A 108356-nucleotide genomic window follows, 5' to 3' on the forward strand; every position below is an offset into this window, starting at 1 on the left:
TCGGGTTTTTCCGCGAGAATTCGGGTATTTTGCTGACCATGTCCGGCAAACAGGGATTACAGGATGATCCACTACCAGGAGTGGTCCGTTGGCTGTGGTGTTCAAACGGTGATCTGGCATGACTGACAGTCTCGAGCGCAACCTGCAGCATCGGCGGCGGGTGCTGCGGGCGCTGTTGTGGATGACCCTGATCGCGGGTGCCAGCTTTGCCCTGATCAACATCAAGCGCGAGCTTTATCTGCTGGCGTCGCTGGAGCTGATCTACGCCGCCTTCGCCGCTTTCATGCTGCGCTTTGTTGATACTACGCCGCATCTCAAAGCCTGGACCCTGGCTTTTCTTGTGCCGTTTTTCTGCATCATGGTAATTGCCCTGTTGTTGCCGCAAAGCTCGTTTACGGTCTTTGCCTGGATTCAGTCCATCCCGATCATTTCCTACCTGCTGCTGGGTAAGCGCGGAGGCTTCTGGATGGCGTTGATCTTCATCAGCCTCGGTGTACTGGCCTTCAACGTGCGCTATGTGACCGAGTTGAGCCTGGTCAATATGGCGGTGATGGCAAACGTGGGCTTCAGCGCTCTGGCGGTGATGCTGTTTTCGCATATCTACGAGCGCAGCCGTGACGACAACGAGCAGCGGCTGATCGAACTGGCCGGCACTGACAGCCTGACAGGATTGGCCAATCGCATGCGTTTGTCGGAGGCCTTTCGTGCGATGCGCAGTCAGGCGGACCGAAGCAATACCCCGTTGTCGCTGGTGGTGCTGGATCTGGATCATTTCAAGCAGGTCAATGACCGCTATGGCCATGAGGTTGGCGATAGCGTCTTGCTGCACACCGCGCAGTTGCTCAAGCGCCGGCTGCGAGACTCTGATCTGCCCTGTCGGCTGGGGGGAGAGGAGTTCGCCATGCTGCTGCCGGGTGCAACGCTGGAGCAGGCCGCTGATCTGGCCGACGCTGTCCGTGTGCTGCTGGCTCAGAGCCCGGTTGCAGTCGGCCGGGAAAGACTGAATGTAACCTTCAGTGCCGGGGTTGCCACCCTCGGTGAGGACGGAGACAGCCTGAGCGAGCTGCTCAGGATCGCTGACCGACGAATGTACGAGGCCAAGGGCGGTGGACGTAATCAGGTGGTGGCGGCCGGGCAGCGCTATGCGCTGGCAAAGCCGGACTGCGCCTCTGATGCGTGTTCTGAATAAAGAACAAGTCGTTCAGATTAATTGCCGATGACGTGGGCTCTTCTACACTGTTTACAGAGGTTGACTAACGGACAGGAGAGCGAGCCATGCGTATCGGCGTACCACGAGAAATCAAGAATCATGAATACCGGGTCGGACTGACTCCTGCATCTGTGCAGGAGCTGGTCGGCCACGGTCACGTGGTGCTGGTCGAGTCAGGTGCCGGTGACGCGATTGGTTACGATGACGCGTCATACCGGCAGGCTGGCGCCCAACTGGTTGCCTGTGAGCAGGTTTTCAGTGACAGCGACCTGATCGTCAAGGTCAAGGAGCCGCAGGCCGAGGAGCGGCAACGCCTGCGTCCAGGGCAGACGCTGTTTACCTATCTGCATCTGGCGCCGGATCCGGCCCAGACCCGGGACCTGCTTGCATCCGGGGCAACCTGCATCGCCTATGAAACCGTGACGGACGCGGCCGGCCGTTTGCCGCTGCTGGCGCCCATGTCTGAGGTTGCCGGCCGTATGGCCATTCAGGCCGGTGCCAGCTGCCTGGAAAAGGCCCATGGCGGCCGCGGCGTTCTGCTGGGTGGTGTTCCGGGCGTGCCACAGGGGCGAGTAGTCATCCTCGGAGGTGGCGTTGTTGGCAGTAATGCGCTGGCGATGGCGGTCGGACTGGGAGCCCAGGTCCTGGTTCTCGACAAGAGTGCCGACGTGCTGCGTCGTCTTGATGACCGGTATGGCAACCGGATTCAAACCCTGTATGCGACCAATAGCGCTATCGAAGAAGCGCTGCTGCAGGCAGATCTGGTGGTGGGGGCGGTGCTGGTACCGGGTGCGGCTGCGCCAAAGCTGATCACTGCCGAGATGGTTGCCAGGATGCCGTCGGGCAGTGTGCTGGTGGATGTTGCCATCGATCAGGGCGGCTGCGCCGAGACCTCTCATGCCACGACCCATGCAGATCCTACCTATATTGTTGATGGCGTGGTGCATTACTGCGTTGCCAACATGCCGGGCGCGGTCGCCCGCACGGCGACGCAGGCGCTGAATAATGCGACATTGCCCTTTGTGCTGGCACTGGCAGAGCAGGGTGTGGCGGCGGCGTTGCGCTCTAATCAGCACCTGGCCAACGGCCTGAATGTCAGTCGGGGGGCGTTGTGCAATCGCGAAGTCGGTGCGGCGCTCGGCCTGCCGGTGCAGTCTCTGCAGGAGGCCTTGAGCGCGATGGCCTAGCCTGGCTGGCCAGCCAAGGGGTAACGACAACAACGCTTGTAAACCGATGGGGGCTCTATAACGTGGACAACCAGACTGCCGCGACAAACCTGCGGACCCTGTACGACGAATATGCCCGGCGCCTTGATGCGCTGGAGCGGGACCTGCGTAGCAGCCATTCTACCGACTGGGCCGAGCAGGCCCAGGAGCGCGAGAATGACGATGTGATGCGGGGGCTCAAGCTGGAGGCCGAAGCGGCGCTGCGTGAGGTGGAGGCAGCGCTGCAACGTCTGCGCGAAGGGCATTACGGTCAATGTCAGCGCTGCGGCGAGCAGATCGCGTCTGCGCGTCTTGAAGCCTTGCCGGCGACGCCCTGGTGTGCCGGCTGCGCCGATCAGGCCTGATCGCTCTCGCTGCGCAACTGGTCGATACGCTGATCCTTGCGTTGCCACAGATCTGAGACCCAGCGCTGGAAGTGCTCCCGGTAATGCCGATCGCCGCTGTAGTCGCCTTCCAGCAGGGCCTCTGGCAGCTCGCATTCGTGAATGTCGACGATTACATGCGGGACCTGACCGCTGACCAGCGCCCAGAATCCCGGAGGTCGTGCACCGGGGTAGACGATGGTGACATCCAGAACGGTGTGCATCTGTTTGCCCAGCGCGGCGATGACGAAGGCGATACCACCGGATTTGGGTTTCAGCAGGTTACGGTAGGGCGACTGCTGCTGAGCGTGTTTGGCCGGGGTGAAGCGCGTGCCTTCCAGATAGTTGACCACGGTAACCGGCAGCCCCTGGAACTTCTCGCAGGCACGCTGGGTTATTTCCAGATCCTTGCCTTGATCCTCCGGATGTTTCGCCAGGTGGGCCTTGCTGTAGCGCTTCATGAAGGGGTAGTCGAGCGCCCAGAAGGCGAGGCCGAGAAACGGCACCCAGATCAGCTCGCGTTTGAGGAAAAACTTGAAGTAGGGTGTCTTGCGGTTGAAGGCCTTGACCAGCGCGGGGATGTCGACCCAGGACTGATGATTGCTGATGACCAGATAGGAGTGCTGCTGGCTGAGATTGGCATCGCAACGGATGTCCCAACGGGTCGGCGTCAGCAGTGCGAAGATCGCCTTGTTGCCCTCTGCCCAGGTTTCGGCGATCCACATGACGGCGGCGGAGCACAATCGTTGCAACGGGGGCCATGGCAGCAGCTTGACGATGCCGATCAGCAGCATCGGGCCGATTCCTGTCAGCGTGTTGAGCAATATGAGCAGGCAGGTAAGGATACCTGTGATCCAGTGCGGCATGGCATGTCCCTTGGGTAATTCAGTTCCAAGCATAGCGAGTTTTCTGCGGCCGCGACCAGTCTGTGTTCACCCGTAAGGGTGATGTGCAGGCGCCCGGGGCGCTTCTATCGTCGGGGGCCTGACGGGTTTACGTTGCAGCCTTGGAGTGGGCATGGGTTCTGCCGGCAAGCTGGATATCTGTTTTCTCTACCGTCGGGCAGCGGGGGTGCCGATAGTGCGTCGACGTGGTCAGCAGGTATTGCTTGCCATGCTGTCCGGCGTACTGCTGTGCCTGCCCTGGGTCGATGGCAGTCTGTACTGGACCGCCTGGTTTGGCTGGCTTCCGCTGCTCTGTGCCCTGCAGGGCGTGTCGCCGCTTCGTGCGGCGCTGCTGGGATGGCTGACCGGCAGCCTGTTCTATCTGGGCACAGCCTATTGGATGGTCCACTTTGCCATTCACCTCAAGGGCTTGTCACTGCCGCTCAGTGTGCTTCTGGCAGCGCTGTTCTGGATCTATTGCGGGGCTGCAATCGGACTCGGTTGCCTGCTCTATCGCTGGTTGGCTCGGCGTCTGCCGCAACTGGTACTGCTTAGCTTTCCGCTGTCCATCGTCGGCGTCTGCGCCCTGTTTCCCGGGTTGTTCGATATTCGTTTCAGTGAGACCCAGGCAGCGTTCCTGATCGCGATTCAGGGCGCTGATGTGGTCGGCGCTCAGGGCATGGACTTGCTGATCCTGCTGGTCAACGGACTGCTGTTTCAGCTGCTTGCGGGTGTGCGCGGTCGGGTAGCGTCGGCACTGGCGGCAACGGGCGCGGTGCTGGTGCTGGTCTGGTTTGTTTACGGTTGGCAGGCGCTGGCCCACTGGGATGCCGAGGTTGCCAACTGGCAGCGTATGCGTGTCGGGCTGGTGCAGCCCAATGACGCGCCGACCCGGCGGATTCCCGCGCCGCCCGCCGGATATTCCCGGCAATATCCCGAGGAGATGGAAGCAAGCCGTCGCCTGGCCGCCGCCGGCGCGCGCTGGGTTGTCTGGCCGGAGGCCCGTTACAAGGGTTACTTTGATCACCAGAGTGTCCGTCAGGCCTACGCCGACCAGGTGCTGGCGATGGGCGCCGATCTGCTGTTCCATGATGTGGAGACCCGCAATCGCCACGCCGAGCCGATCAGTTACAACACGATGGGCTGGCTGCGCCGCGACGGCGAACTGGCAGAGCGATACCGCAAGATGCTGCGCGTGCCCTTTGGTGAGTACCTGCCGGCGTTCTGGCAACTGCCCGGCATCAGCACCTTGACCCACGCCGTGCTGGGGGACTATCTCCGGCCCGTAGGGGCGGGGGACGTGCATACCCGTTTTGCGATCGACGGGATGCAGGTGGTACCGAAAATTTGCTACGAGACCGCCTTCCCCGAGTTTATTGCCGACGCGATCGGGGATGAGGTGAGCGGCGCTGTGCTGCTGTTTGTCTCCCAGGACAACTGGTTTGGCGAGACCTCGCAACCCTTTCAGCACCGGGCCATATCGATCATGCGAGCGGTTGAAAATCGGGTTCCCATGGTGCACCTGATCAACAATGGCCCTTCGGTTGCGGCGGCACCCAGTGGTCGGCCGCTGGCGGGTACGCCGGCCTTTTCGCGGGCCGAGTTGCTGGTTGATCTGCCCTATTCCGTCAGTGCGCAGGCCAGCTTCTATGGCCGTCATGCACATCTGCTGGGGCGGCTGTGGCTGGCGATGCTGGCCGCGCTGATACTGCTGGCAATCCTGCTGGTCCGGCGGCAGGGGCGTGACGCCGGCACGGCAGAGGTTCACGGCACTCGCTAACCTGCACGCGGAGTATGCAGCTCAGCGTGTCAGCTACCTGGCAGCTTCTCGCTGCGGTAGAGGGGTTGTCCTTCCTTGATGGTTTCCAGCACCCGGAGCGAGAGCAGGTCCTCTTTAGCCACGGTGGTCGGGTCACGATCCAGGATGATCAGGTCTGCCAGCTTGCCGCTGCTGATCGAGCCCTTGCTGTCCCCTTCAGAATGCTGCCAGGCGGGCCAGAGAGTCATTGCCTTGAGGGCAGTTTCCACATCCAGCCGCTGGTCCGGGCCAAGCACATAGCCGCTGCGGGTAACGCGGTTGACCGCGCTGTGCAGCAAACGCATCGAGTCGGGGAAGATAACCGGCGCATCGGAGTGGATGCTGAAGGTCATCCCAGCCTGCTGAACCGCGCGGGTGGGAGAGATGAAAGCGGCCCGCTCCGGTCCGGCAACCGAGGTGCGGTGCCAGTCGCCCCAGTAGAATGTATGCATCGGATACAGTGAGGGGAAGATACCCAGCGCCTTGAGCGGCGGTATCTGGTCGGCTCGCAGATACTGTCCGTGGATCATCACCGTATGCGGTCCGGACGAGGGCGGGTTGCCGGGCTGAGCCATGCGCACCAGCCGGATCATCTGATCGATGGCGGCGTCACCGTTGGTGTGAATCAGCAACTGCCAGCCGTGGGCGTAGGCCTTGCGCATCATCGCCAGCGGTACGGCGTCGTCGGCAAAAATCGGACGGCCGCGGTAACCGGCCTGTTCATGTTCAGGGGGCTGGGCGTAGGGCTGGGTGAACCAGGCAGTCTTGCCCTGCGGAGAGCCGTCAAAGGTGAGCTTTACACCGCCCAGACGCAGGTGACTCCGATAGTCGTGGGACATCAGCGGGCCGGTGAGTACCGGGCTGTCGAGGGTTTGCTCCAGGTCCGGATAGATCACCAGGTCCAGCTTGAGCAGACCGGCGTCGGCGGCCTGTTGCATGCCGACCACGGTATCGGCGGAGGCGCGGCCTTCCTGCACTGTAGTGAAGCCGTTGGCCAGATAAACCTGTTGGGCCCGGTTGAGCATGTCGGCGTGCTGAGCCGCAGTGAAACCGGGTATCAGCCTGATCAGGGTGGCGATATGCGCGTTCTCTTCCATGACGCCATTGGGCGTGACACCGTCCGCCTCCCGGATAATGACGCCGCCTTCGGGATTGACGGTGGTCGCGTCGATACCGGCCTGCTTCAGCGCCAGGCTGTTGTAGACCCCCAGGTGCCCCGACTGGTGGATGGCAACAATCGGAATGTCGGTGGCAACTGCATCGAGCTCCTGGCGAGTTGGGTGGCGTTTTTCCGCCAGTTGCGAGTCGTCGTAATTGAAGCCGATCAGCAGGTTCATCTCGCGCGCCTCGGGATGGGCTGCGAGGTGCTCCCGAAGCGCAGTCTGCAGCTCGGCGATTGAGCTTCCCGGACCATCGGGCGGCGGCAGCAGGTTGGCCGAGATGGCCTGCAGGCCAACCATGCTGAAATGGCTGTGCGCATCGAAGAACGCGGGCAGCAACGCGTGACCTTGCAGGTCATGCAATGCAGTCTGTGCCGTCCGGTGGGCACGTTCGATCTCGGCACGCGAGCCGACGCCGATAATTTTTCCATCGGCAACGGCAACCGCTTCGGCGCGCGGTTGCTGGTCATCCATGGTCAGAATCGGACCGCCCAGGTAAATGCTGTCGGCGACTTGCCCAGTGGCAGCGGTTGTCGGGATGCTGGCAAAAAGCGTCAGGGCAAGGGCTGTGTAACGTGCGCTCATGGCGTGTCTCGCTCCATTTGGTTAGCCGTCTCAATGGGGCGGCACCGAGGGTGATCAGTTGGAGTGTAGACGGCTCTGTGGCAAGGATACCGGAACGGGTTAGGTTTGCCGTGGCCACTGGGCCATGGACCGATTCAGGCGAATTGACCCGCGGTGTAGCCGGATGACCATGCCCACTGGAAGTTGAAGCCGCCGAGATGGCCGCTGACGTCGATCACCTCGCCTATGAAGAACAGCCCGGGACAGTGTTTGGCTTCCATGGTCTTGGAACTGACGTCGTCGGTGCTGACGCCACCGAGGGTAACCTCGGCGGTGCGATAGCCTTCTGTGCCGGAGGGCTTGAGCTGCCAGCTGTTGAGCTTCGCCCCGATCTCGCGCAGCTGTCGATCCGGCATTTCGGCCAGCGCTGTATCGTCGTCGGCCGGCCACCAGAGCGCCTGCAATTCGGCTACCAGCGACTTGGCCAGATGGATGGCCAGACGGGTTTTCAGCCGGCTGCGTGGTTGCTGCTGTTTTTCCTCGAGCAGCCAGGCTGTGGCATCGAGGCCGGGCAGCAGGTCGACACTGAGGGGGTCGCCCGCCTGCCAGTAGTTGGATATCTGCAGCATGGCCGGGCCGCTCAGACCGCGATGGGTAAACAGCATGGCCTCACTGAAGTGCTGGCCGTTGCAGCTGACCTCGACATCCAGCGCCAGGCCGGCCAGCCGCTCGCAGATCGGCTTGAGCTGGTCGCTGAAGGTGAAGGGCACCAGCCCGGCGTGGCGCGGGACCAGTTTGAGGCCGAACTGCTCGGCCAGCTGATAGCCAATGCCGCTGCCGCCGAGTGTCGGGATCGACAGACCACCGGTGGCCACCACCAGCGACTGGCAGCGCAGTGTGCCGGGGCGGCCCTGCTGTTCGACGCTGAGGACGAAGCCGCCATCCTCTGCCCGGGCTACGGTGCTCAACTCGCAGTGGGTACGAATTTCCACGCCGGCCTGCAGACATTCGTTCTCCAGCATGGCGAGAATCGGCTTGGCCGAGTCACGGCAGAACAACTGCTGGTGTTTGCGCTCTTCATAGTCGATGGCGTAGCGGCCGACCATGGAGATGAAGTCCCACTGGTTGTAGCGCTTGAGGGCTGATTTACAGAAGTGCGGGTTGGCGGAGATGAAGTTGTCTGCCTCGACACTGTAGTTGGTGAAGTTGCAGCGCCCGCCACCGGACATCAGGATTTTCTTGCCGATGCGGTTGGCGCGCTCGAGTACCAGCACCCGGCGGCCACGCTGGCCTGCGGTGGCGGCGCACATCAGGCCCGAGGCGCCGGCGCCGAGTACGATTACGTCAAAGTCGAAAGCGGGCTGGGGCACGTTGAACTATCCGCAAGGGCAGGGTGGCTGGAAACGGCGAATTCTAGCATTGTTGGGGTGTCTGCGCCGGGCTGGCGTAGAATGGCGGTTTATCCCGTTATCGAGGCTTGTCGCATGTCTTCCAGTGTCCCGCCGGACCACCGCAATGCTGATCCGCTGCACGGCGTTACTCTCAAGGTGCTGCTGCAGTGGCTGGTTGATCGCTATGGCTGGGACGAGTTGGGGCGGCGGATACCGATCAACTGCTTTGTGCACGAGCCCAGTCTGAACTCCAGTCTGAAATTTCTGCGGCGCACCCCGTGGGCGCGCGAGAAGGTAGAGGCGCTGTATATTGCTAGTCTGCCAGCCAGCCGAGAGTAACGCCTGCCAGAATCAGGTAACGCCCGCCCTTGGCGACCAGTACGATCAGGGTGAAGCGCCAGAGGGGTTCGCGCATGACCCCGGCGACGATGGTCAAAGGGTCGCCGATGAAGGGCGCCCAGCTCAGCAGCAGTGACCAGAAGCCCCAGCGATGATAGGCCTGCTGGGTGCGATGCAGACGCTCGGGTGTCAGCGGGAACCAGCGCCGTTTCTGGAAGTGTTCGATATAGCGCCCCAGCCACCAGTTGATCATGGCGCCCAGCAGGTTGCCGGCGGTCGCCACCATCAGCGTCAGGGTCAGGTCGTAGCGCTCGGTCAGCAGCATGCCGACCAGCACCACCTCGGACTGCAACGGCAGCAGGGTGGCGGCACCCAGTGCGGCCAGGAACAGCCCTGCATACCCGCTAAGTTCCCACATCTATTCGTCTCGACTGCGGTGTTGGCCTGCATGATAACCCGCGTAGCCGATATTGCCTGAGTTGACCTGAATTTCAGCGCTTTGTTCTGAATTTCCAGAAAAGCCGAAGTATGCCTTCACGCGCCTGGGCAAAACGTGAATAATTCCCCGCCCCGATCTTCTACCGTGCCGGAGTTTCCTTGTCAGAGCTGTCTGCCGACCTGTCGTCGGCGTCTTCAGATACCCCCCATCGTTCCCTTTCCTGGCTGGTACTGCTTGCCCTGGCTGTCGGAGGCTTCGGTATCGGTACCGGTGAATTTGTGATCATGGGCCTGATGCCGACCATGGCCGCGGATCTGGGTGTCAGCGAGCCGCAGGTCGGGCACGTCATCAGTGCCTACGCTCTGGGCGTGGTCGTCGGTGCGCCTATTCTGGCTGTGCTGGGTGCTCGCCTGTACCGGCGACACCTGCTTTTGCTGCTCATGGGGTTCTTTGCCCTTGGTAATGCTGCGACGGCGCTGGCGCCGGGGTATCACTCGCTGATACTTGCCCGTTTCGTTACCGGCCTTCCGCACGGCGCCTATTTCGGAGTTGCGGCGCTGGTGGCCGCGTCAATGGTGCCATCGCACAAGCGTGCGGCGGCGGTCAGCCAGGTAATGCTCGGGCTGACCATCGCGATTCTGATCGGCAATCCTCTGGCAACCCTGATGGGCCAGTCGATTGACTGGCGTTATGCCTTTGTCGCTGTGGCGCTCATTGCGCTGCTGACCGTGCTGCTGGTTGCCTGGGTTCTGCCGCTGGATCGCAGCGAGCATCGCAGCAACCCATTGACCGAACTGCAGGCGTTTCGGCGCATTCAGGTCTGGTACGCGCTGGGTATCGGTGCAATCGGTTTTGCCGGCATGTTCTGCGTGTTCAGTTATCTTGCGGTAACCCTGCTGGAGGTCACCCGGGTATCGCCGCTGGTGGTACCGGTAGCGGTGGCGACCTTCGGTGCAGGCACCCTTGCCGGCAATCTGCTGGGCGGCTGGCTGTTCGAGCGTCTGCAGTTCAGGGCCGTTGCTGTGGTGCTGATCTGGAGTGTGCTGGTGCTGCTGTTCTTTCCGTTTGCCGTACAGACGCTGTGGAGCGCGCTGCTGGCAGCCTTTCTGGTCGGCACCATGGTTGCCCTGTCGCCGCCCCTGCAGACCCGCTTGATGGATGTGGCGGCCGATGCCCAGACCCTGGCAGCGGCCTCGCACCATGCGGCGTTCAATGTGGCCAATGCCCTTGGCCCCTGGCTGGGCGGAGTGGCGATCAGCGCCGGTCTGGGCTGGACGGTGACCGGCTATGTCGGTGCCGTCACGGCAGCACTGGGCATGCTGCTGTTTCTGCTCGCCTGGCGGCACCAGCGCCAGCACCCGGAGGACATGCGTCCCGGGAGCTGATCTCAGGCCTCGCCGATGTTTGCGTCGTTGAAGGCGTTGGCGCGCTCTGCTGCCGGGCGCGCGAAGGCGGCGGCAACGTAGTCGGCAAAGCCGGGGCGTTCGGGGACGATCCCCTCCTGCATGGCCCAGCCCAGCTGGGATGACAGATACAGATCGGCGGCGGTGAAGTTGTCGCCGCACAGCCAGGGGCCGCCGAGCATCACCTGTTGCAGGGTATCGAGGGTGTCTTCGAAGCTGCCGAAGCCGACCATGCGCGCGCGCTCCGGTGGAACTTCCCAACCCAGCTTGCGGGCGGTAATGGCCTGTTCCAGCGGGCCGGCTGCAAAAAAGAACCAGCGCAGATAGGCGGCACGGCGCGGATCGTCGACCGGCGGTGCCAGCCGGTGCCGCGGGAAACGGTCGGCAAGGTAGGCGCAGATGGCCGGGCACTCGGTAATCAGCAGGTCTCCGTGCATCAGGGCGGGTACCTTGCCCATCGGGTTAATCACACGATAGGCGTCGCCTTTCATCTCATCGCCGTAACGAATCCAGACCGTTTCGTAGGAAACCTGCAGCTCCTCGAGCATCCAGTGCACCATCCGGCCGCGCGACTGCGGATTGCTGTAAAGGGTGAGTCCATGCATGGGTGGTTCTCCATTACCGCTCATTCAGTGTCTTGCAAGCATAGTCGCTGTTTGTCGGGTCACCAGTCCAGCACTACCTTGAGCAGGCCGATGCTGCTGACGGCCAGCAGAGTCAGGCCCAGTACGCGGAAGAAGCGGCCGCCGCTGTCTGCCAGCATACGGTTGTGGAAGCGCAGGCCAATCAGGTGGCCGACTGTTACACAGGGCAGCAGCCAGAGATGATGAATCAGTTGCAGGTCTACTCCGGCCCAGACGAAGGCGGCCATCTTGATGGCAACCAGCACGAACCAGAGTACGAACAGGGTGTCGCGCAGCTTTTCCCGGGCAACATGCTGCGCCGCAACGGCGATGATCAGGGGCGCGCCGATCAGCGAAGTGCCGCTGATATAGCCACCCAGCATCAGAAACAGGGTATCAACCAATCGGCTGTTACTGCGAAACGGCCGGTTGAGAATGTAGGAGATCGCGTAGCCGGAGACGATGACGAAGATGATCATGCTCATCACGTCGGCCGGCAGGGTCAGCAGGCCGAACACGCCGATCAGCTTGGGCACCATCATCACTGTCAGCATGTGGCCGAGATAGCGCCAGTCGACCGTGCCGCCGCCAGCCGGGCGCGACGCCGCGCGGTTGTTGAGAAAGACCGTGAGCGACGAGAACAGCAGCAGATGTGCGGCGATCAGCGGCAGGAATACCAGCGGATCGTCGTGTACCAGCAGTAGAAACGGCAGTGACAGTACGGCCCCGCCGAAGCCCAGCCCGGACCGGACAAAGCCACTCCAGACGAAGATCAGGCCGATCAGCAGATACTGCGTCAGGGTCAGATCAGTCATGGCAGCGTCTCCGGGTCAGTGTGGCGCGATAGTGTACCCGAGCGCGCTGGCGCGGTGGTTCAGCGATTGCGGTCGAGCGTCAGATCGGTGTGGCTGTAGAGGCGGAAATCGCCGCTGGTTTCGGCATAGTCCCAGCGTTCGACAGCGCAGTGGTGAAACAGGCCGTCGGTGCTGTGTTCGATCAGGTTGACCGAGTTGGGTATGTTGCCCCGCACCCGGGACGACAGGGCGGTGCCGGCTTGGGCGGTCCAGGCTTGCCGTTGACCATGGCCGTTCAGCGGTCGCACATAGGGCAGGTGGATGTGGCCGGCCAGCAGCAGGTCCATCCCGGCATCAATCCAGCGCGGCACGATCCGCTCGTGATTGATTAGCAGATTGGCCTTGTCCGACGCTTCAATGGCTCGTACCGGATGGTGCTGGATAACGATGCGTAACTGGTCGCTGCGCGCACTTCGCAGCAGGCGTGAGACCCGCTCGATCTGACGCTCGCTGAGTTCACCGTTCTTGTGGCGCTGCGGGCGGGTGGAGTTGACGCCGATGACCAGCAGTCGACTGCTCTCGTACACCGGCTCCAGTTCGTTGCTGATGTGGTTGCGGTAGTGACCGTAGGGGTTGAACAGTCGGCCGACCAGATTGAACAGCGGCAGATCATGGTTGCCCGGCACCGAGAGTACCGGGGCCGGCAGTTGATCGGCAAAGGCCCTGGCGCGGCGGAACTGCTCGGCGCGCGCGCGCTGGGTGATGTCGCCGGTGAGCAGCGTGAGGTCCGGCCGTCGTTCCGCCGCGAAGGCGAGCAGGGCGGCCATGACCTCTGGCTGCTCGGTGCCGAAATGCGGGTCGGACAGGTGCAGTAACCGGATCATGCGTACTCCCGCAGATGCTGATCGCGGGGCACCAGCAGCGGCAGTCGATGGCCTGCTACCTGGAATAACAGCGGCGAATGCATCCAGCTGATCTCGCCGTCCATGGCTACCTTGACCCGACGACCCCGCTTGCCAAGGCGCACGCGCATCTGCCGGAAGCCGAAGCTGCTGACTTGCTCTGCATCACCGAGCCGGCTTAGCAGACCACGCAACAGCAGGCCGTAAAGTGCCAGCGTCCCCATTGGTCGGGCGGTCATGGCGACCAGATTGCCGTTGTCGAGCGCTTCACGCTGGGCAATGCCCACGTGCTCAAGCTGCAGCGCGTTGTTGCCGACCACGATGGTCTGGGTGCGGAAGCGTTTCAGCTGGCCCGCAGTCTCCAGTTGTACGCTGAACTGGCGATGAGCCCTGAGCAGGGTTGCCAGAGCGGCCCAGAATGCGACCAGGCGGCTGCGACCGTAGCGTTGCTTCCAGGCCTCGCGATCCTCGAGTAATGCGGGGTAGAGGCCAAGGCTGGCATTGACCAAAAATACCTGGCCGTTGAGCAGGCCGACCTGGACCGGCTCGATTATCGCGTCCAGCAGGCAGCGGCAGGCCTGCTCGGTATTCTGTGGAATGCCATAGCGGCGACCGAAATAGTTGAATGTGCCTTGCGGCAGGATGCCGAACGGGACATCGCTGCCCAGCACCGCGTTGCTGACGGCATTGAGTGTGCCATCGCCTCCTGCGGCGATCACCGCGCCCTGGTGCCGGCGTGCCTGTTCCAATGCGATTCGGGTCTTGTCGGCCAGCTCGCTGCCTTTGCCCGCCTCGAGCAGGGTAAAGGTGCGGCCTGCCTGAGTAAGGACGCGTTCTATGGTCTGACGCACGGTCTCGCCGTCGTGGCGACCGGAGCTGGCGTTGAGCACGATGAACAGCGGGGCCTCGGCGGGTAAGGGCTGTCCGGCGGATAGGGGCATGCGGTACCTCGCGGCTGCGTGTGTATCGGATACGGGTGACGCAGATCCTGGCTGGTTTCGGTTTTAGTCAGGCGGTTGTCGCCGAAGGTTCCATCCGTGTTGTTCGCGCCGAGCGCTGTGTCGCGGCTCTTAAGGCTGGATTAAGACTCGCTCCCTAAACTACAGCCACTCTCCACTTCGGCTCAGGGATTTGTGATCATGTCGGCGTCTACCCAGCGGTACCACTCACTCAACGTATCATTGCACTGGCTCATGCTGCTGCTGATTGCAGCGGTGTATGCATGCATTGAACTTCGTACCAATTTTCCCAAGGGCAGCGATCCGCGCGAGCTGCTCAAGCACTGGCACTTCGCTCTCGGCATGGCGGTGTTTGTGCTGGTCTGGTTGCGCCTGATCGGGCGGTGGCTGTTTCCTGCCCCGACCATTACGCCAACGCCGCCGGCCTGGCAGCGTGCGCTGGCGAGCGCCATGCACTGGGCGTTGTACGGTTTGATGATCGGCCTGCCGTTGATTGGCTGGCTTATTCTCAGTGCCGGCGACAAGACCCGGATTTTCAGTTGGTTGACCTTGCCGTCACTGGTCGCGCCTGACCGTGCGCTGGCAGGGCAGCTGAAGGAAGTGCATGAATGGCTGGGCATCGCCGGCTACTGGCTGATCGGTCTGCACGCCGCCGCTGGGATTGCCCATCACTACGTGCTGCGCGACAACACGCTGGTGCGCATGCTGCCGGGGCGCCGCGCCAACTGAGTGCCGCAACTGGTTGTTGAAAGGGTGTCAGGCGCCGGGGCTCGCGAGCTCCGGCGTCGGTGTTCATGCCGGCTGGCGACAGCCTGGCAGCCGGCTCAACAGCAGCGGTAACGCCAGCCCGGCGCAGGCTCCGGCCAAGACGTCGCTTGGCCAGTGCACGCCCAGTGTCAGCCGCGACAGCCCGACCAGCAGCAGCCAGCTCAGGCCGAGCGTCACCCATAGCGAGCGCTGTCGGGGGTGCCGACGGGCCAGCACAATGACCAGCGCACCGGCGCAGGCGGCGGTGCCCAGTGTATGGCCGCTGGGAAAGCTGTAGGTGCTTAATGCTGCGGTGTCCCACAGCTCCGGCCGCGGGCGGGCAATCAGCAGCTTGCTGATGACCACCAGCAGGGCGCCGCCCAGTCCGGACAGCGCCAGCAGCAGGGCATTGGCAAGGTCGCGCCGGACCAGCATGCCGATCACCCAGCAGCTGATCAGTATCGTCAGGAACAGTGCCGAACCGGTGTGCGTTGCAAACGCCAGTAACTGCGACAGCGCGGAGGGAGTGTGTTGACCGACCTGAAGCAGCAGGGCCCGGTCGGCACCTGCTGTTGCGTCGTTGCTCACCAGAGCGGTCAGCGTGGCTGCAATCATCAACAGGGCGAGCGGGCCCAGCAGCAGGTGGCGTGGCAGTGGAGCGCTGGCCGTCGACATCCGGCTGGCGTACAGCAAGCCGAGCGCGACTGCGGTGCTCAACAAAAGCAGCGGCAGCGGCTGCATGGCAGCGTCCTCAGAACGTATAAGTGCCGGGCTGCGGCTCCAGAGCCGGCGGTACCGGCGGCTTGACTGTCGGTTCCGGTACGGGGCTGGGGGCGGGTGGTGTCAGCGGCCTGGGAGCCTCGACCTTGACGTGCTCGGCCAGCGTTGCCTGCCAAAGGGTCTCAAACTTGCCGACAAAGTCTCTGAAGCTGTTGCGCTCTGCCAGTTGGCGAGCGTTATCGATAGCCGCCTCGGAATTCCACATGCTGGCGCGTTGGGACTCGCGCGCAGTGGATTCGGCGGTGCCGTAGATGAAGCCGGTTCTCACATCAACCAGCAGTGCGGACGTGGTTGCGCTGACGAACGCTTCCTTGTTCGGCAGAAAACCCAGGGTCACCGCCGACAGCGGACCGAGCGAGGTGCTTTCGACGTTGAAGCGTGTATCCAGAGTGTAGATCAGCAACATATCGGCCTTCAGGCGGGCGGCCCCCAGGCGCAGATCCTTGATGGTATTGAGCTCCTGCGGCAGGATCAGGCGGGTGATTGGCGCCACTGCGGCAACATTGTCCAAGGCGGCGATGCGCTGCACATCTTCTTCGCTCTCGACGTCGCGGGTGGTCACCACACTGAAGCTGCCGGTGCCGTAGCTGTCGGCGGTCAGCGAGCGGTAGCCGGAAGACTGCACGCGGACCATGGCCAGTCGTGCGGGGAATTGCGCTGCGGGCTCCAGCGCCATCAGCTCGACGATATCGTCATCGCCAAGCGTAGACATGTTTACCCCGGCCGCCGGTGTGGTGTAGGTGGCGCAGCCTTGCACAATGGCGAGGCCAAGGGCGAGCAGGGACACAAGAATACGTCGATTCATCGGCGTAGCGGTTCCTCGGAATAAGGGTGGGCGGTCCCGCGCGGCAGCCTTGTGGCAGCGGGGCCTGCGAACCGCGCATGGTATCGCGTTGAGCGCAGGGCAACAATCGGCGACAGAATCTTTCTCGGCTTTGCGGCCGCCTGCTGCGCGATGCCGGGGCGAGCACGTACACTGTGGGTCTTTGCATGCATCAGGGGTGGTAACCAGTGAGCGAGCTTTTTCGTATCGAACAGCGTGATCCCGAAACTTTCAGAAGGCAGACCCGGCGCAGCACGCTGATTGTCGTGGTGCTCTTTGCTCTGCTCGGCATGGCACTGCCGGCGCTGCTGATCGGCCTGTTCGGCAGCGCCGATGGCAGCAACTTTGGCCTGAATCTGACCGGTGTGCTGCTGGCGGCAGCGATCACCGCGACCCTGGTCCGTACCGTGTTTCTCAAACAATCCTGGATGGACGCTGCGGCTTACGGCTGGCGCCTGAAGCGCGCCCTGATGCGGGTGACCAACCAGATGCATCAGGTCAAGGACGCGGTGAAGGCGGGTGACGAGCAGGCGATGCTGCTGCTGCGCTTCTACCACCTTGGTCTGCAGCAGATGCACCACCTTGATGGCAACACCAGCGACATGCTGGAGCTGGTGGCCGAGCGCGAGCAGTTGCGTGAGGCGCTGGTCGAGCGTGGCCTCGCGGAGGATCAGATGGTGCTGCGCAGTGAATGGCTGGAGCATCTTGCCGGCCGCACCAAGGGCTAGCCGGCTTTCGGCGGCATAACTACCCATTCGGGTTCGTCAAACTCCCCGACGAAGCGAATCTCGCAGCAGTCTGCAGCGCTGCGGATAATCTCCGCGACGGCCGGGTCAGGCGTGCCTTCCATCGCATCCCGCGCGGCCTTGCTCTCCCAGTGGGCTATGGCAATCAGCTTGGCCGGGTCGCTCAGGCTGCGATGCAGTTCGGTGCCCAGGGCGCCGGGAGCCTGCTGAATCAGGCTGCTGGCGCGCACCCAGGCATCGGCGTAGTCCTCGGGCTGAAAGCCCGGCTTTATCGTCACCTCGAAGATGTATTTCATCGCTGGCTCCCGGAGTCAGTGCCGGCTGCTGTCGATATTCACCAGCCGCCCATCAATAAAGCGCAAGCGCCGGACCATGCCGTTGTCGGGGCCATAGGTCCAGAGGTCGATCGTGACGCTGCCTTCGGTCGGATAGCCATCCGGATCGATCTGACGCGGCGTGTGCTCGCGTTGATCGGGCTCGCCGCACAGTGCCAATACGTCATCCTGCGAGTCACCGGTCTCGACGATGCCGTTATCGCAGCGCAGTGAGGCGGCCTGTGCGGTGGATGTGGCGCTGACCACGGTCAGCAGGGTCAGTAGTAGCAGTCGGCCGTGCATTGGTTGCTCTCCCTTGGAGCAGGACGCTTGATGTTTCCATCATGCCTGTGTCATTTGCACAGGTCGAACGTCAGGCACAAAAAAGCCCGGCGCGATGGCCGGGCTTCTTGCTTGCTGCGGGTCTTACAGGCCGAACTTGGCCTTGAACTCACGGCGACGGCGGTGCAGGACTGGCTCGGTGTAGCCGTTCGGCTGCTTGGTGCCTTCAACGCACAGTTCAACGGCGGCCTGGAAGGCAACGCTGTCGTCAAAGTTCGGCGCCATCGGCTTGTAGGCCGGGTCGCTTTCGTTCTGACGGTCAACCACTGCGGCCATGCGCTTCATGGTTTCCATGACCTGCTCCTCGGTGCAGATGCCGTGGCGCAGCCAGTTGGCGATGTGCTGGCTGGAGATACGCAGGGTTGCGCGGTCTTCCATCAGGCCCACGTCGTTGATGTCCGGTACCTTGGAGCAGCCGACGCCCTGATCGATCCAGCGTACAACGTAGCCGAGGATGCCCTGGGCGTTGTTGTCCAGTTCCTGCTGGATTTCCTCGGCGGACCAGTTGGTGTTCGGCGCCAGCGGAATGGTCAGAATGTCGTCAACGGAGGCCGGAGTGCGCTTGGCCAGCTCTTCCTGGCGCTCGGCGACGTTCACCTTGTGGTAGTGCAGGGCATGCAGGGTAGCGGCGGTCGGGGACGGAACCCAGGCGGTGTTGGCGCCGGCCATCGGGTGACCGATCTTCTGCTCCAGCATGGCAGCCATCAGGTCGGGCATGGCCCACATGCCTTTACCGATTTGCGCACGACCTTTCAGGCCGGTGGCCAGACCGATGTCGACGTTGTTGTTCTCGTAGGCACCGATCCAGACTGCGCCCTTGATTTCGCCCTTGCGGATGAACGCGCCGGCTTCCATGGAAGTGTGGATCTCGTCACCGGTGCGGTCGAGGAAGCCGGTGTTGATGAACACAACGCGCTCGCTGGCGGCCTTGATGCAGGCTTTCAGGTTGACGGTGGTGCGACGCTCTTCGTCCATGATGCCGACTTTCAGGGTGTTGCGCGGCAGGCCCAGCATGTCTTCAACGCGGCCGAACAGCTCGGTGGTGAACGCCACCTCTTCCGGACCGTGCATCTTCGGCTTAACGATGTAGACCGAACCGGTGCGGGTGTTCTTGCGGCTGGTGTTGCCGTTCAGGTTGTGCATGGCGATCAGGCTGGTGACCGCTGCGTCCATGATGCCTTCCGGCACTTCGTTGCCGTCCTGGTCCAGGATCGCGTCGTTGGTCATCAGGTGGCCGACGTTGCGAACGAACAGCAGGGAGCGACCGTGCAGGGTCAGGGTGGTGCCGTCGGCCTTGGTGTATTCGCGGTCCGGGTTCATGGTGCGGGTGAAGGTGCTGCCGCCCTTGTTGACGGACTCGGCCAGGTCACCTTTCATCAGGCCCAGCCAGTTGCTGTAGACAACGGTCTTGTCGTCGGCATCAACGGCGGCGACGGAGTCTTCGCAGTCCATGATGGTGGTCAGCGCAGATTCCATCAGCACGTCTTTGACGCCGGCAGCGTCGGTCTGGCCGACGTTGCTGGTCGCATCGATCTGGATTTCGAAGTGCAGGCCGTTGTGCTTGAGCAGGACGGCAGTCGGCGCCGCAGCGTCGCCCTGGAAGGCGATAAACTGGGCGGCGTCTTTCAGGCCGGTGGTGCTGCCGTCTTTCAGGCTAACGCTCAGCTGGCCGTCCTTGACGGTGTAGCTGGTGGAGTCAACGTGGGAACCATTGGCCAGCGGTGCTGCCTCATCAAGGAAGGCGCGGGCGAAGGCGATAACCTTGTTGCCACGGATTTCGTTGTAACCCGGGCCCTTGGTGGCGCCGCCTTGTTCAGAGATCGCGTCGGTACCGTACAATGCATCGTACAGCGAGCCCCAGCGTGCGTTGGCAGCGTTCAGGGCGAAACGGGCGTTCATCACCGGCACAACCAGCTGCGGGCCGGCCATGGTGGCGATCTCCTCGTCAACGTTCTGGGTGGTGGCCTGGAAGTCAGCGGGTTCGGGCAGCAGGTAGCCGATTTCCTGCAGGAAGGCTTTGTATTCGGCAGCATTGTGGGGCTGACCGGCGCGTGCCTGGTGCCATGCATCGATCTTCGCCTGGAAGTCGTCGCGCTTGGCCAGCAGTGCCTTGTTCTTGGGAGCCAGGTCCTTGATCAGCGCTTCGACACCGGCCCAGAAGGCGTTGGCCTCGACACCGGTACCGGGAATGGCACGCTCGTTGATAAAGTCGTGGAGAACCTTGGCTACTTGCAAACTGCCAACTTGGACGCGATCTGTCATGTTACACCCTCACTGTGCTGACAACCTGCGCGCTACGCGCATCAGGACGTGGAAATTGGAGACGCGGTATGTTACACGATGATGTGTTGCAAAGCATGCCCGACAGGCGCAAATGTCCCGGGCCTGCGGCAGATCAGGGCGTGACCCGTGGGTCTGCTTCCCCCCAGCTGACTGGATACCGAATGGATCAGGCTTTTTTCTCATCCCTCGCTGAACGCCTCCCGGCACTTGACCCGGGGTTGGCGACGGACGAGGCGGCCCGCCGTTACGCTGGCTATTACGGCATCGATTTTCGTGACCGGGCTGAACAACACCTGGGCCGAATCGATGTCGATGGCTTCAGCGTGGCCACTCAGATATGGAAGCCGCCTGTGGCACGCGGCACCTTGCTGATCCTGCATGGCTACTACGATCACATGGGGCTTTACCGCCATCTGATTGAGTGGGCACTGGAGCAGCATTACGCGGTGCTGGCGTTCGATTTGCCGGGGCATGGCCTGTCCAGTGGCGAACGGGCCAGTATCGACTGTTTTTTGCGTTACCAGAAAGTGCTTGATGGCGTACTGGAGCAGGCGCTGCGCTGGAAGCTGCCGGCGCCCTGGCACATGCTCGGGCAAAGCACCGGTGGCGCGATTCTGATCGACCGCCTGCTGCATGGACCGCTGCCGGCGGAGCTGGGGCAGACGGTGCTGATGGCGCCGCTGGTCCGTCCGAAACAGTGGGCCTTTTCGCAAATGGGGTTGAAGCTGTTTGGCGGTTTTGTCCAGCAGCTCAGTCGGCGTTTCACCGACAACTCCACCGATCAGGCGTTTCTCGATTTCATTCGCAGCCAGGACCCGTTGCAGCCGCAGGTGTTGCCGGTAGCCTGGGTGCAGGCTCTGGAGCGCTGGATTCCGCGCATCGAGTCAGCGGCCTCGGTCGCCCATCGGCCGCTGATCATTCAGGGCCAGGAAGACGGCACGGTCGACTGGCAGCACAATCTGCAGGTGCTGGAGAGCAAGTTCACCCGCCCGGACACCTTCTACTTGCCGACGGCGCGCCACCACCTGGCCAACGAGCACCAGACGTTGCGCCAGCAGTACCTGGACTGGCTGGCGCCGCGGCTGGCAGGTTAAGTCGCCTGGCTTAGGGGGTCAGTGCATCGCGCGCGGCGGCGCTGGCGGCCTGGAAAAAGGCGCGGCCCGCATCGGACTCGCTCCAGTCGGCGTAGCGCCCCAGTTGCTGATCCGTCAGGTCACGGTAGACGTAGGCCAGGGTCTGCGGCAGGTTGGGTTCCATCTGGGCGCGCAGTGTGCCGCGGCGCTGGTCCGCCAGCCCGTCGGGAATGGTCAGCAGGCCGCCCAGCATATCGTTCGCACTTTGGGTCGCCAGACTGGCGAGCGCGAGCGATACTTCCTCGCCCATGTCCAGTGCCGGAAGCTGTTTGCCAAGCCGATTCAGCAGTGCTGCCCGCTGTGCGCTCGGGTTCTGCGCAGGCAAGCCGGCCTGCATCCGGCTGACCTCGGCGGGGGAGGTGGCGCGGGTTTCGGCGGCAGTGATCAACCGGCCAAGATCGCTGCGGTAGAACCGCAGGGCTTCGCTCAGCTGCTGGTCTGACAGATTGACGGATAGGCTCGCCATGGCGCGCGCTTCCATGCGGTCCGGTGCAAAACGTTCGCTGCTTTTGCGCATCAGGCTGTCGGCCAGTGCTGCGGGCAGCTGGGCAGCGTACCGGCTGCTAGCCTTGCTCAAGGCCTGCTGGAAGTGTTCCTGATGTGTTTTCATGCCGGAAGCCTGGTACAACTGGTGGGTTTCTGCCTGAACCGAGAGGCCAAGGCAGACAAGTCCGGCGAAGAGTGCGCCCTGTGCGGCGCGGAGCAATGTTTGGGGCATGATTTTCTCTGGATTGGCGGTGCGCAAAATTGCTTGCCTGTTGGGGGTGATCACCTAAAATGCGGGTCTCGTTGCTGCGCACGGTAGCAGATGTTCTTCTCCTGCCGCGTACCAGCCCTCCGCCAACAGCGACGAGTAGACGTCCCTCCCTTTGAGTAGTGTCACTATGTCCGAGTTCCCGTTGGTACCGGCCTCACGTTATGCGTGCGTGGCTGATGAGTTGGCCGAGCGTGGCTGGTCCGTGCAGGAGCAGTTTCTGCCCGAATCGCTGGCGCAGGCGCTGGAGCGAGACTGCCGAAGTCTCTGGCAGCAGGATGACCTCACGCCCGCAGCCATCGGCCGCGGTGACAGTCAGTTGGTCGTGCCAGGTATTCGCGGTGACTACACCCGTTGGCTGGATGAGTGCCCGCCAACGGCAGCCGGTCGAGCGTACATGGCGCTGATGGACGGGCTGCGTGAAGCGCTCAACCGCAGCCTGTTTCTCGGGCTCGATACCTTTGAAACCCACTATGCGCTATATCCGCCCGGGGCCGGCTATCAGCGCCATCTCGATCGTTTTCAGGACAGCCCGCTGCGCACCATATCGGTGGTAGCCTATCTGAACTCGGTATGGCAGCCGGGCGATGGCGGTGAGCTGCGGCTGTTTCTGGCGGATGGCGAGCGCGATGTTGCCCCGCGGGCCGGCACCGTGGTGATTTTTACCAGTGCCGATGTCGAGCATGAAGTGCTGGCGTCGCGCTTTGAGCGCGCCAGCCTGACCGGCTGGTTCCGCCGTCGGCCGGATAACCCGCTGCTGCGCTGATCGCTCCATCGCGCAGCCACTCTGGGAGTACGCATGGAGAGGATTCTGGTCAGTGCCTGCCTGCTGGGTCAGCGGGTACGTTATGACGGTGGCGGTTTTGATCCGTTGCAGCAATTGCTGGAGTGGCAGGCGCAGGGGCGACTGGTCGTGGTGTGCCCGGAAGTCGCCGGAGGCCTGCCGACGCCACGCCCGCCTGCCGAAATTCCCGGTGGGCAGGGCGCAGAGGTGCTGGCCGGACGGTTGCCGGTGCATACCGATCAGGGCGAGGATGTCACCGCGCCCTTTGTTCGCGGCGCCGAGCAGGCGCTGGCGCTGGTGCGCAGGCACGGTATCCGTTACGCGCTGCTCAAGGCACGGAGCCCGTCCTGCGGTAATGTCGAAACCTATGATGGCAGCTTCAGCGGCGTGCGCGTGTCGGGTGAGGGCGTGGCCGCGGCGGCGTTGCGACAGGCGGGTGTGCGGGTTTTCAACGAAGAGCAGCTTGCTGATCTGGCTGCGCTGCTTCAGAGCTAGAGGGCGCGCATAAAACGAAAAAGGCGCAACCGAGGTTGCGCCTTTTGGCGTTGCAGCGAGCTGCTTAGAACAGCACGCGAACGCGGATGGTGCCCTTGACCTGCTGGATCTTCTCAAGAGCCAGATCGGAGTACTCGGCATCGACGTCGATGACGACGTAGCCAACCTTCTCGTTGGTCTGCAGGAACTGACCGCAGATGTTGATGCCGTTGGCAGCGAACACCTGGTTGATCTCGCTCATGACGCCCGGCACGTTCTCGTGGATGTGCAGCAGGCGGTGTTTGCCCGGATGTGACGGCAGAGCGACTTCCGGGAAGTTGACCGAGGTAATGGAGGTACCGTTGTCGCTGTAGCGAACCAGCTTCTCGGCGACTTCCAGACCGATGTTGGCCTGAGCTTCCATGGTCGAGCCACCGATGTGCGGGGTCAGGATGCAGTTCTGGAACTCGCGCAGCGGGCTGACGAACTCTTCACCGTTGGCACGCGGCTCAACCGGGAATACGTCGATGGCAGCGCCGTTCAGGTGCTTGTCGCGCAGCGCTGCAGCCAGTGCGTCGATATCGACCACGGTGCCGCGAGCGGCGTTGATCAGAATGCCGCCCTTCTTCATGGTGCGGATTTCCTTCTCGCCGATCATCCACTTGGTGGCGGCGGTTTCCGGCACGTGCAGGGTGACGATGTCGGCCTCTGCCAGCAGCTCGTTCAGCGAACCTACCTGGGTGGCGTTGCCCAGCGGCAGCTTGGTGACGACGTCGTAGAACAGCACCTGCATGCCAAGGCTTTCGGCCAGAACCGACAGCTGGGTACCGATCGAGCCGTAACCGATGATGCCGAGCTTCTTGCCGCGGATCTCATAGGAGCCGGTAGCGCTCTTGATCCAGCCGCCTTCGTGGCAGGAGGCATTTTTCTCGGGAATCCCGCGCAGCAGCAGAATGGCTTCGGCCAGCACCAGTTCGGCAACCGAACGGGTGTTGGAGTACGGCGCGTTGAATACCGCTACGCCCTGACGCATGGCGGCGTCGAGATCAACCTGGTTGGTACCGATGCAGAAGCAGCCGACCGCGACCAGCTTGTTGGCGTGGCTGAAGATCTCTTCAGTCAGCTGGGTGCGGGAACGGATGCCGATGAAGTGAGCGTCGGCAATGGATTCTTTCAGCTGCTCTTCCGGCAGCGAACCCGTGTGGTACTCGATGTTGGTATAGCCAGCGGCGTTCAGAGTATCGACCGCAGTCTGGTGTACGCCCTCGAGGAGCAGAAACTTGATCTTGCTTTTGTCCAGCGAGGTTTTGGCCATGGTCATGGTGCAGTTACCCAAAATGCTGATGAAGGAAGGCCGAGCAACCCGTCTGCCCCGGAATGCGACGGAGGGGTCCTGTTTCGGAAGTCGCGTATGCTAGCATAATCTGCCTTTTTTGATGCCTGGCTGCGCATGAAATGTGTTCAGGCGCTGCATGAATTCCCTTTGAGAGCTCGCCATGACCCCAGACGCTGTGATTGCAACCCTCAAGACGCTGGTTGATCCGGACAAGGTGCGGACCGACGCCGAATCCCTCGACAATTGGGGTAAGGACTGGACCAAGCACTTTGCTCCGGCTCCGCTGGCGATTGTGTTTCCAAAGACCGTTGAGCAGGTGCAGGCGATTGTGCGCTTTGCCAACGAACAGAAGCTGGCGCTGGTGCCCTCCGGCGGCCGTACCGGCCTGTCGGCGGCGGCGGTGGCTGCCAACGGCGAGATCGTGGTGTCGTTTGACTACATGAATCAGATTGGCGAGTTCAACGCTTACGACCGCACCGTGGTCTGCCAGCCGGGCGTGGTGACCGCGCAGCTGCAGCAGTTTGCCGAGGAAAAGGGGCTGTACTACCCGGTGGACTTCGCTTCCGCCGGTTCCAGCCAGATTGGCGGCAATATCGGCACCAATGCCGGCGGTATCAAGGTAATTCGCTATGGTATGACCCGCAACTGGGTGGCCGGCCTGAAGGTCGTCACCGGTACCGGCGAGCTGCTGGAGCTGAACCGTGACCTGATCAAGAACGCCACCGGCTACGATCTGCGTCAGCTGTTTATCGGCGCTGAAGGTACGCTGGGCTTTGTGGTTGAGGCGACCATGCGTCTGGAACGTGCGCCGAAGAATCTGACTGCGATGGTGCTGGGTACGCCGGATTTCGATTCCATCATGCCGGTGCTGCACGCGTTTCAGGACAAGCTGGATCTGACGGCCTTCGAGTTCTTCTCCGACAAGGCGATGGCCAAGATCATGGGCCGTGGCGATGTGCCCGCGCCGTTCGAAACCGAGTGCCCGTTCTACGCGCTGCTGGAGTTCGAAGCGATCAGCGAGGACATTGCCAACGACGCGCTGGCGACCTTCGAGCACTGTGTGGAGCAGGGCTGGGTGCTCGATGGCGTGATGAGCCAGAGCCAGCAGCAGCTGGAAAATCTGTGGAAGCTGCGCGAGTTCATCTCGGAAACCATCTCCCACTGGACGCCTTACAAGAACGACATCTCGGTGACCGTCGGCAAGGTGCCGGCCTTCCTGCATGACATCGACAATATCGTTGGCGAGCATTACCCGGATTTCGAGATCGTCTGGTTCGGCCACATCGGTGACGGCAACCTGCACCTGAATATCCTCAAGCCCGAGAATCTGTCCAAGGACGAGTTCTTCGCCAAGTGTGCGACGGTTAACAAGTGGGTGTTCGAGATCGTCGAGAAGTACAACGGCTCGATCTCTGCCGAGCACGGCGTCGGCATGACCAAGCGCGACTATCTGACCTACAGCCGCAGCCCGGAGGAAATCGCTGTGATGAAAGCAATCAAGGCCGTGTTCGACCCCAACGGCATCATGAACCCCGGCAAGATATTCAACTGACAGCTTCAAGCTTCAAGCTTCAAGCTTCAAGCTTCAAGCTTCAAGCTTCAAGCGGCAAGCAAAGGCAAAAGCGGGAGCAGGGTATATGACCTACCAGCATCAGTATGTAGACGGCAGTGTGATTGATCTGCCAATGGGCAAGGTGGTGTGTGTCGGTCGCAACTACGCCGAGCATGCCCGCGAGCTGAACAACCCGGTACCGACCGAGCCGCTGCTGTTCATCAAGCCGGCGACCTCGGTGGTGCCGATGACGCCGCCGATCAAGCTGGTGCAGGGGCGCGGCCCGGTGCATTACGAGACGGAGATTGCGCTGCTGATCGGTGCGCCGCTGAGCGGTCTGGTCAGCGAGGAAGAAGCCGAGGCGGCGATCATTGGCGTGGGCCTGGCACTGGATCTGACTCTGCGTGAGCTGCAGGATCAGCTGAAGGCCAAGAGTCACCCTTGGGAGCGCGCCAAGGCGTTTGACGGCGCCTGCCCGCTGTCGCCATTCGTGCCCAAGGCCCAGGCGGGTGATCTGCACGCGCTGTCTCTGCAGCTGGACATCAATGGCGAGCGCCGGCAGCAGGGTAGCGCAGCGGAAATGATTACGCCGATTGTGGCGCTGGTGCGGCATATCGCGAACCAGTTCAGTCTGCTGCCGGGCGACGTTGTTATCACCGGTACCCCGGCTGGTGTTGGCGTACTCAACCCCGGTGATGAGCTGACCCTGGCCATTGCCGGTAAGCTGCAGGTGCAGACACGCATCGCCGAATGAACCTATGGCACCGGCAGCGGTCTGACGCTGCGCCGTTCCGCTGTCGGAAGCCAAATATGAAGAAGTTTTTGCTTGCCGTGGTCCTTTTGCTGCTGGGTGCTGCAGCGGGTATTCATTATCTTCATCTTGATGCCATCTGGTGGCATAGCTGGCGGATGCATCAGGCTCCTCCTCATGTCGATTCGCTGGAGCTCGATCACTACCGGGCCGATATCCAGGCTCAGCCTATTCAAGGGCTGGACGACGATGTTTCTGCGCTGACCTTCAATCCTGAAACGGGAACGCTGTTTGCGGTGCTTAATGGCGAGCCGCTGCTGGTCGAGTTGTCGACGGACGGTCAGTTGCTGCGTAAGGTGCGGATCAACGGGGTGGTGGACATGGAGGGGTTGACCCATGTCGTCGATGACCGCTTTGTGATTGCTGAAGAGCGGACCCAGCGTCTGATCGAGATCGAGGTGCCCAGCGGAGCTGAGCAGATTGATGTGGCTGGCGCACCCAGCCTGGTGATCGGTCTCGACCTTAACGGCAACAAGGGGTTTGAGGGCCTGTCCTGGGATGCGCGTCAACGCCGCCTGCTGGTGGTCAAGGAGCGTGATCCGCTAAGGGTGTTGGCGGTAACCGGCTTCGTTGGAGCCGAGCCTGGAGCGGTCATCAGCGTGCACATCACCGAGTTGAAACCCCCGGACTCGCCGCGGCTGTTTATGCGTGATCTGTCTTCGCTGAGTCTGCATGATGAAACCGGCCATCTGCTGTTGCTGAGCGATCAGTCCAACATGGTGGTTGAGTATGACGAAGAGGGGCATCCGCGCAGCCTGCTTGGCCTCTGGAGAGGTATGGGCGGCCTGCAGCAAACGGTGCCGCAGGCGGAGGGGCTGGCGATAGATCGGCAGCGGCGGCTGTATATGGTCAGCGAGCCGAATCTGTTCTATCGCTTCGTACCCGGCCAGTAGCGCAGCGGTTCAGCTGCGCTCGATAGTACGCACGCCCTGTGGTGTCCCCAGCAGCAGCACGTCAGCCGGACGGGCGGCGAACAGGCCGTTGCAGACCACCCCGACGATGGCGTTGAGGTCGGCTTCCAGCTGCTTCGGGTTGACAATCGACATGTTGTAGACGTCGAGGATGACGTTGCCGTTGTCGGTCACGCAGCCTTCACGGTAAACCGGATCGCCGCCGAGCTTGACGATCTCGCGGGCCACGTGGCTGCGCGCCATCGGGATGACTTCGACCGGCAGCGGGAACTCGCCCAGCACCGGCACCAGTTTGCTTTCGTCAGCGATGCAGATAAAGGTTTTGGCTACGGCGGCGACAATTTTTTCACGGGTCAGGGCGGCGCCACCGCCCTTGATCAGTTCGAGGTTTTCGTTGCTTTCGTCGGCGCCGTCAACATAGAAGTCCAGCTGCGGCACGCTGTTCAGATCGTAGACTGCGATGCCGTGGCCTTTCAGACGCTCGGCGGTGGCTTCGGAGCTGGCGACGGCGCCGTCAAACGCCAGTTTGTGCTTGGCCAGGGCGTCGATGAAGCAGTTGGCGGTGGAGCCGGTACCCACCCCGACGATGCTGTTGGCATCCAGATGTGGCAGCAGGCGCTCAACGGCGGCCTGTCCTACCGCCTGTTTCATTTCGTCCTGGGTCATCTCGGCTCCTCATCGTTGGCTGGGCAAAGAGTGCGATTATACGGGGTTGCAGGGGCGCGCGTGTAGTCGCGCGGGCTGTGATTCGCTAGACTGGCGCCTTTCCCATCCCCTGCGATCAGTTGACCTCACCCATGCTGGAAACCTACGTCAAGAAGATTCTCTGCTCCCCGGTTTACGATGTGGCGGTGGAAACCCCGGTGCACGCCGCACCCTTTCTGTCCGAGCGGCTGGGCAATACCGTGCTGCTCAAGCGTGAAGACCTGCAGCCGGTGTTCTCGTTCAAGATTCGCGGCGCCTACAACAAGTTGGCCCAGCTGACCGACGAGCAGCGCGCCTGTGGCGTGGTCGCGGCCTCAGCCGGCAACCATGCCCAGGGCCTGGCCTATGCTGCGCGTCATATGGGCGTGAAGGCGACCATCGTGATGCCGCGCACCACGCCCGAGATCAAGGTCAAGGCGGTGCGGGCCCGGGGCGGCAAGGTGGTTCTGCACGGCGATGCCTTTGATGAGGCGCTGGCCTATTCGCAGAAGCTGGTTAAGGAAAAGGGCTTCGTCTATATCCACCCTTACGACGACCCGGACACCATTGCCGGTCAGGGTACCGTGGCAATGGAAATTCTGCGTCAGGTGCAGGGTCCGCTGAATGCGATCTTCGTCCCGGTCGGTGGGGGCGGCCTGATCGCCGGTATCGCCGCCTACGTAAAGTATCTGCGCCCGGACATCAAGGTGATCGGCGTCGAACCGCAGGATTCAGCCTGTCTGCAGGCCGCCATGGCCGCCGATGAGCGGGTGGTGCTCGGCCAGGTTGGTCTGTTTGCCGACGGCGTGGCGGTGGCGCAGATCGGTGAGCACACCTTCGAGGTCTGTCGCCGGTATGTTGATGAAGTGATTACCGTCACCACCGACGAGATGTGTGCAGCGATCAAGGATATCTACGACGACACCCGCTCGATCTGCGAGCCGGCCGGCTGTCTGGGTGTTGCCGGCATCAAGAAATATGTGGAGCGCGAAGGGTGCAGCGGCCAGGTGCTGGTGGCCATCGACTCGGGCGCCAATATCAACTTCGATCGTCTGCGCCACGTTGCCGAGCGTGCGGAAATCGGCGAGAAGCGCGAGGCGCTGCTGGCGGTGACCATCCCGGAAAAGCCCGGCAGCTTCAAGCAGTTCTGCGAGGCCATCGGTAAACGGGCGATCACCGAGTTCAACTACCGCTATCACACTGGCAGCGAGGCGCACATCTTCGTCGGGGTGCAGACCCATCCGGAGCTCGATCCGCGCGACAAGCTGGTCAGCCAACTGGCTGCGGACGGCTTCCCGGTGCTGGATCTGACCGACAACGAGCTGGCCAAGTTGCATGTGCGTCACATGGTCGGCGGTCATGCCGAACACGTGACTGACGAGCAGGTGTTCCGTTTCGAGTTTCCGGAGCGCCCCGGTGCCTTGTTCAACTTCCTCAACAAGTTGGGCGGACGCTGGAATATCTCCATGTTCCATTACCGTAACCACGGCGCGGCCTATGGCCGTGTGGTTGCCGGACTGCAGGTGCCCGAGTCTGAGCGGCATCTGATCCCTGCGGCGCTGGAAGCCATTGGTTATCCGTACTGGGACGAGACCGACAATCCGGCCTATCGTCTCTATCTGGGCTGAGTGTTACAAGGTGGTTGTCTCATCACCCAGTTCGGTGCGGTTGCGGCCGTTGGTCTTGGCCTGATAGAGCGCCAGGTCCGCCTGGCGGATCAGGTCATCCGGTGTTTTGTCGGAGGCCGGAATCAGGCTGGCGGCGCCTATGCTGACTGTCAGCAGGCCGGATGCCACTGAGGTTTTCGGGTGGTGAATGGCGATTTTGGCCACGGCTTCGTGTACCCGTCCGGCTGCCTGCAGGCACTGGCTGGCGTCGGCACCGGGCAAGATGACCGCGAACTCCTCGCCGCCGTAACGGCAAATGCAGTCTCCCTCACGGGTCAGGGCTCTATTCAGGGCGGCTGCCAGCTGTCGCAAGGCGTCGTCGCCAGCCTGGTGACCCAGTTCGTCGTTGAATCGCTTGAAATAATCAACATCGAGCATCAGCAGTCCTAGTGGAGCCTGCTCGCGGCGCAGTCGTCGCCATTCTCTGAGTATGGTGTCGTCGAAGTGGCGGCGGTTGAACAACCCTGTCAGGCCGTCCTGGTGAGACAGGCGTTGCAGTTGCTCTGCAATCTGCAGTTGCTCGCTGTTGTTGCGGCCGACGCAGATCAGGTAGTCCCTGCCCATGCGGCGGATGTGGCGAACGCTGACCTCAAGCGGTACGCTGTGTCCGTCACGATGCATGACCCGCCTCTGGAAGATCGCATCACCCTCGCGCTTGAGCATCTTGCGCAGGTCTGCGAGCCACTGTGCTGCGTCGGGTATCACGTCTGTGGGGGAAACCTGCACCAGATTACGAAGCTCCTGTTCGGTGTAGCCGAGCCCCTGCCAGCAGGTGCGGTTCAGATAGACAATTTCCAGAGGCGCCAGGCTGATAATGAAAAGTGCATCGTGGCTGTTGTCGGTCATGTCATTGACCAGCCTCATGTGCGCCTGGCTTTGCTTCAGGGTCTCCTCGGTTTTCTGTCGCCGGGTGATCTCGGCTTGCAACCTGCGGTTGCTTTCGTTTACCAGGCGGTTGCGCTGCGTGCCGCGCACCGCCAGCCAGAGCGAGCAGCAGAGCAAGATGGCAATCAGTGTGCTGGTGCCGGTTACCAGTGCCGGCAGGGAGGTGGTGGTGCGTTCAAGCAATTGCTGGCTTGGGTAGATCAGCAGCCGGAAATCGTTGTTACCGCCCAGGCGAACCGGGCTGCCGACGTTCCAGTTCGCGCCGGGCAGGTTGGTTGCGCCGGTGCTGAACAGCATGTTTTCGTTCTCGAGTAGCCGCAGGTTCATCGGTTCGGTGTGCAGGTGCTGCACCAGGTCGTTCAGCAGCACCTCGACACGGAAGATGCCGATCAGAAAGCCGTCGAACTGCCCATCCTTCAGATAAAGCGGCACATAATAGGCCAGGCCGAGACCACCCTGAGCGAGAGTGAAGGCGTTGCTCAGCTGTGGCCGGCCGCTGCTGCCTGAGCTGAGCAGAACCGGGTAATTGGGATGGGGCGGCTGATACACCAGATTGGCGGCGGCTTCATTGCCTGCCAGTGGCTCGACCCATTGCATCCGGTAGTTACGATCCAGCCACTCGATGGCCTGAAAGCTCGGAAAGTCGTGCAGCAACTGCTCGACATCGCTATTCCACAGATCTCGGCGGCTGCTGTGCAGTGGCCATCGCTTGGCGAGCCGAAGCAGGGCCTCGGTTTGATTGCCGAAATGGGCCTCAATCTGGTGCGCCAGTGCGTCAGACTCAAGTTGAAGGCGTGCGCGGGCCTGCTCCTGTTCAGCAAGATAAAGTGCGCGCCAGACAACGAACAGCGCGATCGCCAGGGCGCAACAAAGAACGACGATCAGCGCAGGAAGCTTCTTTGCGTGGCGATCAATAGCGGGTGCTGGCATAGATATTCCCGGGGCGTATGCCTACTGATAGCACATTGCTTTGTTGTCGGCCAGAGGGCGTCAGTTATGCTGCCCCCAGCACAATCTGCCACTGCTGCTCCGTGACCGGCATCACCGACAGCCGGCTGCCTCGCTGTAATAATGCCAGCGCCTCCAGACCGTTCAGCGAGCGCAGCCTGGTGAGTGTCAACAGGGTTGGGAACTTTCTCTCGAATGCCACGTCCACTGCCGTCCATGGCAGATTTTCAGTGCTGGCTTTCGGGTCGTAGTAAGGGCTGTCGGGATCGATGGCGGTGCGGTCCGGGTAGGGTTCGCCAATGATGCGACCGATACCGGCAATGCCGGGTGGCTGGCAGCTGGAGTGGTAAAACAGAAACTGGTCACCCGGCTGCATGTTGCGCATGAAGTTGCGCGCCTGATAGTTGCGTACGCCATCCCAGGGAGCCTGCCCCAGGCGCTCCAGGTCGGAAATGGAAAAGGTATCGGGCTCGGATTTCATCAGCCAATAGGCCATGACACTCTCCTGGGTGAGTTGACGCAATTTTTGCATGAGTGTAAGACAGCGTGTGATACACGGATATGACTTGTCTCATCGGGGGATGGGAAAGGCGTATATCCGTCTCGCACTGATTATTAGATTGCCGTAGCAATTAGGAGGCAACTCGTGAGACGCAAACCGGATTTGCTGTGGGTACTGGTCATTGTGTTTGGTTTGGGGGTGGTCACTACGGGGTATACCCAGAGCTACCTGGATCGTAACGCAGAGCCTGTTGTTGAACAGGTGCCCTGATCAGTAGCGTCTGCAGTCCGTAATCACGCCATCAAGCGGGATATCCCATCCCGCGCACGGCAGGTGCTCGACCCGCTGACATTCGTGTGCCAGGCCGATCAGGCAGGGACGGCTGGTGTGCTTCCGACGTCCGCGGTAGGCGAAGGTGCGGTCATAGAATCCTCCGCCCATGCCGAGGCGGTTACCCTGCGGGTCAAATCCGACCAGTGGCACCAACACCAGATCCAGGCGCCAGGCCTTGACCTGTTGTTTGCGGCTGCGTAGTGGCTCGCGAATACCGAATCTATTGCGCTGCCAGCGTTGGCCCCTGGTCAGTTTCTGAAACACCATCGCCGTGGCTGGCCAGCGCTGCAGCACAGGCAGGTAACAGTGCTTGCGATGGCGGCGGGCAAGGAGCATGAGTGGGGTTGGGTCAATCTCGCCGTCATTCGCCAGGTAAAAGGCGATATGCCGGGCGCGCAGAAAGCGCTTGTCCTGGGCCAGGTTGGCCGCCAGTCGTAAGGCTGCCCTGCGCTGCTGGGCGGGGCTGAGTGCCCGGCGAGCCTGGCGCAGCTGCTTGCGAAGGGTGGTGCGTGACGCAGTGAGAGTCATATCAAAGAAGGTCCCCAGAGTGCCGCTGCCGGGTTAGCCCTTGAACCCGAAAGTTCAAGGCGGAGATTACGGCGATACCTCAGGCTTTCCGTCATGCGGACATGCACACTGGTATCAGCGCGTCCTCTCCTGGTACAGGAGTATCGGCTCAGGGACATCTCCGGCTGGCCAACACCCCAGGGATGGGCTCACTATACAGAAAAGCGGCAGGGACTTCGATGCCTTAATGGGCTGATGTCAGGCCTTGTGGCTTTCCAGTGCCTGATCCAGCCGTTTGACCAGCTCGCTGATCTGCGCCTGCTGTGCGCTGAGCGTGCTGTCCTGCTGGTGACTGCCGGTCAGCATTTCGTGGGTGATATTCAGTGCCGCCATGACGGCGATGCGCTCAACGCCAATCACCTTGCCGCTGTTGCGGATGTCGCGCATCGTGGTGTCGAGGTGGCGTGCGGCCTGCTCCAGATTGCTGCGCTCTTCCGGCGGGCAGGCAACGCGGTATTCCTTGTCCAGAATGTGCAGGGTGACTGTCAGGGGTTGGCTCATGAGTCGTGCTCCAGGGATTTGAGTCGCAAAATCATGGCTTCGACCTTCTGACGGGCCAAATCGTTCTTTTCGATTAGCTGAACACGCTCGTCGCGCCAGAGGCGCTCCTGTGCCTGCAAGTGCTGGTTCTGCAATTTCAGCTGGTCGCACAGGTCGATCAGTTGGCTGATGCGCTGAGTCAGTGCGTTGATATCGGATTGGTCCATTGCCGCCATTCTGTCGTCCCGGGGGTTGAGCCACTATAGAGGCGGCCCGCAGGGCGGTCAAACCCCTCGCCGCTGGCCTGTCGGGCGGGCCGATTGGCGGTCCCGGCGGTAGATTTAACCGGGTCCGGGCAGGCACAATAGAGGCCATTGGGTTTACCCGCTGCGCGGGTCGCTTTGTCGGGCGCAGGATACCGGTATTTGCGAGTTTGCGGCAGCCTCAGTCAGCAGTCTGGAGTATGTTTATGGCCTTGATGCCGGCAGTGTTTGATTTTGATCGTTATGCGCAGATCTGCAGCGACGTGGGCGCGGTGGGTCAGCCGGCCGAGCTGCATGGCCATCTGGTCGGTCGTCTGAGTGCGGGTGCGCGGCTGGACCATACCACCTGGCTGAGTGTGGCGCAGGAGTTGCTGGATGGTCGCGGGGCTCTGACCGAGGCCGGCAAGGTGGCGCTGATCCAGTTGTACGACGCCAGTCTGGCCGAGTTGTCGGGTAGCGGGTTCGATCTGACGCTGGTGTTGCCCGATGACAGCGCCGCCATCGATCACCGGACTGCCGCGCTGGGGCAGTGGTGCGAGGGTTTTCTGGCCGGTTTCGGCATGGTCGAGCGCAGCGCCCAGCTGAGCGAGGAGGCCGATGGCGTCCTGCGTGACTTCGCTGCCATCTCGCAGGTTCAGACCGACCTCGACGAGTCCGAGGCCAACGAAGTGGACTTTATGGAAGTGATGGAATACGTGCGCATGGCAACCCTGATGCTGTTCAGCGAGTGCCAGAGCGCCGACCCGAAACAGGATACGCCCCCCGCTGCTCTGCATTGAAGAGGTAAGCATGCGAATCACCAAGGCCGAATATGCGCGCCGCCGCAAGGCGCTGATGAGTCAGATGGAACCCAACAGCATCGCCATTTTGCCGGCGGCGCAGGTCTTTATCCGTAATCGTGATGTTGAACACAATTATCGCCAGGACAGTGATTTTCAGTACCTGACCGGTTTTCCCGAACCGGAGGCGGTGGCCGTGCTGGTGCCCGGGCGTGAGCACGGCGAGTACGTGTTGTTCTGCCGCGAACGCGACAAGGAACGCGAGTTGTGGGATGGCTATCGCGCCGGGCAGGAAGGCGCAGTTGTCGAATACGGTGCCAATGATGCGTTCCCGATCAATGATATCGACGACATCCTGCCTGGGCTGATTGAAGGGCGGGAGCGTGTCTACTACGCCATGGGCGCCAATGCCGACTTTGACCGTCGGCTGACCAACTGGATCAACCTGATTCGCAGCAAGGCGCGTCTCGGTGCCCAGCCGCCGAAGGAGTTTCTGGCGCTGGACCATCTGCTGCACGACATGCGACTGTACAAGAGTGCGGGTGAGCTGAAAGTCATGCAGGCCGCCGCCGATATTTCCTGTCAGGCCCATGTGCGTGCCATGCAGTTCTGCCGACCCGGCGTATACGAGTATCAGATCGAGGCCGAGCTGCAGCATTGCTTCATGCACCACGGCAGCCGCTCACCGGCGTACTCGTCGATCGTGGCGGCCGGCGTCAACGGCTGCATCCTGCATTACACCGAGAATACGGCACAGGTCCGCGATGGCGATCTGGTGCTGATCGACGCCGGCTGCGAGCTCGATTGCTACGCCAGCGATATCACCCGTACCTTCCCTGCCAATGGCAAGTTCAGCCCGGAGCAGCGGGCGATCTACGAGATCGTGCTGGCCGCGCAGGAAGCCGCCATGGCGGTAATTGGTCCCGGGCACAGCTGGAATGAGTCCCATGATGCCAGCGTGCGGACGATCACCGCAGGGCTGGTCGATCTGGGGCTGCTCAAGGGCGATGTCGACGAGCTGATTGCCAGCGAAGCCTACCGCCGTTTCTATATGCACCGTCTCGGTCATTGGCTGGGTATGGATGTACACGATGTGGGCGAATACCGGGTGGGCGGTGTCTGGCGCGAGCTGGAACCGGGCATGGTGATGACCGTGGAACCCGGCATCTATATTGCGCCGGATGACGAGACGGTGCCACGTAAGTGGCGCGGTATCGGCATTCGTATTGAAGATGATGTGGTTGTTACCAAGACCGGTTATCAGGTGCTGACTGGCAAGGTGCCGAAAGATCCGGATGAAATCGAGGCGCTGATGGCTGCCGCGCGTCAGCCCGAGGCCGAGCCGGCGTGAGCCAGCACATCAGTATCGTCGGTGGCGGGATGGTGGGTGCCAGCCTGGCCCTGGCCCTGCAGCAGCATGCAGCCCGTCGCGGCTGGCGAATCAATCTGATTGAGGCGCAACCGCCGGCCAGAGGACAGACTCAGCCAAGTTTTGACGCGCGTTCGACCGCGCTGTCGCACGGCAGTTACCTGCTGTTTGAGCAGCTCGGTATATGGGCCGAACTGGCCGGACAGGCAGAGCCCATCCGCCAGATTCATGTATCCGATCGCGGCCATCCCGGGGTTACCCGGTTGTTTGCCGAAAAAGAGCGGGTGCCCGCGCTTGGCTATGTGGTCGAAAATGCCGCGCTTGGGAAGGTGCTGCTGGCTGCACTGGACCCTGCGGTAGTGCGCTGGCAGGCGCCGGCCCGGGTGGTGCGCGCCGAGCCTGCCCGCAGTGGCTGGCTGATGCAGGTTGAGGAGCATGAGCAGTTGCACGAGCAGGCCGCTGATCTGCTGATAGTCGCTGACGGCGGCCGCTCGGGCCTGCTGGAGCAACTGGGCATTCATCGTCAGGTGCGCCCCTATGGGCAGACCGCGATTATCGCCAATATCACCAGCTCGCAGGGCCATGATGGCGTCGCCTACGAGCGCTTTACCCCCAACGGCCCGCTGGCGCTGTTGCCGATGTCCGCCGGGCGCAGTGCGCTGGTGTGGACGCAGCCTGACGCGCAGGTGGACGAGGTCATGACACTCTCCGATGCGGCGTTTCTTGAGGCGTTGCAGGATGCCTTTGGCTTTCGTATGGGTGCACTGACCCGCGTGGGGCAAAGGCATGCCTATCCGCTCAGCCTGATCGAGGCTGAAGAGCAGGTGCGAACCGGCCTGGTTGTGCTGGGTAATGCCGCACACAGCCTGCACCCTATCGCCGGTCAGGGCTTCAATCTCAGCCTGCGCGATGCCATGGCACTGGCTGATACCCTGATTGATGCCCCGGCGCACGGCGCGCCTGGTGATCTGCGCCTGCTTGAGGGGTACCTTGATCGCCAGCGCCGGGACCAGCAGCAGACCATTGCGTTCAGTGACGGATTGACCCGGCTGTTCAGTAACCGTCGTCCGGTGCTGGCGGCAGGGCGTAATCTGGGCCTGCTGGGGATGGATATCGTGGCACCGCTCAAGTCGGTGTTTGCCCGGCAGGCAATGGGCCTTAAGGGATAACTCTGGAGCGCACAGATGCAACAGCGTTTTGATCTGATTGTGGTGGGGGCCGGCATGGTCGGCTCGGCGCTGGCCTGTGCGCTGGCCGATAGTGGCCTGAAGCTGGCGCTGCTGGATGCGCAGTCCCTGCAGCCGGTGCCAGAGCCGCTCAGTGGCTCCGGGTACGATCCGCGGGTCAGTGCGCTGAGCGCAGCGTCCGAGCAGATTCTGCGCCGCCTCGGCGCCTGGCAGCAGATTCCCTCGTCGCGGCGCTGCGCCTATCGTCATATGTGCGTCTGGGATGCCGAAGGTACCGGTGAGGTGCGGTTTGACGCCCGTTCACTGAATGAGTTGCGCCTGGGGCATATTGTCGAGAACTGGCAGGTTCAGAATGCGCTGCTGGCGGTTCTGCAGGGGCTCCCGGTCGAGCTGCTCGGTGACAGTCGCGTGCAAGGACTGGTGCAGGAGGACGACGGCTGGCGACTCAATCTCGATGACGGCCGCCAGTTGCACGCGCCGCTGATTCTCGCCGCGGATGGTGCCCGTTCTCAGCTGCGTGACCTGGCCGGTTTTGCCATGCGCGAGTGGGATTACCTGCATCACGCGGTGGTCACCACGGTGGAGTTGTCCGAACCGCACCAGCAGACCGCCTGGCAACGATTTTTGCCGTCCGGCCCGCTGGCCTTTCTGCCATTGCCGTCGCGCGACGGCAAACACTACTGTTCGATTGTCTGGTCGCTGCTGCCCGAGGCTGCCGAGCAGGTCATGGCGCTGGATGACAAGGGTTTCTGCATTGCGCTTGCCGAAGCGCTGGAATGCCGTCTGGGGCCTGTTCTGGCGGCGGATCGGCGGGTCTGCATTCCGCTGCGCCAACGACATGCCAAACGCTACGTGATGCCGGGCCTGGCGTTGCTGGGCGACGCCGCCCACAGCATTCACCCGCTGGCGGGGCAGGGCGTCAATCTTGGTTTTCTCGATGCTGCCCAGCTGGCCGATGTGTTGCTGGCCGCCCGCGAGCGTGGCGAGAATATCGCGGATCTGACGGTGTTGGAGCGCTACGAGCGTGCGCGCATGGGCAACAATCTGGCCGTGATGGCGGCAATGGAAGGCTTTGAACGTCTGTTCCATGCCGACGCCTTGCCACTGCGCTGGCTGCGTAATACCGGTATGGCGCTGTTTGATCGCGCTCCGCTACTTAAAAGCGGCGTCATGCGTCAGGCCATGGGGCTGAGCGGAGAACTGCCCAGTCTTGCGCGCGGCTGATCGGTAACATCTCGCGACGGACTGGGGCAGTACGCCGCATTGCCAGTGCAATGGGGAATGATTATCATCTCCTCTCATTTTTTCAACGGAGAGGCGTTTTCATGTCTGTGATCCGCAAGCTGGCAGTCTTTGGCCTGGCCATCAGTACCCTGAGTGGTGTCGCTCAGGCCAAGGAACTGGTTGTTTATTCGGCACGTCAGGACCACCTGATCAAGCCTGTATTCGACCTCTACACCGAGAAGACCGGTACCACCTTTCAGTTCATCACCGACAGCGAGGCGCCGCTGCTGGCGCGTCTGAAGGCCGAAGGTGCCAATACGCCGGCTGATCTGCTGATCACCGTGGACGCCGGTAACCTCTGGCAGGCCGAACAGCAGGGTGTGCTGCGCCCGGTCGAGTCCGACATCATCAATGCCAACATTCCGGCCAAGTACCGTTCCGCCAACGGTTACTGGACCGGTCTGTCGCTGCGCGCCCGCACCATTGCCTATTCCACCGAGCGGGTTGATCCGGCCGAACTGAGCACCTATGAAGCGTTGGCGGATGAGGCCTGGGCCGGCCGTCTGTGTCTGCGTACTGCCAAGAAGGTGTACAACCAGTCCCTGACCGCCACCATGATGGAAACTATCGGTGTCGAGCGCACCACTGAAGTCCTGCAGGGCTGGGTCAGCAACCTGGCAACGCCGGTGTTCCCGGATGATACCGCGCTGCTGAACGCCATCGAGGCCGGGCAGTGCGATGTCGGTATCGTCAACAGCTACTACTTCGGTCGCCTGGAAGCAGCCAATCCCGACCTGCCGATCAAGCTGTTCTGGCCGAATCAGGATGACCGTGGCGTTCACGTCAACATCTCCGGCGCCGGTGTGACCCATTACGCCAAGCACCGTCGCGGCGCGATCGCCTTCCTTGAGTGGCTGACCACCGAAGAAGCCCAGCGCGTGTTTGCCGACGTCAACCAGGAATTTCCGGCCAACGAATCGGTTGCGCCGTCCGAAGAGGTTGCCTCCTGGGGCTCGTTCAAACGTGACGACGTCAATGTGGAAGTGGCCGGTCGCCGTCAGGCCGAGGCCATCATGTTGATGGATCGCGTTGGCTGGAACTGATCCGGCGCGATTTTGCCGATATACTGCACGCCCGGCCGGGGTCATATGCCCCGGCCGGGCGTTGTTGTTTTTGCTCCACTGGTTGAGCTCGCAGGAGTCTGAGTGCCGCTTCCGTCCGTTGTGTCCAAGCCCCACTGGCGCGCCGTAGCCTACACAGGTGCCGCGCTGGTACTGATGCCGTTGCTGGTACTGGCGCTGAGCTGGAGCAGTCTGGATACCAGTATCTGGCGCCACCTGCTGGAAACCCAGATGCTGCGCCTGCTCGGTAACACTCTGGTGCTGTCGGTTGGCGTGGTCGCGGGTGTGGTGCTGCTCGGCGTCAGCCTGGCGTGGCTGACCAGTCTGTGCGAGTTTCCGGGGCGACGATGGCTGGATTGGGCGTTGATGCTGCCGTTTGCGGTACCCGCCTACGTGCTCGCCTTTGTGATGATCGGCCTGCTGGACTTTGCCGGGCCGCTGCAAAGCCTGTTGCGCAGCTGGCTGGGCAACGATTTTCGGATGTTTTCGATTCGCTCCACCGGCGGTGTGATCTTTGTACTGGTGCTGGTGTTTTATCCCTACGTCTACATGCTGGCGCGCGGTGCCTTTCTGGCGCAGGGGCGCGGGCTGATGGAGGCGGCGCGCATTCTGGGTCACAGCCCATGGCATGCGTTCTGGCGGGTTGCACTGCCAATGGCGCGGCCGGCGATCGGCGCTGGTGCCGCGCTGGCAGTGATGGAGACGCTGGCGGATTTCGGCGCGGTCTCGGTATTCAATTACGACACCTTCACCACCGCTATTTACAAGACCTGGTACGGGTTTTACAGCCTGCAGACAGCCACCCAGCTAGCCAGTCTGCTGCTGCTGTTCGTTCTGCTGGCGCTCTATGCCGAGCGCCGGGCGCAGGGTAGTCGGCGTTTCCCCGGCGTTGACAAGCCGCGCCAGGGGGCACTGTTTCGTCTGCGGGGGGCGCGTGGCTGGCTGGCGACCGGTTACTGTCTGCTGGTACTGGCAATCGCGTTCGTGATCCCGCTGTTACAGCTGTTCTACTGGCTGTTGACCAGTGATCGCAATGACTTCGATGACCGCTACTGGTCGCTGATTCGCAATACCCTGAGCCTGGGTGCCATCGCTGCGTTCCTGACGGTGTCTGTTGCGCTGCTGATGGTGCTGGCTCGGCGTCTGCAACCTATGCGTCGGGTGCGCTCGGCGGTCGCGCTGGCCAATCTGGGGTATGCCCTGCCCGGATCTGTGCTGGCGGTCGGCATCATGTTTGCGTTCAGTTTTGCCGATAATCAGTTGCTGGTTCCGCTACAGGGCTGGTTCGGCGTTGAGGAGCCACGGCCCTGGTTGCTGGGCAGTCTGTTTGCGCTGCTGCTGGCCTACCTGATTCGCTTCATGGCGGTTGCCAGCGGTCCGATCGATACGTCGCTCGCGCGCATTCGGCCGGCCCTGCCCGAAGCCGCACATAGCCTGGGACATTCCGGCTTCAGCGTATTCTGGCGCGTCTATTTGCCGCTGCTGGTGCCCGGATTGCTCAGCGCCGGTCTGCTGGTGTTTGTCGATGTGCTCAAGGAAATGCCGGCAACCCTGCTGATGCGGCCTTTTGGCTGGGATACTCTGGCCGTGCGCATCCACAGCCTGACCGCAGAGGGCGACTGGCCCCGGGCGGCGCTGCCGGCGATTACACTGGTGGCGACCGGCTTGCTGCCGGTGATCATCTTGATACGTCGCTCCGCGCAGCCGGTCAGTCGCCGCACGCGCTGATCGACGGGCTGCACAGAGCGCAGGTTTGCGGCTACAATTCGCCCTTTGCAACCCCCTGATTGAAGGACGGCGCAATGGCCTTGCGGACCCCTCTGTACGACCAGCACCTTGCTGCTGGTGCCAAGATGGTCGATTTTGGCGGCTGGGAAATGCCGATCAACTACGGCTCCCAACTCGAAGAACACCATCAGGTACGCCGTGCTGTCGGCATGTTTGATGTGTCCCACATGACCGTCGTCGATGTGGCTGGCAGCGAGGCTCAGGCCTATCTGCAGTACCTGCTGGCCAACGACGTTGCCCGCCTGAAGACGCCCGGCAAGGCGCTTTACAGCGGTATGCTGAACGAGGCGGGCGGGGTGATTGACGATCTGATCGTCTATCTGGCAAGCGACGGTTACCGGGTCGTGGTTAACGCGGCAACCCGCGAGAAGGATCTGGCCTGGATGAACACTCAGGCCGAGTCTTTTGCCGTGAAGCTGACCGAGCGCGCCGACCTGGCAATGATCGCGGTACAGGGCCCGCAGGCCCTGGAGCTGGTCAAATCGGTGGTCAACGATGATCGCGCGGCGTTGATCAGTGACCTCAAGCCGTTCCAGGGCCTGGCCTCGGGTGACTGGTTTATCGGTCGTACCGGTTACACCGGTGAAGACGGTCTGGAAATCATGCTGCCCGCCGAGCAATCAGCCGAATTCTGGCAAACGCTGCTGGCCGCCGGCTGCAAACCCTGTGGTTTGGGTGCGCGTGACACCCTGCGCCTGGAAGCCGGCATGAACCTGTACGGCTCGGATATGGATGAAAGCATCTCGCCGCTGGCCGCCAACATGGCCTGGACTATCGCCTGGGAGCCGGCTGAGCGCGACTTTATCGGCCGTCAGGCGCTCGAAGCTCAGAAAGCCGCCGGCGATCAGCCCAAGCTGGTGGGTCTGGTGCTGGAAGAACGCGCGGTGCTGCGTGGCCACCAGAAGGTTATCGTCGACGGTGTCGGCGAGGGCGAAATCACCAGCGGTACCTTTTCCCCGACCCTGGGTTACTCCATCGCGCTGGCCCGTGTGCCACGTGCGACCGGCAGCAGCGCCAAGGTCGAGATTCGCGGCAAGCTGCTGGACGTGCGCGTGGTCAAGCCCTGCTTCGTTCGCAACGGCCAGTCGGTCATCGAATAAGTATCAAGTTCAACCCCCGAGGATATTCCCATGAGCAACATTCCCGCCGATCTGCGTTACGCCGCCAGCCACGAGTGGACCCGTCTGGAAGCCGATGGCACCGTGACCGTTGGTATCACCGACCATGCGCAGGACCTGCTGGGCGACGTGGTTTTTGTCGAGTGCCCCGAGGTAGGTCGCGAAGTCGCTGCCGGTGAAGAGTGCGCGGTGGTCGAGTCGGTCAAGGCCGCTTCCGACATCTACGCACCGATCAGTGGCGAAATCATCGCCGTCAATGACGCCCTGGCCGACTCCCCCGAGCTGGTCAACAGTGCACCGTACGGTGAGGCCTGGTTCTTCAAGATCAAGCCGAGTGACGCTGCCGAACTGGACAAGCTGATGGACGCCGCAGCCTACGGCGCCTCCATCTGACCGGTTTTTTTGCTGTAGTGCTGAAGCCCTGATTCGCGTCGGGGCTTTTTGCTTTCACACTTTGCACAGGTACACCCCATGAGCCACACCCCGAGCCTCGTCGAGCTGGAACAGACCGACGCCTTCATTCGTCGTCACATCGGCCCGGACGCCGCAGAGCAGCAAGCCATGCTGTCGACCCTGGGCGCCTCCTCGCTGGAAGCGCTGGTTGCCGAGACCGTGCCGCAGAGCATTCTGCGCACTGATCTGCTGGCGCTGGACGGCCCGCGCAGCGAGGCCGAGGTGCTGGACTATCTGAAGCAGGTTGCCAGCCACAACCAGATCTTCACCTCCTGCATCGGCATGGGTTACCACGGCACGTTGACGCCGACCGTGATCCTGCGCAACGTGCTGGAAAACCCGGGCTGGTACACCGCCTACACCCCGTATCAGCCGGAGATTGCCCAGGGTCGCCTGGAGTCGCTGCTGAACTTCCAGCAATTGACCATCGACCTGACCGGCATGGAGCTGGCCAGCGCTTCGCTGCTGGACGAAGCCACCGCTGCGGCCGAAGCGATGGCGCTGGCCAAGCGGGTTGCCAAGAGTAAGAGCAACCTGTTCTTTGTTGATCAGGATTGCCATCCGCAGACCATCTCCGTGGTGCTGACCCGCGCCGAGGCCTTCGGCTTCGACGTGGTGGTCGATGACGTCAGCACGCTGGGCGACTACGAGGTGTTTGGGGCGCTGTTCCAGTACCCGACAACCTGGGGTGAGATCCGCGACCTCAAGCCGCTGATCGAACAGGTTCAGGCGCAGAAAGGTCTGGCCTGCGTGGGCGCCGACCTGCTCGGCCTGACCCTGCTGACCCCGCCGGGTGAGCTGGGCGCCGACGTGGTCTTCGGCTCGGCGCAGCGCTTTGGCGTGCCGATGGGCTACGGCGGACCGCACGCGGCGTTCTTTGCCACCCGCGACGCGTACAAGCGTGCGATGCCGGGTCGCATCATCGGTGTGTCTGTCGATACCCGTGGCAACCGCGCCCTGCGTATGGCGCTGCAGACCCGTGAGCAGCACATTCGTCGCGAGAAGGCCAACTCGAACATCTGTACCGCACAGGTGCTGCTGGCCAATATCGCCAGCTTCTACGCGGTCTACCACGGCCCGCAGGGTCTCAAGCAGATCGCCGAGCGGGTGCAGCGCTTTACCGCGATTCTGGCTGAAGGCCTGAGTGCGCAGGGCATCGAGCGTCGCAACGCGACCTTCTTCGACACCCTGACCCTGAAGGTGCCGGGCAAGGCCCGCGAGATTCTGGAACGCGCCCGCGCCGCCCGTATCAACCTGCGCGTGATCGATGCCGATCACCTGGGCGTCAGCCTGGATGAAACCACCACCCGCGCTACCATCGACCAACTGCTGGCTGCCTTCGCCGGTGCCGCGCACGGTCAGGATATTGCCACGCTGGACGCCAAGGTCAGCGCCACCGAGATGGGCATTCCGGCGGCTCTGCGTCGCACGTCCGCCTATCTGACTCACCCGGTGTTCAACAGCTACCACTCGGAAACCGAGATGCTGCGCTACATCAAGTCGCTGGAGAACAAGGATCTGGCGCTGAACCACGCGATGATCCCGCTCGGCTCGTGCACCATGAAGCTGAACGCCACCACCGAGATGATCCCGATCACCTGGCCGGAATTCGGTCAGTTGCACCCGTTTGCCCCGCTGGCGCAGGCCGAGGGCTACAAGCAGATGATCGACGAGCTGGAAGCGATGCTGCGCACCATCACCGGCTTTGACGCCATCTGCATGCAGCCGAACTCCGGCGCGCAGGGCGAGTACGCCGGTTTGCTGGCGATCCGCAAGTTCCATGAAAGCAACGACGAGGGTCACCGCAACGTCTGTCTGATCCCGACTTCGGCGCACGGCACCAACCCGGCTTCGGCGATGATGGCAAGCATGCGCGTGGTGCTGGTCAACTGTGACGATCAGGGCAACGTGGATGTGGCTGACCTGCGTCAGAAGGCTGCAGACAACGCCGACAACCTGTCCTGCCTGATGATCACCTACCCGTCGACCCACGGTGTCTACGAGGAAGGTATCCGCGAGATCTGCGAGATCATCCACCAGCACGGTGGTCAGGTGTACATGGATGGCGCCAACCTGAACGCACAGGTGGGCCTGACCCGTCCGGCCGACATCGGCGCCGACGTATCGCACATGAACCTGCACAAGACCTTCTGCATTCCGCATGGCGGCGGCGGCCCGGGCATGGGCCCGATCGGCGTCAAGGCGCATCTGGCGCCGTTCGTTGCCAACCACCCGGTGGTACCGCTGGATGGCCCGAACCCGGAAAACGGCGCAGTCAGCGCGGCGCCGTGGGGCAGCGCGAGCATTCTGCCGATCAGCTGGACCTACATCGCCCTGATGGGTGCCATCGGTCTGCGTCAGGCCACCTCGGTCGCGATCCTCAACGCCAACTATCTGGCCAAGCGTCTGGGTGATGCCTATCCGGTGCTGTACAGCGGTCGCAACGGCCGGGTGGCGCACGAATGCATCATCGACATCCGTCCGCTCAAGGCAGCCTCGGGTATCAGCGAAGAAGATGTGGCCAAGCGCCTGATGGACTTTGGTTTCCATGCGCCGACCATGTCGTTCCCGGTAGCCGGCACCTTGATGATCGAGCCGACCGAGAGTGAGTCCAAGGCCGAGCTGGATCGCTTTATCGACGCGATGCTGACCATTCGCGCCGAGATCCACAAGGTCGAGCAGGGCGAGTGGACGGCAGAGGACAACCCGCTGCACAACGCGCCGCACACCCTGGCTGATATCACCGGCGACTGGCAGCGTGCCTACAGCCGTGAAGAAGCGGTATTCCCGCAGCCCTGGGTCGCGGCCAACAAGTTCTGGCCGAGCGTGAACCGGATCGACAACGTGTACGGTGACCGCAACCTGTTCTGCGCCTGCCCGCCGATCGAGGCCTACGAAGGCTAAGATCGACTCAGTCAGGAGAGAGAGGCGGCGTCCTCTCTCTCCTGGTGGTTTCTGTTCAGCATCATCTCCACTTCCACGCCGCCTTCCGCGCGGTTATACAGGCTCACCCGGCCGCGGTGCAGTCTGGCGATTTCCCTGACAAAACTTAGCCCCAGCCCGGTGCTCTTGCGCTGGCCGTCTGGCCGCGGCAGGGAATAGAAGCGTTCAAACACCCGTCCCAATGCATAGTCCGGCACCGCCGGCCCGTCGTTGCGCACGCGCAGACTCAGGGTCGAGCCGCTGCCGGTGATCTGCAGCGCAACGGCACCATCGGGCAGGCTGAACTCGATGGCGTTGTCGAGCAGATTGCTGATCGCCTGCTCCAGCAGGAAGCGATCCCCCGCCAGTGAGCAGTCAGCGTCACATTCCAGTGTGAGCGTCAGGCCCTTGCGTTCGGCCAGCGGGCGCTTGGCCTCCAGCTCGATGGCGGCAATCTCTGCTAGATCAACTCGCTCGGTTTGCTCCAGTTGCTGGCGCTTTTCGACCCCCGCCAGTGACAACAGACGATCCACCAGCCGCTGCAGACGCAGCGACTCGCCGTCGATATTGGCCAGAAAACGCGCGCGCATGGGCTCGGGGACGTCGGCTTCCTGCAGCAGTTCGGCCGCGCCGCGGATCGCCGACAGCGGCGACTTCATCTCGTGGGTCAGGGTATGCACGTACTGCTCGACGTAGGCCTTGCCGTCAATCTCGCGGCGCATCGCCTCGGTGGCAGCGGCCAGCCGTGCCAGCTCCTTGTCCGCCAGCTGCGGCGGGCTGACCCGCTCGCCGTGGCGTACCTGCTCGACGTAATCCACCAGTCGCCTGACCGAGCGATTCAGCCAGAACGCCATGCCGGCACCGAGCAGCAGAGCGCCGAACAGAATCACCCCGCCGCGCTGCCAGAAGTAGCCGTGGGCGAGGGTGATGAACGGGTGCAGGCTGGCGTTGGGCTTGCCGAGCGTCAGAACGCCGACCAACTGATCGCCCTGATAGACCGGCGCGGCGATGTACATCAGGCTGCTGGTGTCGTCTTCGGGGTCTATGCGGGTGGTGCGCGCACCGTACTTGCCGCGCAGGGTCAGCGATACATCCCGCCAGCGCGAGTAGTCGGCGCCGATCTGGCTTGGGTCGGTGTGATAGAGCACGGTGCCATTGAGGTCGGTCAGGTAGATCACCAGTTCGGTACCGGTCTTGTGGCGTGACCAGATTTGCGCGTCCAACTGGCGGGCCAGGTAACGGTTGATGGCAGTGGCGAAGGCACTGTCTGGCGCAAAGCCCTGTTGCCAGTGCTGCTTGGCGATCTCGGCGAGCAGGTTGGCACTCTCGACCATCACCTCCTCGCTGGCCTGGCGCACCGACGAGGGCACCTGATTGAGGATGCTGTTGAGAAACAGCACGGTGGCAAGGCCGGCGATAACAAACCAGCCAAGCAGCAGCCGGGTACTCAGGCTCATGCGCCGGTGCTCGGTAGCTGCGGGTTGATGCTGTAGCCCAGCCCGCGATGAGTCACGATCGGGTCGTGGCTGGGCAGGATGCGTTTGAGTTTGGTGCGAATGCCCTTGATATGGGTGTCGATGACCCGGTCGAGACTGGCGCCGGGGTCGGCCCAGACCGCCTCCATCAGCTGATCACGGCTAAGTACGTGCTCGGGGCGGCGCAGCAGGGTGCTGAGAATCAGGTATTCGTAGCGGGTCAGGTCCAGCCAGTGCTGGTGGTAGCGAATGCGCCGGCGCTCTGCGTCGTGCAGAAACAGATCGGCAGGCTCAAGCGATTCGCTGCTTGGCGGCTCGGCCCGGGTGCGGCGCAGGATGGCACGCACCCGGGCGGAGATTTCCCGCGGGCTGAAGGGTTTGACCACGTAGTCGTCGGCGCCGATTTCCAGCCCGACGATGCGGTCGACCTCTTCCTTGCGCGCGGTCAGAAACATGATCGGCAGGGCGGAAAACTGGCGAATGCGGCGACAGACTTCAAAGCCGCTTTCGTCGGGCAGACCGACATCCAGCACCAGCAGGTCGACCGGGTTCTCGCGCAGCCACTGCATGCCATCACCAGCCAGAGCGCACCAGTGCACGTCGAAGCCCTCGGTGCCCAGTGCGTAGACCAGCGCATCGGCGATGGCGGGCTCGTCCTCGATAATCAGAATCCTATCCGGCATGGTCTGCTCTGTCCGTGAATCGTCCGCCGATTGTGGCGGTTTCGCCGGGGGCAGTGCAATCATGCAGGGGCCTGCGGCAATCACGAGGCAGGCTCCTCCAGCCAGGCGGTGACGACATAGCGCAGGGGACCGCCGCTGGTCAGCGCGCGGAACGGATAGCAGGTGACCAGCCGCAGTTCGGCGCGGTCGTACTGCAGCACCATCGGCTCCTTGCGACTGTCGACGATACGCTGGGTCGCCACGCGATAGCGGTACTCGCGGCCGCTGGCGTCCTGCAGGGTGAGAACCTGGCCGGTCTGCAGGTGTTCGACAAAGGCGAAGTGGCTGTCCTGGTGGCCGGCCAGCAGCAGGGTGCCGGTCTGCCCGGGCGCCACACCGTTATCGAGTTGCCCCGGGCCGAAGGCCAGGGCCTGGCCGCTGACACTGTCCAGCACGTAGCGGGCTTCGCCGTCGGGCGTGGTCAGTTTGGCAACCGGCCAGGTATCGGCCCAGGGCCAGGGCTTGCTCGGGGTCCCAGCCTGCAGTTGCTCGGCCCAGGCGTCGGCAATCAACCATTGGGCAAGCCACGCCTTGGCCTGCAGCCAGCTGCCCTGGGCTGCGACGGCCGCGGCACCCAGTAGCAGGGCAGCGGCAATCAGCTTACGCATGGCGCGGTTTCCAGTTCAGGATCAGCAGGCCAGCCAGCAACAGCGCGATTGCCAGCGCCCAGAGGCCATTGAGGCCGAGCGAGGTCTGCGGGTACAGGCGGTGGTCGACCGGGTTCAGGTTGGGCACCAGTTGGCTGTCGAGCGGCTCGTCAGCGGCGCGTACCGGTTGCTCCTCGACGGCGACGAAGCTGGTGAAGCGGCTCATCAACTGGTGCTCCAGCGCCACCGGCAGGACCAGATCGCGCACTTCGTCCTCGCCAGCGCCCTCGTTCAGGCGATCCATGGCGGCTTCGATCTTGCGGCGTGCCCAGATCCGGGCGATGCCGTTGCCCTGCTGTGGTTCGGGAATTTGCAGGTGCTGCTCCCATAGCGCCGGTTGGCGGCCGTGCAGGGCTACTTTCTCTGGCAGTTGGTTCAGTTTCATGGCGATCAGCAACGGCTGGTCCGAGTACAGGTCGGGCAGCTTTTGCGGCCAGATTTCGGCATCGATGCCTTCCGGCAGTTCCAGCTGCAGGTGGGTCAGTACCGGTGACTCCAGTTTCTCGAACAGCCGCTCCATGGATTGTTCAATGCCGCTGCGATCATCAATCGAGGTGAACTGGCCGCGGCCGACTTCGGCTGCCTTGCGCAGCAGGAAACTGTTCGGGGAGGCGCCAATGCCGACGGTGAAGATCCGCGCCTGACGCAGGCGCTGCTGGATCATCTGCAGGACCTCGCGCTCGTTGCTGACCGAACCGTCGGTGATGAAGATCAGCTGGCGCAAGTAGCCTGCCTCATTGGGCTGGGTCAGTGCAGCACGCAGCACCGGCAACATCTCGGTGCCGCCACCGGCCGGCAGCCCGGCGACCCAACTGCGGGCCTCACTCAGGTTCTCTTCGCTGGCCGGCACCGGTTCGCGATAGAGCATGCTGTACTCGCTGTTGAATTCGAGCACATTGAAACGGTCTTCGGGCTGCAGGCGGCTCAGTGCGTGAATCAGACTGCTGCGCGCCTGGCGAATGCGCTCACCCTGCATCGAGCCGGAGGTGTCGAGAATCAGAAAGACTTCGCGCGGCTGGCGCTGGCGACTGACCGGTTCGGCTGCAGGCGACAGCATCATCAGCGCGTAGTGATCTTCGCCCACCTGCTCAGTGAACACGGCGACCTGATTGCCGGCCTCGCTCGGCAGTTGCCAGTTGAGGACGAAGTCGCGATCCATAACCACCGGATTTTCCAGCAGTTGAACGCGGTAGCGGCGGCCGTCAAAGTGGCTGCTGATGGCGTGGCTGGGGCTGCTCACCTCGTGCAGGGCAAAGCCGCTGTCCAGCGTGATCTGGATGTCGGCCTGATGGGATGGGCCGTCGCGCCAGAGGCTGGCGACAATCGGGCCTTCCGGGCTGGCAGAGCTGGCGTTCGGTTTGCGTTGCTGCCCGTCGACCGGCTGCGGGCGGGTGTTGTAGCGCGGCGTCATGGTCAGCGGCAGGCGCAGGCTGTAGCGTCCTGCATCCGGCTGCAGCAGTTCGGTGTAGCTGAGGATGACGCTGATGGTTTCACCTGCGCCGATATTGGCGACCGAGGTGCTGAACAGGTTGGGACGCTGCTGTTCGACCAGGCCGGTCTGCTGGCCGTTGTCACGGGCTTGCTGATAGGTCTTGCGGGCCTGCTCGCGCTCCTGAATCTGGCCGTTGATCCGGCGCTCACCGATTTCCAGGGTCATGGCGTGAATGGCGGCGCTCTCGCTGGTCGGCAGCACGTAGCGACCCTCGGCAAAGGCGCCACCGGGGTTGCTGAAGGATTGGCGAATCTGTACTTCGGCGACCGGGCCGCTGATCTGCACCTGCATGTCGGTATTGAGCAGCAGCGCCGGTTGCCAGCTGCCGTCGTCCGAGCGAAGCAGGAACATGCCTGTCTCGGGGTTTTCTGTTGATGCCTGAGTGGCGTTGCTGAACAGGCTGATACACAGCAGCAGCCAGGTGATTGCGGTTTTCATGTCGGGCCTCCCTGATGGACGATGCCGGCAGTGTGGCGACCCTGTTTGTGCTGATTATGTGGTTTGTGTGTGGTTTGGGGCGTCTCTGAACGGTACATTAATGATCACGTTAAACGCTGCTGGAGCATGCCTGCCTATGACCGACACCGACAGCCAGACCACCCGCACCGAGCTGGACGCCATTATCGAGGCGTTGCATCGGGACAAGCGCAAGCGGGTGCGCAAGCTGTTGCGTGGCATGCATCCCGGTAAGGTCGCCAGTCTGCTGGAGGCGCTTGATGGCGCCGAGCGCCTGGCCCTTTGGCAGCATATTGATGATGACCGCGAAGAGCAGGTGCTGAAGCATCTGACGCCACTGCTCGGCGCCCAGCTGCGCCGTGAGCCCGATACCTCCGACCTGACCGACGAAGATGAGGAAGGCGAGGGTGCTGCTACCCAGATCGCTCGGGTCCGTGACGCGCTGGAGGCCGGCAAGTTCAAACGGGTCGGCAAGGCGTTCCGGCAGATGCACCCGGCCAAGGCTGCCGGCCTGCTCGAAGCCTTGCCGCCGGCCGAGCGCAGCACCGTGTGGGAGATGCTCGATGCCGAGCGTGCTGGCAAGATCCTGGTCCACCTGCATGATGAGGTCCGCGCCCGGCTGGCGCTGGAAATGGACGAGGACGAGCTGGTCGCCGCCGCCCGCAAGCTCGACCTGGATGATCTGGTTGACCTGATTCAGGCGCTGCCCAGTGACAGCGGCCGGCAGCTGTTGCAGGCGATGGATGTGCGCAAGCGCCAGCAGTTGCTGTCGATGCTCTCCTACCCCGAGGACTCGGCCGGTGGCCTGATGAACACCGACCATATTTCGGTGCGCGCCGATGTTCGGGTGGGGTCGGTATTGCGTTATCTGCGTCTGCTTGAAGATCTGCCGGACCACACCGACAAGGTGATGGTGGTAGACCGCAAAAATCGTTATCAGGGCGTTCTGCGTCTGAGCCGACTGGTCACCAGCGCCCCCGAACTGGCTGTCAGCGAGGTGATGGACAGCGACTTTCAACCGCTGGATGTGATGTTGCCAAGCCACGATGTGGCTCGCCGGTTTGAGGACCTGGATATTCTCTCCGCTGCGGTGGTCGATGAAGACGGCCTGTTGCTCGGGCGCATCACTGTGGACGACGTAATGGACCTGATCCGCGAAGACTCCGAGCGCACCATGATGAACATGGCGGGTCTGGACGACGAGGCCGACATGTTTGCGCCGGTCCTGACCAGCAGCCGGCGACGGGCGGTGTGGCTGGGGATCAATCTGGTTACTGCGTTTCTGGCGGCCTGGGTTATCGGCCTGTTCCAGGGCACGCTGGAGCAGCTGGTGGCGTTGGCGGTATTGATGCCGATTGTCGCCAGTATGGGTGGCATTGCCGGCAGTCAGACGCTGACGCTGGTGGTGCGCGGCATGGCGCTGGGTCAGGTTGAGGGTGGTAACGCGCGGCTGCTGCTGGGCAAGGAGATCGGCATTGCCTGCCTCAATGGGGTGCTCTGGGCGCTGGTGGTCGCCGCCTTGGCCGTGGCCTGGTTTGGCAGCTGGCAACTTGGAGCAGTGATTGCCGCCGCCATTTTGCTCAACCTGCTGTGCGCGGCGGTATCAGGACTGCTTATCCCGCTGCTGTTGCGCCGTGTTGGTGTCGACCCGGCGCTGGCCGGCAGTGTCATCCTGACCACGGTGACCGACGTGGTGGGCTTTCTGGCCTTCCTTGGCCTGGCAACGCTGTTTCTGCTCTGAGTCTGAGGTGGCGATCAGTCGATCGGGTTGCTGACGCTCTCGATCTCGCGTTTGACGTACATCGGATCGTCAATGTTGCGAAACTTCACGTCGCTGATGCCGCGGCCGGTCAGCTTGACCGTGCCGTAGCCGAACATCCGTCCCCAGATGCTTTGCTCGATCTCGACGGTCTCGATCGAGCTGAGCTTCATCTCTTCGGTATGCCGGCTGATGATGCCGGTCTTGAGGATCACCCGCTTGTTGGTCACGCCCTGCTCGATGGAGCGCAAGCGAAAGTATTCATACAGCGCAAGCAGCCAGGTCAGGCCGAAGGTCACCAGACCGAGTACCAGCCAGCAGTACATCGGTACCTTGGCGAACCAGTGCAGTTGAAAAACCTTGTGAATGACCTCGCCGCTGGACAGCGACTCTTCGATGTATGACATCTGTGCATTTCCTTCAAATGTGTGCTGCCGGGCACTCTAGCGAATTAGCCGCTGCTGGGACAGTGCTGCGGGTTGGTGCTTTCGGTTAACGGTGTTGAATATGTGTAGCTTGCTAAATAAGTTTATCGGAGTAAACTTTATGGTTAGCAGGCTAACTATATTCGAGGTTATCCATGAGTCAGGATCAAGCGGCTTTGGCGTTGCACGAAACGTTGAAGCCTTCCATGGGCGCAGCGATGGGGCGAGTGCATCGGCTCTGGCGTGCCGCAATCAATCAGGCCGTTGGTGAACTGGGTATTACCGAGGCGCGCTGGAGTGTGATGCTGCATCTGGCCAAGGTGGGCGAGGGGTGTACCCAGCAGATGTTGGCAGATGAGCTGGCGATCGAGATGCCGTCATTGACGCGGACGCTTAATCAGTTGCAGGAGCAGGGTCTGATCGAGCGCCGGCGCGACCCCGGTGACCGCCGGGTTCACGCGCTCTGGTTTACCGAGGCAGGCCATCAGCGTATTGCCGACATGGGCGTGCATATCGAGAGGGTGCGCAAGCAGATTTATGCCGGTTTGAGTGACACCCAGCTGGATGCCTTTGCCGAAGTGCTGCTGGCGATGGAGGCGAATGTGCGCTCCCTGCTGGGCGGGGAGCGGGAGGCTGGCGAATGACGCCCGATCAGGTTTTTGCGCGCTGGGTGCGCGCGTCGCTATTGCTGTTTGCAGTAGTGTTTTGCTACTTCCTGGCGGCGGATCTGTGGATGCCGGTGACGCCGCAGTCGCGGGTCATCCACCCGGTTATTCGGGTTGCCCCGCAGGTGGCCGGCCAAGTGGTCGAGGTCGCGGTGGAAGATAACCAGCATGTCGTTGCCGGCGATCTTCTGCTGCGTATCGATCCACGGCCTTATGCGCTGGCTGTTCAGCAGGCCCAATTAGTACTGGAGGCCGCCGAGCGAGACAATTCGGGTATCGATGCATCAATCGCGGCTGCGCAGGCGCGGGTGCGGTCGTCACAGGTGCGCAGCGCGGAGCTGGCCCGCGAGCGTGATCGGCTGCAGCGGCTGCTGGCCAGTCATAACGTGTCTCGGCAAAGCTACGAGCAGGTTGTTGCCAGCTCTCAGTCTGCTCAGGCGGAGCTGGCCAGCCTGCAGGCGCAGGTCCGGCAGTTGCAGGTGCAGCGTGGCGAAGGGGATCAGGGCAATCTGCGCCTGCGTCAGGCGCAAAATGCGCTGGAACAGGCCATGTTGAATCTGAGCTTTACCGAGGTGCGCGCCCAGAGCGACGGTGTGGTCTCCAACCTGCAGGTGCGCCCTGGTACCTATGCGGTCGCCGGGGCTGCGCTGATGGCTCTGGTTGCCGATGATGCCGATGTGGTAGCCGATTTTCGCGAGAAGTCGCTGTCGCACATGGACGTGGGCGAGTCCGCTGCGGTTGTATTTGATGCCATTCCCGGGCGGGTATTCGAGGCTCACGTAGCGGGTGTTGCAGCCGGTACTCGGGCCGGACAGTTGCTGCCTGACGGTTCGCTGGCTGCACCGGAAACATCCGATCGCTGGGTGCGTGACGCCCAGCGTCAGCGCGTCCATCTTGTGCTGGACGAAGAGCCCGGGCTGCTGTCGCAGTTGCCGACAGGCGCTCGCGCCACCGTGCAATTGTTTCCGGTCGGCGGCCCTGCCCGGTGGCTTGGCCGGGCACAGGTAGGTCTGCTCAGCCTGATGCACTACATCTACTGAGGTTACCGATGAAGCCCATCCTGCTTACCAGCAAACGGCATCTGGACGACAACGATGTGCGCCAGTGCCTGCGCATCGCCTTTGGCGGCATGCTCGGTTTTATCCTGTGCAAGCTGATGGGCTGGAACTATGGCGCCTTTTTCGTCGTGCAGCCGATTCTGTTGCTGGGCATTGTTCCGGTGATTAACGCCCATATGCTGCGCCAGTTTGTCGCCAACATGCTGGTGGTTTCGCTCGCCGTGCTGGTGGTGCAGGGGCTGTTTGGTGACAAACCGGTGCCAATGACATTGCTGGTCATGGGCATGTTCGCGCTGCTGTTCGGGCAGATGAGCGGTGGCGCCAATTTCCTGTTTGGTGCCATGTCGGTGGTCAACATGTCGATGCAGCTCCATTTCGCCAGCTATCCTCAGGCCGATATCGGCGACATTGTTGCCAGCAACATCGTTTCGGTTTTCAGCACCCTGTTCATCGCCCTGCTGATGCAGCAGCTATTCCCCGATGTTGCGCCGCGCGCGCCGCGTCCATTGATGCGCAAATCCGCCAGCACCCGACGTCACGAAGTGATACTGGCCACCACGGTCGCCACTGCCTCGTTCATTGTATTTCAGGTATTCAATTTACAGAGCGGGCTGTCGGCGCAGGTCGCCAGTATTCTGGTGCTGTTCCCGCTGAACTGGCGCGGGGCCGGACCTGCGGGCTGGAACCGTGCGCTGGGAACGCTGGTGGGCTGCAATCTTGGGCTGGTTGTTCAATTGGTGCTGATGGACCACTTTGATGTGTTGCCGTTCGTGGCGGCCGGCCTGTGGATTTGCCTGATGCTCTTTGCCCGCATTCACATGCTGGAGGGTGGATCCGGCGCTGGTTTTGCTGCCTTGACCACCATGGCGATTCTGTTCGGTCAGTACCTCACGCCCCGTCAGGACCTGTTCTACAGTGATCTGTATCGATTCTGGTCACTGTCGCTGTCAGTGTTGTTGTCGCTGTCGGCGATTTATCTGTTGCATCTGCTGCTTGATCGATTTGCTGCCACGCGCTGGGCCGCGCCGAAGGCGGTTTCGGTCTGACCGTAGTGCCCGGCGCGGGCGACGAGTATGATGTGCCGATCTTCCTGGCTGGGGACCCTCTGCATGTTGCGGTTTTTGCGTCCGGTGCTGTTTGTTTGCGGCATTCTGGTGCTGATCATGGCTGGTCTGATGCTCAGTGTCGCGGTGTTTGCCTGGTGGCGACAGGACCCGGAAATGCAGGTATTTCTGACATCGTTCGCGGTCACACTCGGCTGCGGCCTCGCGATGGTGCTGGGCTGCCGGGATAAGGGCTTTCATCTGGTTTCGCGTCAGCTCTATCTGCTCACCAGTCTGAGCTGGGTGCTGCTCTCGCTGTTTGGCGCATTGCCACTGTTCTTCAGTCATTTTCAGCTCAGCGCCGAAGATGCGGTGTTCGAGGCGGTGTCCGGGATCACCACCACAGGCTCGACCATTCTCAGCGGTATCGAACACCTCGCGCCCAGTCTGCTGCTCTGGCGCTCGCTGCTGCAGTGGATTGGTGGTCTGGGGGTGATCGGTATGGCGGTATCGATTCTGCCGTTTCTGCGCGTCGGCGGCATGCGCCTGTTCCACACCGAGTCCTCCGACTGGTCGGACAAGTCCATCCCGCGGGTCCAGTCGCTTGCTCGCATGCTGGTGGCGACCTACCTGGGCCTGACCGTCAGCTGTGTGTTCAGTTACTGGTTGGCCGGCATGAACCTGTTTGATGCGATCAATCATGCCATGGCGACGGTATCGACCGGCGGGTTTGCGACCGATGATCGTTCCATGGGTCGCTTCCCGCTGGAGGTGCTGTGGGTGTCGATTCTGTTCATGACCCTCAGCGCGTTGCCGTTTACCTTGCTGATTGCCTTCTTTAGGCGACCCTCGCTGCATGTGCTCAACAACCAGCAGGTAATCGGCTTCCTCTGCATTATCGGCGCGGTATCGCTGTTACTGACGGCTGATCTGATCGATCTGCATCTGGCCGAGCCCTTCGTGGCCTTCACCCAGGCGACTTTCAACCTGGTCTCGGTTATTACGACCACCGGCTTCGCCTCGGCCGACTACACCCAGTGGGGCACTTTCAGCATCGCCCTGTTTTTTGTGGTGATGTTTATCGGTGGTTGCTCGGGGTCCACCAGCGGCGGCATGAAGGTGTTTCGCTTTCAGCTCAGTTATCTGTTTCTGCGTACCCAGGTTCGCAAGCTGATTCACCCCAACGGGGTATTTGTCACCCAGTACAACGGCAGGCCGGTGCAGGATGACATTATTCTCTCGGCCGTCGCGTTCTCCTTCCTGTTTTTCATGACGCTGGGCGTGGTGACGCTGCTGCTGGCGCTGATGGGCCTGGATTTGATCACCAGCCTGACCGCAGCGGCTACCGCGCTGACCAACGTCGGTCCCGGGCTGGGTGATGTCATTGGCCCGGCGGGTAATTTTGCTACCCTGCCAGTGGCGGCCAAATGGCTGTTGTCGTTCGCCATGTTGATGGGGCGGCTGGAGTTGCTGACCCTGATGGTGCTTTTTACGCCGGTGTTCTGGCGTGGCTAACGCGGAATTTAAAGGGGATAGGGCATGATGCGCATCATCGTGCTGGGGGCGGGTCAGGTTGGTCGCAGCCTGGTGGAGCAACTGGTCGGCGAGAAAAATCACATTACCGTGGTGGATCGTGATGCCGGGCGGCTGCAGCTGTTGCAGGAGCTGTATGGTGCGCAGGGCGTGCAGACGATCTGCGCCCATGGCGCCCATCCGGTGACCCTGTCCAAGGCGGGGGCGGAGGACGCCGACATGCTGGTGGCGGTTACCAACAGCGATGAAGTCAACATGATTGCCTGTCAGGTCGCTCAGTCACTGTTCAATGTGCCGAACAAGATCGCCCGGGTGCGCGAGCAGGGCTACCTGACCCAGAACCGCGCGCTGTTTGCCAAGAGTGCAGTACCGGTTGACGTGCTGATCAATCCCGAGGCGCTGGTCACCCAGCACCTTAAAAAGCTGATTCGCTATCCGGGCGCTTTGCAGGTCATCAATTTCGCCGATGGCCTGGCCCAGCTGGTTGCCGTGCGCGCCTCCAACGGTGGCGCGCTGGTCGGTCAGCGCATTGCCACATTGCGCGAGCGGCTGCCCGCGGTGGAGATTCGGGTGGCGGCCATTTTTCGCCGAAATCATTCCGTGATCCCCGACGGCGATACCCTGATCCAGGACGGAGACGAGGTTTTTTTCGTTGCGGCAAGACCGGATATCCGACTGGTGCTGAACGAACTGCGACGCCGGGCAAAACCCTACAAGCGCATCGTCATTGCCGGCGGCGGCAATATCGGCGCGCGTCTGGCCAGCGTGCTGGAGAACGATTATCGGGTGAAGGTGATCGAGCAGGACATGGCGCGGTGCCAGTTTCTCTCCCAGTACCTGCGTCGAGCCACCGTACTCAATGGCAGCGCGTCGGACCGGGAGCTGCTGCTGGAGGAAAGTATCGAATCAGCAGATGTGTATCTGGCGCTGACCAATGATGACGAAGCCAACATCATGTCGTCGATGCTGGCCAAGCGCATGGGTGCCCGCACGGTTATCACGCTGATCAGTAATCCGGCCTATGCCGACCTGGTGCAGGGCGGCAGTATCGACATCGCCATCTCGCCGCAGCAGGCCACCATTGGCGCGTTGCTGACTCACGTGCGTCGCGGTGATGTGGTTGCCGTACACTCGCTGCGCCGGGGCACGGCCGAGGCCATGGAGGCGATTGCCCACGGCGATGCGCAGAGTTCGCAAGTGGTGGGCAAGCGGATTGACGAGCTGCCGTTGCCCCCCGGTGCGATGGTCGGCGCGCTGGTGCGTGGCGAGGATGTGATCATCGCGCATGACAGCACCCAGATCGAAGAGGGTGACCACGTCATTGTGATCGTGCCGGACAAGCGGGACATGCAGGCGGTAGAGCGGCTGTTCCAGGTCGGTCTTACCTTCCTGCTTTGAGGTGGACCGGGGCCGCGTGCAGCAGCCCCGGGCACAGTCGGTTCAGTCTGCGTCCTGCAGCTCGACCATCAGGTCGTCGGTCAGATTTTCCAGAGCGTCACGCAGGGCATCGAGATCGGTCTGCGGGTACACACCCAGCAGCGCCCGCGCCTTGAACAGCAGGTCGGCACTCATCGGTGCCGGAGTGCATTCGGTTTCCAGCGATTCGACGTTGACGCCATGGCTGGCCAGTACGCGCGAGACCTCGTGGACGATACCGGCGCGGTCGTTGGCCACCAGGGTCAGTTGCAGGGTGCGCTGCTGCGGCTCGTCTGCCTGGCCACTGATAGCCACCTGGACATTGATGCCCTGGGCGCTGAGTCCGTCCAGGTCAATACGCAGTGCTTCGAGCTGGTCGTTGGCGACATCTACCCGCAGAATGCCGGCAAATTGCCCGGCCATGCGGGCCATGCGGCTTTCCAGCCAATTGCCGCCGTGCCGGTTGATGACCTGAGCCAGGCTTTCCACCAGACCGGGCTTGTCGGCGGATATGACGGTAATTACGAGCGGGGTGGTCATGCGTGATCTCCTTGGGAGCTGGCCTTGGTCAGTCCTGATAGTAGCTGCCGCCGCCGGTCGCCGTCATCTCCTGGCAGTTGGCCTCCAGCGTCTCGAAGTCGTACTCGGACAGGCCCACATACTCCAGGATGGCGCTGCCGACGGCGTTCCATTCGTGATCGACGTTGTGGTTGCCCAGCACCTTGTAGGCCCGGCAGATGTGTTCGGCCATCTTTAGAATGGCCAGCAGGTTCTTCTGCACCGGGTCATTGCCCAGCGGGGAAAGGAACACCTGCTCGGCATTGTGGTGACTGGCGATGGCGTCGCACAGGTGGCGCGGCAGCAGCCATGACTTGGCCGTGTAGTAGCCGATCACCGCGTGATTGGTGTTCATGCGCTGGTTTTCCACATCGACCAGTCGCATCTGGTCCTGCGCGTAGGACTCTTCCATGACTTCGATGTAGTAGGGGAAGCGACTGAGCATCAGCGGGATGCCGCAGTTGTGGAACAATCCCAGCGCATAGGCTTCATCCGGCTCGACGCAGCCAATGCGCTTGGCCAGCGTCATGCAGGTCATGGCGACGTCCTGCGCGCTGTCCCAGAAGCGGTTGAGATTGACGATGTTCTCGTCGGTCAGCTCGCCGCGAATCGATTGCGCATTGACGATGTTGACCACCCTGCTGACGCCCAGCAGGTTGACGGCTTGCTGGATGGAACTGATCCGGTTGGCCAGTCCAAAGAAGGGCGAATTGACGACCTTGAGCAGGCTGCCGGAGAGACCCGGGTCCTGGCTGATCAGCCGGGCAATGACCTTGGGATCCGGATCCGGCATCAACTGTTCCATCTGCAGGTCGACCATGATCTGCGGCTGCGGTGGTACGCTGATGCCTTGCAGGGCGCTGCTGATCTGTTGGTCGGTGAGCTCCGATGTCATGGCCTGGGTCCACTGATGACTTGAGCTGCCGAGTTTAGCCGGAGACCGGGGAGCTTGGCACCCTGTATAATGGCCAACTGCATACATTTTTCTTGCCTGCCTCAGGAGTTCCCCATGTCATTGCCCAGCCTGCGTCTCAACGCCAATGCCGACCGGCGTATTCGTGGAGGCCACCTGTGGGTCTTCAGTAACGAGGTGGATACCGCGCTGACGCCGCTGACGGCCTTTGAACCGGGTCAGCAGGCGCAGCTGGAAGCCGCTGGCGGCAAGCCTCTCGGGCTGGTCTGTGTCAGCCCCAATAACCTGATCTGTGCACGTTTGTTCAGCCGCGATACCCGTCATCCGCTGGACAAGTCACTGCTGGTGCATCGTTTCAAGGTGGCCCTGAGTTTGCGTGAGCGGCTGTTCGACAAACCCTTCTATCGTCTGGTCTACGGCGAGTCGGATTTTCTGCCGGGGCTGGTGATCGACCGTTTTGGCGACTACTTCGTCGTGCAGATCGCCAATCCCGGCATGGAGCAGGTGCGTGGCGACATCGTTGATGCGCTGGTGCAGGTGTTCAAGCCGCAGGCCGTGCTGTTCAAGAACGACAGTGGCGCGCGCAAGCTGGAAGGGCTGGAGTCCTACGTTGAGGATGCATTCGGCGAGATGCCTGACCTGGTGGCGCTGGAAGAGAACGGCGTGCGTTTTGAAGCCCCGGTGCGCGAGGGTCAGAAAACCGGCTGGTTCTACGACCACCGTGCCAACCGCGCCCGTCTGGCGCCTTACGTGGCCGGCAAGCGGGTGCTGGACCTGTACAGCTATGTCGGCGGCTGGGGTGTTCAGGCCGCCGCCTTTGGTGCCAGTGAAGTCATGTGTGTCGACAGTTCAGCGCCGGCGCTGGACCGGGTGGAAGCCAACGCAGAGCTCAATGGCGTCGCCGAAAAGATGCTGGTGGTCGAGGGCGATGTGATGGCGGCACTGAAGGAGCTGAAAAGCGCCGGCGAGCGCTTCGACGTGGTCATTGCCGATCCGCCGGCCTTTATCAAGAAGCGCAAGGATATTCGCAATGGTGAAGCCGCGTACCGACGCCTCAACGAGCAGGCCATGCGGCTGCTGAACAAGGACGGGATTCTGGTCTCGGCGTCCTGCTCCATGCATCTGGAAGAGGATCGTCTGCGTGACGCCCTGCTGGGTGCCAGCCGCCACCTGGACCGCAACCTGATCATTACCGAGCGCGGCTTCCAGGGTGCCGACCACCCGCTGCATCCGGCGATTCCGGAAACCGGTTATATCAAGGCGTTGTTTTGCAGGGTTACGCCGGCCTGACGCCGGCTTCGTGCCGGCGAGCTGCAAGCCACAAGCTACAAGCTGCAAGAAAAAGCCGCGCGGAGTTGAATCGCGCGTTTTTTTTATGCTGACTCTAGATGCAGCTTCTTATTTAAACCCTTGAGGGTCTCGCTGCAGGTGCGAATCCGGTTTTGCTTGCCGCTTGCCGCTTAGCGCTGCTGCGCCTCAGCGCAGACTGATGACCGGCCAGCCCTGGGCTTCGGCGTGGGCGCGGAGGGTGTCGTCGGGATCGACGGCTACCGGGTTGTCGACCATGCCCAGCAGCGGCAGGTCGTTGTGCGAGTCGCTGTAGAAGTAGCTGCCTTCAAGGGTGCGGTTGTTCTCCAGCAGCCAGCGTTCCAGGCGAGTCACCTTGCCCTCACGGAAACACGGGATGTCGGTGGTTTGGCCGGTGTAGCGGCCATCCTGGCGTTCACATTCGGTCGCCAGCAGCAAGTCGATGCCGAGATGGCGGGCTATCGGGCCGGTGATGAAGCGGTTGGTTGCGGTGATGATCATCAGGGTGTCGCCGGCCTGACGGTGACGCTCGATCAGGGCCAGCGCCTTGGGCAGCACGATGGGCAGGATTTTCTCCTGCATGAATTGCTGGTGCCAGGCGTCAAGCTGTTCGGTCGGATGCTCGCCGAGCAGTTGCAGGCAGAAATTCAGGTAGACCCGGATATCCAGCCGCCCGGCCAGATAGTCGTTGAAGAACTGGTCGTTGCGCGCCTTGTACTCGTCCGGATCAACAATCCGATGGGCAACGATAAACTCGCCCCAGGCGTGATCGCTGTCCCCGCCCAGCAGGGTGTTGTCGAGGTCGAAGATGGCGAGTGACACGGGTGTTCTCCTGAGCGGGTTGACGGCCCGCTAGAATAATCGAGTCAGCCGGTAAATGCCCGTAATCACTGACATCAATCGGTGGCATTTCCGTAATTGCTGCTGCAGCGTGCTTTGTGGAACAATGCTGTGATTATTGATTAAGGGATAGTGGCTGTGATTGACCCCGATGGTTTCAGACCCAACGTCGGCATCATCCTGACCAATGAGTTGGGTCAGGTGCTCTGGGCCAGGCGCATCGGCCAGGACTCGTGGCAGTTCCCGCAGGGGGGGATTCAGCGTAACGAAAGCCCCGAGCAGGCGCTGTATCGCGAGTTGCATGAAGAAGTCGGTCTGCTGCCTGAAGATGTCGAAATTCTTGCCTGCACCCGTGGCTGGTTGCGCTATCGTTTGCCGCAGCGGCTGATCCGCAGCCATTCGCAGCCGGTCTGCGTGGGTCAGAAGCAGAAGTGGTTTTTGCTGCGGCTGACCTCGGAAGACCAGCGGGTGTGCATGACGCGCAGCGCAAAGCCGGAATTTGATGGCTGGCGCTGGGTCAGTTACTGGTATCCTCTGGGGCAGGTTGTGCCCTTCAAACGCGATGTCTATCGGCGTGCCATGAAAGAACTTGCGCCGAGACTGCTCTCCAGTCTTCCGGGTAGTTGAATATGCTCAATACGCTGCGCCGCATTGTTCAGGAGGTCAACTCTGCCAGAGATCTGGCAGCGGCTCTGGACATCATCGTGCAGCGTGTGCGTGAGGCAATGGGCACAGAGGTGTGCTCGGTTTATCTGCTAAATCCCGAAATCGGTCGCTACGTGCTGATGGCGACCGAAGGTCTCAACAAGGATGCCGTCGGTGCCGTTACCCTGGGCACCAGCGAGGGTCTGATCGGTTACGTCGGTACCCGTGAGGAGCCTGTCAACCTCGAAGATGCGGCATCTCACCCCCGTTTCCGCTACTTTGCCGAGACTGGCGAAGAGCGCTATGCCTCCTTCCTGGGTGTGCCGATTATTCACCACCGCCGGGTGATGGGCGTACTGGTGGTCCAGCAGAAGGAGCGCCGCCAGTTCGATGAGGGCGAAGAGGCCTTCCTGGTTACCATGAGCGCGCAGCTTGCCGGAGTCATTGCCCACGCGGAAGCCACCGGTGCCATCGGCGGGCTGGGGTGGGGCGGCGAGGTGGTCCAGGACACCCGCTTTGATGGTGTGGCCGGCGCGCCGGGCATAGCCATCGGTCATGCCGTAGTGATTCTGCCTCCGGCTGATCTGAAATCGGTCCCGGACAAGCAGATTCAGGATATCGATGCCGAAATTGCGCTGTTCCGCCGTGCCAAGGACAGCGTGCGTGATGACATGCAGCAGCTGTCCAGCAAGCTGTCGACGCAGCTGAGGCCGGAAGAACTGGCGCTGTTTGATGTCTACCTGATGATGCTCGATGATGCCGCGCTGGGTAACGAGGTGACCAACATCATCCGCACTGGCCAGTGGGCTCAGGGGGCGTTGCGTGAGGTGGTCAGCTCGCATGTCACCCGCTTCGAGCTGATGGACGACCCTTACTTGCGTGAGCGGGCGGCAGATGTGAAGGATATTGGCCGCCGCATCCTGGCCTACCTGCAGGAGGTCGGTCGGCAGGAGCTGGTGTTCCCCGACAATACCATTCTGGTCAGCGAGGAACTGTCGCCGGTGATGCTGGGGCAGGTACCGAAGGAGAAGCTGGCCGGTCTGGTCTCGGTCCTCGGTTCGGGCAGCTCGCATGTCGCCATTCTGGCCCGGGCGATGGGTATTCCGACGGTAATGGGGGCGCTGGATCTGCCCTATACCCGCCTCGACGGCATGGAGCTGATCGTCGACGGCAACCGTGGCGAAGTGTATTCCAACCCGTCGCAGGAGCTGCATCGCCAGTATCTTGATCTGGTTCGCGAAGAGCGTGAGCTGGTGCAGGGGCTGGAAAAGCTGCGCGATGTGCCCTGTGTGACGCTGGACGGTCATCGCATGCCGCTGCTGGTCAACACCGGTTTGCAGGCAGATGTGGCGCGCTCACTGGATCGCGGTGCCGAAGGCGTTGGTCTTTATCGCACTGAAGTGCCGTTCATGATCAAGGATCGCTTCCCCAGCGAAAAGGAGCAGCAGGCGATCTATCGCGAGCAGCTGGAAGCCTTTTACCCGCTGCCGGTTACCATGCGCTCGCTCGATATTGGCGGCGACAAGGCGCTGACCTATTTTCCGATCAAGGAAGACAACCCCTTCCTTGGCTGGCGCGGTATTCGCGTTACCCTGGATCACCCGGAAATCTTCCTGGTCCAGACCCGGGCCATGCTCAAGGCCAGCCTGGGCTTGAACAACCTGCGCATCATGTTGCCCATGGTCAGCAGCGTATTTGAGGTGGAAGAGGCGCTGCATCTTATCCACCGGGCCTACAGCGAGGTACTGGACGAGGGCGTCGACGTGCCCATGCCGCCGGTCGGGGTGATGATCGAGGTGCCCGCCGCGGTCTATCAGGCGCGCGAACTGATTCAGCTGGTCGATTTTCTTTCGGTTGGCACCAACGACCTGACCCAGTATCTGCTGGCGGTTGACCGCAACAACCCCCGGGTTGCGGATCTGTATCACTCGCTGCACCCGGCGGTGCTGCAGGCGTTGATCAAGATCGCCACGGCCTGCCGCGAAGCGGGCAAGCCGATGAGCGTGTGTGGTGAAATGGCCGGCGATCCGGCAGCGGCGGTATTGTTGATGGCGATGGGGTGTGACGCGCTGTCGATGAACGCGACCAACCTGCCCAAGGTGAAGTGGCTGCTGCGTCAGATCAAACTGTCCGATGCCAAGGCCCTGCTGGATGAGGTAATCGAGCTGGATAACCCCCATCTGGTGCTCAGCACCCTGCATCTGGCACTGCGTGGTATGGGCCTGGGCAAGGTCCTGTCACAACCCCGCTGAAGCTCGGCGCCATTCCCTGCAGGTTTCTCCCTGCGGCTCCCCAAGTGCTCCGAAGCGCCGCTCCGTCAGGCGGATGCGGTTGTTTGCCTGCAGGCGCAGAATGCTGCTGGCGCGGGTACCGTACTCCGGCAGTCCGACGATAAAGGTAGCCGAGAGCATGCGCTCCCACTCCAGGCTGATGCCGGTGTCGGGTAGCTGTTCATCAGCATAGATGTGATCGTTGGCGAGCAGTGAAAACAGTGTCTCGTCGTCGGCATCCAGGTTGTTTGCCAGTGCGCTGCGCAGGCAGTCCGTTTTTGGCCATGGGCTGTCCAGATCGGCATTGGATACAGCGTAAATGCCGGGTTCGAGCTGTCGCGCCTGGCCATGCTCGCTATTGAGAAACCACAGTTGCTCGCGGTCTCCGACCAGCAGATTGAAGCCGGTATAGTTTGCCAACTGCCCCTGCAGTGCGTGCACGAAGGCCGCCGGTGACCGGGTGCCCTGCAGATAGTCCAGCGGCAGCTGCCCGCGCGACAGTGGCGCTTTGGGAACGCCCGGGCGGCGAATATTGGTAACCGCGGCAAAACGGCCGTCGCGGGTGACTCCCAGCCAGGTGCCACCGGCTTCAATATCCTTGCCGGCCAGTAGCTCGGGATGACCTTCCCGGGTCCAGAGGTCCAGCGCCCGGGTGGGGCGGTGATGGAATTCGTCCCGGTTGCCGATCAGTAACAAGGGTTGCTGCGGGGATTGCTGCCAGGCAAAGGCAATCAGACACATAGAGGCTCCTTGGTTGCGGCCCAGTCTACCATCCGTAGCCTGGAATCGGGCCTGTGTGCGCTGCCGCAAGCGTTTTGCAAATGGGATTCGCGGTTTTCCGGGGGCATGCTGGCAGCGGATGCGGGACGGGTCAGAATCACAAAAAAGGGCCAGACGATGCTGGCCCCTTTTCCGCCTTTATCCTGTCAGGGATCAACCACCAGCAGCGGCTCGATGGAAGCTACTTCATTGACTGCGATGGCGGTGTAGATAGAGCCGGCTGCCAGCGCGGTGGCGGGCAGGTCGATGACGGTCGTTGTGGTGTCGGCCACATTGATGCTGATGTCATAACTGCCCGCGGGGACCTCGACGTAGTCGGAGGCGGTGAAGTAGGGCACGTCGGCAAGCCCGGCGAAAATATCGCCGTTGACCAGAACGTCTACCGCGGGTGCATCCGGTGAGGCGTGAATAACCCGGATCTTGGCTCCAGCGGCTGGTGTCAGGTCGTCGACCAGCGGACGCAGGGTGAAGCCCTGAACACCGGTGACATTAACAAACCCGGTGGCCAGTACGCTGTAGGCCTGACCTGCTTCAACGGTAACGGGAAGGCTGGCCACTTCGTTTCCGCCGGCTTCCACGCCAATGGTGTAGTCACCGGCCAGTACCTGCAGGTAGTCACTCACATCCTTGAAAGACACGTCACTCAGAACGACGTCGCCGTCGACGGTGACATCCACTGCGGGTGCGTCAGGTGACAGGTGCAGGGCCCGGACTTGCGCGCGCTGGTCTTCCAGAACGACAAAGGGCGGCGAGTCCAGCAGCGCGATAACGGACGCGGGGGAGAAGCCTGATGCCCGGGGAATGGCTGCCAGGAAGTAGGATGGGCCGCTTTCCAGCTCGACGAATCCCGAGTCGTAGGCGATCGTTGCCGGGTCTCCTGCAGGGGTGATGCGGATGCGGTATTCCCCGGCGGGTACTTCCACGTAAGCGCCGCTGTCGGCAGCAGGTGCAAAGTCGGCAAGCAGCGGAGTGTCACCCAGTGCGTCTGTGGTGTCGACATAGACATCGACATTGCCGACCTGGGGCGCGGCATGCAGAACAAAGGCCCGCGCGGTTGCTGCTGCGGGTGTCTGGATGTCGTCGGTAATAACCAGCAGGTCAAAGCTGTCATCGCCCAGCAAGCCGTAGGCTACCAGGGTGTAGTCCTCGCTGCGAACGGGGGTTACCTCGGTGCTGAAGACGGGCTCGGAGTCGGCAGCAGCGCCTGCCGCTCGCACATCTATGGTGAGCGGTTCGGCCGGTACCCGGGTAAATGCGGTGGCGGTAAAGGTGTCCAGGTCCTCGATGGCGAGATCGCCATTGATGTAAATATCCACAGCCGGGGCGTCTGCTGCCGCATGTAAAACGCGTACTTCCGCCGACGGGCCGGCAGAAGAGCTGCTGCCACCACCACCGCCGAGACAGCCGCTCAACGCGACGGATATGGCGACCAGAATAAGAGTCAGGGCTTTCACTGTCAGTTCCTCTTGATCAGGATGAAGGTTATTTACTGCCCTGTTAACCTAGATGGTTTTCTTGTACATGGTGAAAAATAACTTATACAAAGATTACACAAAATGTGTCCTGATAATGGCTTAATGCCGCTATTTGGGTGCCTTTGCAGGAAAATGATGGCGGAAGGAGTACACTATCGGGCTGTCTGGTTTCCGGCTGTTTGCCGCCGGTTTATCGAGGTGTCTGTGGAATTTTTGCTGTATCTGGTTTTGGGTGGTTTTGCCGGTACGCTGGCTGGCCTGTTCGGTGTTGGCGGCGGCATGATCATTGTGCCGGTGCTGGTCTACAGTTTTGCCCTGCAGGGCATTGCTCCGGACGTGCTGACCCATATGGCGGTCGGTACCTCGCTGGCAACCATCGTGTTCACCTCGATCAATGCGATTCGTGCGCACCATGCAAAGGGTGCTGTGCGCTGGCGTTTGTTTGTCTGGCTGACGGCCGGGATTGTGCTCGGCACCGTGCTGGGTGCGCTCACCGCGGCGCAGATCAGCGGACCCATGCTGCAGAAGATCATTGGTGTCTTTGCCATTTGTGTGGCCATTCAGATGGCCTTCAAGCTTCAGCCAAAGGCGGCGCTGACTGAGCCGGGCAAGCCGTCGCTGGGTATTGCTGGCGGTGTCATCGGCTGGGCATCGGCCATCTTTGGTATTGGCGGCGGGTCGCTGACAGTGCCGTTTCTGGTCTGGCGCAGCGTGCCGATGCAGCAGGCGGTGGCCACCTCATCGGCCTGCGGACTGCCGATTGCGCTGGCGGGCGCAATATCCTTTGTTTTTACCGGCTGGGATGAAACCGGGCTGCCGTCCTGGAGTCTGGGATATGTATATTTACCGGCGCTGATCGGTATTGCTTCTACCAGTATGCTGTTCGCGGGGTTCGGCGCGCGTCTGGCGCACCGGCTGTCCCAGGATCTGCTCAAGCGCCTGTTTGCCCTGCTGCTGCTTTGTGTTGGAATCAACTTTCTTGTCTAGGGATATCGCATGTTGACCTACCCTCAGATTGATCCGGTGGCATTGGCCATTGGTCCGCTGAAGATTCACTGGTACGGCCTGATGTACCTGATCGGTATCGGCGGTGCCTGGTGGCTGGCCCGCCGCAGGCTGGCCGATTTTGACCCGACCTGGAACAAGGAGAGGCTGTCCGATCTGGTGTTCTGGGTGGCGCTGGGCGTGATTGCCGGCGGACGTCTGGGGTATGTGCTGTTTTACGATCTGGCGTCCTATATCAGCAACCCGCTGCTGGTGCTGGAGATCTGGAAGGGTGGCATGTCGTTCCACGGCGGCTTGCTCGGCGTGCTGCTGGCGCTGCTGTGGTTCTCGCGCAAGCACAACAAGCGCTTTTTCGAACTGGTCGATTTTGTTGCACCACTGGTGCCTATCGGTCTGGGGGCCGGCCGCATCGGCAACTTTATCAATGCCGAGTTGTGGGGCAAGGCGACCGACGTGCCATGGGCAATGGTCTTCCCGACCGATCCCGAGCAGTTGGCGCGCCATCCGTCGCAGCTGTATCAGTTTGCGCTGGAAGGCGTCGCGCTGTTTACCATCCTCTGGTTCTACTCGCGCAAGCCGCGCCCGACCATGGCCGTTAGCGGCCTGTTTGCCATCTGCTATGGCTGCTTCCGTTTTGCCGTCGAGTTTGTCCGTGTGCCGGACGCCCAACTCGGCTATCTTGCTTTCGGGTGGCTGACCATGGGCCAGCTGCTTTGTATTCCCATGATTTTACTTGGCGCCCTGTTGATGGGGCTGGCCTACCGGCGTGAGGGGCGCACCGCATGAAACAGTATCTCGACCTGATGCGCCACGTGCGCGAGAACGGCACCTTCAAGAGTGATCGTACCGGCACCGGCACCTACAGCGTGTTCGGCCACCAGATGCGCTTTGATCTGGCTGAGGGCTTTCCGCTGGTGACGACCAAAAAATGTCATCTCAAGTCCATCATCCATGAGCTGTTGTGGTTTCTGCAGGGTGACACCAATATCCGTTACCTGAAGGAAAACGGCGTCTCGATCTGGGATGAATGGGCTGACGAGAATGGCGATCTGGGGCCGGTGTACGGCTACCAGTGGCGCAGCTGGCCGGCGCCAAACGGCGAATCCATCGATCAGATCAGCAAGCTGATTGCGATGATCAAGAGCAATCCGGACTCGCGCCGCCTGATCGTGTCGGCCTGGAACCCGGCGCTGGTTGATCAGATGGCGCTGCCGCCGTGTCATGCGCTGTTCCAGTTCTATGTTGCCGACGGCAAGCTGAGTTGCCAGCTGTATCAGCGCTCGGCGGATATCTTCCTGGGTGTACCGTTCAATATCGCCAGCTACGCGCTGCTGACACTGATGGTGGCGCAGGTCTGTGATCTGCAGCCAGGCGAGTTCATCTGGACCGGCGGCGACTGTCACCTGTACGCCAACCATATCGAGCAGACCGATCTGCAGCTGACCCGCGAGCCGCTGCCGCTCCCGACCATGAAGTTGAACCCCGAGGTGACCGATCTGCTGGCGTTTCGTTTCGAGGATTTCGAGCTGGTGGGCTACCAGTCGCATCCGCACATCAAGGCGCCGGTGGCGGTATGAGTGATGCCAAAATTGCCATGATTGCCGCCATGGCCAGTAACCGGGTGATCGGTCTGGATAACGCCATGCCCTGGCATCTGCCGGAGGACCTGCGTTACTTCAAGGCGACCACCCTGGGCAAGCCGATCATCATGGGCCGCAAGACCTTTGACTCGCTGGGTCGAGCGCTACCGGGTCGCACCAATATTGTGGTTAGCCGCCAGTCGGGCCTGCAGCTGCCGGGTGCCGAGGTGTTCGACTCCATAGAAGCTGCACTCGACTTCGCCGAGCAGCAAGCGGCGATTGATGGCGTCGACGAGGTGATGGTGATTGGTGGCGAGACCTTGTATCGCCAGTGCCTGGAAGATGCCGACCGGTTGTATCTGACCCGTATCGAATCGGCGCCGGACGGGGATGCATGGTTCCCGGAACTGGATGCTGCCCAGTGGCTGTTGGTCAGTGAGCGGGCAGTGGCTGCCGGTGACGGCTACCCCGCCCACGCCTACCAGGTGCTTGAGCGCCGGCGCTGAGGGTCAGTTGAGGACAGGCGATGACGCGGCCTGCCCGATCAGTTCCTCAAGGGGCCGCGGTTTGCCGATCCAGTATCCCTGAAGCAGGTTGCCGCCCCAGCGCGAGAGCTGGTCGGCAACGCGCGCGTCCTCGACATAGTTGGCCGCGACTTGCTTGTTCATGCCCCGTGACAGGGTGATGAGGTTATGCAGGTAGTCGCCCTGCTCGGGGGACGGGTTTTCACTGAGCGCGCGGCAGTCCACCTTTACGCCCTTGATTGGCAGACGGTTAAGGTAGCCCAGCGCACCGTATTCCGAGCCAAAGTGATCCAGCCAGATTTCTACGCCCAGGTCGTGCAGCGCAGTGCACAGTGCCGTTGCCTGGCTGGCGTGCTGCAGCAGCGTGTCTTCGCGCAGCTCCAGCTGAATCATGTGCGGCGGCACCTTGCTTCGCAGCAGGAGCTGGCGCAACTGGTCCACAAAGCGCGGCTGCTTGAGCTCGCGATCGCTGATGTTGATCGACAATCGGCAATGTATGCCGGCATCCAGCCACTGTTTTACCGCCTGTAGCGCCTGGCCGATAACCCAGTGGCCCATCGGCAGGATCAGCCCGCTGTGCTCGGCCAGCTTGAGGAAGGCATCGGGTGTCAGCAGGCCGAGTTGCGGGTGCTGCCAGCGCAGCAGCGCCTCCCAGGCCACGGTGTCGCCGTGGTTGGTATCGACGATGGGTTGATAGTGAAGGCGGAACTGGCCCTCGAGCAACCCGTGTCGCAGACCCTGCTCGATGTCCAGATTGTGGCGGGTTTCGGCATCGCGCTGCGGGTTGAAAAAGGCATATCCGTTACGACCGTTGGCTTTTGCGCGATACAGCGCCTGATCGGCGTGTTGCAGCAGTTCGGCAGCGGTGGCGCCGTGGCCGGGGAAGGTGGCAATGCCGACACTGGCTGACACCAGCAGATGATGACCGCTGAGGGTAATAGGCTCGCTCAGCGTATGAATGATCTTGCTGGCGATCAGGGCGGCATCGTTCGGGTCGTGCAGGTCGTTGAGCAGGGCAACAAACTCGTCGCCGCCTATCCGTGCGATCAGGTCATCCTGACGCATGGTTCGGCGCAGCCGGTTGGCGATCACGGCGAGCAGCAGATCACCCAGGCCATGGCCGAAGGTGTCGTTGATCTGCTTGAAGTAGTCCAAGTCGATATAGAGCAGGGCGAATCCGGTCGGGCTGCGTTGCCCGCGCAGGATCATGCGGTCCAGCTCGGACTCGAGTAGGGCCCGATTGCCAAGGCCGGTCAGCGGATCCTGGCGTGCCATCTGGTGCAGTTTCTCGCCACTGCTTCGACGACGCTCCGCGTTGATCAGTGCGCGTGTGAGTGCGTCGGCGTTGAGGCTTTCCCGCGGCAGGATGTCGTCCGCACCGCCGTCTATGGCGGCGCTATCACGCTCGGGGCTGTCGTCGTCGCTTATCAGCAGCAACAGGGTTTCGGTGCTGGCTCGGCGAGCGTCCTGCAGCAGGCTGGGTTCATTGGGCAGGAGGCAGGCGTCGTAGTCGCTGGCACTCAGACGGGTGGCTGCGTCGCGTACGCTGGTGCAGATATCGACTTCAAATGGGCCGGCCGAAGGGGCGCGGCACAGATCGAGCAGGTGTGCCCGCTTTGCCGGATTTGATTCAACCACCAATATCTTGCGTGCTGCGCGTTCCATGAGTGCGGGCCCAGTCAGCTGGTGTTATTCGTCCATGCACGGTTTTGTCACCGCTGTATGTTAACGCCGTCACGCTTTGACAGCCCATTCATTCGTGTCAAACAGCGCAAAATCTCCGACAGGCGGTATGGCTAATGGCCTGTAATGCCGGATTTTTGTCTTTGCTTTTGCCTGTTTGTTTGCTATGGCGGGAAGTTGGCGCAGGGGCGGGGCCCCTGCGCGCGAGGGAGTGGTGTATCAGTCGTCGAGCAGCGCCTTGTTGCGTACTGCGCCCTTGTCGGCGCTGGTAGCCAGCAGGGCGTAAGCTTTCAGCGCGGTGCTGACCTTACGCGGGCGTGGTGCGGCTGGTTTCCAGCCTTTGGCGTCCTGCGCGGCGCGGCGTTTGGCCAGTTCTTCATCCGACACCAGCAGGTTGATGCTGCGGTTGGGGATGTCGATCAGAATGCGATCGCCGTCCTCAACCAGGCCGATGGCACCCCCAGCGGCGGCCTCGGGTGAGGCGTGGCCGATTGACAGGCCACTGGTGCCGCCAGAGAAGCGACCATCTGTCAGCAGGGCGCAGTCTTTGCCCAGGCCCTTGGACTTAAGGTAGCTGGTGGGGTAGAGCATTTCCTGCATGCCCGGGCCGCCTTTCGGACCTTCGTAACGAATGATCACGATGTCGCCCGGCTTCACTTCGTCGGCCAGGATGCCTTTGACGGCGCTGTCCTGGCTCTCGAAGATTTTGGCGTTGCCTTCAAACACGTGGATGGATTCGTCTACACCTGCGGTCTTGACCACACAGCCATCGAGCGCGATGTTGCCGTACAGCACAGCCAGGCCGCCTTCCTGCGAGTAGGCGTGCTCGACCGAGCGAATACAGCCCTCGGCGCGGTCATCGTCCAGGCTGTCCCAGCGGGTGCTCTGGCTGAACGCGGTTTGCGTCGGAATGCCAGCCGGGCCGGCGCGGAAGAAGGTGTGTACCGCTTCGTCGCTGGTCTGGGTGATATCCCACTGGGCGATGGCGTCGGCCATGGTCCGGCTGTGTACGGTGCTGACGTCGGTGTGCAGCAGGCCACCACGGGCCAGTTCGCCAAGGATGGAGAAGATGCCGCCAGCGCGGTGCACGTCTTCCATGTGGTATTTCTGAATGTTCGGCGCCACCTTGCACAACTGCGGTACCTTGCGCGACAGGCGGTCGATGTCGCGCAGGTCGAAGTCGATTTCGGCTTCCTGGGCGGCAGCCAGCAGGTGCAGGATGGTGTTGGTCGAACCGCCCATGGCGATGTCCAGCGTCATGGCGTTCTCGAACGCCTTGAAGCTGGCTACGTTGCGCGGCAGAACCGACTCGTCACCTTCGCCGTAGTAGCGCTGGCACAACTCGACCGCCAGACGGCCGGCGCGCAGGAACAGTTGCTCACGGTCGCTGTGGGTCGCCAGCGTCGAGCCGTTGCCCGGTAGTGACAGCCCCAGTGCTTCGGTCAGACAGTTCATCGAGTTGGCGGTAAACATGCCGGAGCAGCTGCCGCAGGTCGGGCAGGCGCTGCGCTCGTACTCTTCGACCTTCTCGTCGGAGCAGGAATCGTCGGCAGCGACGACCATGGCGTCAACCAGATCCAGACCGTGGCTGGCCAGTTTGGTCTTGCCGGCTTCCATCGGGCCGCCGGAGACGAACACCACCGGGATATTCAGGCGCAGGGCAGCCATCAGCATGCCGGGGGTGATCTTGTCGCAGTTGGAGATGCAGACAATGGCGTCGGCGCAGTGGGCATTGACCATGTACTCGACCGAGTCGGCGATGATTTCGCGGCTGGGCAGCGAATAGAGCATGCCGTCGTGACCCATGGCGATACCGTCGTCGACTGCGATGGTGTTGAATTCCTTGGCGACACCGCCGGCCTTCTCGATTTCACGTGCGACCAGCTGGCCCAGATCCTTCAGGTGAACGTGTCCGGGCACGAACTGGGTGAAGGAGTTGGCGATGGCGATGATCGGCTTCTTGAAGTCTTCGTCCTTCATGCCGGTAGCGCGCCACAGGGCGCGGGCGCCGGCCATGTTGCGGCCGAAGGTGGATGTTTTCGAGCGGTAATCAGGCATGACGGAATTCTCGTGGTGTAGTGCAGTCGGGCAAGCATACCAATTCACGGGGCGGCATGCAGCCGTGTCGCGGGCTCGGCATGTAGTCTTTTTGAGTTACAGAGCATTGCGGCGAGATGTTGTGTTGATATCGAGCGCGCTTTTTCGGCCTCTGGATCAGTAAGGAGCGGCGGTAAACAGGAAGCGCTCCGGCAGCCCGGTTTAATCGTGGGCGGTTGCCGTCGGGCAGATAAAAAAAGTAAATGGAGACGACGCCTGTGCAGACATTGCTTTCGAGTTTTCCTGCCTTGCGGCTGGCGCTGACAGCGGTGGTGACAACGTCCTTTTCCCTGGCCGCCTGCCTGTCCGGTGTCGGTGGCTCATCTTCTGATGGTAGCGCGAAGGTGGAAGAACCAGCCGATTTGCGCACCACCCTCGCCGGCCATCGTTGCGCCGAGTTGGCTGACCTTGGGCGCTAGCCACACCTCGGAACTGGCCTATTTGTTCGGTACTGACGATTCCTTCAGGCTGCGCGGCGCAACCGACGATCAGGTCGCTCTGGCCGATATCATGAGCCGTGCCTGGACTACCTTCGCCCGTTCGGGTAGTCCAGGTCACGAAGACCTGAACTGGGTGGATTACGGTGATAGTGCCGGTGGCATGGTCTCGTTCGAGACGCCTGAGGTACAGCCTCTTTCCCGTTCGGTGTTTCGCAGCGTGCATCGCTGTGACTACTGGACTCCCTAGGTCTGATACGACCTGTCTTGTTCTCGGAGGTGGGCCGGAGACGGTGTTCCGGCCCACCTCTGGCGTTACCGCAGTACGAAGCTGTAGCTGAGGATGGCGCGTACCTCGTCGACATCGCGCTGGCCGGCGACTTCGCTGCGCAGGCTGGCGTGGCGCAGGGAGATGCCAAGGTCTTTCAGGTAGCCACTCTGCACCTTGTAATCCACACGCAGGTCGCGTTCCCATTCGCTGTCAGCCCCGGCAACGGCGCTGTCCACATCGGTGCCGCGCAGGTAGCTGGCGGTCGCCTTCAGGCCGGGCACGCCGGCGGCGGCAAAGTCGTAACCGTAGCGTGCCAGCCAGGTACGTTCACCGGCACGCTGGAACTTGCCGATCTGCGAGTCGGTGATCAGGTAGGCGGTAGCACCGTCGCCGTTGTTGATGAACGGGAAGTTGCTGTTGCCGCTCAGGTGCTGGTAGCCCAGGCCCAGGCTGTGGCCGCTCTGGCTGAAAGTGAACAGCGCACTGGCCGCCTGGTTGTCAACTTCACCGTTGTTGTTGAAACCGCTGGCGCCGTAGCCCGCACGCCGGTCGTCGTTGGCGCCGTGGGCATTGCTGTCGAAGTAGCGCAGGTCGGTGGTCAGCTTGCCGTCGCCCAGGGCGAGGTTATGCACTGCTCCGAGGTAGTGCTGGCGATAGTAGTCCTTCAGCTCGGCGAAGTAGTAGGACGTGGTCAGGTTCTCGGTCAGGACGTAGTCGCCGCCGGCGTAGCGGAAGCGGTCGACCCGTTCGCTACCGCCGGCAATGCGCAGGTCATCGTAGTCACTGGACGCGCGGCCGCTGGCCTGACGAATCTCGCCGACGGTCAGCTTGAGTTTGTCGATATCGCCGGAACTTATCTGTGCGCCGCGGAAGGTTTGCGGCAGCAGGCGACCGTCGTTGTACGTCAGAACCGGCAGCTTGGGCTGCAGTGCACCATAGCGCAGTTCAGTGTTGGCGATGCGCGCCTTGGCGGCAAAATCGATGCGGCTGAACTCGTCTGCGGCGCGGCCATTGCTGTCGAGCGGGAACAGATTGCCGGGGTTGCGGCTGCGGTCGGCCTTGCTGGTGCGTCCGCCCGAGTCCAGGCGAATGCCCAGCTGCGCTATCGCATCAAAGCCGAGGCCGACAGCCCCCTCGGTGTAGCCCGATTGGAAGTTGAGGACAAAACCCTGGCCCCATTCCTCACCATAGGACGGAGCGGCGTCGCCGCTGCGGTTGTCCTGGTTGAAATAGAAATTGCGGGTATCCAGGGTGGCCTTGCTGTTTTCGATCAGCGCGCTGGCGGCGGCAGAGTGGGACAGGCCGAAAAGGCTTGCGGCGATGGCGCTGGCAAGGGTGTGGCGTTTCATTGGAAGCTCCGAAGTAGAGTGGGCGTGCCGCGCTTGGGCTGTCGGCATTTGCACTCTGGAGGTAGGCTTCAGGGCTCGGGCGGAACAGAAGTTGCGGCATCGCTGTTCAGGCGACGCCGTAACATAAGTGAAATATTTAGGTTCTATAAGGAATAAAAAGTTATTTTCTTATAGCTTTTTTTCAAATACCTTTGAGTTGCGCTGCAAGTTGTACAGTGCCGCCCGTTTGGCAGGCAGCCGCTCTACGCTGCTTGGTTCGAAGCCGCGTTCGCGGAACCAGTGAGCTGTACGGGTCGTCAGCACGAACAGGGTATCGATCTTCAGGCTGCGTGCCTGACGCTCAATGTGTTGCAGCAGCTGATCGCCCCGGCCGCCCTGGCGGTAGGCCGGGTCGATCGCGACACAGGCCAGTTCTGCAGCGCTGGAGCCTTCCAGCGGGTACAGCGCGGCGCAGCCGATAATGCGACCGTCCCGTTCGATCAGGGTGAACTGGCCGATTTCGGTCTCCAGGACTTCGCGTGAGCGGCGCACCAGAATACCGGCCTCTTCCAGCGGGCGCAGCAGCTCCAGCAGCCCGCCGACATCGTCGATGCTGGCGCCGCGAATCTGTTCAAAGGCTTCCTGACTGACCAGTGTGCCGCCGCCGTCACGGGTGAACAGCTCGGTCAGCAGAGCGCCGTCCTCGGCAAAACTGACAATATGGCTACGCCGCAGACCGGCGTTACAGGCCTTGCAGGCCGCCTGCAGCAGGGTGCCGGGCTGGCTGTTGCCGAGCTTGGCCAGCAGTGGCGCGGCGCGGGTAGGCTTGAGTTCACGCAGCAGTTCGCCATCCTCGTCCCGGATGCCGGTATCCTCGCCAAACAGAATCAGCTTGTCGGCGCCCAAGGCAACGGCCACGCTGGTGGCGACATCTTCGCAGGCCAGATTGAATGCCTCGCCGGTTGGTGAGTAACCGAGGCTGGAGAGCAGCACGATATTTTGCTCGTCGAGATGGCGGGTGATGGCCTTGCGATCGATCCTGCGCACTTCGCCGGTATGGTGGAAGTCGACCCCGTCTACCACGCCAATGGGCTTGGCGGTAACCAGATTGCCGCTGACCACCCGCAACCGGCTACCCGATTGCTGGGCGCACAGGCGCGCTTCTATGGCGATGCGCAGACTGCCGACAGCATCAATCACGCAGCTGAGGGTATCAATGTCGGTAACACGCAGGTCATTGTGATACTGCGAACGAATGCCGCGCAGGGCCAGTCGTTCCTCAATCTGCGGGCGTGAACCATGCACCAGCACCAGACGCACGCCAAGGCTGTTGAGCAGCATGATGTCGTGGATGATGTTGTTGAAATTGGCGTGGATCATGGCTTCGCCCGGCAGCAGCAGCACGAAGGTGCAGTCCCGGTGCTGGTTGATGTAGGGCGTCGAGTGACGGAACCAGTTGACGTAGTCGAGCATGCGCGGTGTTCCAGACAAAAGAGCTATTAAAGGGGTTTGCGGGTGAGGCTTCAAGCAGCCCTGTTACTGCAGGCAAAAGCGTCGGATCAGCCCTTGCAGCAGATCGATGGTGGGCTGCAGGCGGTCCAGGGCGAGAAACTCGTCCGGCTGGTGCGCCTGATCGATATCCCCGGGCCCCAGAATCAGTGTCTGCATACCGAGCTGGTTGAGATATGGCCCCTCGGTGGCGAAGGCGACAGCACCGGCGCTTTGCCCGGTCAGCTCTTCGCAGGCGCGGACGATCGGCGCATCAGCGGGGGTCTCGAAGGCCGGCACGCCGGGAAACAGCGGCTTATAGTCGATCTGTACCTGGTGTTCGGTGGCGATCGGCAAAAGCCGTTCGCGGATCGCCGCGCGCAGTTCGTCGCCGTTCATGCCGGGTAGCGGGCGGATATCGAACTCCAGCGCGCACTTGGCACAGATCCGGTTCGGATTGTCACCGCCATGAATGCAGCCCAGATTCAGTGTCGGGGTGGGCACGCCGAACAGCGGGTTGCTCCAGCGTTTTTGCCAGCTACCGCGCAATTGCAGCAGGTCGCTGATGACGGCATGCATGGCCTCCATGGCATTGTGGCCAAGGCCCGGGTCGGACGAGTGACCAGCCTGCCCGATGATGTCGATGCGCTCCATCATGATGCCCTTGTGCAGGCGAATTGGCCGCATGCCGGTGGGCTCGCCGATGATCGCGTGGCGTGCCTGGCTAAAGTCGGCTGCCACCAGTGCCCGGGCGCCGCTCATGGAGCTTTCCTCGTCGGCAGTGGCGAGGATGATCAGCGGGTGTTTGAACGGCTGGTTCAGGTAGCTGCGCACCGCTTCGATGATCAGCGGGAAGAAGCCCTTCATGTCGCAGCTGCCCAGTCCATACCAGCGGTTGTTTGCTTCGGTCAGGGCGAAGGGATCGTGCTGCCAGCGCTCCGGATTGCAGGGAACGGTGTCGGTATGGCCGGCCATGACCAGGCCGCCGGGGCCGCTGCCAAAACTGGCGAGCAGGTTGGCCTTGCCGGGCTGATTGGCAATCGGCAGGATGCGGCATTCAAAACCCAGATCGCTCAGCCAACTGGCCAGCAGTTCTACTACGGGTAGATTGCTCTGATCCAGGTCTGCCTGGGTGCAGCTGATCGAAGGGAGCCTCAGCAGGGCGTCGAACTGATCCTTCAGTGGCGGCAAGGGCATGGGCAACTCCGGTTGAGGCGGGTGTTCTGCCTGTCAGAACACCCGACGCACGTGTTGCTTCAGCTTACGCCGCCGCTGGCGGATAGTCAGCTGAAAATCCCGGTGAGGATATAGAAATAGATGATGGAGAGAATGGCGCCGGCTGGCAGGGTAACGACCCAGGAGCTGAAGATGGTGCCGATCACGCGCAGGTTCAGCGCGCCAATGCCGCGGGCCAGGCCGACCCCGAGGACCGCCCCTACCAGGGTGTGGGTGGTAGAGATCGGCAGGCCGATGCTAGACGCTCCGACGACCGTGGTGGCAGTAGCGAGTTCGGCTGCAAAGCCGCGGCTCGGCGTCAGTTCAGTGATGTGTTTGCCGATGGTGGCGATGACGCGGTAGCCATAGGTAGCCAGACCAACAACGATACCGATTGCGCCAAGCAGCAGAACCCAGCCGGGTACCAGCGACTTGCTCGTCACTTCGCCGCCGGAGTGTAGTACTCCCACGATGGCGGCCAGCGGGCCAACGGCATTGGCGACGTCATTGGAACCGTGGGCGAAGGCCATGGCGCAGGCGGTGAAGATCATCAATACCGCAAACACCTTTTCCACACTGGCGAAGTGGAAGGTTTTGTCCGCTTCCGGGTCGGCCTTGATGCGGCTCAGCAGGGTCACACCCAGCCCGGCAACCAGTATGCCGGCAATCACGGCCAGCCCAAGGCTTTGCCAGCCGCTGAGGTTGAGGCCGATGTGCTTGAGGCCCTTGGTCAGGGTCAGGATGGTGACGACAAAGCCAACCGCAAACATATAGAAGGGAACGTAGCGCTTGGCGTTGCTGAAGGGGTTTTCGGTATCGAGAATCAGCCGGTGCACGCTGATGAAGATCATGAAGGCAACGATGCCTGACAGTAGCGGCGAGATGACCCAGCTGGCGACGATCGGAGTGACGCCTTCCCAGTGCACGGCTTCCATCGAGACGCCGACTGCACCAAAACCGATGACTGCGCCAATGATCGAGTGGGTGGTCGATACCGGCCAGCCCTTGATCGAGGCGACCAGCAGCCAGGTGCCGGCGGCCAGCAGTGAAGCCATCATGCCGAACACCATCTGATCGGGGCTGATCGCCTCTGCATCAATGATGCCGCTGCGGATGGTTTGGGTTACCGATCCGCCGGCCAGGTAGGCGCCGAGAAACTCGAAGACGATGGCAATGAAGATTGCCTGCTTGATGGTCAGCGCGCGGGAGCCGACCGAAGTACCCATGGCATTGGCAACATCGTTGGCGCCGACGCCCCAGGCCATGAAGAAGCCGAAAAGACAGGCAAGGATCAGCAGGATGGAGCCGTACTCTGCAATCAGGGTCATATCTCTAATACTCTAAAACGGGTGCATGGGCTGGCGGCTTTCCGTCAGGACGGAAAGTCCGTCATGGTGCTGCTGGCCGTTCGGTCGCTTCCTAGCGGGCCATCAGCAGTTCCAGGCGGTTACCGACGCGCTGGGCGCGGTCGGCGACATCACCAATCCATTCAATGATCTGGTACAGAAACATCACATCAACCGGTGGCCAGTCCTTCTCGAGCTTGAACAGCTGCGCACGCAGACCGATCTGCATGTTGTCGGTGTCATGCTCGATGCGGTCCAGTTCCTCGATCAGACGCTCGACCAGGGTGACCTCGCGGCCGGCAAATCCGGTTTCCAGCAGCTCGTCCAGCTCGTTCATGGCCTTCAGTGCCTGAGCCGCGGCATCGATCGAGCGCTGTACAAACGCGCGGAAGTCGGGGAACAGGCTTGGCGGAATCACCATACGGCGGCCGAACATCAGGCCGGCGATATCCTTGGCACGGTTGGCGACTTTGTCCTGTACACTGAGCAGCTCCAGCAGATCGGAGCGCGGTACGGGCAGGAACAGGCTCTTGGGCAGGTGAACACGGACATCCTTCTTCAGTTTGTCCGCTTCGCGTTCAAGCTGGGCCACCTGCTTTTGCAGGCGCTCTGCTTCGGTCCAGTCCTCGGCCTGCAGTGCGTCGATGAAGGGCAGCAACTGGGCCGCGCATTCGTGGGCCTTGGCAATGTGCTGCTGCATTGGGCCGATCGGTGAACGACCGAACAGAGTGAGGAACGGATTGTGTGGCATGACGCCTCCCGCTGGAATTGAGGCCGCAGAGTATAGGTGTTGAGCTTGCAGCCGTCATCAAATTGAAAACAATTGAACACTTTTCATCGTTGGCATCGACTGCCGACGGTGTTGCCGAGAATGTCCCATGGTCAAAGAAACCGAAATCAAGCTGCGCGCCAGTGCCGATGTACTGGCAGCGCTGCGCGCCCATCCGTTGCTCAATGAGCGCCGTCAGGGCGACTGGCAAAGCGGCCCGCTGTACAACCAGTACTTTGATACAGCCAACCGTGATCTCGCCGCCGCCAGGGTGGCGCTGCGGTTGCGCCGCGATGGCGACACCTTTATCCAGACGCTCAAGAGCCGGGGACAAAGTGTCGCAGGTCTGTCCGAGCGCAACGAGTGGGACTGGTATCTCAAGAAAGGTGAGCTGGATCTGGGTCTGCTGGACGACAGCTGCTGGCCGGCCGAGTTGGCCGAGCTGGACAAGACCAGCCTGCAGCCGGTGTTTACCACCGATTTTCAGCGTACCCGCGCGCAGCTTTGCTGGGAGCGCGATGGCGAGAGGGTCGAGGTCGAGGCGGCGCTGGACGAAGGCGAGGTGCGAACCGACAGCGGCAGCGAGCCGATCAGCGAGCTGGAGCTGGAGGTGCGTCAGGGGCCGGCGGTTGCACTGCTGGAGCTGGCACATGCGCTGGCCCGCGAACTGCCTCTGATGCCATGTGATATCAGCAAGGCTGAGCGTGGTTATCGGCTGTTTGACGCGCGCAGTTTCAGTCTGCGGCTGGAGCCGCCGCGCTGGCAGGCGGATACCGTCGTCGACGAGGTTATCGCCGAGCTTTTCAGTCAGTTGCTGGGCCGCGTTCAGCGTCTGGCGGAACAGTATCGCCATGCCCGTCAGTGGAAGCTGTTCCGTGAACTGACCGATGCGCTGGCACAACTGCGTGCGGCCTTTGCCGTGTTCGATCTTGCGTTGCCGCGCTCTGCTGCAAGCCCCTTTGTCGGCCCGCTGGATGCCCTGTTGGCCCTGTTTCAGCCGCTGGTACTGGCGGGCTGGGCCGATGATGCCGAAGGTGAAGCGGCTCGCCGTGCGGCGGAAGCCGAGTTTGATCGTCAGCTCGAACAACCGGGCTGGGGCGCCCTGTTCGTTGAGCTAGCGCTCTGGCTGCAGCAGCGCAGCTGGACGCAGGATCGCCCGCCGCGCGGTGATCGGGTGGCAGGCCTGGCGCTGGAGCGTTGGCTGCTGGCAGCGGTCGGTAAGGAAATCCAGGAGCTGCGTGTGCCGCACAATAACGACTCCGAGCATATGGCTAGCGAGTGGCTGGATCAACTGCCTCGGCTGGGCCGTCTGCACATGTTGCTGGCCCAGTTTCGGCAGTGGCTCGATGTATCCGAACCGGACCGCCTGTTCGGTGAGCTGAACAAGCTGCAGGCGCTGCTTGAACAGTATCCGCAGGTCGCTGACGAGCAGCGTGACCTGCTGTTGGCCGCGCTGCGCAAACAGGGTGTGCGCCTGCGCAGACTCAACGCCTGGCGTGAACTGAACAACTGACAGCTGGCTGAAAGGCGGCTGCCGGATCGCAGCCGTGAAACAAGCGAACGGACGGGTAGGGGAGCAGGGTATGAAGAGGTTGGCGGATCTGGCAATACCGGGTACTGATCGGCCGCTGGATCTGGGTGATTTTCTTAACGCGCTGGTCGCGCAGGGGCGTATCAGTCAGGACAGCGCCGACCACCTGGTTACGCTGCGCCGGGCGGCCGTAGGTGATACCGCTAAGTTGCATCCGCTGGAATTTATCGCCGGTCAGAACGTCGATGACCTGGGGCGACCCGGAAAAAAGCTGGACCTGGACAGCCTCAGTCGCTGGCTGGCCAGCGAGAGCGACCAGCCCTGGTATCGCATTGATCCGCTGAAGATCAACGTGTCGGCGGTGACACCACTGATGTCCTTTGCGTTCGCCCAGCGTCACCGGATTCTGGCGGTGGAGGTGAATGATCGGGAGGTCACAATTGCCAGTGCCCAGCCCTTTGTCCAGAGCTGGGAAGACAACCTGCGGCATGTGCTCAAGCGCGATATCCGCCGGGTCATTGCCAATCCGGAAGACCTGCAGCGCTATTCGGTGGAGTTCTATCGACTCGCTCGCTCCGTGACCGGCGCCAATGCGACCGATCAGAAGGCCAGCGGTGTCGGCAACTTCGAGCAGCTGCTTAACCTGGGCAGCATGAGTCAGGAGCCGGACGCCAACGATGCCCATGTGGTCAACATCGTCGACTGGCTGTTCCAGTACGCCTTCGAGCAGCGTGCCAGCGATATTCATATCGAGCCGCGGCGCGATTCCGGTTGCGTGCGTCTGCGTATCGATGGCGTGCTGCACACCGTTTATCAATTTCCGATTCAGGTCACCATGGCGGTGGTCAGCCGGCTGAAAACCCTTGGCCGGATGAATGTGGCGGAGAAGCGCAAGCCGCAGGACGGCCGGATCAAGACCCGGGCGCCGAAGGGCAATGAAGTCGAGCTGCGGCTCTCGACCCTGCCGACCGCCTTTGGCGAAAAAATGGTGATGCGGATCTTCGATCCGGATGTGCTGCTGCGCAGTTTTGATCAGCTGGGCTTTTCCGCTGAGGATCAGCGCCGCTGGCAGCAGATGGTCAGCCAGCCCAACGGTATTGTGCTGGTCACCGGGCCGACCGGCTCCGGCAAGACCACCACTCTGTACACCACGCTCAAACAGCTGGCCACGCCGCAGGTCAACGTCTGCACCATCGAAGATCCCATCGAGATGGTCGAGGACAGCTTCAACCAGATGCAGGTCCAGCACAACATCGACCTCAACTTTGCCAGCGGCGTGCGCGCGCTGATGCGGCAGGACCCGGACATCATCATGGTCGGCGAGATTCGCGACCTGGAAACCGCCGAGATGGCGATCCAGGCTGCGCTGACCGGGCACCTGGTGCTGTCGACCCTGCACACCAACGATGCACCCAGCGCAGTCAGCCGGCTGATTGAACTGGGCGTTGCGCCCTATCTGATCAAGGCTACAGTGCTGGGCGTGATGGCCCAGCGACTGGTGCGCACGCTGTGCCCGCACTGCAAGGCGCTGGCACCGGTGGACGCGGAGGCCTGGGTGGATCTGACCCAGCCGTGGAGTGCACCGCTGCCGACCCGTTCGCACGCCGCTGCGGGCTGCCTGGAATGCCGGGAGACCGGCTATCGCGGCCGCGCGGGTGTTTATGAGCTGATGATGCTGAGCGATGGCATCAAGGCGCTGATACATAACGACACCGACATCGCGCAGCTGCGGCGTCAGGCCTACAAGGAAGGGATGCACAGTTTGCGCCTGTCCGGCGCGCAGAAGGTCGGCGCAGGTCTTACTACCATTGAAGAAGTGCTGCGGGTGACGCCTAACAGCCAGCAGGGCTGATCGCGCCGGACCCGTGCGGGCCCGGCGTCGCGTGGCTTAGAACGAGCCGACGACGTGCATGGCCAGCCAGGCGGCCGGCTCCTCTCCTTCGCTGGTTGCGTTGGCACTGACGATCAGCTTGAACGGCGAGAGCGTCCAGATGCCGCCGACCGAGGCGCGTACCCAGCTGTCTTTGGCGCTGCTGACATCGATTTCAAAATTGTCGATACCGCCCAGCGTGCCGCGCACATTGGAGCTCGACTCATCGAAACGGTGTACGGCTTCCAGGCCCGAGGTCAGGCTGAAGGTGGGTGTCAGCGGTTTCAATGCGTTGACACCGGCACGTGCCTCCGAGGTCGACAGATCGCTGTCGGCGAAGACCGCCGGGGCCGCCCCCGAGCGCTCACTGTAGCCATCCAGCTCTGCCTTGCTGTGGGACAGTTCGACGAAGGGCGACAGCCCGGCGCCGGCCAGCGAGCTGGCGTTCTCCCAGTCGGTGCGCATACGCAGCGCCCAGGTGCTGGCGTCGGTCTTGCCGACCGAGCTGTCTGCCACATCGTTGCTCAGGTAGCCGCGCTGAAGATCCAGATCGGCCTCACTGTAGTAAACGCTCAGGGTGGCCCAAGCGTTATTGCCGAGCAGGCCCAGCGGGCTGATCAGCTCTACGACGGCATACTTACCGCGCTGATCCTGGGTGCCGCCAAATGCAGTGTCCTGCTTGCTCCAGGACTTGCCTAGGCCGACGCCGATCTGGGCGCGACTGTCATTGATCACCCAGCAGCCACCCAACTCGGCCAGCTTGAGTGAGCCGTCTCGCTGCGCGTGATTGTCGGTGGCCCAGTCACCCGAGGCCCACAGGCAGGAGTCTTTGCCTGGCTCGGCGCGCATTTCCAGCGGAGTGCCGTGACTGCCGTGCAGTACCAGCGATGACTGCGTGATCGCACCTTGCAGCAGCAGCGGCTGCTCGGCCAGGCTCTGCAGGCGCGAAGGCGTCAGCACAGAGCGCAATACCAAATGCAGGGTCGACTCTTTCTGGATGTTGTAATCGCCCAGTGTGCGACCTTCCTCCAGCTGCTTGCCTGCAAAAATCAGGCGCTGATTCTCAGGCAGGATGTTCGTCTTGTCCTGAATCTTGGCTTTGACGTTGTCGATGGTGTCGTTTGATTCCACTTCCAGTGCAATGTTCTGCCCGGTCAGGGTTCTGACGAAAATCTGCATGGCAAAGCTGGGCAGGGAGGCGCACAGCAGCAGTGCGGCGAGAAGGGTATTGAGGATCGGCTTCACGTGGACGTCCGTGTGTGGTTGTTTGATGGCAAAGTGCCAAATGTACGCCTTGTCGGTCGCGGTTGCACGCGCTGGTGCACGGTCGCGCGATGCCATCGCTAGATGCCTGCTAGAATGCGCGCTTTCGCTCACGTATCACCGCGGGACCGCCCATGAACTACCGCCACAGCTATCACGCCGGCAATCACGCCGACGTTCTCAAACATGCGCTGCTGCGCCGCCTACTGGAGCTGATGCAGCGCAAGGAGACGCCGCTGTGCTGTTTCGATAGCCATGCGGGTACGGCGCTGTACGATCTGCAGGGCGAGGCCGCGGGCAAGACCGGCGAGTACGTCGACGGCATTGGCCGGCTTTGGCAGCGTGACGATCTGCCGCTATGGCTGGCTGATTACCGCGACGCAGTCGCCCGCCACAACCCCGATGGCGCGCTGCGCTGGTATCCGGGCTCACCGCAGATCATGGCCGAATTGTTGCGCGAGCAGGACCGCATGATCGTCAGCGAACTGCATCCGGAAGACGCCGAAACCCTGCGCGAGCACTTTGCCGGTCAGCCGGATATTGCGGTGCATCAGCGCAACGGTTATGAATTGCCCAAGGCCTTTTTGCCGGTGCCGGAAAAACGTGCGCTCTGGCTGCTGGACCCACCGTTCGAGAAGACCGACGACCTGGAGCGCTGCGTTGCCGGTGTCGCGCAGGCGATCAGTCGCATGCGGCAAACAGTCATTGCGATCTGGTATCCGATCAAGGATCAGCGTCTGCTCAAGGATTTCTATCAGGGCATCGCTGACAGCGGTGCGCCCAAGGCGCTGCGGGTTGAGCTGAACGTTCGACCGGTCGACAACCAGCTGGGGTTGAACGGCTCAGGCATGATGCTGATCAATCCGCCGTGGCCGATCTGGGAGGAGCTGGAACAGGTGCTGCCGTGGCTCAGCCGCGAACTGGCGCAGGCCGGCGGCGGCAGCTGGCGGATGGATTGGCTCGCCGGCGCGCCCTGATATCAGAGTGCACCGGGGCGCATTGGCGTAGGGGCGCGGCATGCCGCGCCCGCCTGGATTACCTTTCGCTTAGGACTCCAGTTTAAAGGTCAGCCCGGCGTGTTCCTGCAGGCGTTTGATCAGTTTGTGGCCCATCGCCGGGGCGGTGGTCCAGATGCCGCCCTGGGTGTCGGTGGCGTCGCGTACCAGGCAGATCGCGCTTTCGGCGATCATGCGTGAGGTGGAGCCGTAGCCCGGGTCACGCTTGCCGGCAACGCTGGCTTTCAAGCTGCGGCCGTCGGCAGCTTCGCCGATAAACAGCACATCGTAGAAGCCGGTTTCGCGCTCTTCCTTGCTGGGGCCTTCGCCCGGTTTCGGCGCATCATCGCTGGCCAGTGACTTGTCGCCGGCAACCGCCTTGGCGATGGCTTCGCCCTGCTCGCCGGGACCGGTCAGCAGCATTTCGTCGTAGACGAAATCTTCGCCGTAGGCGTGGCCCAACAGCGCATTGGAGCGATGGACGTTACGGGTGTTGATGGCAGCCATGATGAACGGGGCTGCCCAGCTGCCCAGTGACTCGTCGTACTCGGGCTTCATTGCCGGGGGCTGCGCCGGGCCAGTAAAGCCGGGTGTCAGGGCAAACGGGTTGGCCAACAGCTTGAATATCTCGGGGTTGGCCTTGGCCGCTGCCATGGTTGCCTTCAGGCTGGCGGCGGTACCGCCGGAGAAGGTGCCCTTCATCTTGCGTACCCGACCCTTGACGCGCGGCAGCGCACAGCCGAGTTGCTCCTTCGCGGCCTGCTGCAGGAAGTAGACCCCCAGATCAAAGGGAATGGAGTCGAAACCGCAGGAGAAGACGATACGTGCGCCGCTCTGCTTCGCCGTCTCGCCGTGGGCGTCGATCATCTGTCGCATCCAGGCCGGCTCGCCGCACAGGTCCACGTAATCGGTGCCGGTTTCCGCGCAGATGCGTACCAGTTCCGGACCATAGAGCTGGTACGGGCCAACAGTGGTCAGCACGACTTTGGTGCGCTCAACCATCGCTTTCAGGCTCGCCAGGTCCTCGGTATCGGCAACGACCAGCGGCGTGCTGGACGGCGCGCCGATTTCATCGCGTACGGCTTCCAGCTTGCTCTGGCTGCGGCCGGCCATGGCCCAGCGCAGGTTGCTGTCGTTGCCGTACTCCTGGCACAGATACTCGGCTACCAGGCGGCCGGTATAGCCGGTCGCGCCGTAAACGATGACGTCGAACTCACGGGTGTTGCTCATCAAAGGGTCCTCATGGTTTGCAGGGTCGGGTGCGCAGTCGATCTGAACTTGCCGTGTCTGAGCCAGTCCCAAATGCTGAGGGCTCTGCCGACGCTGGCATTGAGTCTGGCACAGGTCGGGCGTTCGTCGAGCGTTGTTGCTGCTCAGCGTCGCCTGCCTGCCAGGCAGAGTAAATGCGCCGAAGCGGATTTCGGCAGGGCGAATGATCACGAATAAACCGGACCGATGACGCGACTGGCCCCCGGCGCCTATAGTAGTGGAGCCGTTGGCGACGCCGAGCGGTACCAGCAAACAGGTCAAGGAGATCGAAATGGCAGCAGAAAAGACAACCCAACCCGCAGCCAAAGACGCCGAACTTGCGGCCAGCAAAGCGGCTGTCGGGGAGGCCTACGAGAAGCTGCTGGAGGCGCGAGATCACTTCAAGGCGGCGGCCCAGGCAGCCGGCATGGATGTCAGGCAGGATGCGCTCGAGCAATTGCTCAAGGGCCGGGAAAAGGCCGAGGCGCTCGGTGATCAGGCAACCAGCTATGTGCGTGAAAAACCGCTGGCGACCCTGGGTATCGCATTCGCAGCCGGATTCGTGCTGGCTCAGCTGTTTTCGCGCAAATGAGCGACGAGCGTGAATCGCCGCAGGAATCTGATGAGCAACAAGCCGACTCCCGTTCAGCCGCGCAGGATGCCGACACGCTCAAGGCGGTAAGCGAGCTGGTAGACCACACTGCGGCCTGGTTGCGCCAGTTGAGTGCTGCGGGTGGTGAACTGGCTACCCTGCTGCGCCTTGAGTGGCAGCTGACGCTGGGCGATGCCCGGCGGATGCTGCTGCTCTCGCTGCTGCTTGTGCCGCTGATGCTGTTCACCTGGCTGCTGTTCAGTCTGCTGCTGGGCTGGCTGATCTGGCAGTCGAGTGGCCAGGTTGCCGTCGCGCTGCTGTGCGTGCTGGCGCTGCATGTGCTCGGAATCGCGCTGTTGCTGCGGCAACTTAAGCGTTATCGGGAGTCGATCGGCTTTCGCCGCACCCAAGCCCACCTGAAACGCCTGATGCAGGGAGACGCACATGAAGCGAGCACAGCTGATAGCCGAGATTGAGCAACTGGACCACCAGCTGGCGTTGCGCATTGACATTGTTCACTTGAGCGGTGCGCTGGTGCAGCATCAGCTGGGCAGGATTCCCCCTGCGCTGCTGGTTGGCAGCGGTGCGCTGGCCGGGGCATTGAGCCAGCGTCTGGGTGCCGGGCGTTCACGCTCGCTCGGGATGCTCGGTGTTCGCTTGTTGCCGATGGCCGAGAGCCTGTTGCGCATGGTTCGGCAGTTGTGGAGCCCGCTGTGAGCGATCACTGCGAGATATCCGGGCAGGGCGAATCCGGTCAGTCCAGTGAACTGCCACGCGGTGATCAGTCCAGCCGGCAGGTATTGATCTGGCTGCTGGCACTGGCCTGTCTCTATACCCTGTATTTTGCCAAGACGTTGTTGCTGCCGGTGGTGGTGGCCGCGCTGTTTGCATTGCTGCTGAGTCCGCTGGTTGCCCTGTTCAAGCGCTTCCATGTGCCGCGTACCTTTTCTGCCCTGCTGTTGCTGACGGCGATCGGCGGGCCTTTTACCCTGCTGGGTACGCAGCTGGCCGAGCCGGCGGAGAAATGGATCAAGCGCCTGCCCGAGCTGTCGGCGCAGTTGTCGCAGGAGCTGGACGCCTTTGGTCGGCGGCTGGCGCCGACGCAGGCTCCAGCGCCTCAGGAAGCGGAGGAATCTGATGGGCTCCGTCTGTTTGGCTGGTTCCGGGAGGAGAAGGCTGCTCCTGCGCCGGCTTCTGCGTCCGCTTCCGGTAACGATCCGGCGTTGTCGGACCGGGTCATGCAGGGCGGTATGGAGGTGATGGTAAAGGCGCTGGGGGCGACGCCTGCGGTCCTTGCGCAGTTTTTCACCTTTCTGGTGCTGGTGCTGTTCATGCTGATCTTCGGCCCATCACTCTACAGTACCTTTATCCGGGTGCTGCCGCAGGTCCGTGACAAGCACGCTGCTACCGAGTTGCTGGAGCAGGTTCAGCGTGAGCTGTCGCGCTACATCCTGACCGTCAGTCTGATCAACACGCTGCTGGGCGCTGTTACCGCCGGGGTCCTCATGCTGATGGGTGTAGAGGACGCGCTGCTCTGGGGGGTAATGGTCGGTTTGCTCAACTTTGCGCCCTATGTCGGCCCGGTCATCGGCATGCTGGTGCTCTGTCTGGCCGGTGTGTTGCAGTACGGCCCAAGCCTGGGGGCGTTGTTGCCCGCGCTGGTGTTCTTCTGTATCAACCTGGTTGAAGCGCAGTTTATTACCCCAACCGTGCTGGGGCAGCGGATGCGGCTGCATCCGCTGGTGCTGATGCTGTGGCTTATTCTGTGGGGCTGGTTGTGGGGTGTAGTCGGCGTGCTGATCGCTGTGCCGTTGCTGGTCTGCCTGAAGCTGGCCGCCGACCGCCTTAACCTGCTGCCGCATTGGGTGAAACTGATCGAAAGCCCGATCTGAGGTTCAGGCGGGCGTGGGTGCGCGGCGTACCATCAGTACCGCGCTGATGATCAGCAGCCCGCCAATCAGCATGCGCAGGGTGGGCTGCTCGGCGAACAGCCACCAGGCAATCAGAATGCCGTATACCGGTTCCAGCGCGAAGAACAGCGAGGCAGTGCGCGCGTTCAGCACGCGCAGGCTGGAGACAAACAGCACCTGCGCCAGCCCGGTGCAGAATACGCCCAGCAAGCCGATCCACAGCCAGTCCAGTGCCGGCATCTGCGCCAGCGCCAGGGTGCCGGTGGGCAATGCGATCAGCGCTACCACCAGACTTTGCCAGCAGGCGATCTGTACCGGGTGCAGGTGCCCGCTGGTCAACCGGTTGCCGACTGATACGGCGGCGAAACAGAAACCCGAGAGGATCGCCCACAGTAAGCCTTCCGTATTTTCGGCCTGCAGGCTGAACTCGGCGGGGATCAGCAGCAGCCCGGCGCAGACCAGTCCTACCTTGACCAGATCCTGTCGGCTTGGGTGTTCGCGCCAGAACACCGCCTCCAGCAGCACCACGAACGCCGGGAAGCTGGCAAAGCCGAGAGTGGCGATGCCGACGCCGGACAGCTTGATGGCATGAAAGAAGGTCAGCCAGTGGATCGCCAGAAATACACCGCACAGCACCAAGCTGGCCAGGTGACGGCGTGTCAGCTGGCGGACCAGCGGCAGGCTGCCCAGCTGCGCGAAGAGCACCAGTGCAACCACGGCAAACAGCGCTCTGCCAAGCACGATTGCGTCCGGAGTGGTACCGGCCAGCTTGCCGAACACCCCGGTCAGGCCGAACAGCAAGGCGGCAACGTGCATGAAAAGCAGGGCGCGATTGTGTGTCAGGTTGGTCATGGCGGTCTCAAACACGGGTAACAGGGCGCGATGGTAGCGTGCCCGCCCATACGCTGCTGTTGCGAGGCTGCTGAAATTTGTCGTGCTAGTGCTGCTTGCGCAGGCTGCTGGGTGACTGCTGCCAGTGTTTGCGGAAGGCCTGGGTGAAGGCGCTCTGGCTGCCATAGCCGCAACGCGCAGCAATCTCGCTGACAGGCAGGCGGCTGTGCTCAAGCAACTGACGTGCGCGTAGCAGGCGTCGACGACGCAGGTACTCCAGCGGTGTGCAGCCCAGATCCTGCAGGCACCAGTGATTGAAGCGCGAGGACGACAGGCCACTCAGACGTGCCAGGTCAGCCACCTCAAGCGGGTACGCCATGTGAGCCTCGATGAACGCATTGAGCTTTTCCAGTGGCAGGCGCCGGGCTGGTGCCGGCTGGCCCAGCAGGGAGCCTAGCAGCAGGGCGGCACTTTGCTCGGCCAGCCAGGGTTGCTGGTCAATCAGGCCGGCCAGGCTGCTGACCAGCCGGGTCTGGGCTGGCGTCAACGGGCTCAGGCGGCTGTGCTCGAGCAGCTGAAGCTGGCTGTCACGTTGCGGTTCCAGCCCGGGTAGCGGCGCATCAGGATCGACGTCGAGGACCAGGCAGCGGCCCTGATCAGGGCTGAAGAACGCGTGACGGTCGCTGGCGGCGATGATCGCTACGCGGCCGGCCTGCACCGGACCACCATCGTTGTTGAAGGCCAACTCAAGGGTACCTTGCAGCCCAAACACCAGTTGTGCCTGTTCTTCATGGGTGTGCGCGGCAGCGTCACCGGAGTAGTGATGAATATCAAGGCGGGTCGTCGACATCGGGCTATTCTATGCAAGCGTGGGCTGCTTGCACAGCGGTCGGCGACAGGGGCACGGAAGCTGCCATGGTTGATATCACAATGGTATCATTTGAGTTCGCTTCACTCTTTGCCCGGATGACCGATTTGAATAACGAGACTCATGGCCTGCGTTCCTGGCTGGAGCGTCTGAACCGCGCCGAGCTGCCGGCCATGGCCGTGGTAGTTCACGATCTGCTGCGGTTGTCGCAGTCTGAAACCGCCTCGGTCGCCCAATTGACCGAGGTGCTGATGCGCGATGCAGCGTTGGCCTCCAAGGTGCTGCGTGTCAGCAACAGTGTCTACTGCAACCCCGGCCGCGAGGTGATCAAGACGCTTTCTCGCGCGGTTGTGGTGGTGGGCTTTGATCAGGTGCGGATGATCGGTCTGTCGGTCAGCCTGCTTGATGGTCTGTTGAAAAACTCCCCACGTGAACAGCTACAGGCGTTGCTTGCTCGCTCCTTTCACGGAGCTGTGCAGGCGCGCAACATGGCGCAGTATCTGAACCAGCGCCAGCAGGAAGAGGTGTTTATCGCCACCCTGCTGAGCCATATCGGTGAACTGGCGTTCTGGAGCCATGCGGGCAAGACCGCCGACCGTCTGGTTGCCAGCCTCAATGAACCGGGAGTGGACCCGGACAAGGTGCTCAAGCGTGAAATCGGCGTGACCTTCGACCAGTTGACCGTCGGCCTGCTGAAGACCTGGAATATGGGTGAGATCGGTCAGCTGATCCAGGCCAGTCGCAACAGCGACGGACCCGCCGCCCGCGCGGTGGCTCTGGGCAGCACACTGGCCGAGCGGGTAGCCGGCAAGGGCTGGACCCATGAGTCGGTTCAGGCGCTGATTGAGCCGGTTGCCGAGTTGATCGGTACCGATGCCGAGCATGCCTGGCAGCAACTGGTGGGCAGTGGGCAGGAGGCGGTGCGCATCGCCGGCAACTGCTCCAACGCCGATCTGCAGCAATGGATTCCGCGCGCGGATGATCTGCCTCTGGATCTGTCCGCCTTGTTGCAGATGGAGGTGGTACCCGGCACGCCTTCGGTCGATGAAGTACCGGCAGAGCGCAAACCCGAGGTGGAGGCGGACCCGCTGCTGCAGCCCAATCTGGAAATGCTCAAGCTGTCGGTTGACCATCTCAAGCTGATGGCCCGTGCGCCGATGGATGTGGACACCATTTTGCACACCGTCATGCAGGGTTTGCATCGTGGCGCCGGGATTGAGCGTATTGCCCTGATGGTGCTGGCGGAGCAGCAGACCCAGTTCAGGGTACGTACGGCCATCGGCAAGGGCACGCAGCGCTGGCGGGAAACCTTTGCTCTGCCCTGTGGCGATGGGGCGAAGCATATTTTCGGTCATGCACTGGCACAGCGCGACTGCCTCTGGCTCGGCTGTCCGAAGAGTCAGGAGCTGCAATCACTGGTAACCCCGGCGGTGGTCGAACTGGTGGGTAGCGGCCCGTTTGCGATCGCGCCCGTTATCGCCGGCAGCCGCCGGGTGGGTGTGCTCTATGGCGATATGCGGCTGTCGGGTCGAGAGCTGAGTGCCAGTCAGCTGGCCGCCTTCAAGCGCGTCGCCGAGCTGACCGGGCTTTGCCTGCAGCGGCTCAGTCAGCGCTGAGCCGCTTGGTCAACCCGGAAGACACACCCCGGTGCCGCCCAGACCGCAGTAGCCGCCGGGGTTCTTGGCCAGATACTGCTGGTGGTAGTCCTCAGCGTAGTAGAAGGTTGGCGCGGGCAGGATCTCGGTAGTGATCTCGCCCAGACCGGCCTCCTGCAGCGCATTGGCATAGTTGGCCTTGCTGGCCTCGGCGATGGCGCGCTGGGCCATGTCGCTGACGTAGATACCGGATCGGTATTGGGTGCCCTGGTCATTGCCCTGGCGCATGCCTTGGGTCGGGTTGTGCGATTCCCAGAACACCTTGAGCAGGTGCTGCAGTGACAACGCCTCCGGATCGAACACCACCAGCACCACCTCGTTATGGCCGGTCATGCCGGAGCAGACTTCCTCGTAGGTCGGGTTGGGCGTCAGGCCGCCGGCGTAGCCAACTGCAGTGCTGTATACGCCGGGCACCTGCCAGAAGCGTCGCTCGGCACCCCAGAAGCAGCCAAGGCCGACGATCAGCGTCTGCATCTGCTCGGGGAAGGGGGGATGCAGTGGCGTACCCAGGACGCTATGGGTGGTCTGGCTGGTCTGAATCGGAGTGTCGCGACCGGGTAAGGCCTCTTCGGCCGTGGGCAGACGCAGCTTGTGTTCAGGTAGGCGTTGGAAGAACATTTTTCGGCTCCTTCAGCGCTGCAGTTCGCCGCGCTGTTCCAGCAGGTCACGCACCAGATACAGGGCAGCCAGGGCGCGGCCTTCGGTAAAGTTGCTGCGGGCATTCAGTTCGCTAAGTTCGTACAGATCGACCTGGTCCACCCGGATCGGCTCCGGCTCGTCGCCCGGCAGGCGTTTTTCGTACAGGTTGCGGGCCAGCACTACCGCGATCTTCTGGCTCATGTAACCCGGCGAGAGCGACAAATGGGTCAGAAATTCCAGTTGTTCTGCACCAAAACCGGCTTCTTCCATGAGTTCGCGGTTGGCGGCCTCCAGCACGTCCTCGCCCGGTTCAACCAGCCCCTTTGGTAGTGACAGCTGATAGTCGTCCGTGCCGCCGCAATATTCCTCGATCAGCACCGCGGTGCGGTTGTCGCGCAGGGCAACCACCATGACGGCACCGTAACCCTGACCCTTGTTGACCAGCCGTTCATAGGTCCGCTCCACCCCGTTGCTGAAGCGCAACTGGACTTGCTCAACGGTAAACAGGCGGCTCTTGGCGACAATCTTTGCTTCCAGCGTTTCCGGCTTCTGCGGCATGGGGGCTCCGTGGTGATCGACCGATTGCGTGGGACGTGCTGAGCATCGCCGCCTGAGCTTTGGTGTTCAGGGTGGGTTGAGTCAACCAGCGCGTCCGCTGGTATCATAGCCGCACCTCAAGCCCAAGCCCAACCGCCAATGCTCAACTGGAATGCAATTGATACCGTGCTGCTCGATATGGACGGCACACTGCTCGATCTGCACTTTGATAACCACTTCTGGCTGGAGCACATGCCGGCCTGCTATGCCCGTCATCACGGCCAGTCGATTGAATGGGCCAAGACGGAATTGTACGCCATGATGAATGCCATTCAGGGCCAGCTGGACTGGTACTGTCTGGACTACTGGACCCGTGAGCTGGGGCTGCCGATTGTCGAATTGAAGCGCGAGATTGCGCATCTCATCAGCCTGCGCCCGGACGCCGACACCTTCCTGCGGGCACTGCAACGCAGTGGCCGGCAGGTGGTGCTGATCACCAACGCTCATCGGGATTCACTGTCGCTGAAGATGGAGCGGGTGGAGTTGCGTACCTGGTTTCAGCGGCTGATCAGCTCCCACGATTACGGCTACCCCAAGGAAACCCAGGCGTTCTGGCACGCCCTGCAGGCCGACATGCCGTTCGACCCCGAGCGTACGCTGTTTATCGACGACAGCCTCAGTGTGCTGCGTTCAGCGCGCGAATATGGCATTGCCCACCTGCTGGCCGTGCGCGAGCCCGACAGCCGAGGCGCGCGGCGAGATACCGAGGAGTTTGAGGCGGTGGAGGATTACGCGGAGCTGGCTGCCGACATCACCCGCGCTAGCGCGGGCTGAGTCGGTAGCTCCAAGCCTCAAGCCGCAAGCTACAAGACGACCCCGTGAGGTGTTGTGTCGCGCGGGTTTTCTTTTGACTGCGCGTCGCCGCAAATAGCGCTTGGAAACACTTGATGGCCGCGGCGCCGAACCCATCCTGATTTGGCTTGTGGCTTGTGGCTTGTGGCTTGTGGCTTGTGGCTTGTGGCTTGTGGCTTGCCCTAGCCCTTCCCCTTGGTGCGCGTCTGGTTGGGTCGGGCGGTTTTCTCGATGTAGTCAATGATCAGGCCGGCGACGTCCTTGCCGGTGGTGGTCTCGATGCCTTCCAGACCTGGGGAGGAGTTCACTTCCATTACGACAGGGCCGTGGTTGGAGCGCAGGATGTCGACTCCGGCTACGCTCAGGCCCATGACCCTGGCGGCCCGTACGGCGGTCATCCGCTCTTCCGGGGTGATCTTGATCAGGCTGGCGCTGCCACCGCGGTGCAGGTTGGAACGGAATTCGCCGGGCTTGGCCTGGCGCTTCATGGCGGCGATCACCTTGTCGCCTACTACCAGGCAGCGAATGTCGGCGCCGCCGGCTTCGCGAATGTATTCCTGCACCATGATGTTGGCTTTCAGGCCCATAAAGGCTTCGAGCACCGACTCGGCGGCCTTTTCGGTTTCACACAGCACCACACCGATACCCTGGGTGCCTTCCAGCAGTTTGATTACCAGCGGCGCGCCGCCAACCATGCTGATCAGGTCCGGAATGTCGTCTGGGGAGTGGGCGAAGCCGGTTACCGGCAGGCCCACGCCCTTGCGGGCCAGCAGTTGCAGCGAGCGCAGTTTGTCGCGCGAGCGGCTGATGGCTACCGACTCGTTGAGCGGGAACACGCCCATCATCTCGAACTGGCGCAGTACTGCAGTGCCGTAGAAGGTGATAGAGGCGCCGATACGCGGAATCACCGCGTCGAAGCCTTCCAGCTCTTCGCCCTTGTAGTGAATCGACGGCTTGTGGCTGGCGATGTTCATGTAGGCGCGCAGGGTGTCGATTACCCGCACCTCGTGGCCACGTTCTGTCGCCGCCTCGATTAACCGGCGGGTGGAGTACAAATTGGCGTTACGCGACAGAATCGCAATCTTCATTCTGGGTCCCTTGACGCTGCAATGCGCTGTAGTGGGGGTATGTAAGGGTATGGTCTATCAGCGAGGCGTTTCGAGCAGGGGCTTTTCCTGCACGAAACGGAGTCCCGGATTGATTACCAGCTGGGCATCCTGCATCGCCGTGCAGCCGATCAGCATGCGATAGCGCATGGCTTTTCGGCAGGTCAGGGTTATCTCAACGTCCCAGCGTCGATCACCCAGTACCATCGGTGTGCGGATGACGTGACGCTCCTGCATCTGACCGTTGGAACTCTTGATTCGTTTCAAGTCGACCAGGCGGGCTTCACAGCTCCGGGTGTATTGACGGGTACGGCTACCAATGTGCGCATCAAAGCGAACCCAGGTCTGGTCGTCACGCTCGAAGGTGCGGATGTTACTGGCATGCAGGGCAGAGGTTTTGGCGCCGCTGTCGATCTTGGCGATCATCTGGCTTATGCCGAGTTCGGGCAGCGCGACCCACTCTCGCAGGCCGATCACGCTCAGATGATCAAAGGTTTTCACAGCGGTATCTCCAGGCCCGGGGCCATTGGGCGCGCATCATGCTGCAAGTCTCCGGTTTCGACAAGCCTGTTATAGTGCGCCTGCGAGAGGAGTACAAACCCGATGCAGCAAGAAGGCAAAGTCCGCCTGGATAAATGGCTCTGGGCGGCCCGTTTTTTCAAGACCCGTTCGCTGGCCAAGGCGGCCATCGAAGGCGGGAAGGTGCAGTGCGCAGGCGAGCGCTGCAAGGCCAGCAAGGAGATCCGTGTCGGCGATGTGTTGAGCATTCGTCAGGGGCTGGATCAGAAGACGGTAGAGGTGCTGGTGCTGTCCGAGCAGCGCCGTGGCGCGCCTGAAGCGCAGTTGCTCTATCGCGAGAGCGAGGACAGCATTGCCGCACGCGAGGCGGCAGCGGCGCAACGCAAGGCGCTGGGCGCCGGCGGGCAGATCAGTGACGGCCGGCCGAGCAAGAAGCAGCGCCGGCAGATCTTCCGTTTTCGCGATGAACGTAATACACCGGCCGAGGACTGATTGGGTATAATCGCGCCTTTTGAAGGTGCATCATGGCCGCTCAGGACATTACCCAACGCTTTCTGTTTGAAAACGCCGACGTGCGCGGCGAGCTGGTGTCCGCCGATCAGAGCTACCGCGAAATCCTCGCCAAGCACCCCTATCCGCAGCCGGTTCAGGCGCTGCTGGGTGAAATGCTGGCAGCCGCGGTGCTGCTCTCGACCACCATCAAATTCGACGGGCTGCTGATTCTGCAGGCCCGCTCCAGCGGTCCGCTGTCGACCCTGATGGTCGAGTGCTCCAGCAAACAGGGGGTGCGCGGCATCGCCCGGTACGCAGACGATCTCAGCGGTGAAACCCTCGGTGAGTTGATGCCCGACGGCGTGCTGGCGATCACCATCGATCCGGACAAGGGGCAGCGCTACCAGGGCATCGTGTCGCTGGAAGGCGGCTCGCTGGCCGAATCGCTGGGCAGCTACTTCGCCAACTCCGAGCAGCTGCCGACCCGTTTCCGGCTGCATGCCGATGGTCGCGTAGCCCGCGGCTTCCTGCTGCAGGCGCTGCCGGCCGACCGTCAGAAGGACGAGCAGGAGCGCGCCGATACCTGGGCACACCTGAACGTGCTGGCCGATACCATTACCGCCGAAGAGCTGATTGGTCTGGATAACGAAACCCTGCTGCATCGCCTCTATCACCAGGAAGAGGTGCGACTGTTTGACGCGCAGCCGGTGCATTTCGAATGCAGCTGCTCGATGGAGCGTTCCGGCAATGCGCTGGTCAGCCTCGGGCAGGACGATGTCCTCGCGCTGCTAGAAGAACAGGGCGGTGAGATCACGGTCGACTGTCAGTTCTGCAATAGCCGTTACCGTTTTGATGAGCCCGCGGTGCAGGCGCTTTTTGCCGCTGCAGCCGAGCACGCGAAGGGTTTGCATTAAACGACAACGGCGCGGGCTTAGCGACTTTGTCTTTTTTTTGGCATAATGGCGCGCCTGCGCGCTGAGTCCGCGCTGAGTCAATGGACGAAAACCAACCTGAACCCCCACGGACTTAGGCCGAATCGGTCGGTCTTTAGATAGATACATTCGGTCAAAGTCGAAGAGGACCCTGTTTGATGACGCAAGCTACCAATACCGTGTACACCGACCTGAGCGTGGCACACCTGATCGAGCTGGCCATTCAGCGCAACGAAGGCCAACTGGCAGATACTGGCGCTCTGGTAGTCAAGACCGGTGCACGTACCGGCCGCTCGCCGATGGACCGTTTTATCGTTGACGAGCCGTCCACCAGCTCTGCGATTGCCTGGGGCGCGGTAAACCGTCCGTTCCCGGCTGACAAGTTTGACGCCCTGTGGGCCCGCGTTGCCGACTATCTGGGCGCGCGCGAAAGCTTCGTATCCCACGTCCACGTTGGTGCCGATCCGGCCCACTACCTGCCGGTCGTGATGGAAACCGAGACGGCATGGCACAACGTGTTCGGTCGCACCCTGTTCATCAATCCGGAAGCCTACAACCCGGCTTCTCGCGATGAATGGCAGATCATGAACGCCCCGTACTTCGTCTGCGAGCCTGAGCGTGACGGTACCAACAGCGAAGGCTGCGTGATCATCAACTTCGCCCAGCGCAAGGTCCTGCTGGCCGGCATGCAATACGCCGGTGAAATGAAGAAAGCCATGTTCTCCGTGCAGAACTTCCTGTTGCCGGCCAAGGACGTGCTGCCGATGCACTGTGCCGCCAACGTCGGCGACAACGGTGACACCACCCTGTTCTTCGGTCTGTCCGGCACCGGCAAGACCACCCTGTCTGCCGACGAGTCCCGTAACCTGATCGGTGACGACGAGCACGGCTGGGCAGAAGGCTCCGTGTTCAACATCGAAGGTGGCTGCTACGCCAAGTGCATCGACCTGTCGCAGAAGAACGAGCCGGTCATCTGGAATGCCATCAAGTTCGGCTCCATCGTCGAGAACGTGGTTATCGACCCGGTTACCCGTCATGCCGACTACACCGATGTCAGTCTGACCCAGAACACCCGTGCCGCCTACCCGCTGGAGCACGTCGAGAAGCGCGTTGTTGCCAATATGGCCGGTGAGCCGAACGCGATCATCTTCCTGACCTGTGACCTGACTGGTGTTCTGCCGCCGGTGTCCATCCTGAACAACGAGCAGGCCGCCTACCACTTCCTGTCCGGTTACACCGCGCTGGTCGGTTCGACCGAAATGGGTTCGGGCGGCGGTATCAAGTCGACCTTCTCTACCTGCTTCGGCGCGCCGTTCTTCCCGCGTCCTGCCGGCGAGTACGCCGAGCTGCTGATCAAGCGCATCAATGCGTTCGGCAGCAAGGTCTACCTGGTCAACACCGGCTGGACCGGTGGCCCGTACGGTACCGGCAGCCGCTTCAGTATCCCGACTACCCGCGCGATCATTGCGGCAATTCAGTCTGGCGCGCTGGTCGGTGTCGAGACCGAGCACCTGCCGGTTATCAACCTGGACGTTCCGGTTGCTGTGCCTGGCGTTGAAACCAAACTCTTGAACCCGCGTAACACATGGGCGAGCAGTGCAGACTACGACAAGGCGGCGCAGGATCTGGCCAAGCTGTTCGTCGACAACTTCACCAAGTTCGATGTGTCTGACGCCATCGTCGCTGCTGGTCCACAGCTGGGCTAAGCCGCAGACAAGCCGCGTTAACGGAACCCGCCTGATGGCGGGTTTCGTGTTTTCAGGGTTGCCGTTTGGCGATGTGCGATGCTGGTTCGCCAATGTCGCGTCTGCGTCCGGGCCGGTGCCTTTGCGGCGCGAAAACATGGCAGATGTACACCCCTCCCGGTGGTGACCATACGGAAGGGGGATCGATTGCCACGGCTTTCGATAGAACATTGAAATAAAAGAGATAAAAAGGGTTGACACTCCTGCGCTGGTCGGTAAAATGGCGCGCCTCAGCAGGGGATATGTGTTACCAACCACTGCCGCTGTTGAGATGTTTCAAGGCCGGTCCGCGATAGCTCAGTCGGTAGAGCAAATGACTGTTAATCATTGGGTCCCTGGTTCGAGTCCAGGTCGCGGAGCCAACTTGAGATAAACGGGGTATAGCGCAGCCTGGTAGCGCGCCTGCTTTGGGAGCAGGATGTCGAGAGTTCGAATCCCTCTACCCCGACCAGTTTTTTTGAGCATGGGTCGTTAGCTCAGTTGGTAGAGCAGTTGGCTTTTAACCAATTGGTCGTAGGTTCGAATCCTACACGACCCACCACTCAAAACCTTCCTTGCAGTACCTTTCCTTTCTATCTGAATCAGTTCTCCTGTCCTGCCTTGTGCGGGTTTTTTGCGTTTGTGGCCGGTGTCTGGGTATGCCATACGCTGCGTCTGCAGTTACTTCGAGTGTGCCGCTTGAGCATGTCGGGAAAAAGCGCCGTTGTGTCTGCACCAGCGGACGCGGAGCGTCCGGACAGGCGTACCCACTCGGAGAGTGGGTACGATCAGCTAGCGCGATGAATGCACAATCCCAATTCCCGTTTACGCGGGCGAGTAGCGCAGATTTATCGGGAAAAAGAGTCATAGGATGTCTGAGGAGCGAAGCGACGAGTTTTATGACTCCCCGATAAATCGAGCAACGCAGCGAACCCGCAGGGCCGCGTAGCCGGGTGCCCCGGGGGATTGCTAAGGGGGGCTGGGCAAGCAGCCCCCCTTGGCTCGCCGTAAAAGGCGAAAGGCTGATTCGGCAACAGCGCGATGCTGAGAACGGTTAACCGCTGCTCCTCTCAGGGTAAAGGTTGATCAGGCAGGCGCGAGGAGTGTGTCGCTCCGCAGTTCGCACTACACCAAAACAAAACCCCGCACGTGGCGGGGTTTGTTGGTGGCCTCAGAGGCGCTCAGTGCAGCTTCAGGCGCGGTTCGGTCGGTCGGCCGAACTGGTCGCTCAACATCAGCATCAACGTACGTGGAACGCCGTACAGGGCCATCTGGTGCATGCGATAGAGGGACACGTAGAACATCCTTGCCAGACGCCCCTCCAGCATCACGTTACCGGTCAGGTTGCCCATCAGGTTGCCGACGGCGCTGAAGCTCGACAGCGAGATCAGCGAGCCGTAGTCGCGGTAGGTGTATTCGCTCTGCGGCTTGCCTTCCAGCAGGCGGCAGAGGTTTTTTGCCAGCAGGCTGGCCTGCTGGTGGGCGGCCTGCGCGCGTGGTGGAACAAACTTGCCGGGCTCGTCAGTGGGGCAGGCGGCGCAGTCGCCGAAGGCATAGATGCGCTCTTCGCCGTTGACCTTGAGGGTGCGGTCCACTTCCAGCTGGTTGATCCGGTTGGTCGGCATGCCGAGGGTTGCCAGAAATGCCGGCGCACGAATGCCGGCAGCCCAGACCTTCAGGCTGGCGGGAATCTCTTCGCCGTTACCGAGTACCAGTCGGTCTGCCTTGACCTCCTTGACCGGTGATCCGGTGTGCAGGTGCACGCCGAGGTCGCGCAGGATTTCGGTCACCGGGCCGCTGATGCGTTCCGGCAGTGCCGGCAGCAGGCGCGGGCTGGCCTCGATGATGTTGATATTGAGGTCTTCCGGGCTGATCCGGTTGAAGCCGTAGGCCCGCAGCATCTGCGCTGCGTGGTGCAGTTCCGCAGACAGTTCAACCCCGGTGGCCCCGGCGCCAATGATGGCAACGTTGATGGGCTCTCGGGTGGTGCCACGTTCGCTTGCCTGCGCTTTCATGTACTGATTGAGCAGGCTGCGATGAAAGCGCTCGGCCTGGGCGCGGGTGTCGAGGAACAGGCAGTGCTCGGCTGCACCCGGGGTATTGAAGTCATTGGTGGTGCTGCCGACGGAGATCACCAGGTAGTCGTAGTCCAGCTCGCGTGGGGCGATCAGCTCGTCGCCGTTCTCGTCGTGGATGGCGGCCAGCTGGATGGTCCGACGCTCGCGATCCAGACTCGTCATGGCGCCCAACTGAAAGTTGAAGTGGTTCCACTTGCCCTGGGCGACGTAATTCAGCTCATCTTCGGTCGAATTGAGCGAGCCAGCGGCGACTTCGTGCAGCAGCGGCTTCCAGATGTGGGTCATGTTGGCGTCGACCAGGGTAATTCTGGCCTTGCCCTTGCGGCCCAGTTTGCGCCCCAGTCGGGTGGCTAGCTCAAGCCCGCCGGCGCCGCCGCCGACAACGACAATGCGCGGTGGTACTGCGGGAGATGCGTTGGAGTCTGACATCTTGGTTTCTCACGGATAATGGAAACGGGCGTCAGTCAACGGCCGAAAGCGGGCACGCTGGGCGTCAGGGCTGGAGTGGCGGGCAGTGACCGGTTGGCCGAATGATCAGGCAACCGCAAACTGGGCCAGCAGGCGTGACAGCAGGCCCAGACCAATGACCGAGCCCGCCACCAGGGCGATCAGGATCCATACGCGAAAAGGGCGGCGCTCGACCCGGTGAACCGGGGAGGACAGGTATTCGTCAACGCGCTTCTGGTCTTCGGGGTGGAGTCGGCTGGGCATTGGGATGGCCTTCTTGTGTCGTTGCAGTACGTTGCTGCGGCTAAGGCTTGACTGACTTTGCGGTCATTCTAGACCCTTGCCGGGGTGATTGCATTACTCCTTTGGATCAGCCTGCTATCATCGCTGCCACCGGCTCTGGAGGTCGCCATGCTGTCCGATGCACTACTGACACCCCTGCAGTTGACGCTTTGTCTGCTGATTTACGGCGCGGCCACGCTGTGGGCGCTGGCGCGGGTCAGCTGGGTTGAGCTGATCGCCGACAGCCGTCGTCAGCATCTGTTTTACGGCAGCGCGTTTGCGTTGGCCGTACTCTGGCTGGTTCGCCGCGAGTTCGATAGCGGTCTGACCATGCATTTCATCGGTGTAACCGCAGTGACCCTGATCCTCGACTGGCCGCTGGCACTGGTGGCCGGTGCGCTCGCGCAATTGGCGCTGGTACTGCTGGGGCAGGACGACGTTGCTGCTCTGGGAGCCAACGGTGTGCTGCGGTTGCTGGTGCCGGTGCTGATCACGGTGGCGATAGCCCGGGCGCTGGAGTCGAGGCAGCCCCGAAATCTGTTTCTGTATATCTTCATCAGTGGCTTCTTTGCCGCCGGTCTCAGCGCGGTGGGTACGGTGCTCAGTGGCATGGGGTTGCTGCATTGGTCCGGCCAGTTGCAGGCGCCGGACAGCCTGGTCGAGCTGTTTGGGTATCTGCTGCTGGTCATGTTTCCCGAGGCCTTTATCAATGGCACGGTAATCGCCGCGCTGATTGTCTTTCATCCGGACTGGGTTGAGACGTTCAATACCGATCGTTACCTGCAGGCGCCATTGGACGATGACAAATCCTGAGGCAGATCAATGTCGTGCGCCGTGCCGGGTGTTCAAATGAGCTACCACAGAGGAGAGAAGACATGTCTGCCTACACAATTGCCAAACAGGTCATGGCTGAGGCCATCGAAAAGGCCGCCGCTGCCGGCCATGACGAGCAGGCGCTGGCCCGCGCGCTGATGAGTGAAGTCATTGCGGTCTACAAAAAGGCGCGTACGCAGCAGGATATTGCCAGCGAACTGAACTTTCTCGCCAACAACCTGGATGACGATGAAGAGTACGCCTTCATGCGCCCCTGAGCAGGGCGCATGAACGGTTGTTGCTGTCAGGTCAGTCGCGCACTTCGATCACGCCGTCGGCGCTGACAGTGACGTCGGATTGGCCGCCTTCCACCTCAGGCGCGCTGCCTGACATGTCGGCAGCCATCATGACCTTTTCGGCGCGGTAGCGCATTGGCTGCATGTACTGGGTATTGAGGTTCAGGTTGACAATCTTGTAGTCGCTGCCGCCAAGGCTGCGGGTAGCGATATCGGCGCGGGCCTTGAACGCCTCGATGGCCTTGGCGATAAGCTGGTCCTCGGTCTGTCTGCGGCTGTCGGCCGACAGGCTGAACTGCATGCTGCCGAGGCTGAGTTCGCCAAGCATTTGGCCGGTCAGCGCCGAGATGGCCGCGAAGTCACTGCCCTCGATGCTGATCTCACCGCGTTCACGCCAGCCCACGATATTCTCGCCCTTTTCGTCATAGACCGGGTGGCTTCTGCGGTTACCGCTGCTGACGCGGATGCCGCTGGCCTTGCGTGCGGTTTCCAGACCGGCATTGAGGCGGCGGGTAATGGTTTCGGCCAGCTTGGCCGGGTCGCGGTCCTGGGCTTCGGTGTAGAAGGTCACCTGCATGGTGTCATGATTGACCGCCTGCTCGACCTGGGTGCGCAGCGATATCTGGTTGTAGCTGATGTCATCCGCCTGGGCGCCGCCGGCAAGCAGCGATCCGGCGAGCAGCAGGCCAGTCATTGGCAGAAGTGGTTTACCCATGGTGTTCTCCTTGTTCAGTGCACAGTCAGACCCATGCAAACGCTGCTGGTTCCCGATTCCCGACTGCGCCTGATTGTGCGACCCTGTGTCACCTCGGCTCCATTCGTCGAGCTTCCTATACTGGAGTTTTTTGCGTGCCGCACCGAACCCTTATGAGCCTCAATACGCTGGCCCTCTCGCCGTCGAGTCAGAATCTCTGGCGGGTAGTACTGATTCGTCTGCTGGTCCTGCTGGCCCAAAGCATATCGGTAATGGCAGCCTATCTCAGCGGCTGGTTTCCATTACCCTGGACGCCGCTGCTGATCACCCTGAGTGTCTCGGCGGGAGTAAGCATTCTGACGCTGCTGCGGCTGCGCAGCAGCTGGCCGGTCACCAGTGTCGAGTACGCCCTGCAGCTGCTGTTCGATATGGCGATCCACAGCGTCCTGCTTTATTACTCGGGCGGCCCGACCAACCCTTTCGTGTCTTATTATCTTGTGCCGCTGACTATTGCCGCCGCGACGCTCCCCTGGTTCTTCACCGCCATCCTGGCGATCGTTGCGGTGACGTCCTACAGTGCGCTGCTGGTCTGGTATATGCCGCTCAACGCCTTCGAGATTCCACTCGCCGGCGGCCTGATCAATCTGCACGTCATCGGCATGTGGCTCAACTTTGCCATGAGCGCCGGCCTGATCAGCCTGTTTGTCGTGCGGATGGCCGACGCGCTGCGTCTGCACGCCGATCGGCTGGCCGAGCGCCGCGAGCAGAGCGCGCGAGATGCTCAACTCCTGGGGATTGCGAGCGTGGCCGCCGGCGCCGCCCATGAGCTGTCTACGCCGCTGTCGACCATGAGTGTGCTGCTCAAGGAAATCAGCAAGGATTACAGTGATCCGCATTTGCAGGAGGACCTTACCGTTCTGCAGGAGCAGGTTAAGCTATGCAAGGAGAGCCTGCAGCACATGGTGCGCAGTGCGGAAGACAGTCGCCGTCAACCGGAGAAGGTACAGGCGGGTGACGAGTGGCTGCGTGCGATGCTGGCGCGCTGGCAACTGATGCGCCCCGAGGCGTCCTGGCAACTGCAACCCCTGCCGCAGGAGCCTGCGCCTCTGTTGCGGGCGACGCCTGAGCTGGGTCAGGGTATTCTCAACTTGTTGAACAATGCCGCTGATGCCTGTCCGGACAACATTCAGATCAGTCTGCACTGGAACAGCGGCCAGATTATTCTGCGTATCCGGGATCATGGTCCGGGTGTGCCGTTGCATATTGCCGAACAGCTGGGTACCGCGTTTGTCACGACCAAGGGCAAGAAGGGGTTCGGGCTTGGGCTGTTCCTCAGTCAGGCCGCCGTTTCGCGATTGGGCGGCAGTGTAAAGCTGTTTAATCAGGATGGTGGTGGTACCCTCACCGAAGTACGGTTGCCGGTGGTGACAGGAGAAAATTGATGACTGAAGAGACGACTCAGGAAGATCAGCCGCTGCTGCTGATGGTGGATGACGATCCGACCTTTACCCGGGTCATGGCGCGGGCATTGAGTCGCCGTGGCTTGCAGGTAGAAACCGCAGGCGGAGCAGACGAGGCCATGCGCATCGCGCGTGAGCGTCGGCCCGATTACGCGGTGCTGGACCTGAAGATGGAAGGAGACTCCGGGCTGGTGCTGATGCCGAAGCTGCTGGAGCTGTATCCGGATCTGCGTATCGTGATCCTGACCGGTTACTCAAGCATTGCCACCGCCGTAGAGGCGATCAAGCGCGGCGCCTGCAACTACCTGTGCAAACCCGCCGATGCCGACGACGTTCTGACTGCCCTGCTGTCGGAACAGGCCGATCCCGAGTCGCTGGTGCCTGAGCACCCGATGTCGGTTGACCGGCTGCAGTGGGAACACATCCAGCGCGTACTGGCCGAACATGACGGCAATATCTCTGCCACCGCCCGGGCGCTGGGCATGCACCGGCGGACCCTGCAGCGCAAACTGCAGAAGAGGCCGGTGCGCCGCTAGCGCTTCGCGCCAGCGGCAAGCTACAAGCTACAAGCTACAAGAAAAAACCGCGCTGATGCTAATCGCGCGGTTTTTTCTTGAGGCGGGCAATGGCGTCAAAGTTTTTTAGGAAACATTTGACGGTCCTGAGCCGAAGCGCATGTTTAGCACGCTTGCCGCTTGCCGCTTGCCGCTGACGGCTAAGTGCGCGCCTGCGGCGCGCTCAGCCGTTCTGCCGAATTCCCGTGATAATCCACGGCTGATTGTCGCCATCGGCGCGTTCCAGCGCCCAGCTTTCATCGAACCACTGGCCTGCGTCTTCGGCGCTGTCTCGGTCCAGGCCATTGAAGCTGACGGTTACCAGTGTGCGGCCGTTGGCCTGGGTGACACCGTCCAGACGCGCGGTCAGCTCGTCGACGAAGCCATTGGCGGTTGGCGGCGATTCCTCGCGTGCGGCCAGCAGTTGCTGCAGCAGCTCGGGGCTCAGGTACTCGGCCATGCCGGCGCTGTCGCCGTCACGCCAGTGGCGTTGCAAGGTATAGAAATGCTCCTTGGCACCACGCAGGAATACCTCGGCGTCGAACCAGGCCGGGGCGTCAATCGGCGCAGCGGCAGCGGGCTGTGCGGTATGCGCTGGCTCCCAGTTCTGCACCGGCTCGCGCTGCATGGGCGCTCCGCCGGCCGGCTGCCATTGCGGCTGGCGCTGCTGCGCGGCCTGCGGGCGGCGGCTGAACAGCTTGAACAGAACAAAGGCGATCAGGCCGAACAGCAGAATGTCGAACAGCTGAATGCCCTCGAAGCCGTCACCGAACAGCATGGACGCCAGCAGACCACCTGCGGCGATACCGGC

The 108356-nt window shown here is 62.0% G+C and carries 106 protein-coding genes, 3 tRNA genes and 1 other RNA gene (1 of these 110 running past the window's edge); 59 read left to right on the plus strand and 51 right to left on the minus strand.

The features are described from left to right. The first annotated feature begins 118 nt into the window (after positions 1-118). The 3 genes from ACZ5WQ_RS16650 to ACZ5WQ_RS16660 all read left to right on the plus strand — a co-directional run bounded on the left by ACZ5WQ_RS16650 (position 119) and on the right by ACZ5WQ_RS16660 (position 2780). Positions 119-1189: a GGDEF domain-containing protein gene (locus tag ACZ5WQ_RS16650; protein ID WP_228245478.1), complete on the plus strand. Its 1071-nt coding sequence runs from the start codon at positions 119-121 to the stop codon at positions 1187-1189. An 86-nt stretch (positions 1190-1275) separates the two neighbouring features. After that, entirely contained in the window at positions 1276-2397 is a 1122-nt protein-coding gene (gene ald, locus ACZ5WQ_RS16655; protein ID WP_233048965.1) for an alanine dehydrogenase, read from the plus strand. A 62-nt stretch (positions 2398-2459) separates the two neighbouring features. Continuing rightward, the gene (locus ACZ5WQ_RS16660) at positions 2460-2780 is read left to right on the plus strand and encodes a TraR/DksA family transcriptional regulator (protein WP_464382713.1); all 321 of its coding nucleotides are present in this window, start codon (positions 2460-2462) and stop codon (positions 2778-2780) included. Here ACZ5WQ_RS16660 and ACZ5WQ_RS16665 read toward each other — a convergent pair. Continuing rightward, positions 2771-3664 carry an acyltransferase gene (locus ACZ5WQ_RS16665; protein WP_464382714.1) on the minus strand — a complete coding sequence of 298 codons (894 nt, stop codon included), beginning with the start codon at positions 3662-3664 and terminating at the stop codon, positions 2771-2773. The two genes, ACZ5WQ_RS16660 and ACZ5WQ_RS16665, sit on opposite strands and share 10 nt — an antisense overlap. A gap of 151 nt (positions 3665-3815) precedes the next feature. Here ACZ5WQ_RS16665 and lnt point away from each other — a divergent pair, with 151 nt between their 5' ends. After that, complete coding sequence (gene lnt / locus ACZ5WQ_RS16670; RefSeq protein WP_335598666.1) at positions 3816-5462, plus strand: apolipoprotein N-acyltransferase; 1647 nt, start codon at positions 3816-3818, stop codon at positions 5460-5462. Positions 5463-5491: 29 nt separating this feature from the next. Here lnt and ACZ5WQ_RS16675 read toward each other — a convergent pair whose 3' ends face one another. Further along, positions 5492-7225, minus strand: coding sequence for an amidohydrolase (locus tag ACZ5WQ_RS16675; protein ID WP_464382715.1), 1734 nt, complete (start codon positions 7223-7225; stop codon positions 5492-5494). A gap of 134 nt (positions 7226-7359) precedes the next feature. Further along, on the minus strand, positions 7360-8514 hold the full coding sequence (locus ACZ5WQ_RS16680; protein WP_464383662.1) for a BaiN/RdsA family NAD(P)/FAD-dependent oxidoreductase: 1155 nt from the start codon (positions 8512-8514) through the stop codon (positions 7360-7362). A gap of 174 nt (positions 8515-8688) precedes the next feature. Between ACZ5WQ_RS16680 and ACZ5WQ_RS16685 the strand changes: the two genes are divergently transcribed. Further along, the gene (locus ACZ5WQ_RS16685) at positions 8689-8934 is read left to right on the plus strand and encodes a VF530 family protein (protein WP_228245472.1); all 246 of its coding nucleotides are present in this window, start codon (positions 8689-8691) and stop codon (positions 8932-8934) included. Here the strand turns inward: ACZ5WQ_RS16685 and ACZ5WQ_RS16690 are convergent. After that, positions 8909-9352, minus strand: coding sequence for a YqaA family protein (locus ACZ5WQ_RS16690; RefSeq protein WP_088274461.1), 444 nt, complete (start codon positions 9350-9352; stop codon positions 8909-8911). The two genes, ACZ5WQ_RS16685 and ACZ5WQ_RS16690, sit on opposite strands and share 26 nt — an antisense overlap. A gap of 305 nt (positions 9353-9657) precedes the next feature. Between ACZ5WQ_RS16690 and ACZ5WQ_RS16695 the strand changes: the two genes are divergently transcribed. Further along, a complete protein-coding gene (locus tag ACZ5WQ_RS16695) occupies positions 9658-10758 on the plus strand; it encodes an MFS transporter (RefSeq protein WP_464383663.1) in 1101 nt (366 codons plus the stop codon). 2 nt (positions 10759-10760) lie between these two features. On the opposite strand, the gene ACZ5WQ_RS16700 is transcribed toward ACZ5WQ_RS16695, so the two are convergent. The 4 genes from ACZ5WQ_RS16700 to ACZ5WQ_RS16715 are packed head-to-tail and all read right to left on the minus strand — an operon-like array spanning position 10761 to position 14036. After that, positions 10761-11381: a glutathione S-transferase family protein gene (locus ACZ5WQ_RS16700; protein WP_228245470.1), complete on the minus strand. Its 621-nt coding sequence runs from the start codon at positions 11379-11381 to the stop codon at positions 10761-10763. Positions 11382-11440: 59 nt separating this feature from the next. Beyond that, positions 11441-12214, minus strand: a complete 774-nt coding sequence (locus ACZ5WQ_RS16705; RefSeq protein ID WP_269688063.1) for a sulfite exporter TauE/SafE family protein — start codon at positions 12212-12214, stop codon at positions 11441-11443. A gap of 59 nt (positions 12215-12273) precedes the next feature. Further along, on the minus strand, positions 12274-13077 hold the full coding sequence (locus ACZ5WQ_RS16710) for a metallophosphoesterase family protein (protein WP_228245468.1): 804 nt from the start codon (positions 13075-13077) through the stop codon (positions 12274-12276). Continuing rightward, a complete protein-coding gene (locus ACZ5WQ_RS16715) occupies positions 13074-14036 on the minus strand; it encodes a diacylglycerol/lipid kinase family protein (protein ID WP_228245467.1) in 963 nt (320 codons plus the stop codon). Before ACZ5WQ_RS16715 ends, ACZ5WQ_RS16710 begins: the two co-directional genes overlap by 4 nt. 198 nt (positions 14037-14234) lie before the next feature. Between ACZ5WQ_RS16715 and ACZ5WQ_RS16720 the strand changes: the two genes are divergently transcribed. Then, positions 14235-14783 carry a cytochrome b gene (locus tag ACZ5WQ_RS16720; RefSeq protein ID WP_228245466.1) on the plus strand — a complete coding sequence of 183 codons (549 nt, stop codon included), beginning with the start codon at positions 14235-14237 and terminating at the stop codon, positions 14781-14783. A gap of 63 nt (positions 14784-14846) precedes the next feature. Here ACZ5WQ_RS16720 and ACZ5WQ_RS16725 read toward each other — a convergent pair whose 3' ends face one another. Together ACZ5WQ_RS16725 and ACZ5WQ_RS16730 are read right to left on the minus strand one after the other, a co-directional pair. Further along, a complete protein-coding gene (locus tag ACZ5WQ_RS16725) occupies positions 14847-15542 on the minus strand; it encodes a phosphatase PAP2 family protein (RefSeq protein WP_464382716.1) in 696 nt (231 codons plus the stop codon). 10 nt (positions 15543-15552) lie between these two features. Next, positions 15553-16386: a hypothetical protein gene (locus tag ACZ5WQ_RS16730; RefSeq protein ID WP_088274475.1), complete on the minus strand. Its 834-nt coding sequence runs from the start codon at positions 16384-16386 to the stop codon at positions 15553-15555. Positions 16387-16592: 206 nt separating this feature from the next. Here ACZ5WQ_RS16730 and ACZ5WQ_RS16735 point away from each other — a divergent pair, with 206 nt between their 5' ends. Further along, a complete protein-coding gene (locus tag ACZ5WQ_RS16735; RefSeq protein WP_228245464.1) occupies positions 16593-17132 on the plus strand; it encodes a DUF3087 family protein in 540 nt (179 codons plus the stop codon). Here ACZ5WQ_RS16735 and ACZ5WQ_RS16740 read toward each other — a convergent pair. The 3 genes from ACZ5WQ_RS16740 to ACZ5WQ_RS16750 form a co-directional block, all read right to left on the minus strand. Beyond that, a complete protein-coding gene (locus ACZ5WQ_RS16740) occupies positions 17129-17446 on the minus strand; it encodes an antibiotic biosynthesis monooxygenase family protein (protein WP_228245463.1) in 318 nt (105 codons plus the stop codon). The two genes, ACZ5WQ_RS16735 and ACZ5WQ_RS16740, sit on opposite strands and share 4 nt — an antisense overlap. A gap of 15 nt (positions 17447-17461) precedes the next feature. Continuing rightward, entirely contained in the window at positions 17462-17767 is a 306-nt protein-coding gene (locus ACZ5WQ_RS16745) for a DUF2845 domain-containing protein (RefSeq protein WP_228245462.1), read from the minus strand. Positions 17768-17890: 123 nt separating this feature from the next. After that, a complete protein-coding gene (locus ACZ5WQ_RS16750) occupies positions 17891-20068 on the minus strand; it encodes a malate synthase G (RefSeq protein WP_464382717.1) in 2178 nt (725 codons plus the stop codon). 182 nt (positions 20069-20250) lie between these two features. On the opposite strand from ACZ5WQ_RS16750, the gene bipL reads away from it, so the two are divergent. Further along, positions 20251-21183, plus strand: coding sequence for a phospholipase BipL (gene bipL, locus ACZ5WQ_RS16755; protein WP_228245460.1), 933 nt, complete (start codon positions 20251-20253; stop codon positions 21181-21183). Between the two features lie 10 nt (positions 21184-21193). Here bipL and ACZ5WQ_RS16760 read toward each other — a convergent pair whose 3' ends face one another. Beyond that, positions 21194-21940, minus strand: coding sequence for a DUF2059 domain-containing protein (locus ACZ5WQ_RS16760; protein ID WP_464382718.1), 747 nt, complete (start codon positions 21938-21940; stop codon positions 21194-21196). 166 nt (positions 21941-22106) lie between these two features. On the opposite strand from ACZ5WQ_RS16760, the gene ACZ5WQ_RS16765 reads away from it, so the two are divergent. Further along, a complete protein-coding gene (locus ACZ5WQ_RS16765; RefSeq protein ID WP_228245458.1) occupies positions 22107-22742 on the plus strand; it encodes a 2OG-Fe(II) oxygenase in 636 nt (211 codons plus the stop codon). A 33-nt stretch (positions 22743-22775) separates the two neighbouring features. Then, entirely contained in the window at positions 22776-23255 is a 480-nt protein-coding gene (locus tag ACZ5WQ_RS16770) for a 2-thiouracil desulfurase family protein (protein WP_233048973.1), read from the plus strand. Positions 23256-23319: 64 nt separating this feature from the next. Here the strand turns inward: ACZ5WQ_RS16770 and serA are convergent, their stop codons facing one another. After that, positions 23320-24549, minus strand: coding sequence for a phosphoglycerate dehydrogenase (serA, locus tag ACZ5WQ_RS16775; RefSeq protein ID WP_228245566.1), 1230 nt, complete (start codon positions 24547-24549; stop codon positions 23320-23322). Between the two features lie 181 nt (positions 24550-24730). Here serA and ACZ5WQ_RS16780 point away from each other — a divergent pair, with 181 nt between their 5' ends. The 3 genes from ACZ5WQ_RS16780 (at position 24731) to ACZ5WQ_RS16790 (ending at position 27826) form a co-directional block, all read left to right on the plus strand. Then, a complete protein-coding gene (locus ACZ5WQ_RS16780; RefSeq protein WP_088274491.1) occupies positions 24731-26122 on the plus strand; it encodes an FAD-binding oxidoreductase in 1392 nt (463 codons plus the stop codon). Between the two features lie 85 nt (positions 26123-26207). Continuing rightward, complete coding sequence (locus ACZ5WQ_RS16785) at positions 26208-26876, plus strand: fumarylacetoacetate hydrolase family protein (protein ID WP_338213123.1); 669 nt, start codon at positions 26208-26210, stop codon at positions 26874-26876. Between the two features lie 56 nt (positions 26877-26932). After that, on the plus strand, positions 26933-27826 hold the full coding sequence (locus ACZ5WQ_RS16790; RefSeq protein ID WP_464382719.1) for an SdiA-regulated domain-containing protein: 894 nt from the start codon (positions 26933-26935) through the stop codon (positions 27824-27826). A 9-nt stretch (positions 27827-27835) separates the two neighbouring features. Here ACZ5WQ_RS16790 and rpiA read toward each other — a convergent pair whose 3' ends face one another. Beyond that, positions 27836-28510, minus strand: coding sequence for a ribose-5-phosphate isomerase RpiA (rpiA, locus tag ACZ5WQ_RS16795; protein ID WP_285677451.1), 675 nt, complete (start codon positions 28508-28510; stop codon positions 27836-27838). 131 nt (positions 28511-28641) lie between these two features. On the opposite strand from rpiA, the gene ilvA reads away from it, so the two are divergent. Then, positions 28642-30156, plus strand: a complete 1515-nt coding sequence (ilvA, locus tag ACZ5WQ_RS16800) for a threonine ammonia-lyase, biosynthetic (protein WP_233048977.1) — start codon at positions 28642-28644, stop codon at positions 30154-30156. A gap of 3 nt (positions 30157-30159) precedes the next feature. Here the strand turns inward: ilvA and ACZ5WQ_RS16805 are convergent, their stop codons facing one another. Both ACZ5WQ_RS16805 and ACZ5WQ_RS16810 read right to left on the minus strand, forming a co-directional pair. Continuing rightward, a complete protein-coding gene (locus ACZ5WQ_RS16805; RefSeq protein ID WP_464382720.1) occupies positions 30160-32010 on the minus strand; it encodes a sensor domain-containing diguanylate cyclase in 1851 nt (616 codons plus the stop codon). Positions 32011-32074: 64 nt separating this feature from the next. After that, on the minus strand, positions 32075-32524 hold the full coding sequence (locus ACZ5WQ_RS16810) for an EVE domain-containing protein (protein WP_269688057.1): 450 nt from the start codon (positions 32522-32524) through the stop codon (positions 32075-32077). Positions 32525-32674: 150 nt separating this feature from the next. On the opposite strand from ACZ5WQ_RS16810, the gene ACZ5WQ_RS16815 reads away from it, so the two are divergent. Then, on the plus strand, positions 32675-32800 hold the full coding sequence (locus tag ACZ5WQ_RS16815) for a hypothetical protein (protein WP_266101745.1): 126 nt from the start codon (positions 32675-32677) through the stop codon (positions 32798-32800). Here ACZ5WQ_RS16815 and ACZ5WQ_RS16820 read toward each other — a convergent pair whose 3' ends face one another. The 4 genes from ACZ5WQ_RS16820 to ACZ5WQ_RS16835 form a co-directional block, all read right to left on the minus strand. Continuing rightward, positions 32801-33391, minus strand: a complete 591-nt coding sequence (locus ACZ5WQ_RS16820) for a 5-formyltetrahydrofolate cyclo-ligase (protein ID WP_464382721.1) — start codon at positions 33389-33391, stop codon at positions 32801-32803. It abuts the gene before it with no gap. Positions 33392-33398: 7 nt separating this feature from the next. Next, positions 33399-33577, minus strand: a non-coding RNA gene (ssrS, locus tag ACZ5WQ_RS16825) — 6S RNA. A gap of 51 nt (positions 33578-33628) precedes the next feature. Then, complete coding sequence (locus ACZ5WQ_RS16830; protein ID WP_088274505.1) at positions 33629-33931, minus strand: cell division protein ZapA; 303 nt, start codon at positions 33929-33931, stop codon at positions 33629-33631. Continuing rightward, a complete protein-coding gene (locus ACZ5WQ_RS16835) occupies positions 33928-34137 on the minus strand; it encodes a TIGR02449 family protein (protein ID WP_088274507.1) in 210 nt (69 codons plus the stop codon). The genes ACZ5WQ_RS16830 and ACZ5WQ_RS16835 overlap by 4 nt, the downstream gene beginning before the upstream one ends. A gap of 242 nt (positions 34138-34379) precedes the next feature. On the opposite strand from ACZ5WQ_RS16835, the gene ACZ5WQ_RS16840 reads away from it, so the two are divergent. The 9 genes from ACZ5WQ_RS16840 to gcvP all read left to right on the plus strand — a co-directional run bounded on the left by ACZ5WQ_RS16840 (position 34380) and on the right by gcvP (position 46116). Further along, positions 34380-34952, plus strand: a complete 573-nt coding sequence (locus tag ACZ5WQ_RS16840; protein WP_228245449.1) for a UPF0149 family protein — start codon at positions 34380-34382, stop codon at positions 34950-34952. Positions 34953-34962: 10 nt separating this feature from the next. Next, on the plus strand, positions 34963-36303 hold the full coding sequence (gene pepP, locus ACZ5WQ_RS16845) for a Xaa-Pro aminopeptidase (RefSeq protein ID WP_228245448.1): 1341 nt from the start codon (positions 34963-34965) through the stop codon (positions 36301-36303). A 29-nt stretch (positions 36304-36332) separates the two neighbouring features. Further along, the gene (gene ubiH / locus ACZ5WQ_RS16850; RefSeq protein ID WP_464383664.1) at positions 36333-37490 is read left to right on the plus strand and encodes a 2-octaprenyl-6-methoxyphenyl hydroxylase; all 1158 of its coding nucleotides are present in this window, start codon (positions 36333-36335) and stop codon (positions 37488-37490) included. A gap of 15 nt (positions 37491-37505) precedes the next feature. Beyond that, positions 37506-38732 carry an FAD-dependent monooxygenase gene (locus tag ACZ5WQ_RS16855; protein WP_464382722.1) on the plus strand — a complete coding sequence of 409 codons (1227 nt, stop codon included), beginning with the start codon at positions 37506-37508 and terminating at the stop codon, positions 38730-38732. A 101-nt stretch (positions 38733-38833) separates the two neighbouring features. After that, positions 38834-39835 (plus strand): extracellular solute-binding protein, encoded by a 1002-nt coding sequence (locus ACZ5WQ_RS16860; RefSeq protein ID WP_228245445.1) that lies wholly within the window; start codon positions 38834-38836, stop codon positions 39833-39835. A gap of 174 nt (positions 39836-40009) precedes the next feature. After that, positions 40010-41581, plus strand: coding sequence for an ABC transporter permease (locus ACZ5WQ_RS16865; RefSeq protein WP_410172312.1), 1572 nt, complete (start codon positions 40010-40012; stop codon positions 41579-41581). A gap of 74 nt (positions 41582-41655) precedes the next feature. Further along, complete coding sequence (gene gcvT / locus ACZ5WQ_RS16870) at positions 41656-42741, plus strand: glycine cleavage system aminomethyltransferase GcvT (protein WP_285677445.1); 1086 nt, start codon at positions 41656-41658, stop codon at positions 42739-42741. A 30-nt stretch (positions 42742-42771) separates the two neighbouring features. Beyond that, positions 42772-43152 (plus strand): glycine cleavage system protein GcvH, encoded by a 381-nt coding sequence (gcvH, locus tag ACZ5WQ_RS16875; RefSeq protein WP_228245442.1) that lies wholly within the window; start codon positions 42772-42774, stop codon positions 43150-43152. A 78-nt stretch (positions 43153-43230) separates the two neighbouring features. Next, complete coding sequence (gene gcvP / locus ACZ5WQ_RS16880; protein WP_464382723.1) at positions 43231-46116, plus strand: aminomethyl-transferring glycine dehydrogenase; 2886 nt, start codon at positions 43231-43233, stop codon at positions 46114-46116. A gap of 11 nt (positions 46117-46127) precedes the next feature. Here the strand turns inward: gcvP and creC are convergent, their stop codons facing one another. The 4 genes from creC to ACZ5WQ_RS16900 all read right to left on the minus strand — a co-directional run bounded on the left by creC (position 46128) and on the right by ACZ5WQ_RS16900 (position 50908). Then, on the minus strand, positions 46128-47591 hold the full coding sequence (gene creC, locus ACZ5WQ_RS16885; RefSeq protein ID WP_464382724.1) for a two-component system sensor histidine kinase CreC: 1464 nt from the start codon (positions 47589-47591) through the stop codon (positions 46128-46130). After that, positions 47588-48292 carry a two-component system response regulator CreB gene (creB, locus tag ACZ5WQ_RS16890; RefSeq protein ID WP_464382725.1) on the minus strand — a complete coding sequence of 235 codons (705 nt, stop codon included), beginning with the start codon at positions 48290-48292 and terminating at the stop codon, positions 47588-47590. The genes creC and creB overlap by 4 nt, the downstream gene beginning before the upstream one ends. Positions 48293-48372: 80 nt before the next feature. After that, positions 48373-48939 carry a class GN sortase gene (locus ACZ5WQ_RS16895; RefSeq protein ID WP_233048987.1) on the minus strand — a complete coding sequence of 189 codons (567 nt, stop codon included), beginning with the start codon at positions 48937-48939 and terminating at the stop codon, positions 48373-48375. Further along, complete coding sequence (locus tag ACZ5WQ_RS16900; RefSeq protein WP_464382726.1) at positions 48932-50908, minus strand: marine proteobacterial sortase target protein; 1977 nt, start codon at positions 50906-50908, stop codon at positions 48932-48934. The genes ACZ5WQ_RS16895 and ACZ5WQ_RS16900 overlap by 8 nt, the downstream gene beginning before the upstream one ends. Before the next feature lie 136 nt (positions 50909-51044). On the opposite strand from ACZ5WQ_RS16900, the gene mgtE reads away from it, so the two are divergent. After that, positions 51045-52667, plus strand: coding sequence for a magnesium transporter (mgtE, locus tag ACZ5WQ_RS16905; protein ID WP_228245436.1), 1623 nt, complete (start codon positions 51045-51047; stop codon positions 52665-52667). Between the two features lie 14 nt (positions 52668-52681). On the opposite strand, the gene ACZ5WQ_RS16910 is transcribed toward mgtE, so the two are convergent. After that, positions 52682-53092 carry a PH domain-containing protein gene (locus ACZ5WQ_RS16910; RefSeq protein WP_228245435.1) on the minus strand — a complete coding sequence of 137 codons (411 nt, stop codon included), beginning with the start codon at positions 53090-53092 and terminating at the stop codon, positions 52682-52684. Positions 53093-53265: 173 nt separating this feature from the next. On the opposite strand from ACZ5WQ_RS16910, the gene ACZ5WQ_RS16915 reads away from it, so the two are divergent. The 5 genes from ACZ5WQ_RS16915 to trkA all read left to right on the plus strand — a co-directional run bounded on the left by ACZ5WQ_RS16915 (position 53266) and on the right by trkA (position 58807). Then, complete coding sequence (locus tag ACZ5WQ_RS16915; protein ID WP_228245434.1) at positions 53266-53754, plus strand: MarR family winged helix-turn-helix transcriptional regulator; 489 nt, start codon at positions 53266-53268, stop codon at positions 53752-53754. Next, entirely contained in the window at positions 53751-54815 is a 1065-nt protein-coding gene (locus ACZ5WQ_RS16920) for an HlyD family secretion protein (protein ID WP_464382727.1), read from the plus strand. Before ACZ5WQ_RS16915 ends, ACZ5WQ_RS16920 begins: the two co-directional genes overlap by 4 nt. 8 nt (positions 54816-54823) lie before the next feature. Then, positions 54824-55879, plus strand: a complete 1056-nt coding sequence (locus ACZ5WQ_RS16925; RefSeq protein WP_269688045.1) for a DUF2955 domain-containing protein — start codon at positions 54824-54826, stop codon at positions 55877-55879. A 63-nt stretch (positions 55880-55942) separates the two neighbouring features. Beyond that, on the plus strand, positions 55943-57391 hold the full coding sequence (locus ACZ5WQ_RS16930; RefSeq protein WP_088274538.1) for a TrkH family potassium uptake protein: 1449 nt from the start codon (positions 55943-55945) through the stop codon (positions 57389-57391). Positions 57392-57418: 27 nt separating this feature from the next. Continuing rightward, entirely contained in the window at positions 57419-58807 is a 1389-nt protein-coding gene (gene trkA / locus ACZ5WQ_RS16935; RefSeq protein ID WP_088274886.1) for a Trk system potassium transporter TrkA, read from the plus strand. Between the two features lie 42 nt (positions 58808-58849). Here the strand turns inward: trkA and ACZ5WQ_RS16940 are convergent, their stop codons facing one another. Together ACZ5WQ_RS16940 and ACZ5WQ_RS16945 are read right to left on the minus strand one after the other, a co-directional pair. Next, positions 58850-59365, minus strand: a complete 516-nt coding sequence (locus ACZ5WQ_RS16940; RefSeq protein WP_228245431.1) for a glycine cleavage system transcriptional repressor — start codon at positions 59363-59365, stop codon at positions 58850-58852. A gap of 28 nt (positions 59366-59393) precedes the next feature. Next, positions 59394-60278: an HDOD domain-containing protein gene (locus ACZ5WQ_RS16945; RefSeq protein ID WP_088274542.1), complete on the minus strand. Its 885-nt coding sequence runs from the start codon at positions 60276-60278 to the stop codon at positions 59394-59396. A gap of 114 nt (positions 60279-60392) precedes the next feature. On the opposite strand from ACZ5WQ_RS16945, the gene ACZ5WQ_RS16950 reads away from it, so the two are divergent. Continuing rightward, the gene (locus ACZ5WQ_RS16950; RefSeq protein WP_269688044.1) at positions 60393-61586 is read left to right on the plus strand and encodes a class I SAM-dependent rRNA methyltransferase; all 1194 of its coding nucleotides are present in this window, start codon (positions 60393-60395) and stop codon (positions 61584-61586) included. A 186-nt stretch (positions 61587-61772) separates the two neighbouring features. Here the strand turns inward: ACZ5WQ_RS16950 and ACZ5WQ_RS16955 are convergent, their stop codons facing one another. After that, positions 61773-62426, minus strand: coding sequence for a histidinol-phosphatase (locus ACZ5WQ_RS16955; protein WP_228245429.1), 654 nt, complete (start codon positions 62424-62426; stop codon positions 61773-61775). 156 nt (positions 62427-62582) lie between these two features. On the opposite strand from ACZ5WQ_RS16955, the gene rppH reads away from it, so the two are divergent. Both rppH and ptsP read left to right on the plus strand, forming a co-directional pair. Beyond that, a complete protein-coding gene (gene rppH / locus ACZ5WQ_RS16960; RefSeq protein ID WP_088274547.1) occupies positions 62583-63071 on the plus strand; it encodes an RNA pyrophosphohydrolase in 489 nt (162 codons plus the stop codon). Between the two features lie 2 nt (positions 63072-63073). After that, positions 63074-65341, plus strand: coding sequence for a phosphoenolpyruvate--protein phosphotransferase (gene ptsP / locus ACZ5WQ_RS16965; RefSeq protein WP_088274548.1), 2268 nt, complete (start codon positions 63074-63076; stop codon positions 65339-65341). Here the strand turns inward: ptsP and ACZ5WQ_RS16970 are convergent. Both ACZ5WQ_RS16970 and ACZ5WQ_RS16975 read right to left on the minus strand, forming a co-directional pair. Continuing rightward, positions 65327-66100, minus strand: a complete 774-nt coding sequence (locus ACZ5WQ_RS16970; protein WP_464382728.1) for an NRDE family protein — start codon at positions 66098-66100, stop codon at positions 65327-65329. The genes ptsP and ACZ5WQ_RS16970 overlap by 15 nt on opposite strands. Before the next feature lie 185 nt (positions 66101-66285). Further along, positions 66286-67593, minus strand: a complete 1308-nt coding sequence (locus tag ACZ5WQ_RS16975; RefSeq protein WP_464382729.1) for a DUF4397 domain-containing protein — start codon at positions 67591-67593, stop codon at positions 66286-66288. Between the two features lie 225 nt (positions 67594-67818). On the opposite strand from ACZ5WQ_RS16975, the gene ACZ5WQ_RS16980 reads away from it, so the two are divergent. The 4 genes from ACZ5WQ_RS16980 to ACZ5WQ_RS16995 are packed head-to-tail and all read left to right on the plus strand — an operon-like array spanning position 67819 to position 70705. Beyond that, positions 67819-68601: a sulfite exporter TauE/SafE family protein gene (locus ACZ5WQ_RS16980; RefSeq protein WP_228245425.1), complete on the plus strand. Its 783-nt coding sequence runs from the start codon at positions 67819-67821 to the stop codon at positions 68599-68601. A 9-nt stretch (positions 68602-68610) separates the two neighbouring features. Then, positions 68611-69405 carry a prolipoprotein diacylglyceryl transferase gene (gene lgt, locus ACZ5WQ_RS16985; RefSeq protein WP_464382730.1) on the plus strand — a complete coding sequence of 265 codons (795 nt, stop codon included), beginning with the start codon at positions 68611-68613 and terminating at the stop codon, positions 69403-69405. Beyond that, complete coding sequence (locus ACZ5WQ_RS16990) at positions 69402-70196, plus strand: thymidylate synthase (RefSeq protein WP_233048993.1); 795 nt, start codon at positions 69402-69404, stop codon at positions 70194-70196. The genes lgt and ACZ5WQ_RS16990 overlap by 4 nt, the downstream gene beginning before the upstream one ends. Continuing rightward, positions 70193-70705, plus strand: coding sequence for a dihydrofolate reductase (locus ACZ5WQ_RS16995; protein WP_233048994.1), 513 nt, complete (start codon positions 70193-70195; stop codon positions 70703-70705). Before ACZ5WQ_RS16990 ends, ACZ5WQ_RS16995 begins: the two co-directional genes overlap by 4 nt. A gap of 3 nt (positions 70706-70708) precedes the next feature. Here the strand turns inward: ACZ5WQ_RS16995 and ACZ5WQ_RS17000 are convergent, their stop codons facing one another. Both ACZ5WQ_RS17000 and ilvD read right to left on the minus strand, forming a co-directional pair. Next, positions 70709-72388, minus strand: coding sequence for a putative bifunctional diguanylate cyclase/phosphodiesterase (locus ACZ5WQ_RS17000; protein WP_228245422.1), 1680 nt, complete (start codon positions 72386-72388; stop codon positions 70709-70711). 237 nt (positions 72389-72625) lie between these two features. Beyond that, complete coding sequence (gene ilvD / locus ACZ5WQ_RS17005; RefSeq protein WP_338213137.1) at positions 72626-74464, minus strand: dihydroxy-acid dehydratase; 1839 nt, start codon at positions 74462-74464, stop codon at positions 72626-72628. Positions 74465-74721: 257 nt separating this feature from the next. On the opposite strand from ilvD, the gene ACZ5WQ_RS17010 reads away from it, so the two are divergent. Beyond that, positions 74722-74922: a hypothetical protein gene (locus ACZ5WQ_RS17010; protein ID WP_464382731.1), complete on the plus strand. Its 201-nt coding sequence runs from the start codon at positions 74722-74724 to the stop codon at positions 74920-74922. A 22-nt stretch (positions 74923-74944) separates the two neighbouring features. Then, on the plus strand, positions 74945-75190 hold the full coding sequence (locus ACZ5WQ_RS17015) for a hypothetical protein (protein ID WP_464382732.1): 246 nt from the start codon (positions 74945-74947) through the stop codon (positions 75188-75190). Between the two features lie 65 nt (positions 75191-75255). On the opposite strand, the gene ACZ5WQ_RS17020 is transcribed toward ACZ5WQ_RS17015, so the two are convergent. The 5 genes from ACZ5WQ_RS17020 to ACZ5WQ_RS17040 form a co-directional block, all read right to left on the minus strand. Continuing rightward, positions 75256-76560 (minus strand): OprD family porin, encoded by a 1305-nt coding sequence (locus tag ACZ5WQ_RS17020; RefSeq protein WP_233048998.1) that lies wholly within the window; start codon positions 76558-76560, stop codon positions 75256-75258. Between the two features lie 168 nt (positions 76561-76728). Then, positions 76729-78012: an amino-acid N-acetyltransferase gene (argA, locus tag ACZ5WQ_RS17025; RefSeq protein WP_228245420.1), complete on the minus strand. Its 1284-nt coding sequence runs from the start codon at positions 78010-78012 to the stop codon at positions 76729-76731. A 63-nt stretch (positions 78013-78075) separates the two neighbouring features. Continuing rightward, positions 78076-79224 (minus strand): acetylornithine deacetylase, encoded by a 1149-nt coding sequence (gene argE, locus ACZ5WQ_RS17030; RefSeq protein WP_464382733.1) that lies wholly within the window; start codon positions 79222-79224, stop codon positions 78076-78078. Between the two features lie 86 nt (positions 79225-79310). After that, a complete protein-coding gene (locus tag ACZ5WQ_RS17035; RefSeq protein WP_464382734.1) occupies positions 79311-80570 on the minus strand; it encodes an inorganic phosphate transporter in 1260 nt (419 codons plus the stop codon). A gap of 91 nt (positions 80571-80661) precedes the next feature. After that, positions 80662-81339, minus strand: coding sequence for a TIGR00153 family protein (locus tag ACZ5WQ_RS17040; protein ID WP_228245417.1), 678 nt, complete (start codon positions 81337-81339; stop codon positions 80662-80664). A gap of 127 nt (positions 81340-81466) precedes the next feature. Between ACZ5WQ_RS17040 and ACZ5WQ_RS17045 the strand changes: the two genes are divergently transcribed. Together ACZ5WQ_RS17045 and tfpB are read left to right on the plus strand one after the other, a co-directional pair. Then, positions 81467-82870, plus strand: coding sequence for a CYTH domain-containing protein (locus ACZ5WQ_RS17045; RefSeq protein WP_464382735.1), 1404 nt, complete (start codon positions 81467-81469; stop codon positions 82868-82870). 79 nt (positions 82871-82949) lie between these two features. After that, positions 82950-84740 (plus strand): type IV pilus assembly ATPase TfpB, encoded by a 1791-nt coding sequence (gene tfpB, locus ACZ5WQ_RS17050; protein WP_464383665.1) that lies wholly within the window; start codon positions 82950-82952, stop codon positions 84738-84740. Positions 84741-84776: 36 nt separating this feature from the next. Here tfpB and ACZ5WQ_RS17055 read toward each other — a convergent pair whose 3' ends face one another. After that, positions 84777-86099, minus strand: coding sequence for a ubiquitin-like protein (locus ACZ5WQ_RS17055; RefSeq protein ID WP_464382736.1), 1323 nt, complete (start codon positions 86097-86099; stop codon positions 84777-84779). A 56-nt stretch (positions 86100-86155) separates the two neighbouring features. Between ACZ5WQ_RS17055 and ACZ5WQ_RS17060 the strand changes: the two genes are divergently transcribed. Continuing rightward, the gene (locus ACZ5WQ_RS17060) at positions 86156-86998 is read left to right on the plus strand and encodes a 23S rRNA (adenine(2030)-N(6))-methyltransferase RlmJ (RefSeq protein WP_269688030.1); all 843 of its coding nucleotides are present in this window, start codon (positions 86156-86158) and stop codon (positions 86996-86998) included. Positions 86999-87067: 69 nt separating this feature from the next. Here ACZ5WQ_RS17060 and ACZ5WQ_RS17065 read toward each other — a convergent pair whose 3' ends face one another. Further along, complete coding sequence (locus ACZ5WQ_RS17065) at positions 87068-88246, minus strand: saccharopine dehydrogenase family protein (RefSeq protein WP_228245413.1); 1179 nt, start codon at positions 88244-88246, stop codon at positions 87068-87070. 310 nt (positions 88247-88556) lie between these two features. Between ACZ5WQ_RS17065 and ACZ5WQ_RS17070 the strand changes: the two genes are divergently transcribed. From ACZ5WQ_RS17070 to ACZ5WQ_RS17085, 4 genes are read left to right on the plus strand one after another with little or no spacing between them, the layout of a single operon-like run. Continuing rightward, positions 88557-88856 (plus strand): glycine zipper domain-containing protein, encoded by a 300-nt coding sequence (locus tag ACZ5WQ_RS17070; RefSeq protein WP_140418569.1) that lies wholly within the window; start codon positions 88557-88559, stop codon positions 88854-88856. Next, positions 88853-89332 carry a hypothetical protein gene (locus tag ACZ5WQ_RS17075; protein WP_464382737.1) on the plus strand — a complete coding sequence of 160 codons (480 nt, stop codon included), beginning with the start codon at positions 88853-88855 and terminating at the stop codon, positions 89330-89332. Before ACZ5WQ_RS17070 ends, ACZ5WQ_RS17075 begins: the two co-directional genes overlap by 4 nt. Further along, a complete protein-coding gene (locus ACZ5WQ_RS17080; RefSeq protein ID WP_228245411.1) occupies positions 89301-89573 on the plus strand; it encodes a hypothetical protein in 273 nt (90 codons plus the stop codon). The genes ACZ5WQ_RS17075 and ACZ5WQ_RS17080 overlap by 32 nt, the downstream gene beginning before the upstream one ends. After that, positions 89570-90748 (plus strand): AI-2E family transporter, encoded by a 1179-nt coding sequence (locus ACZ5WQ_RS17085; RefSeq protein ID WP_228245410.1) that lies wholly within the window; start codon positions 89570-89572, stop codon positions 90746-90748. The genes ACZ5WQ_RS17080 and ACZ5WQ_RS17085 overlap by 4 nt, the downstream gene beginning before the upstream one ends. A gap of 3 nt (positions 90749-90751) precedes the next feature. On the opposite strand, the gene ACZ5WQ_RS17090 is transcribed toward ACZ5WQ_RS17085, so the two are convergent. Further along, positions 90752-91618, minus strand: coding sequence for a DMT family transporter (locus ACZ5WQ_RS17090; RefSeq protein ID WP_464382738.1), 867 nt, complete (start codon positions 91616-91618; stop codon positions 90752-90754). 85 nt (positions 91619-91703) lie between these two features. Further along, positions 91704-92447 (minus strand): helix-turn-helix domain-containing protein, encoded by a 744-nt coding sequence (locus tag ACZ5WQ_RS17095; protein WP_228245409.1) that lies wholly within the window; start codon positions 92445-92447, stop codon positions 91704-91706. Between the two features lie 116 nt (positions 92448-92563). Between ACZ5WQ_RS17095 and ACZ5WQ_RS17100 the strand changes: the two genes are divergently transcribed. Continuing rightward, a complete protein-coding gene (locus ACZ5WQ_RS17100) occupies positions 92564-94081 on the plus strand; it encodes an HDOD domain-containing protein (RefSeq protein WP_464383666.1) in 1518 nt (505 codons plus the stop codon). 9 nt (positions 94082-94090) lie between these two features. Here the strand turns inward: ACZ5WQ_RS17100 and msrA are convergent, their stop codons facing one another. Both msrA and nudE read right to left on the minus strand, forming a co-directional pair. Next, positions 94091-94738 carry a peptide-methionine (S)-S-oxide reductase MsrA gene (gene msrA / locus ACZ5WQ_RS17105; RefSeq protein WP_464382739.1) on the minus strand — a complete coding sequence of 216 codons (648 nt, stop codon included), beginning with the start codon at positions 94736-94738 and terminating at the stop codon, positions 94091-94093. A 12-nt stretch (positions 94739-94750) separates the two neighbouring features. Beyond that, entirely contained in the window at positions 94751-95317 is a 567-nt protein-coding gene (nudE, locus tag ACZ5WQ_RS17110; protein ID WP_088274592.1) for an ADP compounds hydrolase NudE, read from the minus strand. 138 nt (positions 95318-95455) lie between these two features. Between nudE and yrfG the strand changes: the two genes are divergently transcribed. Beyond that, positions 95456-96130 carry a GMP/IMP nucleotidase gene (gene yrfG / locus ACZ5WQ_RS17115; RefSeq protein ID WP_233049003.1) on the plus strand — a complete coding sequence of 225 codons (675 nt, stop codon included), beginning with the start codon at positions 95456-95458 and terminating at the stop codon, positions 96128-96130. Positions 96131-96330: 200 nt separating this feature from the next. On the opposite strand, the gene rimK is transcribed toward yrfG, so the two are convergent. After that, positions 96331-97236 carry a 30S ribosomal protein S6--L-glutamate ligase gene (gene rimK / locus ACZ5WQ_RS17120; RefSeq protein ID WP_464382740.1) on the minus strand — a complete coding sequence of 302 codons (906 nt, stop codon included), beginning with the start codon at positions 97234-97236 and terminating at the stop codon, positions 96331-96333. A gap of 57 nt (positions 97237-97293) precedes the next feature. Next, the gene (gene rimB / locus ACZ5WQ_RS17125; RefSeq protein WP_228245405.1) at positions 97294-97755 is read right to left on the minus strand and encodes a retropepsin-like aspartic endopeptidase RimB; all 462 of its coding nucleotides are present in this window, start codon (positions 97753-97755) and stop codon (positions 97294-97296) included. A 102-nt stretch (positions 97756-97857) separates the two neighbouring features. Between rimB and ACZ5WQ_RS17130 the strand changes: the two genes are divergently transcribed. The 6 genes from ACZ5WQ_RS17130 (at position 97858) to ACZ5WQ_RS17155 (ending at position 101483) form a co-directional block, all read left to right on the plus strand. Next, a complete protein-coding gene (locus ACZ5WQ_RS17130; protein ID WP_088274600.1) occupies positions 97858-98265 on the plus strand; it encodes an RNA-binding S4 domain-containing protein in 408 nt (135 codons plus the stop codon). Positions 98266-98297: 32 nt separating this feature from the next. Continuing rightward, positions 98298-99179, plus strand: coding sequence for an Hsp33 family molecular chaperone HslO (gene hslO, locus ACZ5WQ_RS17135; protein WP_088274602.1), 882 nt, complete (start codon positions 98298-98300; stop codon positions 99177-99179). Positions 99180-99355: 176 nt separating this feature from the next. Beyond that, on the plus strand, positions 99356-100903 hold the full coding sequence (locus ACZ5WQ_RS17140) for a phosphoenolpyruvate carboxykinase (RefSeq protein WP_088274604.1): 1548 nt from the start codon (positions 99356-99358) through the stop codon (positions 100901-100903). A gap of 325 nt (positions 100904-101228) precedes the next feature. Then, positions 101229-101304, plus strand: a tRNA-Asn gene (locus tag ACZ5WQ_RS17145). A 12-nt stretch (positions 101305-101316) separates the two neighbouring features. After that, a tRNA-Pro gene (locus ACZ5WQ_RS17150) sits at positions 101317-101393 on the plus strand. A gap of 14 nt (positions 101394-101407) precedes the next feature. After that, a tRNA-Lys gene (locus ACZ5WQ_RS17155) sits at positions 101408-101483 on the plus strand. Positions 101484-102102: 619 nt separating this feature from the next. On the opposite strand, the gene ACZ5WQ_RS17160 is transcribed toward ACZ5WQ_RS17155, so the two are convergent. Next, on the minus strand, positions 102103-103428 hold the full coding sequence (locus ACZ5WQ_RS17160) for an NAD(P)/FAD-dependent oxidoreductase (RefSeq protein WP_088274606.1): 1326 nt from the start codon (positions 103426-103428) through the stop codon (positions 102103-102105). 105 nt (positions 103429-103533) lie between these two features. Next, positions 103534-103710, minus strand: a complete 177-nt coding sequence (locus tag ACZ5WQ_RS17165) for a DUF3094 family protein (RefSeq protein WP_088274608.1) — start codon at positions 103708-103710, stop codon at positions 103534-103536. A gap of 147 nt (positions 103711-103857) precedes the next feature. On the opposite strand from ACZ5WQ_RS17165, the gene ACZ5WQ_RS17170 reads away from it, so the two are divergent. After that, positions 103858-104541: an energy-coupling factor ABC transporter permease gene (locus ACZ5WQ_RS17170; RefSeq protein ID WP_228245403.1), complete on the plus strand. Its 684-nt coding sequence runs from the start codon at positions 103858-103860 to the stop codon at positions 104539-104541. 62 nt (positions 104542-104603) lie between these two features. Continuing rightward, positions 104604-104819: a hypothetical protein gene (locus tag ACZ5WQ_RS17175; protein WP_088274611.1), complete on the plus strand. Its 216-nt coding sequence runs from the start codon at positions 104604-104606 to the stop codon at positions 104817-104819. Between the two features lie 31 nt (positions 104820-104850). On the opposite strand, the gene ACZ5WQ_RS17180 is transcribed toward ACZ5WQ_RS17175, so the two are convergent. After that, positions 104851-105552, minus strand: coding sequence for an SIMPL domain-containing protein (locus ACZ5WQ_RS17180; RefSeq protein ID WP_464382741.1), 702 nt, complete (start codon positions 105550-105552; stop codon positions 104851-104853). Between the two features lie 152 nt (positions 105553-105704). Between ACZ5WQ_RS17180 and ACZ5WQ_RS17185 the strand changes: the two genes are divergently transcribed. Continuing rightward, positions 105705-106973 (plus strand): ATP-binding protein, encoded by a 1269-nt coding sequence (locus ACZ5WQ_RS17185; protein ID WP_464383667.1) that lies wholly within the window; start codon positions 105705-105707, stop codon positions 106971-106973. Continuing rightward, positions 106973-107527 carry a response regulator transcription factor gene (locus ACZ5WQ_RS17190; RefSeq protein WP_269688022.1) on the plus strand — a complete coding sequence of 185 codons (555 nt, stop codon included), beginning with the start codon at positions 106973-106975 and terminating at the stop codon, positions 107525-107527. Before ACZ5WQ_RS17185 ends, ACZ5WQ_RS17190 begins: the two co-directional genes overlap by 1 nt. A 202-nt stretch (positions 107528-107729) precedes the next feature. On the opposite strand, the gene ACZ5WQ_RS17195 is transcribed toward ACZ5WQ_RS17190, so the two are convergent. Further along, on the minus strand, positions 107730-108356 hold the 3' portion of the coding sequence (locus ACZ5WQ_RS17195; RefSeq protein WP_269688021.1) for a Tim44 domain-containing protein. It continues 231 nt past the right edge of the window; the window shows 627 of its 858 coding nt (coding positions 232-858); its start codon lies beyond the right edge, outside the window; it ends in the stop codon at positions 107730-107732.

Source organism: Halopseudomonas sp. T1L2, from assembly GCF_055397385.1.

What these genes read in the sequence shown, in the direction of transcription:
- ACZ5WQ_RS16650 (WP_228245478.1), top strand. Translation starts at nt 119, where the DNA reads ATGACTGACAGTCTCGAGCGCAACCTGCAGCATCGGCGGCGGGTGCTG.
- ald (WP_233048965.1), top strand. Translation starts at nt 1,276, where the DNA reads ATGCGTATCGGCGTACCACGAGAAATCAAGAATCATGAATACCGGGTC.
- ACZ5WQ_RS16665 (WP_464382714.1), bottom strand. Translation starts at nt 3,664, where the DNA reads ATGCCGCACTGGATCACAGGTATCCTTACCTGCCTGCTCATATTGCTC.
- lnt (WP_335598666.1), top strand. Translation starts at nt 3,816, where the DNA reads ATGGGTTCTGCCGGCAAGCTGGATATCTGTTTTCTCTACCGTCGGGCA.
- ACZ5WQ_RS16675 (WP_464382715.1), bottom strand. Translation starts at nt 7,225, where the DNA reads ATGAGCGCACGTTACACAGCCCTTGCCCTGACGCTTTTTGCCAGCATC.
- ACZ5WQ_RS16680 (WP_464383662.1), bottom strand. Translation starts at nt 8,514, where the DNA reads ATGTGCGCCGCCACCGCAGGCCAGCGTGGCCGCCGGGTGCTGGTACTC.
- ACZ5WQ_RS16685 (WP_228245472.1), top strand. Translation starts at nt 8,689, where the DNA reads ATGTCTTCCAGTGTCCCGCCGGACCACCGCAATGCTGATCCGCTGCAC.
- ACZ5WQ_RS16690 (WP_088274461.1), bottom strand. Translation starts at nt 9,352, where the DNA reads ATGTGGGAACTTAGCGGGTATGCAGGGCTGTTCCTGGCCGCACTGGGT.
- ACZ5WQ_RS16695 (WP_464383663.1), top strand. Translation starts at nt 9,658, where the DNA reads ATGGGCCTGATGCCGACCATGGCCGCGGATCTGGGTGTCAGCGAGCCG.
- ACZ5WQ_RS16700 (WP_228245470.1), bottom strand. Translation starts at nt 11,381, where the DNA reads ATGCATGGACTCACCCTTTACAGCAATCCGCAGTCGCGCGGCCGGATG.
- ACZ5WQ_RS16705 (WP_269688063.1), bottom strand. Translation starts at nt 12,214, where the DNA reads ATGACTGATCTGACCCTGACGCAGTATCTGCTGATCGGCCTGATCTTC.
- ACZ5WQ_RS16710 (WP_228245468.1), bottom strand. Translation starts at nt 13,077, where the DNA reads ATGATCCGGTTACTGCACCTGTCCGACCCGCATTTCGGCACCGAGCAG.
- ACZ5WQ_RS16715 (WP_228245467.1), bottom strand. Translation starts at nt 14,036, where the DNA reads ATGCCCCTATCCGCCGGACAGCCCTTACCCGCCGAGGCCCCGCTGTTC.
- ACZ5WQ_RS16720 (WP_228245466.1), top strand. Translation starts at nt 14,235, where the DNA reads ATGTCGGCGTCTACCCAGCGGTACCACTCACTCAACGTATCATTGCAC.
- ACZ5WQ_RS16725 (WP_464382716.1), bottom strand. Translation starts at nt 15,542, where the DNA reads ATGCAGCCGCTGCCGCTGCTTTTGTTGAGCACCGCAGTCGCGCTCGGC.
- ACZ5WQ_RS16730 (WP_088274475.1), bottom strand. Translation starts at nt 16,386, where the DNA reads ATGAATCGACGTATTCTTGTGTCCCTGCTCGCCCTTGGCCTCGCCATT.
- ACZ5WQ_RS16740 (WP_228245463.1), bottom strand. Translation starts at nt 17,446, where the DNA reads ATGAAATACATCTTCGAGGTGACGATAAAGCCGGGCTTTCAGCCCGAG.
- ACZ5WQ_RS16745 (WP_228245462.1), bottom strand. Translation starts at nt 17,767, where the DNA reads ATGCACGGCCGACTGCTACTACTGACCCTGCTGACCGTGGTCAGCGCC.
- ACZ5WQ_RS16750 (WP_464382717.1), bottom strand. Translation starts at nt 20,068, where the DNA reads ATGACAGATCGCGTCCAAGTTGGCAGTTTGCAAGTAGCCAAGGTTCTC.
- bipL (WP_228245460.1), top strand. Translation starts at nt 20,251, where the DNA reads ATGGATCAGGCTTTTTTCTCATCCCTCGCTGAACGCCTCCCGGCACTT.
- ACZ5WQ_RS16760 (WP_464382718.1), bottom strand. Translation starts at nt 21,940, where the DNA reads ATGCCCCAAACATTGCTCCGCGCCGCACAGGGCGCACTCTTCGCCGGA.
- ACZ5WQ_RS16765 (WP_228245458.1), top strand. Translation starts at nt 22,107, where the DNA reads ATGTCCGAGTTCCCGTTGGTACCGGCCTCACGTTATGCGTGCGTGGCT.
- ACZ5WQ_RS16770 (WP_233048973.1), top strand. Translation starts at nt 22,776, where the DNA reads ATGGAGAGGATTCTGGTCAGTGCCTGCCTGCTGGGTCAGCGGGTACGT.
- serA (WP_228245566.1), bottom strand. Translation starts at nt 24,549, where the DNA reads ATGGCCAAAACCTCGCTGGACAAAAGCAAGATCAAGTTTCTGCTCCTC.
- ACZ5WQ_RS16780 (WP_088274491.1), top strand. Translation starts at nt 24,731, where the DNA reads ATGACCCCAGACGCTGTGATTGCAACCCTCAAGACGCTGGTTGATCCG.
- ACZ5WQ_RS16785 (WP_338213123.1), top strand. Translation starts at nt 26,208, where the DNA reads ATGACCTACCAGCATCAGTATGTAGACGGCAGTGTGATTGATCTGCCA.
- ACZ5WQ_RS16790 (WP_464382719.1), top strand. Translation starts at nt 26,933, where the DNA reads ATGAAGAAGTTTTTGCTTGCCGTGGTCCTTTTGCTGCTGGGTGCTGCA.
- rpiA (WP_285677451.1), bottom strand. Translation starts at nt 28,510, where the DNA reads ATGACCCAGGACGAAATGAAACAGGCGGTAGGACAGGCCGCCGTTGAG.
- ilvA (WP_233048977.1), top strand. Translation starts at nt 28,642, where the DNA reads ATGCTGGAAACCTACGTCAAGAAGATTCTCTGCTCCCCGGTTTACGAT.
- ACZ5WQ_RS16805 (WP_464382720.1), bottom strand. Translation starts at nt 32,010, where the DNA reads ATGCCAGCACCCGCTATTGATCGCCACGCAAAGAAGCTTCCTGCGCTG.
- ACZ5WQ_RS16810 (WP_269688057.1), bottom strand. Translation starts at nt 32,524, where the DNA reads ATGGCCTATTGGCTGATGAAATCCGAGCCCGATACCTTTTCCATTTCC.
- ACZ5WQ_RS16820 (WP_464382721.1), bottom strand. Translation starts at nt 33,391, where the DNA reads ATGACTCTCACTGCGTCACGCACCACCCTTCGCAAGCAGCTGCGCCAG.
- ACZ5WQ_RS16830 (WP_088274505.1), bottom strand. Translation starts at nt 33,931, where the DNA reads ATGAGCCAACCCCTGACAGTCACCCTGCACATTCTGGACAAGGAATAC.
- ACZ5WQ_RS16835 (WP_088274507.1), bottom strand. Translation starts at nt 34,137, where the DNA reads ATGGACCAATCCGATATCAACGCACTGACTCAGCGCATCAGCCAACTG.
- ACZ5WQ_RS16840 (WP_228245449.1), top strand. Translation starts at nt 34,380, where the DNA reads ATGGCCTTGATGCCGGCAGTGTTTGATTTTGATCGTTATGCGCAGATC.
- pepP (WP_228245448.1), top strand. Translation starts at nt 34,963, where the DNA reads ATGCGAATCACCAAGGCCGAATATGCGCGCCGCCGCAAGGCGCTGATG.
- ubiH (WP_464383664.1), top strand. Translation starts at nt 36,333, where the DNA reads ATGGTGGGTGCCAGCCTGGCCCTGGCCCTGCAGCAGCATGCAGCCCGT.
- ACZ5WQ_RS16855 (WP_464382722.1), top strand. Translation starts at nt 37,506, where the DNA reads ATGCAACAGCGTTTTGATCTGATTGTGGTGGGGGCCGGCATGGTCGGC.
- ACZ5WQ_RS16860 (WP_228245445.1), top strand. Translation starts at nt 38,834, where the DNA reads ATGTCTGTGATCCGCAAGCTGGCAGTCTTTGGCCTGGCCATCAGTACC.
- ACZ5WQ_RS16865 (WP_410172312.1), top strand. Translation starts at nt 40,010, where the DNA reads ATGCCGTTGCTGGTACTGGCGCTGAGCTGGAGCAGTCTGGATACCAGT.
- gcvT (WP_285677445.1), top strand. Translation starts at nt 41,656, where the DNA reads ATGGCCTTGCGGACCCCTCTGTACGACCAGCACCTTGCTGCTGGTGCC.
- gcvH (WP_228245442.1), top strand. Translation starts at nt 42,772, where the DNA reads ATGAGCAACATTCCCGCCGATCTGCGTTACGCCGCCAGCCACGAGTGG.
- gcvP (WP_464382723.1), top strand. Translation starts at nt 43,231, where the DNA reads ATGAGCCACACCCCGAGCCTCGTCGAGCTGGAACAGACCGACGCCTTC.
- creC (WP_464382724.1), bottom strand. Translation starts at nt 47,591, where the DNA reads ATGAGCCTGAGTACCCGGCTGCTGCTTGGCTGGTTTGTTATCGCCGGC.
- creB (WP_464382725.1), bottom strand. Translation starts at nt 48,292, where the DNA reads ATGCCGGATAGGATTCTGATTATCGAGGACGAGCCCGCCATCGCCGAT.
- ACZ5WQ_RS16895 (WP_233048987.1), bottom strand. Translation starts at nt 48,939, where the DNA reads ATGCGTAAGCTGATTGCCGCTGCCCTGCTACTGGGTGCCGCGGCCGTC.
- ACZ5WQ_RS16900 (WP_464382726.1), bottom strand. Translation starts at nt 50,908, where the DNA reads ATGAAAACCGCAATCACCTGGCTGCTGCTGTGTATCAGCCTGTTCAGC.
- mgtE (WP_228245436.1), top strand. Translation starts at nt 51,045, where the DNA reads ATGACCGACACCGACAGCCAGACCACCCGCACCGAGCTGGACGCCATT.
- ACZ5WQ_RS16910 (WP_228245435.1), bottom strand. Translation starts at nt 53,092, where the DNA reads ATGTCATACATCGAAGAGTCGCTGTCCAGCGGCGAGGTCATTCACAAG.
- ACZ5WQ_RS16915 (WP_228245434.1), top strand. Translation starts at nt 53,266, where the DNA reads ATGAGTCAGGATCAAGCGGCTTTGGCGTTGCACGAAACGTTGAAGCCT.
- ACZ5WQ_RS16920 (WP_464382727.1), top strand. Translation starts at nt 53,751, where the DNA reads ATGACGCCCGATCAGGTTTTTGCGCGCTGGGTGCGCGCGTCGCTATTG.
- ACZ5WQ_RS16925 (WP_269688045.1), top strand. Translation starts at nt 54,824, where the DNA reads ATGAAGCCCATCCTGCTTACCAGCAAACGGCATCTGGACGACAACGAT.
- ACZ5WQ_RS16930 (WP_088274538.1), top strand. Translation starts at nt 55,943, where the DNA reads ATGTTGCGGTTTTTGCGTCCGGTGCTGTTTGTTTGCGGCATTCTGGTG.
- trkA (WP_088274886.1), top strand. Translation starts at nt 57,419, where the DNA reads ATGCGCATCATCGTGCTGGGGGCGGGTCAGGTTGGTCGCAGCCTGGTG.
- ACZ5WQ_RS16940 (WP_228245431.1), bottom strand. Translation starts at nt 59,365, where the DNA reads ATGACCACCCCGCTCGTAATTACCGTCATATCCGCCGACAAGCCCGGT.
- ACZ5WQ_RS16945 (WP_088274542.1), bottom strand. Translation starts at nt 60,278, where the DNA reads ATGACATCGGAGCTCACCGACCAACAGATCAGCAGCGCCCTGCAAGGC.
- ACZ5WQ_RS16950 (WP_269688044.1), top strand. Translation starts at nt 60,393, where the DNA reads ATGTCATTGCCCAGCCTGCGTCTCAACGCCAATGCCGACCGGCGTATT.
- ptsP (WP_088274548.1), top strand. Translation starts at nt 63,074, where the DNA reads ATGCTCAATACGCTGCGCCGCATTGTTCAGGAGGTCAACTCTGCCAGA.
- ACZ5WQ_RS16970 (WP_464382728.1), bottom strand. Translation starts at nt 66,100, where the DNA reads ATGTGTCTGATTGCCTTTGCCTGGCAGCAATCCCCGCAGCAACCCTTG.
- lgt (WP_464382730.1), top strand. Translation starts at nt 68,611, where the DNA reads ATGTTGACCTACCCTCAGATTGATCCGGTGGCATTGGCCATTGGTCCG.
- ACZ5WQ_RS16990 (WP_233048993.1), top strand. Translation starts at nt 69,402, where the DNA reads ATGAAACAGTATCTCGACCTGATGCGCCACGTGCGCGAGAACGGCACC.
- ACZ5WQ_RS16995 (WP_233048994.1), top strand. Translation starts at nt 70,193, where the DNA reads ATGAGTGATGCCAAAATTGCCATGATTGCCGCCATGGCCAGTAACCGG.
- ACZ5WQ_RS17000 (WP_228245422.1), bottom strand. Translation starts at nt 72,388, where the DNA reads ATGGAACGCGCAGCACGCAAGATATTGGTGGTTGAATCAAATCCGGCA.
- ilvD (WP_338213137.1), bottom strand. Translation starts at nt 74,464, where the DNA reads ATGCCTGATTACCGCTCGAAAACATCCACCTTCGGCCGCAACATGGCC.
- ACZ5WQ_RS17020 (WP_233048998.1), bottom strand. Translation starts at nt 76,560, where the DNA reads ATGAAACGCCACACCCTTGCCAGCGCCATCGCCGCAAGCCTTTTCGGC.
- argA (WP_228245420.1), bottom strand. Translation starts at nt 78,012, where the DNA reads ATGCTCGACTACGTCAACTGGTTCCGTCACTCGACGCCCTACATCAAC.
- argE (WP_464382733.1), bottom strand. Translation starts at nt 79,224, where the DNA reads ATGCCCTTGCCGCCACTGAAGGATCAGTTCGACGCCCTGCTGAGGCTC.
- ACZ5WQ_RS17035 (WP_464382734.1), bottom strand. Translation starts at nt 80,570, where the DNA reads ATGACCCTGATTGCAGAGTACGGCTCCATCCTGCTGATCCTTGCCTGT.
- ACZ5WQ_RS17040 (WP_228245417.1), bottom strand. Translation starts at nt 81,339, where the DNA reads ATGCCACACAATCCGTTCCTCACTCTGTTCGGTCGTTCACCGATCGGC.
- ACZ5WQ_RS17045 (WP_464382735.1), top strand. Translation starts at nt 81,467, where the DNA reads ATGGTCAAAGAAACCGAAATCAAGCTGCGCGCCAGTGCCGATGTACTG.
- ACZ5WQ_RS17055 (WP_464382736.1), bottom strand. Translation starts at nt 86,099, where the DNA reads ATGGCATCGCGCGACCGTGCACCAGCGCGTGCAACCGCGACCGACAAG.
- ACZ5WQ_RS17060 (WP_269688030.1), top strand. Translation starts at nt 86,156, where the DNA reads ATGAACTACCGCCACAGCTATCACGCCGGCAATCACGCCGACGTTCTC.
- ACZ5WQ_RS17065 (WP_228245413.1), bottom strand. Translation starts at nt 88,246, where the DNA reads ATGAGCAACACCCGTGAGTTCGACGTCATCGTTTACGGCGCGACCGGC.
- ACZ5WQ_RS17070 (WP_140418569.1), top strand. Translation starts at nt 88,557, where the DNA reads ATGGCAGCAGAAAAGACAACCCAACCCGCAGCCAAAGACGCCGAACTT.
- ACZ5WQ_RS17075 (WP_464382737.1), top strand. Translation starts at nt 88,853, where the DNA reads ATGAGCGACGAGCGTGAATCGCCGCAGGAATCTGATGAGCAACAAGCC.
- ACZ5WQ_RS17080 (WP_228245411.1), top strand. Translation starts at nt 89,301, where the DNA reads ATGAAGCGAGCACAGCTGATAGCCGAGATTGAGCAACTGGACCACCAG.
- ACZ5WQ_RS17090 (WP_464382738.1), bottom strand. Translation starts at nt 91,618, where the DNA reads ATGACCAACCTGACACACAATCGCGCCCTGCTTTTCATGCACGTTGCC.
- ACZ5WQ_RS17095 (WP_228245409.1), bottom strand. Translation starts at nt 92,447, where the DNA reads ATGTCGACGACCCGCCTTGATATTCATCACTACTCCGGTGACGCTGCC.
- ACZ5WQ_RS17100 (WP_464383666.1), top strand. Translation starts at nt 92,564, where the DNA reads ATGACCGATTTGAATAACGAGACTCATGGCCTGCGTTCCTGGCTGGAG.
- msrA (WP_464382739.1), bottom strand. Translation starts at nt 94,738, where the DNA reads ATGTTCTTCCAACGCCTACCTGAACACAAGCTGCGTCTGCCCACGGCC.
- nudE (WP_088274592.1), bottom strand. Translation starts at nt 95,317, where the DNA reads ATGCCGCAGAAGCCGGAAACGCTGGAAGCAAAGATTGTCGCCAAGAGC.
- yrfG (WP_233049003.1), top strand. Translation starts at nt 95,456, where the DNA reads ATGCTCAACTGGAATGCAATTGATACCGTGCTGCTCGATATGGACGGC.
- rimK (WP_464382740.1), bottom strand. Translation starts at nt 97,236, where the DNA reads ATGAAGATTGCGATTCTGTCGCGTAACGCCAATTTGTACTCCACCCGC.
- ACZ5WQ_RS17130 (WP_088274600.1), top strand. Translation starts at nt 97,858, where the DNA reads ATGCAGCAAGAAGGCAAAGTCCGCCTGGATAAATGGCTCTGGGCGGCC.
- hslO (WP_088274602.1), top strand. Translation starts at nt 98,298, where the DNA reads ATGGCCGCTCAGGACATTACCCAACGCTTTCTGTTTGAAAACGCCGAC.
- ACZ5WQ_RS17140 (WP_088274604.1), top strand. Translation starts at nt 99,356, where the DNA reads ATGACGCAAGCTACCAATACCGTGTACACCGACCTGAGCGTGGCACAC.
- ACZ5WQ_RS17160 (WP_088274606.1), bottom strand. Translation starts at nt 103,428, where the DNA reads ATGTCAGACTCCAACGCATCTCCCGCAGTACCACCGCGCATTGTCGTT.
- ACZ5WQ_RS17165 (WP_088274608.1), bottom strand. Translation starts at nt 103,710, where the DNA reads ATGCCCAGCCGACTCCACCCCGAAGACCAGAAGCGCGTTGACGAATAC.
- ACZ5WQ_RS17170 (WP_228245403.1), top strand. Translation starts at nt 103,858, where the DNA reads ATGCTGTCCGATGCACTACTGACACCCCTGCAGTTGACGCTTTGTCTG.
- ACZ5WQ_RS17175 (WP_088274611.1), top strand. Translation starts at nt 104,604, where the DNA reads ATGTCTGCCTACACAATTGCCAAACAGGTCATGGCTGAGGCCATCGAA.
- ACZ5WQ_RS17180 (WP_464382741.1), bottom strand. Translation starts at nt 105,552, where the DNA reads ATGGGTAAACCACTTCTGCCAATGACTGGCCTGCTGCTCGCCGGATCG.
- ACZ5WQ_RS17185 (WP_464383667.1), top strand. Translation starts at nt 105,705, where the DNA reads ATGAGCCTCAATACGCTGGCCCTCTCGCCGTCGAGTCAGAATCTCTGG.
- ACZ5WQ_RS17190 (WP_269688022.1), top strand. Translation starts at nt 106,973, where the DNA reads ATGACTGAAGAGACGACTCAGGAAGATCAGCCGCTGCTGCTGATGGTG.